This window comes from Streptomyces sp. NPDC001204, from assembly GCF_053598035.1.
On the sequence record NZ_JBSFJL010000013.1, the window covers coordinates 1 to 115343 of the forward strand.

Annotated in this window: 86 protein-coding genes and 6 pseudogenes; 48 read left to right on the forward strand and 44 right to left on the reverse strand. The window is 71.8% G+C overall.

Annotation, left to right across the window (positions count from 1 at the left end):
• On the forward strand, positions 1 to 4422 hold a 4422-nt coding region (locus tag ACWC91_RS19280), incomplete at its 5' end, for an SDR family NAD(P)-dependent oxidoreductase (RefSeq protein WP_450725985.1).
• A gap of 112 nt (positions 4423 to 4534) precedes the next feature.
• Positions 4535 to 5305, forward strand: coding sequence for a thioesterase II family protein (locus ACWC91_RS19285; RefSeq protein ID WP_225077900.1), 771 nt, complete (start codon positions 4535 to 4537; stop codon positions 5303 to 5305).
• Positions 5306 to 5443: 138 nt separating this feature from the next.
• Here the strand turns inward: ACWC91_RS19285 and ACWC91_RS19290 are convergent, their stop codons facing one another.
• From ACWC91_RS19290 to ACWC91_RS19325, 8 genes are all read right to left on the reverse strand, one after another.
• Positions 5444 to 6358, reverse strand: coding sequence for an RNA repair domain-containing protein (locus ACWC91_RS19290; RefSeq protein ID WP_225077899.1), 915 nt, complete (start codon positions 6356 to 6358; stop codon positions 5444 to 5446).
• Between the two features lie 18 nt (positions 6359 to 6376).
• Complete coding sequence (locus tag ACWC91_RS19295; protein WP_225077898.1) at positions 6377 to 7468, reverse strand: aldose epimerase family protein; 1092 nt, start codon at positions 7466 to 7468, stop codon at positions 6377 to 6379.
• 33 nt (positions 7469 to 7501) lie between these two features.
• Positions 7502 to 8518 carry a LacI family DNA-binding transcriptional regulator gene (locus ACWC91_RS19300; RefSeq protein WP_225077897.1) on the reverse strand — a complete coding sequence of 339 codons (1017 nt, stop codon included), beginning with the start codon at positions 8516 to 8518 and terminating at the stop codon, positions 7502 to 7504.
• A 63-nt stretch (positions 8519 to 8581) separates the two neighbouring features.
• A complete protein-coding gene (locus ACWC91_RS19305) occupies positions 8582 to 9607 on the reverse strand; it encodes an ABC transporter permease (RefSeq protein WP_225077896.1) in 1026 nt (341 codons plus the stop codon).
• Positions 9604 to 10572 carry an ABC transporter permease gene (locus ACWC91_RS19310; protein ID WP_450641375.1) on the reverse strand — a complete coding sequence of 323 codons (969 nt, stop codon included), beginning with the start codon at positions 10570 to 10572 and terminating at the stop codon, positions 9604 to 9606. The genes ACWC91_RS19305 and ACWC91_RS19310 overlap by 4 nt, the downstream gene beginning before the upstream one ends.
• The gene (locus tag ACWC91_RS19315) at positions 10569 to 12191 is read right to left on the reverse strand and encodes a sugar ABC transporter ATP-binding protein (RefSeq protein ID WP_376499602.1); all 1623 of its coding nucleotides are present in this window, start codon (positions 12189 to 12191) and stop codon (positions 10569 to 10571) included. Before ACWC91_RS19315 ends, ACWC91_RS19310 begins: the two co-directional genes overlap by 4 nt.
• A 77-nt stretch (positions 12192 to 12268) precedes the next feature.
• Positions 12269 to 13351 (reverse strand): ABC transporter substrate-binding protein, encoded by a 1083-nt coding sequence (locus ACWC91_RS19320; RefSeq protein ID WP_450641373.1) that lies wholly within the window; start codon positions 13349 to 13351, stop codon positions 12269 to 12271.
• 250 nt (positions 13352 to 13601) lie between these two features.
• Positions 13602 to 16898, reverse strand: coding sequence for a LamG-like jellyroll fold domain-containing protein (locus tag ACWC91_RS19325; protein ID WP_450641371.1), 3297 nt, complete (start codon positions 16896 to 16898; stop codon positions 13602 to 13604).
• A 462-nt stretch (positions 16899 to 17360) separates the two neighbouring features.
• Between ACWC91_RS19325 and ACWC91_RS19330 the strand changes: the two genes are divergently transcribed.
• Positions 17361 to 19823, forward strand: coding sequence for a beta-L-arabinofuranosidase domain-containing protein (locus ACWC91_RS19330; protein WP_450641369.1), 2463 nt, complete (start codon positions 17361 to 17363; stop codon positions 19821 to 19823).
• Positions 19824 to 19999: 176 nt separating this feature from the next.
• Here ACWC91_RS19330 and ACWC91_RS19335 read toward each other — a convergent pair whose 3' ends face one another.
• Entirely contained in the window at positions 20000 to 20851 is an 852-nt protein-coding gene (locus ACWC91_RS19335; protein ID WP_225077890.1) for an NmrA/HSCARG family protein, read from the reverse strand.
• Between the two features lie 279 nt (positions 20852 to 21130).
• Between ACWC91_RS19335 and ACWC91_RS19340 the strand changes: the two genes are divergently transcribed.
• The 7 genes from ACWC91_RS19340 (at position 21131) to ACWC91_RS19370 (ending at position 28875) form a co-directional block, all read left to right on the forward strand.
• Positions 21131 to 22417, forward strand: coding sequence for a flavin-containing monooxygenase (locus ACWC91_RS19340; protein WP_225077889.1), 1287 nt, complete (start codon positions 21131 to 21133; stop codon positions 22415 to 22417).
• Between the two features lie 10 nt (positions 22418 to 22427).
• Complete coding sequence (locus tag ACWC91_RS19345) at positions 22428 to 22898, forward strand: RidA family protein (RefSeq protein ID WP_225077888.1); 471 nt, start codon at positions 22428 to 22430, stop codon at positions 22896 to 22898.
• A complete protein-coding gene (locus tag ACWC91_RS19350) occupies positions 22895 to 23569 on the forward strand; it encodes a DUF1028 domain-containing protein (RefSeq protein ID WP_225077887.1) in 675 nt (224 codons plus the stop codon). The genes ACWC91_RS19345 and ACWC91_RS19350 overlap by 4 nt, the downstream gene beginning before the upstream one ends.
• Entirely contained in the window at positions 23566 to 24714 is a 1149-nt protein-coding gene (locus tag ACWC91_RS19355) for a M20 family metallopeptidase (protein ID WP_450641367.1), read from the forward strand. Before ACWC91_RS19350 ends, ACWC91_RS19355 begins: the two co-directional genes overlap by 4 nt.
• Positions 24715 to 25002: 288 nt before the next feature.
• Positions 25003 to 26445, forward strand: a complete 1443-nt coding sequence (locus ACWC91_RS19360; protein ID WP_225077885.1) for an aspartate ammonia-lyase — start codon at positions 25003 to 25005, stop codon at positions 26443 to 26445.
• A gap of 57 nt (positions 26446 to 26502) precedes the next feature.
• Positions 26503 to 27894, forward strand: a complete 1392-nt coding sequence (locus ACWC91_RS19365) for an MFS transporter (protein ID WP_450641365.1) — start codon at positions 26503 to 26505, stop codon at positions 27892 to 27894.
• 54 nt (positions 27895 to 27948) lie between these two features.
• A complete protein-coding gene (locus ACWC91_RS19370) occupies positions 27949 to 28875 on the forward strand; it encodes a LysR family transcriptional regulator (protein WP_225077883.1) in 927 nt (308 codons plus the stop codon).
• Positions 28876 to 28923: 48 nt separating this feature from the next.
• Here the strand turns inward: ACWC91_RS19370 and ACWC91_RS19375 are convergent, their stop codons facing one another.
• Positions 28924 to 29541: a TetR/AcrR family transcriptional regulator gene (locus tag ACWC91_RS19375; protein ID WP_225077882.1), complete on the reverse strand. Its 618-nt coding sequence runs from the start codon at positions 29539 to 29541 to the stop codon at positions 28924 to 28926.
• A 267-nt stretch (positions 29542 to 29808) separates the two neighbouring features.
• Here ACWC91_RS19375 and ACWC91_RS19380 point away from each other — a divergent pair, with 267 nt between their 5' ends.
• From ACWC91_RS19380 to ACWC91_RS19390, 3 genes are all read left to right on the forward strand, one after another.
• Positions 29809 to 31281: an aldehyde dehydrogenase gene (locus ACWC91_RS19380; protein WP_225077881.1), complete on the forward strand. Its 1473-nt coding sequence runs from the start codon at positions 29809 to 29811 to the stop codon at positions 31279 to 31281.
• A gap of 70 nt (positions 31282 to 31351) precedes the next feature.
• A complete protein-coding gene (locus ACWC91_RS19385) occupies positions 31352 to 32719 on the forward strand; it encodes an aminotransferase family protein (RefSeq protein WP_225077880.1) in 1368 nt (455 codons plus the stop codon).
• Between the two features lie 129 nt (positions 32720 to 32848).
• Positions 32849 to 34345, forward strand: a complete 1497-nt coding sequence (locus ACWC91_RS19390) for an APC family permease (protein ID WP_450641363.1) — start codon at positions 32849 to 32851, stop codon at positions 34343 to 34345.
• A gap of 14 nt (positions 34346 to 34359) precedes the next feature.
• Here ACWC91_RS19390 and ACWC91_RS19395 read toward each other — a convergent pair whose 3' ends face one another.
• The gene (locus ACWC91_RS19395; RefSeq protein ID WP_450641362.1) at positions 34360 to 35469 is read right to left on the reverse strand and encodes a hypothetical protein; all 1110 of its coding nucleotides are present in this window, start codon (positions 35467 to 35469) and stop codon (positions 34360 to 34362) included.
• A 145-nt stretch (positions 35470 to 35614) separates the two neighbouring features.
• Positions 35615 to 37828, reverse strand: coding sequence for a discoidin domain-containing protein (locus tag ACWC91_RS19400; RefSeq protein WP_450641361.1), 2214 nt, complete (start codon positions 37826 to 37828; stop codon positions 35615 to 35617).
• 395 nt (positions 37829 to 38223) lie between these two features.
• Here ACWC91_RS19400 and ACWC91_RS19405 point away from each other — a divergent pair, with 395 nt between their 5' ends.
• From ACWC91_RS19405 to ACWC91_RS19420, 4 genes are all read left to right on the forward strand, one after another.
• Complete coding sequence (locus tag ACWC91_RS19405; protein ID WP_281154759.1) at positions 38224 to 39318, forward strand: DUF1996 domain-containing protein; 1095 nt, start codon at positions 38224 to 38226, stop codon at positions 39316 to 39318.
• Positions 39319 to 39431: 113 nt separating this feature from the next.
• On the forward strand, positions 39432 to 41177 hold the full coding sequence (locus tag ACWC91_RS19410) for a discoidin domain-containing protein (protein ID WP_376499619.1): 1746 nt from the start codon (positions 39432 to 39434) through the stop codon (positions 41175 to 41177).
• A gap of 89 nt (positions 41178 to 41266) precedes the next feature.
• Positions 41267 to 41872 carry a class I SAM-dependent methyltransferase gene (locus ACWC91_RS19415; protein ID WP_376499621.1) on the forward strand — a complete coding sequence of 202 codons (606 nt, stop codon included), beginning with the start codon at positions 41267 to 41269 and terminating at the stop codon, positions 41870 to 41872.
• A gap of 104 nt (positions 41873 to 41976) precedes the next feature.
• A complete protein-coding gene (locus tag ACWC91_RS19420) occupies positions 41977 to 43143 on the forward strand; it encodes a permease (RefSeq protein ID WP_281154762.1) in 1167 nt (388 codons plus the stop codon).
• 36 nt (positions 43144 to 43179) lie between these two features.
• On the opposite strand, the gene ACWC91_RS19425 is transcribed toward ACWC91_RS19420, so the two are convergent.
• The 3 genes and pseudogenes from ACWC91_RS19425 to ACWC91_RS19435 form a co-directional block, all read right to left on the reverse strand.
• Positions 43180 to 43959 carry a D-Ala-D-Ala carboxypeptidase family metallohydrolase gene (locus ACWC91_RS19425; protein WP_450641359.1) on the reverse strand — a complete coding sequence of 260 codons (780 nt, stop codon included), beginning with the start codon at positions 43957 to 43959 and terminating at the stop codon, positions 43180 to 43182.
• Positions 43960 to 44014: 55 nt separating this feature from the next.
• A complete protein-coding gene (locus tag ACWC91_RS19430) occupies positions 44015 to 44398 on the reverse strand; it encodes a peptidoglycan-binding domain-containing protein (protein ID WP_225077918.1) in 384 nt (127 codons plus the stop codon).
• Positions 44399 to 44437: 39 nt separating this feature from the next.
• Positions 44438 to 45328: pseudogene (locus ACWC91_RS19435) on the reverse strand (lysozyme); the annotation flags it as partial.
• 428 nt (positions 45329 to 45756) lie between these two features.
• On the opposite strand from ACWC91_RS19435, the gene ACWC91_RS19440 reads away from it, so the two are divergent.
• Positions 45757 to 46833: a ParB-like protein gene (locus ACWC91_RS19440; protein ID WP_450641356.1), complete on the forward strand. Its 1077-nt coding sequence runs from the start codon at positions 45757 to 45759 to the stop codon at positions 46831 to 46833.
• Between the two features lie 89 nt (positions 46834 to 46922).
• Here the strand turns inward: ACWC91_RS19440 and ACWC91_RS19445 are convergent, their stop codons facing one another.
• Positions 46923 to 48554 carry a CehA/McbA family metallohydrolase gene (locus tag ACWC91_RS19445; RefSeq protein WP_450641355.1) on the reverse strand — a complete coding sequence of 544 codons (1632 nt, stop codon included), beginning with the start codon at positions 48552 to 48554 and terminating at the stop codon, positions 46923 to 46925.
• A 250-nt stretch (positions 48555 to 48804) separates the two neighbouring features.
• On the reverse strand, positions 48805 to 50697 hold the full coding sequence (locus tag ACWC91_RS19450) for a CocE/NonD family hydrolase (protein ID WP_225077869.1): 1893 nt from the start codon (positions 50695 to 50697) through the stop codon (positions 48805 to 48807).
• A gap of 494 nt (positions 50698 to 51191) precedes the next feature.
• Between ACWC91_RS19450 and ACWC91_RS19455 the strand changes: the two genes are divergently transcribed.
• From ACWC91_RS19455 to ACWC91_RS19470, 4 genes are all read left to right on the forward strand, one after another.
• Complete coding sequence (locus ACWC91_RS19455) at positions 51192 to 51854, forward strand: GntR family transcriptional regulator (RefSeq protein ID WP_225077868.1); 663 nt, start codon at positions 51192 to 51194, stop codon at positions 51852 to 51854.
• Positions 51855 to 51935: 81 nt separating this feature from the next.
• Positions 51936 to 52742, forward strand: coding sequence for an MFS transporter (locus ACWC91_RS19460; protein WP_450641354.1), 807 nt, complete (start codon positions 51936 to 51938; stop codon positions 52740 to 52742).
• Positions 52649 to 53218 (forward strand): hypothetical protein, encoded by a 570-nt coding sequence (locus ACWC91_RS19465; protein ID WP_450725987.1) that lies wholly within the window; start codon positions 52649 to 52651, stop codon positions 53216 to 53218. The genes ACWC91_RS19460 and ACWC91_RS19465 overlap by 94 nt, the downstream gene beginning before the upstream one ends.
• 482 nt (positions 53219 to 53700) lie before the next feature.
• Entirely contained in the window at positions 53701 to 56409 is a 2709-nt protein-coding gene (locus tag ACWC91_RS19470; protein WP_376499631.1) for an ATP-binding protein, read from the forward strand.
• Positions 56410 to 56851: 442 nt separating this feature from the next.
• Here the strand turns inward: ACWC91_RS19470 and ACWC91_RS19475 are convergent, their stop codons facing one another.
• The 6 genes and pseudogenes from ACWC91_RS19475 to ACWC91_RS19500 all read right to left on the reverse strand — a co-directional run bounded on the left by ACWC91_RS19475 (position 56852) and on the right by ACWC91_RS19500 (position 63212).
• On the reverse strand, positions 56852 to 57730 hold the full coding sequence (locus ACWC91_RS19475) for an STM4011 family radical SAM protein (protein WP_450641469.1): 879 nt from the start codon (positions 57728 to 57730) through the stop codon (positions 56852 to 56854).
• A 10-nt stretch (positions 57731 to 57740) separates the two neighbouring features.
• Positions 57741 to 59117 carry an STM4012 family radical SAM protein gene (locus ACWC91_RS19480; RefSeq protein ID WP_450641510.1) on the reverse strand — a complete coding sequence of 459 codons (1377 nt, stop codon included), beginning with the start codon at positions 59115 to 59117 and terminating at the stop codon, positions 57741 to 57743.
• Positions 59118 to 59119: 2 nt separating this feature from the next.
• Positions 59120 to 59926 carry an STM4013/SEN3800 family hydrolase gene (locus ACWC91_RS19485; protein WP_281154788.1) on the reverse strand — a complete coding sequence of 269 codons (807 nt, stop codon included), beginning with the start codon at positions 59924 to 59926 and terminating at the stop codon, positions 59120 to 59122.
• Between the two features lie 264 nt (positions 59927 to 60190).
• Positions 60191 to 61297: pseudogene (locus ACWC91_RS19490) on the reverse strand (STM4014 family protein); the annotation flags it as partial.
• Positions 61298 to 61378: 81 nt separating this feature from the next.
• A pseudogene (locus ACWC91_RS19495) lies at positions 61379 to 62251 on the reverse strand (STM4015 family protein); the annotation flags it as partial.
• Between the two features lie 7 nt (positions 62252 to 62258).
• Positions 62259 to 63212 (reverse strand): STM4015 family protein, encoded by a 954-nt coding sequence (locus ACWC91_RS19500; RefSeq protein WP_450641471.1) that lies wholly within the window; start codon positions 63210 to 63212, stop codon positions 62259 to 62261.
• 186 nt (positions 63213 to 63398) lie between these two features.
• Between ACWC91_RS19500 and ACWC91_RS19505 the strand changes: the two genes are divergently transcribed.
• The 3 genes from ACWC91_RS19505 to ACWC91_RS19515 all read left to right on the forward strand — a co-directional run bounded on the left by ACWC91_RS19505 (position 63399) and on the right by ACWC91_RS19515 (position 65486).
• Entirely contained in the window at positions 63399 to 63725 is a 327-nt protein-coding gene (locus ACWC91_RS19505; RefSeq protein ID WP_225077859.1) for a hypothetical protein, read from the forward strand.
• A 201-nt stretch (positions 63726 to 63926) separates the two neighbouring features.
• Positions 63927 to 64928, forward strand: a complete 1002-nt coding sequence (locus tag ACWC91_RS19510; protein ID WP_450641511.1) for a DUF6745 domain-containing protein — start codon at positions 63927 to 63929, stop codon at positions 64926 to 64928.
• Positions 64929 to 65252: 324 nt separating this feature from the next.
• Positions 65253 to 65486: a hypothetical protein gene (locus ACWC91_RS19515; RefSeq protein WP_450641473.1), complete on the forward strand. Its 234-nt coding sequence runs from the start codon at positions 65253 to 65255 to the stop codon at positions 65484 to 65486.
• 93 nt (positions 65487 to 65579) lie between these two features.
• Here ACWC91_RS19515 and tnpA read toward each other — a convergent pair whose 3' ends face one another.
• On the reverse strand, positions 65580 to 65981 hold the full coding sequence (gene tnpA, locus ACWC91_RS19520) for an IS200/IS605 family transposase (protein WP_450641513.1): 402 nt from the start codon (positions 65979 to 65981) through the stop codon (positions 65580 to 65582).
• 280 nt (positions 65982 to 66261) lie between these two features.
• Between tnpA and ACWC91_RS19525 the strand changes: the two genes are divergently transcribed.
• Positions 66262 to 67290, forward strand: a complete 1029-nt coding sequence (locus tag ACWC91_RS19525) for an alpha/beta hydrolase (protein ID WP_225077858.1) — start codon at positions 66262 to 66264, stop codon at positions 67288 to 67290.
• Between the two features lie 106 nt (positions 67291 to 67396).
• The gene (locus ACWC91_RS19530) at positions 67397 to 68350 is read left to right on the forward strand and encodes a hypothetical protein (protein ID WP_450641475.1); all 954 of its coding nucleotides are present in this window, start codon (positions 67397 to 67399) and stop codon (positions 68348 to 68350) included.
• Positions 68351 to 68360: 10 nt separating this feature from the next.
• Here the strand turns inward: ACWC91_RS19530 and ACWC91_RS19535 are convergent, their stop codons facing one another.
• Genes ACWC91_RS19535 through ACWC91_RS19550 form a run of 4 tightly spaced genes read right to left on the reverse strand, consistent with a single transcriptional unit; the run spans position 68361 to position 74709 of the window.
• On the reverse strand, positions 68361 to 71315 hold the full coding sequence (locus tag ACWC91_RS19535) for a hypothetical protein (RefSeq protein WP_450641477.1): 2955 nt from the start codon (positions 71313 to 71315) through the stop codon (positions 68361 to 68363).
• Between the two features lie 54 nt (positions 71316 to 71369).
• Positions 71370 to 72800: a vWA domain-containing protein gene (locus tag ACWC91_RS19540; RefSeq protein ID WP_450641479.1), complete on the reverse strand. Its 1431-nt coding sequence runs from the start codon at positions 72798 to 72800 to the stop codon at positions 71370 to 71372.
• On the reverse strand, positions 72797 to 74191 hold the full coding sequence (locus ACWC91_RS19545) for a hypothetical protein (RefSeq protein WP_450641481.1): 1395 nt from the start codon (positions 74189 to 74191) through the stop codon (positions 72797 to 72799). Before ACWC91_RS19545 ends, ACWC91_RS19540 begins: the two co-directional genes overlap by 4 nt.
• Positions 74191 to 74709, reverse strand: a complete 519-nt coding sequence (locus tag ACWC91_RS19550; protein WP_281154787.1) for a hypothetical protein — start codon at positions 74707 to 74709, stop codon at positions 74191 to 74193. The genes ACWC91_RS19545 and ACWC91_RS19550 overlap by 1 nt, the downstream gene beginning before the upstream one ends.
• A gap of 109 nt (positions 74710 to 74818) precedes the next feature.
• Here ACWC91_RS19550 and ACWC91_RS19555 point away from each other — a divergent pair, with 109 nt between their 5' ends.
• Positions 74819 to 74980: a hypothetical protein gene (locus ACWC91_RS19555; protein ID WP_450641483.1), complete on the forward strand. Its 162-nt coding sequence runs from the start codon at positions 74819 to 74821 to the stop codon at positions 74978 to 74980.
• Positions 74977 to 75267 carry a hypothetical protein gene (locus ACWC91_RS19560; protein WP_225077851.1) on the forward strand — a complete coding sequence of 97 codons (291 nt, stop codon included), beginning with the start codon at positions 74977 to 74979 and terminating at the stop codon, positions 75265 to 75267. Before ACWC91_RS19555 ends, ACWC91_RS19560 begins: the two co-directional genes overlap by 4 nt.
• Positions 75268 to 75421: 154 nt before the next feature.
• Here the strand turns inward: ACWC91_RS19560 and ACWC91_RS19565 are convergent, their stop codons facing one another.
• Both ACWC91_RS19565 and ACWC91_RS19570 read right to left on the reverse strand, forming a co-directional pair.
• Positions 75422 to 77731: an FtsX-like permease family protein gene (locus tag ACWC91_RS19565; protein ID WP_450641485.1), complete on the reverse strand. Its 2310-nt coding sequence runs from the start codon at positions 77729 to 77731 to the stop codon at positions 75422 to 75424.
• Positions 77728 to 78435: an ABC transporter ATP-binding protein gene (locus ACWC91_RS19570; protein ID WP_450641487.1), complete on the reverse strand. Its 708-nt coding sequence runs from the start codon at positions 78433 to 78435 to the stop codon at positions 77728 to 77730. Before ACWC91_RS19570 ends, ACWC91_RS19565 begins: the two co-directional genes overlap by 4 nt.
• A gap of 109 nt (positions 78436 to 78544) precedes the next feature.
• Here ACWC91_RS19570 and ACWC91_RS19575 point away from each other — a divergent pair, with 109 nt between their 5' ends.
• The 3 genes and pseudogenes from ACWC91_RS19575 to ACWC91_RS19585 form a co-directional block, all read left to right on the forward strand.
• Positions 78545 to 79459 (forward strand): sensor histidine kinase, encoded by a 915-nt coding sequence (locus tag ACWC91_RS19575; protein WP_450641489.1) that lies wholly within the window; start codon positions 78545 to 78547, stop codon positions 79457 to 79459.
• Entirely contained in the window at positions 79456 to 80160 is a 705-nt protein-coding gene (locus ACWC91_RS19580; protein ID WP_450641491.1) for a response regulator, read from the forward strand. Before ACWC91_RS19575 ends, ACWC91_RS19580 begins: the two co-directional genes overlap by 4 nt.
• Before the next feature lie 46 nt (positions 80161 to 80206).
• Positions 80207 to 80344 (forward strand): annotated as a pseudogene (locus ACWC91_RS19585) (DNA/RNA helicase domain-containing protein); the annotation flags it as partial.
• A 103-nt stretch (positions 80345 to 80447) separates the two neighbouring features.
• On the opposite strand, the gene ACWC91_RS19590 reads toward ACWC91_RS19585, so the two are convergent.
• A complete protein-coding gene (locus ACWC91_RS19590; RefSeq protein WP_450641493.1) occupies positions 80448 to 81602 on the reverse strand; it encodes a serine hydrolase domain-containing protein in 1155 nt (384 codons plus the stop codon).
• Between the two features lie 220 nt (positions 81603 to 81822).
• Between ACWC91_RS19590 and ACWC91_RS19595 the strand changes: the two genes are divergently transcribed.
• Both ACWC91_RS19595 and ACWC91_RS19600 read left to right on the forward strand, forming a co-directional pair.
• Complete coding sequence (locus tag ACWC91_RS19595; protein ID WP_450641495.1) at positions 81823 to 82944, forward strand: histidine kinase; 1122 nt, start codon at positions 81823 to 81825, stop codon at positions 82942 to 82944.
• Positions 82932 to 83576: a LuxR C-terminal-related transcriptional regulator gene (locus tag ACWC91_RS19600; RefSeq protein WP_450641497.1), complete on the forward strand. Its 645-nt coding sequence runs from the start codon at positions 82932 to 82934 to the stop codon at positions 83574 to 83576. The genes ACWC91_RS19595 and ACWC91_RS19600 overlap by 13 nt, the downstream gene beginning before the upstream one ends.
• Positions 83577 to 84646: 1070 nt before the next feature.
• Here ACWC91_RS19600 and ACWC91_RS19605 read toward each other — a convergent pair.
• A pseudogene (locus tag ACWC91_RS19605) lies at positions 84647 to 85825 on the reverse strand (glycoside hydrolase family 10 protein); the annotation flags it as partial.
• A 425-nt stretch (positions 85826 to 86250) separates the two neighbouring features.
• Between ACWC91_RS19605 and ACWC91_RS19610 the strand changes: the two are divergent.
• Positions 86251 to 86643 (forward strand): hypothetical protein, encoded by a 393-nt coding sequence (locus ACWC91_RS19610; RefSeq protein ID WP_225077826.1) that lies wholly within the window; start codon positions 86251 to 86253, stop codon positions 86641 to 86643.
• Here ACWC91_RS19610 and ACWC91_RS19615 read toward each other — a convergent pair.
• Positions 86573 to 87250 (reverse strand): hypothetical protein, encoded by a 678-nt coding sequence (locus ACWC91_RS19615; RefSeq protein ID WP_450641498.1) that lies wholly within the window; start codon positions 87248 to 87250, stop codon positions 86573 to 86575. The genes ACWC91_RS19610 and ACWC91_RS19615 overlap by 71 nt on opposite strands.
• 3 nt (positions 87251 to 87253) lie before the next feature.
• Entirely contained in the window at positions 87254 to 88975 is a 1722-nt protein-coding gene (gene ctaD, locus ACWC91_RS19620) for an aa3-type cytochrome oxidase subunit I (RefSeq protein WP_450641515.1), read from the reverse strand.
• Positions 88976 to 89945: 970 nt separating this feature from the next.
• On the opposite strand from ctaD, the gene ACWC91_RS19625 reads away from it, so the two are divergent.
• From ACWC91_RS19625 to ACWC91_RS19640, 4 genes are read left to right on the forward strand one after another with little or no spacing between them, the layout of a single operon-like run.
• Positions 89946 to 91262 carry an ABC transporter substrate-binding protein gene (locus ACWC91_RS19625; RefSeq protein WP_281156981.1) on the forward strand — a complete coding sequence of 439 codons (1317 nt, stop codon included), beginning with the start codon at positions 89946 to 89948 and terminating at the stop codon, positions 91260 to 91262.
• A 14-nt stretch (positions 91263 to 91276) separates the two neighbouring features.
• Positions 91277 to 92272: a carbohydrate ABC transporter permease gene (locus tag ACWC91_RS19630; protein ID WP_225077823.1), complete on the forward strand. Its 996-nt coding sequence runs from the start codon at positions 91277 to 91279 to the stop codon at positions 92270 to 92272.
• 43 nt (positions 92273 to 92315) lie between these two features.
• Complete coding sequence (locus ACWC91_RS19635) at positions 92316 to 93155, forward strand: carbohydrate ABC transporter permease (protein ID WP_308043124.1); 840 nt, start codon at positions 92316 to 92318, stop codon at positions 93153 to 93155.
• 32 nt (positions 93156 to 93187) lie between these two features.
• Entirely contained in the window at positions 93188 to 94552 is a 1365-nt protein-coding gene (locus tag ACWC91_RS19640) for a GH1 family beta-glucosidase (RefSeq protein ID WP_450641499.1), read from the forward strand.
• A gap of 148 nt (positions 94553 to 94700) precedes the next feature.
• Here the strand turns inward: ACWC91_RS19640 and ACWC91_RS19645 are convergent, their stop codons facing one another.
• Positions 94701 to 95495, reverse strand: coding sequence for a CDP-alcohol phosphatidyltransferase family protein (locus ACWC91_RS19645; RefSeq protein ID WP_225077820.1), 795 nt, complete (start codon positions 95493 to 95495; stop codon positions 94701 to 94703).
• Positions 95496 to 95605: 110 nt separating this feature from the next.
• Here ACWC91_RS19645 and ACWC91_RS19650 point away from each other — a divergent pair, with 110 nt between their 5' ends.
• The 5 genes and pseudogenes from ACWC91_RS19650 to ACWC91_RS19670 all read left to right on the forward strand — a co-directional run.
• Positions 95606 to 96589, forward strand: a complete 984-nt coding sequence (locus tag ACWC91_RS19650) for a zinc-dependent alcohol dehydrogenase (RefSeq protein ID WP_225077819.1) — start codon at positions 95606 to 95608, stop codon at positions 96587 to 96589.
• Positions 96590 to 96741: 152 nt separating this feature from the next.
• Complete coding sequence (locus ACWC91_RS19655; protein WP_225077818.1) at positions 96742 to 97140, forward strand: 6-pyruvoyl trahydropterin synthase family protein; 399 nt, start codon at positions 96742 to 96744, stop codon at positions 97138 to 97140.
• Positions 97137 to 98321, forward strand: coding sequence for a glycosyltransferase family 4 protein (locus ACWC91_RS19660; RefSeq protein ID WP_450641502.1), 1185 nt, complete (start codon positions 97137 to 97139; stop codon positions 98319 to 98321). Before ACWC91_RS19655 ends, ACWC91_RS19660 begins: the two co-directional genes overlap by 4 nt.
• Before the next feature lie 149 nt (positions 98322 to 98470).
• Entirely contained in the window at positions 98471 to 99439 is a 969-nt protein-coding gene (locus tag ACWC91_RS19665) for a methyltransferase domain-containing protein (RefSeq protein WP_450641518.1), read from the forward strand.
• Positions 99436 to 100503 (forward strand): annotated as a pseudogene (locus ACWC91_RS19670) (lysylphosphatidylglycerol synthase transmembrane domain-containing protein); the annotation flags it as partial. The gene ACWC91_RS19665 and the pseudogene ACWC91_RS19670, both read left to right, overlap by 4 nt.
• 161 nt (positions 100504 to 100664) lie before the next feature.
• Here ACWC91_RS19670 and ACWC91_RS19675 read toward each other — a convergent pair.
• On the reverse strand, positions 100665 to 101447 hold the full coding sequence (locus tag ACWC91_RS19675) for a creatininase family protein (RefSeq protein ID WP_308043122.1): 783 nt from the start codon (positions 101445 to 101447) through the stop codon (positions 100665 to 100667).
• Positions 101448 to 101485: 38 nt separating this feature from the next.
• On the opposite strand from ACWC91_RS19675, the gene ribA reads away from it, so the two are divergent.
• Both ribA and ACWC91_RS19685 read left to right on the forward strand, forming a co-directional pair.
• Positions 101486 to 102145: a GTP cyclohydrolase II gene (ribA, locus tag ACWC91_RS19680; protein ID WP_225077815.1), complete on the forward strand. Its 660-nt coding sequence runs from the start codon at positions 101486 to 101488 to the stop codon at positions 102143 to 102145.
• 193 nt (positions 102146 to 102338) lie between these two features.
• Complete coding sequence (locus ACWC91_RS19685) at positions 102339 to 102800, forward strand: PPOX class F420-dependent oxidoreductase (protein WP_281156976.1); 462 nt, start codon at positions 102339 to 102341, stop codon at positions 102798 to 102800.
• Here ACWC91_RS19685 and ACWC91_RS19690 read toward each other — a convergent pair.
• Positions 102767 to 103696 (reverse strand): NAD(P)-dependent oxidoreductase, encoded by a 930-nt coding sequence (locus ACWC91_RS19690; protein ID WP_450641503.1) that lies wholly within the window; start codon positions 103694 to 103696, stop codon positions 102767 to 102769. The genes ACWC91_RS19685 and ACWC91_RS19690 overlap by 34 nt on opposite strands.
• A 111-nt stretch (positions 103697 to 103807) precedes the next feature.
• Between ACWC91_RS19690 and ACWC91_RS19695 the strand changes: the two genes are divergently transcribed.
• Positions 103808 to 104398, forward strand: a complete 591-nt coding sequence (locus ACWC91_RS19695; protein ID WP_450641505.1) for a TetR/AcrR family transcriptional regulator — start codon at positions 103808 to 103810, stop codon at positions 104396 to 104398.
• A gap of 598 nt (positions 104399 to 104996) precedes the next feature.
• On the opposite strand, the gene gnd is transcribed toward ACWC91_RS19695, so the two are convergent.
• The 5 genes from gnd to ACWC91_RS19720 form a co-directional block, all read right to left on the reverse strand.
• Positions 104997 to 105896 (reverse strand): phosphogluconate dehydrogenase (NAD(+)-dependent, decarboxylating), encoded by a 900-nt coding sequence (gene gnd / locus ACWC91_RS19700; RefSeq protein WP_225077914.1) that lies wholly within the window; start codon positions 105894 to 105896, stop codon positions 104997 to 104999.
• A gap of 37 nt (positions 105897 to 105933) precedes the next feature.
• Positions 105934 to 106860 carry a glucose-6-phosphate dehydrogenase assembly protein OpcA gene (opcA, locus tag ACWC91_RS19705; protein ID WP_225077811.1) on the reverse strand — a complete coding sequence of 309 codons (927 nt, stop codon included), beginning with the start codon at positions 106858 to 106860 and terminating at the stop codon, positions 105934 to 105936.
• Positions 106857 to 108695, reverse strand: a complete 1839-nt coding sequence (zwf, locus tag ACWC91_RS19710; protein WP_450641508.1) for a glucose-6-phosphate dehydrogenase — start codon at positions 108693 to 108695, stop codon at positions 106857 to 106859. Before zwf ends, opcA begins: the two co-directional genes overlap by 4 nt.
• Complete coding sequence (locus ACWC91_RS19715) at positions 108692 to 108943, reverse strand: hypothetical protein (RefSeq protein ID WP_281156295.1); 252 nt, start codon at positions 108941 to 108943, stop codon at positions 108692 to 108694. The genes zwf and ACWC91_RS19715 overlap by 4 nt, the downstream gene beginning before the upstream one ends.
• Before the next feature lie 169 nt (positions 108944 to 109112).
• Complete coding sequence (locus ACWC91_RS19720) at positions 109113 to 110525, reverse strand: glycoside hydrolase family 16 protein (RefSeq protein ID WP_450725989.1); 1413 nt, start codon at positions 110523 to 110525, stop codon at positions 109113 to 109115.
• 262 nt (positions 110526 to 110787) lie between these two features.
• Here ACWC91_RS19720 and ACWC91_RS19725 point away from each other — a divergent pair, with 262 nt between their 5' ends.
• Positions 110788 to 112125 (forward strand): 6-phospho-beta-glucosidase, encoded by a 1338-nt coding sequence (locus tag ACWC91_RS19725; RefSeq protein ID WP_225077807.1) that lies wholly within the window; start codon positions 110788 to 110790, stop codon positions 112123 to 112125.
• 277 nt (positions 112126 to 112402) lie between these two features.
• Here ACWC91_RS19725 and ACWC91_RS19730 read toward each other — a convergent pair whose 3' ends face one another.
• Both ACWC91_RS19730 and ACWC91_RS19735 read right to left on the reverse strand, forming a co-directional pair.
• Entirely contained in the window at positions 112403 to 114088 is a 1686-nt protein-coding gene (locus ACWC91_RS19730; protein WP_225077806.1) for a carbohydrate binding domain-containing protein, read from the reverse strand.
• A 156-nt stretch (positions 114089 to 114244) separates the two neighbouring features.
• Positions 114245 to 115336 carry an ATP-grasp domain-containing protein gene (locus ACWC91_RS19735; RefSeq protein WP_450640019.1) on the reverse strand — a complete coding sequence of 364 codons (1092 nt, stop codon included), beginning with the start codon at positions 115334 to 115336 and terminating at the stop codon, positions 114245 to 114247.
• Positions 115337 to 115343: the final 7 nt, after the last annotated feature.

Here is a 115343-nt window from a genome sequence, read left to right on the forward strand (position 1 = left end):
GTGCTGCCGCGCACCCTGCACGTGGACGCTCCGTCCTCGCACGTCGACTGGACCGAAGGCGCCGTCGCACTGCTCACCGAGCAGACCGCGTGGCCGGAGACGGATCGCGTGCGTCGTGCGGGTGTGTCGTCCTTCGGTATCAGCGGTACGAACGCCCACGTGATCCTGGAGCAGCCGGCAAGGGTGGTTCAGGGCACGGTGGTTGCCGCTTCGGTGCCGGAGGCCGACGTGGTGGAGCCCGCGGTGGTGCCGTGGGTGCTGTCCGGCAAGTCGCCGGAGGCGCTGCGCGACCAGGCCGTCCGCCTGCTCGCCGCGGTCACCGAAGAGCCGGCACCGCGTCCGGCCGACGTGGCCCACTCCCTGCTCGTCACCCGCTCGCTGTTCGCCCACCGCGCGGTGGTGCTGGCCGGTGAGCACGAGGAGACGGTCCGTGCCCTCACCGCCCTGGCGGCGGGCGCGACCGATCCGGCGGCGGTTTCGGGCTCGGTGGTGTCCGGTCGCTCGGCGGCGCTGTTCTCGGGTCAGGGGTCGCAGCGGCTCGGGATGGGTCGTGAGTTGTATGGCCGGTTCCCGGTGTTCGCGGAGGCTCTGGATGCCGTACTGGCTGTCCTGGATGGTGAGTTGGGTGGTTCGCTGCGGGAGGTGATGTGGGGTGGGGACGCCGGTCTGCTGAATGAGACCGGGCGGACCCAGCCCGCGCTGTTCGCCGTCGAAGTCGCCCTGTACCGGCTGGTGGAGTCGTGGGGTGTGAGGCCGGACTTCGTGGCTGGTCACTCCATCGGTGAGATCGCCGCCGCGCATGTCGCCGGGGTGTTCTCGCTGGAGGACGCCGCCCGCTTGGTGGCGGCTCGTGGTCGTCTGATGCAGGCGCTGCCGGCCGGTGGCGCGATGGTCGCCGTCCAGGCCACCGAGGACGAGGTCACTCCGTACCTCAGGGACGAGGTGTCGATCGCCGCACTCAACGGACCGACGTCCGTCGTGGTGTCGGGCGTCGAAGGTGCCGTACTGGAGCTGGCGGCGCGGTTCGAGGCGGAGGGTCGCAAGGCGACGATGCTGCGGGTGTCGCACGCGTTCCACTCGCCGTTGATGGATCCGATGCTGGACGAGTTCCGGGCGGTCGCCGAGGGACTGTCGTACACCGCCCCGGTGATTCCGGTGGTGTCGAACCTGACGGGTTCCCTGGCCGGGGCTGAGGAGTTGTGCTCGGCCGAGTACTGGGTGCGTCATGTCCGTGAGGCGGTCCGCTTCGCGGACGGGGTGGCCACGCTCGAAGAGCAAGGTGTGACCACGTTCCTGGAGCTGGGTCCGGACGGAGTCCTCTCCGCCATGGTGCAGGAGTCGCTGACCGGCGACGACAACGTCACCATCCCGGTCCTGCGCAAGGACCGCGACGAGGAGACGACCGCTCTGCTGGCCCGCGCCGGGCTGTACACGCGGGGGATCGGGGGAGGCTGGCAGGACCTGCTGGCCGGCACCGGTGCCCGCCGGGTGGATCTGCCCACCTACGCCTTCCAGTACCAGTGGTTCTGGCCGACCGGCCGGGCCGCCGCCACCGGTGACGTCCGCGCCGCCGGTCTCGGCTCCGCCGAGCACCCGCTGCTGGGCGCCGCCGTCGAACTCGCCGCAGGGCAGGGAGTGTTGTTCACTGGTCGCCTGTCGCTGACCTCGCACCCGTGGCTGGCCGGGCACGCCGTCATGGGCACCGTCCTGCTGCCGGGCACTGCCCTGCTGGAGATGGCGGTCCGCGCGGGCGACGAGGTCGGCTGCGACCGGGTGGAGGAACTGACCCTCGCCGCGCCGCTGGTCCTGCCCGAGCGGGGCGCGCTCCAGGTGCAGGTCGCCGTCGCCGTCCCGGACGACTCCGGCCGGCGCGTGGTCGGGGTGTACTCGCGCCCCGAAGGCGCCGACGAGTCGTCGTGGGCCCAGCACGCGGCCGGTGTCCTGGCGCCTGGCGCCACCGCACCGGACCAGGGCTTCGACACCGAGGTGTGGCCGCCGCGGGACGCCGAACCGCTGGACACCGAGGACTGCTACCAGGCGTTCGCCGAGGCGGGGTTCGCTTACGGACCCCTCTTCCAGGGTCTGCGCGCGGTGTGGCGCCGTGGCGATGAGCTCTTCGCCGAGGTCGCGCTGCCCGAGGAAGACAGCGGCGAGGCGGCCGAGTTCGGTCTGCACCCGGCGCTCCTCGACTCCGCGCTGCACGCCACCATGCTGGGCGCCGCCGGCGCCGAGGAGGGCGACGGAGGAGGTGCCCTGCCGTTCTCGTGGGAGGGCGTCGCGCTGCACGCCTCCGGCGCCTCGGCGCTGCGGGTGCGGCTGGCCCCCGCGGGCGACAACGCGCTGTCGGTGAACGCGGTGGATCCGGCCGGTGCGCCGGTGGTCACCGTCGACCGGCTCCTCACCCGCACGGTCACCGGTGACCAGCTGAAGTCCGCGGGCGAGGACCAGAACACGCTGTTCGGCGTCGACTGGATGCCGGTGGCCGGCACCGGGGCCGCGCGGCCCGCGTCGGTCGCGGTCGTCGGGGACGACCCCTTCGGCCTGGCCGACGCGCTCACCGGCTCCGGTCTCACGGTCGGCACGGCGGCCGACCTCACCGTGCTGTCGGCCTCGTCCGACGCCGCCGTGCCGGACATGGTGCTCGTCCCGGTCGCCGGAGTCCCGGTCGCAGGAGTCCTGGACGATGGATCCCTGCCCGACGGGGACGAACTGCCCGGCGCGGTCCGGGAGGTCACCGCGCGGGTGCTCGCGCTCCTTCAGCAGTGGCCCGGCGAGGAGGCGCTCGCGGCCTCGCGGCTGGTGTTCGTCACCCGTGGCGCGGTCGCCGTGGACGGCGGCGGGACCATGGACCTCGCGGCCTCCGCGGTCTGGGGCCTGGTGCGGTCGGCGCAGACGGAGAACCCCGGCTGCTTCGGCCTGCTCGACCTCGATCCGGCCGTGGCGGCCTCGTCCGCCGGGCTCGTCGAGGCCCTGATGGCCGGCGCCGAGGAACCGCAGCTCGCGCTGCGCGGCGCCGAGGTCGTCGCCGCCCGCCTCGCCCGGTACGGCGCCACCTCCGATGCCACGGCGGACGGCACGTCCGGCACGTTCCGGACCACCGGGACCGTCCTGGTCACCGGCGGCACCGGCGGCCTCGGCCGACTCCTCGCCCGGCACCTGGTGGCCACGCACGGCGTGCGGAGCCTGCTCCTCGCCAGCCGCAGCGGTCTCGAGGCGGACGGCGCGAGCAAGCTCGTCGCCGAACTGGAGGAACTGGGCGCCGAGGTCACCGTGCGGGCGTGCGACGTCGCCGACCGGGAGGCCGTGGCCGCCCTGGTCGCGGCGGCACCCCAGGACCGTCCGCTGTCAGCGGTCGTCCACACGGCCGGTGTCCTCGACGACGGTGTGGTCGGCTCGCTGACGCCGGACCGCCTCGCCACGGTGCTGCGGCCCAAGGCGGACGCGGTGTGGCACCTGCACGAGGCGACCCGCGGCCTGGACCTGGACGCGTTCGTCGTCTACTCGTCCGTGGCCGGCGTGTTCGGCGGTGCGGGGCAGGCCAACTACGCGGCGGCCAACGCCTTCCTGGACGCCCTGATGGCGCGGCGCCGCGCCGACGGGCTGCCCGGCGTGTCCCTCGCGTGGGGCCCGTGGGAGCAGGACAGCGGCATGACGGGCACCCTCTCGGACGCGGAGGCCGACCGCCTGGCGCGTTCCGGGATGCCGCCGCTGACGGTCGGGCAGGGCCACGCCCTGTTCGACGCGGTGGTCGCGGGCGACCGGGCGCTGGCGCTGCCGGTCCGGCTGGACCTCGCCGTACTGCGAGCCCGGGGTGATGTGTCCGCGCTGCTGCGCGGCCTGATCCGGGTGCCCGCACGGCGGGCCGCGGCCCGGGGCGCGGCGCCGTCCGCGGACACGCTCACCCGGCAGCTCGCCGGACTGGGCGCGCAGGAGCAGGAGGAGGTGCTGCTCAAGCTGGTGCGCGGACAGGCGGCGGCGGTGCTCGGACACCGGGACGGCTCGGCGATCGGAGCCGAGCGTCAGTTCCAGGAACTGGGCTTCGACTCGCTGACCGCGGTCGAGTTCCGGAACCGGCTCAACGCGGCCACCGGTCTGCGGCTGCCCGCCACGCTGCTGTTCGACTACCCGACGACGGCCGATGTCGTCCGGCACCTGCGCGGACGGCTCGTCACCGACGATCAGGCGGGCGCCGGTTCGGTGCTCTCGGCGCTCGACGCGCTGGAGAAGGCGATCGCCGGACTCAGCCTCGACGACGCGGACGAGCACCGCCGGGTGACCGGCCGGATCGAGGTCCTCAGGACCAAGTGGGCCGAGCTGGGCCGTACGGACTCGTCCGGCGAGGACTCCTCGAAGGACGACCTGGACGGGGCATCCGACGAGGACATGTTCGCCCTCCTCGACGACGAACTCGGCCTGAACTGACCCGCCCCGCGGGCCGCTCCCGCGGCCCGCGGGTACCCGCCGCGGCCCCGCCCGTACACGCGGCATGCCACCCCCGGCACCATGCCGACGCTCACGAAAGGTCCAAGAAAGCGTGACAACTCGCACGTCCACCGAGGAGAGCCTGTGGGCCCGGTGCTTCCACCCGGCCCCGTCCCGCTCCGCCCAGCTCCACTGCTTCCCGCACGCGGGCGGCTCGGCGTCCTTCTACTTCCCCGTGTCCGCCCAGCTGTCCTCCGTGGCCGAGGTTTTCGCGGTGCAGTACCCGGGACGGCAGGACCGGCGCAAGGAAGTGTCACCCACGGACATCGCCACCCTCGCCGACCAGCTCTACGACGCCCTCGGCCCCGCCCTCAAGGCGCGGCCGACCACGTTCTTCGGGCACAGCATGGGCGCCACCCTGGCCTTCGAGGTGGCCCGCCGCCTGGAGGCCGACGGCGGTGAGCTCGTCCGGTTGTTCGCGTCCGGGCGACGCGCGCCGTCCACCGTCCGCGACGAGCGGGTGCACCGCCTGTCCGACGAGGGCATCGTGCGGGAGCTGAAACTCCTCGCCGGCACCGACACCGCGCTGCTCGGCGACGAGGAGATCCTGCGCATGATCCTCCCCGCCATCCGCAGCGACTACGAGGCGATCGAGACCTATCGGTGCGCCCCCGACGTCACCGTCCGCGCCCCGATCACCGTCCTCACCGGCGACAGCGACCCCAAGACGTCGATGGCCGAGGCCGAGGCGTGGCGCGGCCACACCACCGGCGACTTCGACCTCCAGGTCTACCCCGGCGGCCACTTCTACCTGACGGCGGAGGCGCCCGCGGTCATCGCCTCCCTCAGGAAGCACCTCACCGGGCAGGGCCAGGTGCATTGACCCGAGGTGCTGTTCCGCCCCTCGTCGGCCCATGCGCGACGGGCGGAACGGACGACCTCCGGAGGGCCGGGCCATACGCGTCCGGCGAGCGAGCTTCGGGAAGTCACGAGTGTCGCGCGGGCCCGGCCACGAGTCGCCTCACCTTTCGGTGATCGTGGCGAGCCATGCCGTGTCCTCCGGTCCCGGTGCTTCGGGGCCGGGCGTGGGCAGCCGGCGGAGCTCGCCCGTTCGCAGGGCGACCGTGGCCCGTGGCCGCATCGGTCCGTCGCCCCTGCGGGAGAGCAGGACGAGTTCCCAGACCGTCGCCGCCATGGCGTCGAGCCGGGTGGCGCAGTCGGCGGTGACTCGCCGGGGGTCACGGGTCCGGCCCAGGGACAGATGGGGGGTGAAGTCCCTGGCGGGCCCACGGCAGCGCGGGAACCGCTGCCGCAGCGCGCGGTACAGGTCCGCCCACGGCGCCTCGCCGGCTGCCGTCGGGTCGAGCCACACGGTGAAGTACGCCCTGTGCCGGAAGGTGCGCACTCCGTCCAGCCGGGCGGTGAAGACCGGCGTCGCGGCCGTCGCCGCGGCGAGCAGCGGGGCCGCCCGCTCGAAGTCGGACTCCGGTACGAAGCCGTAGAGCACGTTGACGTGCGGCGGCCACCGGTGGATCTGCGGGTCGTAATCCCGGCGGATGTCCTGGACCGGCGGCCACAGTTCCGCGGGCGGGATCCAGGCCACCGCCGTGCGGGCCGTCGGAAACACGTCGAGGACACCGGCGGGCTCGCCGCTGCCGGCGGTCGCGTCGAGGACCGGGTCCGTTCGCGGGTCCCGCACCCGGCCGGCGCCGGACGCGTCGACGCGGTCCACGCCGGTGGACCGGTCCCAGACCACCTCGCCGTCCGCCTCGATGAACACCACCCGGTGCCAGGGGATGTCGCCCCCGGGCACGAAGGAAGGCAGGGGGACGCGTGCGACGCCGTCCCCGCGCAGGCTGATCCCCAGTACGAACCGGGACGGGTCGAAGCGGGGGTCCCAGCGGACCCGGTGATAGATCTCGTCGCTGGTGCGCATCACGCCTCCTCTCCCGTCTTATCCCCTCTCCTCCTCCAGGGTGCCGCTCGGGACGAGGCGGTACTCGGTGCGGCTGGTCAGGACGGAGCCCGGGCGCAGCACCGTGCTCGGGTACTCCGGTCGGTTCGGCGAGTCGGGCAGGTGCTGGGTCTCCAGGCAGACGGCCGCGTATCGCTCATGGCGGCGGCCCGCCGCGTCCTTGAGCGTCCCGTCGAGCTGGTTGCCGGTGTACACCTGGAGGCCCGGTTCGGTGGTCCAGACCTCCATGGCCCGCCCGCTCTCCGGATCCTCGAGGCGGGCCGCACGCCGCAGGGCCGACCCGTCCGAGGGCGGACGCAGCACCCAGCAGTGGTCGTAGCCGCCCGCCGCCCGCAGTTGCGGGTCGGGATCGTGCAGGCGGGCGCCGATGGCGTGCGCGCGGGTGAAGTCGAAGGGGGTGCCGGCCGTCGCCGCACTGGGCCCGTACGGGATGCCTTCGCCGGACAGCGGCAGGTAACGGTCCGCGTCCAGCTGGAGCACGTGGTCGGTCACCGGGCCGGCACCCGACAGGTTGAAGTAGGCGTGGTTGGTGAGGTTGACGACGGTCGGCCGGTCGGTGACGGCCCGGTAGTCCAGCGCCAGCGTTCCCCGGGCGTCGAGGACGTAGGTGGCCGTGACGTCCAGTGTTCCGGGGAAGCCCATGTCGCCGTCGGGGCTGCGCAGCGTGAGGCGTACCCCCGCGCGGTCGTCGCCCAGCACGGGCGAGGCCGCCCAGATCCGACGGTCGAAGCCGTCCGGGCCGCCGTGCAGGGCGTGGCCCCGGTCGTTCACCGGCACCTGGTGTGCCCGGCCGTCCAGGGTGAAGCGGCCCTCGGCGATCCGGTTGGCGTACCGCCCCACCAGGGCCCCCAGGTAGGGACTGGGGCCGGCGTAGTCCTCGGTGCCGGTCAGCGACAGGACGACCGAGTGTGCGACTCCGTCCCGGTCGGGGACCTCCAGGGCGTGCAGGATGCCGCCGTAGGTGAGCACCTCGGCGCGCACGCCGCGGCCGGAGTCGAGGTGCCAGCGTTCCACCGGGGTGCCGTCGGGCGTGGTGCCGAAGGGGGAGCAGCGCAGGGCGGGTCGGGGCATGGAGGTCCTCGGGAAGGGGGGTGGCGGGCCGGTTCAGCGGTGGCGGCCCAGGGTGGACTCGCGTACCACCAGGTCGTGGCCCGGCCGCAGTCGGCGCGGCTCTCCGTCGGCCGAGCCGGTCAGCCGCGAGATGACGCAGCCGACGGCCTGGCGGGCGATGGCCTGCTTGTCGGGGGAGACGGTGGTCAGGGTGATCGCCCCGAAGCGGCCCTCCTCGATGTCGTCGAACCCGACCACCGCGACGTCCTGCGGGACGCGCAGCCCGCGCTCGCCGAGCACCCTCATCGCGCCGATCGCCTGGAGGTCGTTGTAGGCGAAGACCGCGTCGGGCCGCACGCCGCGGTCCAGCAGTACGGTCATGGCCTGGGCGCCGTCCGCCCGGCCGTAGCCGTCGGCGGGGGCCACCAGCGAGTCGTCGTGCGGCAGCCCGGCCGCGGCCAGCTCCTCCCGCCACCCCTGGAGGCGCAGGTGGGCGGGCTGCCGGGCGCTCTCCGCCCGCGCGCCGAGGAAGGCGATCCGCTGCCGTCCCATCCCCACCAGGTGGCGGACCGCGCTGCGTGCCGCGGCGACGTTGTCGATCGCGATGTGGTCGTAGGGGGCGTCGTACTCCCGCTCGCCGAGCAGCACCAGCGGCGATGTGTCGGTGCGGCCGCGCAGGTCCTGGTTCTCCAGCTCGATCGGGGAGAGGATCAAACCGTCGATCACATGGGTCCGGAACCCCTGGCAGACGAGCATCTCCTTCTCCCGCATGCCGGCGGTGTGGTCGAGGAGCACGGTGTAGTGGTGGCGGGCCGCGGCGTCGATGACCGCGCTGGCCAGCTCGGCGAAGTACGGGTTGCCGAGTTCGGGCACGGCCAGCGCGATGATCCCGGTGCGGCCCTTGCGCAGGTGGCGCGCGGTGAGATTGGGGCGGTAGCCGAGCTCGTCGATCGCCTGTTGCACCCGGGCCCGCATGGCCGGGGTGACGTGCGGATAGTCGTTGACGACGTTCGAGACGGTCTTGATGGACACTCCCGCTCGCAGCGCGACGTCTTTGAGGCTGACGCCCACGGCGTTCCCTCCTTGTCGGGCCGGGCGCAGGACTGCGACGGTCCTGCGGCACGGCGTCTGTCATCAGGTGCGGCGTGCCCGCGCTAGGTACCGCTGGGCCACGACCACCACGATGAGGAAGCCGCCGCTGACCACGGACTGGTAGGACGAATTGAGCGAGCCTATCTGGTTGATCAGATTCTGGATGACCGCGAGCAGCAGCACTCCCCACAGAGTGCCGCTCACCGAGCCGGCGCCGCCGATCAGCAGGGTGCCGCCGATGACCACCGCGGCGATGGCGTCCAGCTCCATGCCCACACCGATGATCGTCACTCCGGAGGAGAGCCGGGCGGCGTTGAGCGCTCCGGCGAACCCGGCGAGCAGCCCGCTGAGCAGGTAGACCAGGACCCGGGTGCGGGCCACCGGCAGCCCCATCAGGGTCGCGGCGTCGGCGCTGCCGCCCACCGCGAACAGCGACTGGCCGAACGAGGTGCGCTGCAACACCGCCCCGCCCGCGGCGAACAGGGCCAGCGCGACGAGCACCGGATACCCGAAGCCGCCCACCGTCCCCTGGCCGAGTTCGGCGAAGGCCGAGCCCCGGGGCACCAGGTAGGTGGTGGCGCCCTCGTCGGTGAGGGCGAGCAGGAGGCCGCGGGCCCCCAGCAGGGTGGCCAGGGTGACGATGAAGGGTGCCATGCCGGCCCGTGCGATCAGCAGCCCGTTGAGTGTGCCGATCGCCCCGCAGACGGCCAGCGGCAGCAGCAGCGCGGCCCAGAGACCGTACTGCGAGGCCCAGGCGGCCAGTACGCCGCCGAGCGCGAACACCGATCCGACCGAGAGGTCGATGCCGCCGGTGATGATCACCAGCGTCATGCCCAGGGCGACGACGGCGATGAAGGACGCCTGTACGGCGATGTTCTGGGCGTTGTCGAGCGTGCCGAAGGACGGGAAGACGAACGAGGAGACGAGGACGACCGCCACCAGGACGGCGAGGGCGCCGTGCCGTTGCAGGAGCGTCGTGATCCGCTCCTGGCCGGCGGTGGGAGAGGGGGACGCCGCCGTCGGACGGAGGGCGGCCGACAGCTGCCGGGGGATGGTGAGTGACTTCATCGGGACCTGCGCTCCCGGGCGACGTAGACGGCGACGAGGATGATGGCGGCCTGGGCGATCTGCGCGGTGGAGTCCGGCAGATCGTGCTTGACCAGGGTGGCCCGCAGCAACTGCATCAGCAGTGCGCCGGTGACGGTGCCCAGCACCCGTACCGAGCCGCCGGTCAGCGGTGTGCCGCCGACCACCACCGCGGTGATCGCGGACAGCTCCATGAGGTTGCCGAGCGCGGAGGGGTCACTGGCGGTCAGCCGGGCGGTGGCCAGCACGCCGGCGAGCGCCGCGAGGACGCCGCACAGCACGTAGACGCCGACCAGGACCCGCTTGACCGGCAGTCCGGCGAGTCCGGCGGCGGCCCGGTTGCCGCCCACCGCGACCAGCTGCCGGCCGAAGGTGGTGCGGTGCACGACGCCGGCCACCGCCAGCGCCAGGACGCCCGCGGTCAGTACCACCACGGGGATGCCCAGCACCTCCCCGCTGCCCAGCGCCAGCAGGTCCGGGTTGACGATCTGCTTGAGCTGCCCGTCGGCCATCACCAGGGCCAGCCCCCGGCCTCCGACGAACAGGGCGAGGGTGGCCACGATGGGTTGCAGACCCACCACGGCGACCAGGGTGCCGTTGACCGCGCCCACGACGACCCCGGCCAGCAGCGCAACGAGCAGCGCCGGAACCAGACCGTAGCCGAGATAGAGGGGCAGCAGGGCGGCGGCCAGCGCCATCGTGGACCCCACCGACAGATCCACGCCCTCGGTGCCGATGACCAGCGCCATGCCGAGCGCCACGATGACGACCGGGGAGACCTGCACCAACTGCGTCCGCAGGTTGGCGACGGTCAGGAAGTGGTCGGTGAACGCGGCGTTGAAGGCGAGCAGCACCAACACCGCGGTGTAGACGCCGTACTTCTGGAACCAGGCCGGTGCGGCGAGCCGCACCGCGCTCCGTCCCAGTGCCGGCGACAGCTGGGTCATTCCTGCTCCTTGTCCGTGTGCGGCGGTGTGTGCGGCTCCTCGGCAGCGGGCTCGGGGGTGTGCGCGGCCAGCATGTCCAGCAGTTCGGGCTCGCTGACCAGGTCGCCGGCCAGCTCACCGGCCACCGTGCCGCCGCGCAGCACCACCAGCCGGTCCGCGCCCTCCACCAGCTCCTCGACGTCGGAGGAGATCAGCAGCACCGCCAGCCCCTCCTGCGCCAGTTCGTCGATGAGGGCCTGCACCTCGGCCTTGGCGCCGACGTCGATCCCGCGGGTGGGCTCGTCCAGCAGCAGGACTTTGGGCTCCAGGCAGAGCCAGCGTGCCAGCAGCACCTTCTGCTGATTGCCGCCGGAGAGCTCCTCGACCTTCTGCTCGGGGCCGGCCGCCTTGATCCGCAGCCGCTTCATGAAGATCTCGACGATGCGGTCCTGCCGCTTGCGGAAGACGACACCGGCGCGGGACAGACGGGGCATGGCGGCCAGGACGATGTTCTCCCGTACCGACAGACCGGGCACGATCCCCTCGGCCTTGCGGTCCTCGGAGAGCATGCTGATACCGGCCCGGATCGCCGCGGCGGGAGACGGGCGGCGCAGCTCTCCGCCCGCCACCGAGACCGTGCCGGAGTCCAGCGGCAGCGCACCGACCAGGGCCTTCGCGGTCTCGGTACGCCCGGAACCCAGCAGTCCGCCCAGGCCCAGAACCTCCCCCGGACGCAGTTCCAGTGACACCTCGTCGAGCAGGTGACGGCGGCTCAGCCTCTCGGCGGTGAGCACCGGTTCACGGGCGGCGTCATGTGCGGCGCCGAAGCCGGTGACGCCGTGCCGTCGGACCTCGGCGACCTCCCGGCCGAGCATCATCGAGACCAACTGCATACGGTCCAGATCCGCGAGGGCGCCGGTGTGCACCAGCCGCCCGTCGCGGAGCACGGTGACCCGGTCGCAGATGCGGTACAGCTCGTCCATCCGGTGGCTGACGTAGAGCACGGCGATGTCCCGGCTGTGCAGGTCCTCGATGACCCGGAACAGCGTCTCCACCTCGCGCGGCTCCAGCGCGGAGGTCGGCTCGTCCATCACCACCACCCGGGCCCGCACCGACACGGCCCGTGCCAGTGCCACCATCTGCTGGGTGCCCACGCCCAGGGTGTTCAGGGGACGGCGCACATCGGCCGTGACCCCGAAGCCGGCCAGGAGTTCGGCCGCCTCCCGGTGCATCCGGGGGAAGTCGATCAGGCGCAGGCGGTTCCTGGGCTCGCGGCCCAGGAAGATGTTCCGCGCCACGCTCATCATCGGGACGAGGTTGACCTCCTGGTAGATGGTCGAGACGCCCGCCTGCTGCGCCTCGTGCGGCCGGGCGAACGAGACCGGCTGCCCGCCCAGGCGCAGCTCCCCGGTGTCGGGGCGGTGCACTCCGGTGAGCACCTTGATCAGCGTGGACTTGCCGGCGCCGTTCTCGCCGACCAGGGCGTGGATCTCACCGCGGCGCAGCGTCAGGGAGACGTCGTCGAGCGCCACCACGCCGGCGAAGCGTTTGCCGACGCCGACGGCCTCCAGCACCGTCGGTGGCGCGGCGCCGTCCGCGTCCGGATGCGGTGCGGCGACAGCCGCTTCGGGGGGTGCCATGGGTCAGGCCTTCCGTCGGTCGGTCAGCGGGGAGCGGGCCGCCCGGTCAGGGGCGGCCCGGGCGGCCCGGGGGCGGCTCAGTAGGCTCCGGACAGGGAGTTCTTGGCGTTGGACGCGTCGTAGGCGCGGTCGGAGATGATCACGTTCTCCGGGATGGACTCGCCGGCGAAGAACTTCTGCGCGGTTTCGAAGGCCAGCGGGCCGAACCGGGGGTTGGACTCGATCACCCCGTTGTACCGGCCGTCGGCCAGGGCCTGCACCGCGTTGCGGGTGCCGTCGATGGAGACGATCTTGACGTCCTTGCCGGGCGTCTTGCCGGCTCCCTTGAGGGCGGTGACCGCGCCCAGGCCCATCTCGTCGTTCTCCGCGTACACGGCGGTGATGTCCGGCTTGGACTGGATCAGCTGCTCCATCACCTGCTGGCCCTTGTCGCGGGCGAACTCACCGGTCTGCTGGGCCACGATCTCCAGGCCCGGGGCCTTGGCCTTGAGCTGGTCGACGAAGCCCTTGGTGCGGTCGGTGGTGACGTTGTTCCCGGACGAGCCCAGCAGGATCGCTACCTTCCCCTTGCCGCCGGTCACCTGGATCATCGCGTCCGCGGCCCGCTTGCCCTGCTCGACGAAGTCCGAGCCGAGGAAGGCCACATAGTCCTTGCAGGCGGTGGCGTTGAGCTTGCGGTCGACGGTGATCACGGGCACGTGCTTGGCCGCGGCGGCCTGGAGCGCCGGTTCCAGGCCGTCGGAGTTCAGCGGCGCCACGATCAGCAGTTGCGCGCCCTGGGCCAGCATGTCCTTGATGTCACTGATCTGCTTGGACAGTTGGGACTGGGCGTTGGTGGTGAGCAGCTTCTTGACGCCCAGTTTGGCGGCCTCGTCCTTGATGGACTGGGTCTCGGCGATCCGGAAGGGGTTGGCCTCCTTCTCGGACTGCGAGAAGCCGACGACCGCGTTCTTCAGGTCGATCTTGGTGGCGCCGTAGGCCTCCAGGGTGCAGCCCGATCCCGAGGAGTCGGCGGACGGCGACTGCACCACCTGGGCGCCCTGGCTGGTGTCGGAGGAGGCCGTACCGCTGCCCTCCTCCTTGGAGCAGCCGGCGGCGAGGGCCGCGGCGGCAGCGAGGCAGACGGCGGCCACGAGACGGGATCTGCGAGGGCTGGTCATGGTCGTTGCACTCCTTGCGTGGTGGGGCGACTGCTGTGTCACGGCGAGGTCGACGACGTCGTCCGGATCGCCGAAGGGGCACCGAAGGGGCCGCAGCGTGGGAATGCGGCGTCGCACACGTTCTCGGCAGGGGCAAGGGCAGGGGCAAGGGCAGGGGCAGGGGCAGGTCAGGTCAGGGGCTGGGTCAGGGGTCAGGGCCAGGGGTGGGGCCGGGAGGCCCCCGGGGTGGACCGGGGGCCTCCCGCCCTCGTCACCGCCTGGTGGGTGCGGCGGGTTCGTGGGCGGCCAGCGAGGCCACCTCGGCCCCGCTCAGGGCGCGGTCGTAGGCGTGGACGTCGGCGATCGCACCGGTCCAGTGGTCGACCGGGCCGCCGTTGTACTTGCCGCGCCCGATCACCAGGTTTCCGGTGGGCACCTCTCCGTTGCAGGCGCGGGTGGAGCCCGCCTCGGTGCCGTCCACGTAGATCCGCAGCGCCCCGTCCCGGTGGCTGTAACTACCGACCAGGTGGTACCACTTGCCGGCCTGCGGCTCACCGATGCTGTTCGCCAGCGCCCGGGCGCCGGAGAAGCTGAACGCGAACCGCTTGTCGGCCTGGGAGTACTGGAGGTAGAAGACGCTGCTCTTGTCGCCGTCGACGGACACCGCGGTGCTGAAGTGGCCCTTGTCGTCCAGGCGGACCCAGGCGGCCACCGAGTAGTCGCCCTTCTCGGTGTCCAGGACGGGCGCGCCGGCGTCGACGTAACCGGTCGTGCCGTCCAGTTGCAGCGCGCCGCCGTTCGGCCCGGAGGTCCAGGTCGCGCCGCCCTTGAGGGTGCCGTCGTGTCCGCCGGCGACGTCCGTGGCCACCGTGCCGGTCTGCTGGTGCAGCGGCCACCAGGACACTCCGGCCGGTCCCGGGGTGCCCGGCGGGACGTTCACCCCGCCCGCGGCGGAGCCCGCCGCGATGACCTGCTGGTTGATCTCCCGCACCGGGCCGGGGAGCACCTTGACCACCTTGCGGTCGTAGGTGAGCAGGCCGTTGAGCTCGCCCTCCACGTCCGTGACCTGGGTGTAGACCGAGCCGGAGAGCCCGCAGGAGGCACGCTGGATCAGCTTCCTGGTGTTCTCCACGTACGCCTTGGTCAGCTCCTCGGTGCTGGTGGCGGCGTCACCGTAGTCCTGACCGCCGGCGGTCCCCAGGATGTGGCCCGGAACGACGTACGAGTAGCCGCCGTGCTCCCCGTCGACGGACGCCCGGGTGGCGTCCGGGGCGGGGTTCGCCGGGCCGTGGTAGTCGTGGAAGTCGATGATGTCGCCTCGACCCGAATCACCCTTGGAGGCACAGCAGTTGACTCCGGAGTGGGCGTCCACGAGACGGGACGGGTCCTGCTTCTTGACCGCGTCCGCGAGCTCACCGGTGGCGGCCTTGCTCCATTCGCCCCAGCCCTCGTTCATCATGGTCCACACGACGATCGACGGGCTGCTGATGTGCTGGTCGACGATCGTGTGCACCTGGTCGATGAAGGTCTGGGTCTCCGGTGTGCCCGCCGCCGCCGTCATACGGCTCGGCATGTCCTGCCACACCATCAGACCGAGCCGGTCGGCCCAGTAGTACCAGCGGGCCGGCTCCACCTTGATGTGCTTGCGCACCGCGTTGAAGCCGAGCTTCTTGTGCTCCACCAGGTCGTACTTCAGGGCCTCGTCGGTCGGCGCGGTGTACAGGCCGTCCGGCCAGAACCCCTGGTCCAGGGTGGCCATCACGAAGGTGGGTTTCCCGTTGAGCACGATCTTGTTGACGCCGCCGACCGGGGCGACCTCGATCGACCGCATGCCGAAGTAGGAGCCGACCTCGTCCTTTCCGGCACGTCCGCCGTCCAGGGTCACCTTGAGGTTGTACAGGTACGGGTCGTCCGGGCTCCACAGGTGCGGCTTGCTGATCGGGATGCGCAGCGCGGTACCGGCCCGGCCGGTGACCGATCCCACGGCCTTGTTGCCGGCGTAGGCGGTGGCGGTGACCTTCGCCGTCGGGGCGGTGCCGGCGGCGGGGCGCACGGTGACGGAGAGCGAGTTGTCCGCCAGGTCCGGGGTCAGCACCAGCGAGTCGACGCTCGCCGCGGCGACGGGCTCCATCCAGACGGTCTGCCAGATGCCGGAGGTCGGGGTGTACCAGATGCCGCTCGGGTCGGTGGACTGCTTGCCGAGCGCGTACTTGTCGTTCGTGGTGTCCTTGACCTTCACCAGCAGGGTCTGCTGCCCGCGTCCGGTGAGCGCGTCGGTCACGTCGGCGCCGAACTCCTCGTAGCCGCCCAGGTGGTGGGCGACCTGCCTGCCGTTGACGTAGACCCAGGCTTCGTGGTCCACCGCGCCGAAGTTCAGCCGCAGCCGGTTGTCCGAGCCCACCTTCCAGCCGTTCGGCACGGTGAAGGTGCGCTGGTACAGCGACCAGTCGTGGTGTTCGGCGACGCCGGACAGGGCCGACTCCATCGGATACGGCACCAGGATCTTCCCGGTGAGCTTCCCGGTGGGCAGCGCGGCGTCCTGCTCGGTGGCCTGGAACTGCCAGGTGCCGTTCAGGTTCTGCCAGTTCTTGCGGGTCAGTTGCGGCCGCGGGTACTCGGGCAGGGCGTTCTTGGCGGAGACGTCCTTGGCCCACTTGGTGGCGAAGTACCAGGTGGAGTTGTTCTGCGCCACCACGGAGAAGGGTCCGAGTTCGCCGTGGGCGGTGGTGATGCCGCCCTTGCCGTCGTAGCTGATCCGCACGTCGGCGTTGAGGGAGACGGGAGTGTCGTCCTTGCCCGGGGTGACCAGGAGCCTGGAGGCGTTCTTGGGATCCCTGGCCACGGTGGGGGACCAGAGGGTGCCTCCGGAGACCACCGCGAGATGCTTGGCCGCGTCGGCCGGAACGGCCTTCACTGCGGAGGGCAGTTCGATCGTGGCGGTCCGCCCGGTCGTGGCGACGGTGCCCTTGGCGTCGGCGGGGGCGAAGCCGGCCGGCAGGCGCAGCGCCGAGTCGGGGATCGGCTGCCGGGAGAAGCCCGGCCCCGACCACTCGGTGTGCAGGTAGGCCCCGCCGTTGCCCTGGTTGTAGTCGACCGCGAGGTCGTGCGGACCGGCCGTCAGGGTGATCGCCTCGGAGGTGGTCTGGACGTCCCAGTCGGTGGTCCAGTGGTCGATCACACCGGCCCCGTCGAGGGACATCCGGAAACCGTTGTCGCCCTTGATGTAGAAGGTGTAGACGCCGTCCGCGGGCACCTGGAGCCGGCCCGTCCAGCGCACCGCGACGTTGTCCGTGGTCCCGGTGTAGGCGCGCAGCGTGGGCAGCAGGTCGTCGACGTAGAGGGAGTTGTCGATCCGGGTGCCGGTGTACGACGCGAAGTCCAGCGCCGTGGTGCTGGACATCCGGTAGTAGTCACCTCGCAGGCCGAGGTCGGCGGCCCCGGCGGAGGGAGACGCCGCAGCGGGTGCGGCACTCACCTGGGCCGGGACCAGCAACGCGGCTCCCAGCAGCAGTGGCAGCAACGCAGCGAGTCGGCCGAGGAAGGGTATTCGGAGTCTGCCTGGGCTCATGCTCACCCTTTCCGTAACGGAAATTGTCCACGCCTGAACCTGCGCCGAAGGAGACGCTCGCGCCGCGCGGAACAGCGGGAAGCACCGCGGGAAGCGTGGCGGAAGCGTCTTGTATAACGTTGGAAAAGTCGGCGCGGGAGCATGAAAGCAGGGCCCTCGCAACCCTGTCCAGACCCCGGACCCCAACCGATGCGAACCGGCACGGCTCCGGTGGGAAGACCCCCAAGTCAGCGGCGAGCGCGGGTCGTTCAAGGTCTGGACACGACCGCTCGCGCATGCTGTCATTCCTGTCGGCGGCAGTCTCTCCAACGTTATAAGGCGCGCTGACACGCCGCGTCCGCACAACGCCGCCGGCCGGTCCGCACGCCGGCCGTCGCCCTCACCACGACCGCCGCCGGCCGGCGGTCTCCTCGTCGTCCCACCGCCCTGTCCCACCTTCGGCAGTTCAGGAAGGACGTCCGCATGGAACGTCGCGCGTTCCTCAACCGCTCACTGGCCGTCGTCGGTGGCGCCGCGCTGGCCGGGACGGCGGGTCTGCCCGCGCAGGCGGCCGCGCCCCGTCCGCCGGTGCGTCTGGTCGGCCCCACCCGCGCCGCCGCCCGGTATCCGGCCAACCGGGCCCCGTTGCGGCAGGAGCCCTTTCTGCGGCTTCCCCCGGGCAGCGTCACCCCCGAGGGCTGGCTGCGCGAACAGCTCGACCTCCAGCTGAACGGCCTCAACGGGCGCCTGCCGGAGGTCTCCGACTACCTCTCCCCGGCCACCAGCGGCTGGGCCGTGCCCGACAGGGACGGCTGGGAGGAACTGCCTTACTGGCTGCGCGGCTTCGGCGACCTCGGCTATGTCACCGGCGACGCCAGGACGCTGGAGCTGACCCGCGCCTGGATCGACCGCATCCTGGCCACCCGGCAGCCGGACGGCTTCTTCGGCCCGTCCGCGCTGCGCACGGCGCTCAACGGCGGCCCGGACTTCTGGCCGTACATGCCGGTGCTGGACGCCCTGCGCACCTGGCACGAGTACAGCGGCGACGACCGGGTCGTCCCGGCGCTGCGGGGGTGGCTGAAGTACCTCGATACGCAGCCGGCCGCACTGTTCGGACAGGGCTGGGGCTCCGCCCGCTGCGGCGACACCATCGACACGGCCTACTGGCTGTACAACCGCACCGGCGACTCCTGGCTGCTGGACCTGGTGCACAAGATCCACGCCAACAGCGCCGACTACACCACCGCGATACCCACCTGGCACAACGTCAACCTGGCCCAGGGCTTCCGCGAACCGGCCCAGTACGGCGTTCTGGCCGGCGACCCGTCCTTCCGCGACGCCACCTACCGCGTCTACGACACCGTGATGCGCCGGTACGGGCAGTTCCCCGGCGGCGGCTTCGCCGGGGACGAGAACGCCCGCAGCGGCTACCACGACCCCCGCCAGGGCTTCGAGACCTGCGGCATCGTCGAGTACATGCACAGCCATCAGCTGCTCACCCGCATCACCGGCGACGCGGTGTGGGCCGATCGCTGCGAGGAGCTGGCGCTGAACCTGCTGCCGGCCGCGCTCGACCCGCTGCACAAGGGCATCCACTACGCGACCTCCGCCAACGGCATCCAGCTCGACAACGTCCCCAAGTCGCACGGCCAGTTCGACAACCGCTTCGCCATGCAGGCGTACATGCCCGGCATCCACCAGTACCGCTGCTGCCCGCACAACTACGGCATGGGCTGGCCCTACTACGCCGAGGAACTCTGGCTGGCCAGCGCCGACGGCGGCCTGTGCGCCTCGCTGTACGCGGAGTCCTCGGTGCGCGCCGACGTCGCCGACGGCACCACGGTCACCATCGCCGAACGCACCGACTACCCGTTCGGCGAGACCGTCACCTTCACCCTGTCCGCACCACGGACGGTGCGCTTCCCGCTCTACCTGCGCGTGCCGGGCTGGTGCCAGGCCCCCACGGTGCTGGTGAACGGCCGCCCCGCGCAGGCCCGCGGCAGCGGCGGATACCTGGTGCTGGACCGCACCTGGCAGCACCGCGACACCGTGGAACTGCGCCTGCCCATGCGCACCACCGTGCGCACCTGGGGCGCGAACCGCGACTCGGTCTCCGTCGACCACGGCCCGCTGACCTACTCCCTGCGGATCGAGGAGGAGTGGACGCGGTTCGCCGGCACCGAGGACTGGCCCGAGTACGAGGTGCGTCCGGCCTCGCCGTGGAACTACGCCCTGGTACTGGACGAGAAGGACCCCGCCCGCTCCCTCACCCCGGAGCGCACCCGTGCCCACGCCGCCAACCCGTTCACGCACACCGGCACCCCCGTCCGTATGAAGGCCAAGGCACGCCGTGTCCCCGCCTGGCAGGCCGACGACCAGGACGTGGCGGCGCCGCTCCAGCAGAGCCCGGTGCGCACCACCGAGCCGGTCGAGCACATCACGCTGATCCCGTCCGCCGCCGCGCGGCTGCGCATCACCGCCTTTCCCACGGCGGGATCGGGGCGTCGGGCGAGCGAATGGGTCGCCTGCACCGCGTCCTTCAGCGGCGTGGACAGCCCCCAGGCCCTGATCATCAACGCCACGGCCGGTCCCGCGGACTCCTTCGACCAGTCCATACCCCGCTTCACCTGGTGGGACCGGACCGGCACGGAGGAGTGGGTGCGGTACGAGTACGCCGAGCCGGTCCGCACGAGCGGGGTGTCGGTGTACTGGTACGACGACACCGGCCACGGCGCCTGCCGGGTACCGCAGTCCTGGCAGCTGGAGTACCGGTCACCCGCGGGTGTCTGGCAGCCGGTGAGCGGCGCCTCGGCGTACGGCACGGCCACCGACACGTTCAACCACGTCTCCTACGAGCCGGTGACCGTCACCGCCCTGCGCCTGCGCGTGCGACTGCGGCCCGGCGTCTCCGGTGGCGTCCTGGCCTGGCGGGTCCGGCTTTCGTGAGGCCTCGGCCCCGGCGGTGACGGCGGCAGCAGGACCGCCCTCTCCGCCGGCGACCGACTCCCTCAACGTGCATGCGGGCACGAAGTGTTCGCGGCTTTCCGGAGGTCTTCGCCGGTCACGACCGGGTGGCCACGCTCCGCAGGACCCGGCGGGGCCGGTTCGGCACAGGGGCTGCTTCAGCGGGCCGTCGCGAACGTGCCCTGCGCCCAGTCGGCGAAGCCGCTCCAGGGGACCTCCGGGTGAGCGGCGTGGAGTGCCGGGATGTCGACGCGGTAGCCGGGTCCGTTCAGGAACGTCCACATCGCGTGCATGTCCGGGTTGGCGACCGCCGTCAAAGGCACTTGCTCGTGGCGGACCTCCCGTCCCAGTGCCGCGCCGAGCGCGGCCGCCATCTGCGTGGGTGTGGGCGCGTCGCTTGCCAGCTCGATGCGCTGCCCGGCGTAGCGGGCGGGGTCGAGCAGCACCTCCGCCGCGAACGCTCCGAGGTCGGGGCGGGCAAGCTGCTGCAACGGCCGGTCGGGCGGCAGCGGCAGATCGAGAACGCCGCTGAGGACGCGGTCCACTCCGCCGAGAGCGTTGTCGAAGAAGTACGTCGGCCCCAGGATCGTATGAGGCACGTCGCCTGCGGCCAGTTCGGCTTCGATGCGTGCCTTGCTCTCGAAGTGCGGCACCCCGCTCTCCTGGTCGGCACCGGCGACCGAGCTGAACACGAGATGCGGCACGCCCGCCTCCCCGGCGGCGGCCAGGATGGCCCGGCCCTGGTCCACCTCCGCCTCGACGCCGGCCTCGAAGGGGGTGGTGAATGCGAAGACGCCCGCCACCCCGCTCATCGCGGCGGCGAGCGACCCGCGGTCGTTCAAGGATCCCGCCACCACCTCGACGCCCTGGTCGGCCAGTTCCCGCGCCGCTTTCCGCGCGGGGTCGCGCACCAGCGCGCGGACCCGGGCCCGGCGGCCCAGCAGCGCGTCGGCAACAGCCCTGCCCTGTCCTCCGGTTGCCGCAAGCACCAAGACCGGCTCTTCGACCATCGAGGAGTTCCCTTCCGTGTGGGTGGACGCGGCGACGGATCGCCGCCCCTCACGGTAACCATCCGTCCCGCCCGACACGCCCGGCGTCACGCCCTTGATCCGCCCGCGTCGGCGCAGCGTTCGCGGGGCCGGCCATCGCTCCCCTTCAGGATCTGAAAATCAGATCACTCAAACCGAAAACATCTGTTCGACAGTTTTCCGGGCCCGCCCCAGGATGTCTCGTGCGGTAGCACAGTCAACGCGACACCGGGATGGACTACCGCCTGAGTGGAGGCTGAAATGCCGAGTGAAGAGACCGAAGTAGTCGTGGTCGGGGCGGGCCAGGCGGGCATCGCGATGAGCGAGCACCTGGGAGCCCACGGCGTACCGCACATCGTCCTGGAGCGGCACCGGATCGCCGAGCGGTGGCGGTCGGAGCGGTGGGACTCCCTGGTCGCCAACGGGCCGGCGTGGCACGACCGGTTCCCGGGGCTGGAGTTCCCCGACGTCGGCCCCGACGCCTTCGCCTCGAAGGAGCAGGTCGCGGACTACTTCGTCACGTACGCCGAGAAGATCGGCGCCCCGATCCGGTGCGGTGTCGAGGTGACCTCGGTGCGCAAGCACGCCGGGCGGCCCGGCTTCCGGGTCGAAACGTCGGAGGGCTCCATCGACGCGCGCTTCGTCGTGGCCGCGACCGGACCGTTCCAGCGGCCCGTGATCCCGCCCATCGTCCCGGACGGCGCCGTCCCCGTGCAGATCCACTCCAGCGGGTACCGCAACCCGGAGCAGCTGCCCGAGGGCGCGGTCCTCGTGGTCGGGGCCGGCTCCTCGGGGGTCCAGATCGCCGACGAACTGCGCCGGTCCGGTCGCCGGGTCCTCCTCTCCGTCGGTCCGCACGACCGTCCTCCCCGCGAGTACCGCGGACGTGACTTCTGCTGGTGGCTCGGTGTGCTCGGGATCTGGGACGCGGAGACCCCTCCCCGAGGTGCCGAACACGTCACCATCGCCGTCAGCGGCGCCCGCGGCGGTCACACCGTGGACTTCCGCGCCCTGGCCGGCTCCGGCATCGAGCTCGTCGGCCTGACCGCGTCCTACGACGACGGCGTACTGCGCTTCGCGCCGGATCTCGCCGCGAACATCGCGCTCGGCGACGACAAGTACCTCGCGTTCCTGCGGGCTGCCGACGCGTACGTCGAGCGCAACGGGCTCGACCTCCCCGAGGAGCCGGAGGCCCACGTCCTCGGGCCGGACCCGGACTGCGTGACCAGTCCCCTCCTGGAGCTCGACCTGGCCGGGGCCGGCGTCACCTCGATCGTCTGGGCGACGGGTTTCGCCACCGACTACGGCTGGCTCGAGGTCGACGCGTTCGACGAGAACGGCCGGCCGGACCAGCGGCGAGGAGTGTCCTCCGAGCCCGGCGTCTACTTCCTGGGCCTGCCCTGGCTGTCCCGCCGCGGATCGAGCTTCATCTGGGGTGTGTGGCACGACGCCGGATACGTCGCCGACCACATCACCATCCAGCGCGGCTACCTCGCCTACGGCACCACCGACCGGGCCGGCGCCACGCCGGCGACCCTGAAGAACTGAGGAGCGGACGATGACCTCCAAGAGCGAGGGCAGCCAGGCGCGGGCCCCGATCGTCGCCGGCGGGCACACCCGGATCCGGCCGTTCAACACCCGCGACACCTATCCCGAGCAGAACCTCGACAACGACCTCTGCCAGGCCGTCGTCGCCGGCGACACGGTGTACGTCCGGGGCCAGATCGGCCAGAACCTCGACACCAGCGAGTCCGTGGGCGTCGGCGACGCCGAGGCCCAGGCCGAGCAGGCCATGGCCAACATCAAGATGCTGCTCGAAGAGGCGGGCAGCCGGATGGAGCACCTGGTCAAGCTGACCATCTATCTGATCGACCCGCGCTACCGCGAGGCGGTGTACCGCACCGTGGGCCGCTGGACCAAGGGCGTGCACCCCATCTCCACCGGCCTGGTGGTCTCCGCCCTGGCCCGCCCGGAGTGGCTGTGCGAGATCGACGCGATCGCCGTGATCCCCGAGGAGGCGCGGGCATGACCTTCTCCCTGGTGGTACGCGACGGTGAGCGGTTCGGCATCGTGGCCAGCTCGTCGAGTCCGGCGGTCGCCGCCCGGGTCGTCCATCTGCGGCCCGGGGTCGGCGCGGCGGCCTCGCAGAACGTCACCGACCCGACGCTCGGCACGAGCCTGCTGGACGGGCTCGCCGACCACGGCGACGCGGAGCGCGCCCTGGCCGACGTCACCGGCGCGGCGCGGAACGCGAAGTCCATCGAGTACCGGCAGCTGACCGTGCTGGGCCGCTCCGGTGCCGGGTTCGCCCACAGTGGCTCGCGGACCCTCGGCAGGCACGCCTCGGCCACCGCGGACGGCGCGGTGGCGGCCGGCAACATGCTGTCCGGCGAGCACATCCCCGGCGTTCTCCTCGACGCCTACGCCACGGCCACCGGCCAGCTCGAGGAGCGCCTGCTCACCGCCCTGAAGGCCGCCGTCGCGGCCGGCGGCGAGGAGGGGCCGGTGCACTCCGCGGGCCTGGCGGTCGTCGCGGACGTGGACTGGCGGGTCACCGACCTGCGGGTGGACTGGGCCGAGGATCCCGTGGACCGGCTCGGCGAACTCCTCGACGTCTGGCTGCCGCAGCGGGACGACTACGTGCGGCGCGGACTCGACCCCGCCGCCGCTCCTTCCTACGGCGTCCCGGGCGACCTGTGACGGGCGCGCTGAAGGAGGCGGCCCGGCAGGCGGTCGACCGCCGGGCCGAGGAGCTGATCGGCCTCTCCGAGCGGCTGCACGCCGACCCGGAGACCGCCTGGGAGGAACACCGGGCCGCCGCCGCCGTACCGGAACTGCTGGACCGCGCCGGGTTCGACGTCACCTCGTCCTACCTGGGGCTGGACACGGCGTTCCTCGCCCGGTTCGGCAGCGGGCCCGTCCGGATCGCGCTGTGCGCCGAGTACGACGCGCTGCCGGGCCTCGGCCACGCGTGCGGGCACAACCTCATCGCCGCGAGTTCGGTGGGGGCCGCGCTCGGCCTGGCCGCCGTCGCCGACGACGCCGGCCTCACCGTCGAGGTCTACGGCACCCCGGCCGAGGAAGGCGGCGGCGGCAAGATCGAGATGCTCGACCGGGGCGCCTTCGCCGGAGTGGACCTCGCGATGATGGTGCACCCCGCGCCGGTCGACGTCGCCGAGGCCCGCCCGTTCGCGGTCAGCCACTCCAGGATCTCCTACACCGGGAAGTCCGCGCACGCCGCGGCCTATCCGGAGGCCGGGGTCAACGCGGCCGACGCCTTCACCGTGGCCCAGGTCGCGATCGGCCTGCTGCGCCAGCAACTGCCGGCCTCGGCCAGGGTGCACGGTGTGGTGACCCACGCCGGGGACGCCCCGAACGCCATCCCGGAGCGGTCGACGGGCCGTTGGTACGTACGGGCGGAGACACTCTCCGAACTGGCCGGGCTGGAGCCGCGGGTCATGCGGGCCTTCGAGGCCGGTGCCCTCGCGACCGGCTGCGAGCTGGAGATCGAGCCGGAGAGCAAGCCGTACGCGGAGTTCCGTACGGACGAGACCGCCCTCGGGCACTACCGTGCGAACGCCCTCGCCCTGGGCCGGGAGTTCGCGCCGCCCGGCCAGGCCGCACGGATGAACCGCGCCTCCACCGACATGGGCAACGTCTCGCAGGTGGTGCCGGCCATCCACCCCTACATCGGCATCGGATCCCTGCCCGCCACCAACCACCAGCACGAGTTCGCCGCGTACTGCGTGGGCGCGGCGGCGCGGCGGGCCCTGCTCGACGGGGCGATCGCACTGGCCTGGACCGGCGTGGACCGAAGCGTCCCGGCCGGGGGAGCGGCGGCGTGACGTGGGCGGCCGCCGCCATGGCCGCGCGGACCGGTCGCGTGCCGTTCAAGCACCCGGGAGACGTTCCGCCCGGCGCAGGTCCGGCAGCGGTCGTCCTCGGCCGGTTCGACGGGATCCACCGCGGCCGCCCGCGGCCATGCGGCGCCCCGCCGACACCCTCGGCATGGCGGCCGGCGCGGTGGCCCTCGCCCGCCGGCCGCTCGGTCCGCTCGCCCCGGACCGCCTTCCCACGACGCCCGGCGTGCCGTTCACCGGCCCCCTCGATTCCCGACGACCCGGAGGACACCGATGCCCCCGACCCCAGGCCCCCGGCACACCGGCCCGGCGGACGCCAGGTACCGGACGGAGCACGACATGCTCGGCGACGTCGACGTGCCGGCGGACGCGTACTACGGCGCGCACACCGTCCGAGCGGTGGCCAACTTCCCCCTCACCGGGGAGACCCTCGCCGCCCGGCCGCACCTGATCCGCGCCCTGGCGGCGGTGAAGCACGCCGCGGCCCGCGCCAACGCCGAGGTCGGCGCGCTGGACGGCGCACTCGCGTCGGCGATCACGGACGCCTGCGCCGAGATCCGTGACGGCGCGCTGCGGGACCAGTTCGTGGTCGACCTCATCCAGGGCGGCGCGGGCACGTCGACCAACATGAACGCCAACGAGGTGATCGCCAACCGCGCCCTGGAACTGCTCGGACGCTCCCGCGGGGAGTACGCGGTCCTGCACCCCCTCGACCACGTCAACCTCGGGCAGAGCACCAACGACGTCTATCCGACCGCGGTGAAGCTGGCGCTGGACGCGCACATCGCCGGACTGCTCGTCGCCCTGGCCGGTCTGCGCGAGGCCTTCGAGACCAAGGCCGCCGAGTTCGCCGACGTACTGAAGATGGGCCGCACCCAGCTCCAGGACGCCGTACCCATGACACTGGGCCAGGAGTTCGGGGCGTTCGCCGCCACCCTCGCCGAGGACGAACTGCGGCTCGCCGAGGCCAGGTTGCTGCTGCACGAACTCAACCTCGGCGGCACGGCGATCGGCACCGGGCTCAACGCCCGCCCGGGCTACCGGGAGCGCGCGATGGAGCATCTGCGCCGGCTGACGGGGATCCCGACGCTCGTGTCCTCGCCCGACCTCATCGAGGCCACCCAGGACGTCGGTGTCTTCGTCCAGCTGTCCGGCGTGCTCAAGCGCATCGCCGTGAAACTGTCCAAGATCTGCAACGACCTGCGTCTGCTGTCCTCCGGACCGCAGGCCGGGTTCGGCGAGATCAACCTCCCCGCACGGCAGGCCGGATCGTCCATCATGCCCGGCAAGGTCAATCCGGTGATCCCCGAGGCGGTCAACCAGATCGCGTTCGAGGTCATCGGCAACGACGTGACCGTCACCCTCGCCGCCGAGGGCGGCCAGCTCCAGCTCAACGCCTTCGAACCGGTCATCCACCGGAGCCTGAGCGCCGGCCTCGACCACCTCACCGCGGGCATCGGAGTCCTCACCGAACACTGCGTACGGGGCATCACCGCCAACCGGAACCGGCTCGCGGAGACCGTCGCGGCCTCCACCGGACTGGTCACCGCGCTCAGCCCCGCACTCGGCTACGAGACCGCCTGCGCCCTCGCGCTGGAGGCCCACCACACCGGCAGACCCGCACTCGACCTCATACGCGAGCGCGAGCTGCTGACCGAGGCGGAACTCCGCGAACTCACCAGCCCCGCCTCCCTCACCGGCCTGCCCGCGCTCTGAGGACACGGGCACCCGCACAACTCCCGGCTCGTCACCCATCCCCACAAGGAGGCGCGTATGCGCACCTGTAACAGCGGCGCCACGACGACCGAAGCCGTGGTGACCACCGACGCGGTCGCCCTGCGCAGGAGCGTCGCCGCGGGAGCCGTCGGCGTGTTCGTGCACTGGTTCGACTGGGCCGCCTACGCCTATCTCGCCGGTACCGTCGCGACCGTGTTCTTCCCGGCCGAGAACAGCACGACCGGGCTGCTCGCCGTGTTCGGCGTGTTCGCCGTGTCGTTCGGCATCCGGCCGGTCGGCGCCCTGGTGTTCGGACCGCTCGGCGACCGGATCGGCCGCAAGCGCACCCTGTCGCTGGTCATCTTCATGATGTCCGGCGCGACCCTGACGATCGGTCTGCTGCCCGGCTACGCGTCGATCGGGATCGCCGCCCCGGTGCTCCTGGTCCTCCTGCGGCTGATCCAGGGCTTCGCCGCGGGCGGCGAGTTCGGCAGCGCGGCGAGCTTCCTCGCCGAGAGCGCGCCCCGGCGCCGCCGCGGATTCGGGGTGAGCTGGCTGGAGGTCGGATCCCTGCTGGGCTTCCTCGCCGGCTCGTTCGTCTTCCTGCTGCTGTCCACGGGACTCGACGACGCCCAGCTGACCTCCTGGGGCTGGCGCATCCCCTTCCTCGTCTCCGCGCCACTGGGCGTCATCGGCTTCATCATCCGCAACAAGATCGAGGACACCCCCGAGTACCGCATGCTCGAAGCCGGCGACTCCGTCCCGCGCAGCCCCGCGCGGGAGCTGATGCGCTCCCACAAGCGGCAACTGCTGCAGGCCGCGGGCCTGATGGCGGCCATGCACGTCCCCTTCTACGCGGTGCTGACCTACCTCGTCACCTACGAGACCGACCACCTGGGCCACTCGGCCGACAGCGCCGCACTGCTGTCCACGGTGATCTCGCTGCTGGGGCTGGTGCTCGTGCCGCTGTTCGGCCTGCTGTCCGACCGGGTGGGACGCAAGCCGGTGTTCGTCGGGGCGACAGCGGCCCTGCTGGTCGTCTCCACCCCGGCCTTCCTCCTGATGCGGACCGGGCTCGCGGGGACCTGGATCGCCGGTCTGCTGCTCGGCGTGATCCTGGCGGCCATCCTCGGCACGTACGCGGTGTGGTCGGCGGAGACCTTCCCCACCCGCACGCGTCAGAGCGGTCTGTCCATCGCCTACAACGTGACCGCCGCGCTGTTCGCCGGCACCGTGCCGTACCTGATGACCGTGCTCATCTCCGTGACCGGCAGCACCCTGGTGCCCGGCCCGTACCTGATGGTGTTCGCCGTCGCCGGTCTCGTGGCCGCCCTGTCCCTGCGGGAGACCGCCGGCTCCGCCCTGCTGCGCCCCGAGGACATGCCCGAGAACATGCCCGAGAACGCCTCCGAGGACGTGCCCGAAGCGGCGTCCGCCGAGGTGCGCTAGGCGGTGCCGCATAAGGTCGACTGCGACACGGATCGGCCGGCGCAGGGGTCACTTATGACGGCACCAGTGGGTTTCACGCTCGTTCAGCTCCGCTACTTCCTCGTCGCCGCCGAGCGCGGTTCGATGACGGAGGCGTCGGCGGAGCTGCACATCGCGCAGTCCGCCGTGTCCGCGGCCATCCACAACCTGGAGCGCGACCTCCGGGCGCAGCTGTTCATCCGCCGGCGGGGCCGGGGACTGACCCTCACACCCGCCGGGGAGCGGCTCCAGCAGCAGGCGCGGGATCTGCTGGCCCGCGCCCGCGAGGTCGAACGGGAGGCCCGGGGAGAGGGCGAGACCATCTCCGGGCCGGTGGCCGTCGGCTGCTTCGTGACCCTGGCCCCCTACTACCTGCCCCACCTGTTCAGCGAGTGCACCAGACGCTATCCGGGCATCGAGATCGACGTGCTGGAGGCGGAGACGGACCAGCTCGTCCGCGCCCTGGCGGCGGGACGCGTCGACTTCGCCCTCACCTACCACCTCGGTCTGTCCGCCGAGCCGGACCTGCGCAGCGAGACGATCGCCCGCGCCCCCGCCTATGTCATCGTCCCGGCCGATCACCCGCTGGCCGGCCAGGGCAGTGTGGAGCTGGCCGAACTGTCCACGGAACCGCTCGTCCTGCTGGACCTTCCCCACAGCCGCGACTACTTCCGCTCGCTGGTGGCCGCCACCGGCACCGCGCCCGATGTCCGCTACCGCACCCAGAGCTACGAGACCGTGCGCTCCCTGGTGGCCCGGGGACTCGGCTACTCCGTGCTCAACCAGCGCCCGGCGACCAGTCAGACCTACGGCGGCGGCGAGATCGCGGAACTCCAGCTCCGGGACGCCTCCCCGCTCGAAGTAAGGATCGCCTCCCTGGAGGGCGTGACCCAGACCGCCCGCGCCCGAGCGGTGATGGACCTGCTGCGGGAGATCGCCGCCGCCCGGTCCACCGAGGTCTGAGCCGGCAGCCGCTCACCGGGGACGGCCCCGGGCGGTGCCCGCCGGGCCCTACAGACCGGCGCAGCCCGTCACCGCCCTGGCATGGGCCAGAATCAGCTCACGGGCCCTGTCGGGCCGCAGGGCCGCGTTGCGGCTGACGATGTGCAGACCGTAGCCGTCCTCCAGGGCCACCAGCCCGTGCGCCAGATCGTGCGCGGGCGCCGCGAGGGAGAACACGCCCGTGGCGGCGCCGACCTCGAGGGCGGTCGTGTAGAGAGCGACCTCCCGGGCGAAGAGGGAGGTCATCAGCTCGGCGTGGCCCGGGCTGCGGCCGGCGCGCCGGTGCAGTTCGTACAGCAGCCCGTGGACCGGATCCTCCGTCATGCTCGGCAGACCGCTGTGCAGCAGGGCCCGCAGCCGTGCCGCCGGATCGTCGGCGGGCGCCTCGTCGTAGGCCCGCTGCCGCGAGGACAGGTAGCTCTCGACCGCGCCCCGGTGCACCTCCAGTACGAGGTCGTCGAGCTCGGGGTAGTAGTACAGGACCGAGCCCTGGGAGACGCCCGCCGCGTCCGCGATGTCCTTGATGCGCAGGCCCTCCAGCCCGCGCTCCGCGATGGCCCGTCCCGCGGCGGAGACGAGGGCCTGCCTGCGCGCCGTCTGGTTGCGTGGTCTACCGGCTTTCCCCATGGTGGCCAATTCTCTGATACCCGTCTCAGTTTTCGCAAGAAGTTTCAGTCGGAAGCATTGACGGCCGGTTCACCTATTGTTTGAATCTCGACTCAAAGAAACCGGCGCGGGCACGCGCTGCCGAGCCGCCCGCCCCGTCGCGCCCGCCGTTTCCGGACGGCCCCTCGAAAGGGGCCGGGCCACACCCGATCGGGACGGCCCAGGCCACACCCGGTCCGAACGGGCACCGGTTCGCCCACGTCCCACGACGCAATCGAAGGCCACAGCATGCAGACGTACGCCCACTGGCGGCAGCGCGCCGCCGACCTCACGCCACGCACGCGCCTGTTCATCGACGGAGCGTGGAGCGACCCCGCCGACGACCAGTGGATCCCGACCGTGAACCCCGCGACCGGCAAGACCACCGCCCATGTGGCGGCCGGCTCGGCCGCCGACGTCGACCGGGCCGTGACCGCGGCCCGCACCTCCTTCGAGGACGGCCGCTGGTCGCGTACCGCACCCGCCGAGCGCAAGCGGGTCCTGCTCGCCCTCGCCCGCCTCATCGAGGAGAACAGCGAGGAACTCGCCCTCTGCGACACCCTCGACATGGGCAAGCCCATCGCGGAGTCCCACGGCACCGACGTGCCCGGCGCGGCCGGCGTCTTCGCCTGGTACGCCGAGGCCGTCGACAAGCTCTACGACGAGGTCGCCCCGGCCCCGCCCGGCAGCCTCGCCCTCGTGCGCCGCGCCCCGCTGGGCGTCGTGGGCGCGGTGGTGCCCTGGAACTTCCCCCTCGACATCGCGAGTTGGAAGCTGGCGCCCGCCCTGGCCGCGGGCAACAGCGTCGTGCTGAAGCCGGCCGAGCAGTCCCCGCTGTCGGCACTGCTGCTGGCCGAACTCGCCTCGCGGGCCGGCCTTCCCGACGGCGTACTGAACGTCGTGCCCGGCCCGGGGGAGACGACCGGGCGTGCTCTCGGTCTCCACCCGGACGTGGACACCCTGGTCTTCACCGGCTCCACCGCCGTGGCCAGGCGGTTCCTCGCCTACTCGGCCGAGTCGAACATGAAGCAGGTGTGGCCCGAGGCAGGCGGCAAGAGCCCCAACGTGGTCTTCGCCGACGCCGACCTGGAGGCCGCCGCGGAACGCGCCGCCTGGGGCTTCGTCTACAACTCGGGCCAGGTGTGCTCCGCCAACACCCGTCTGCTGGTCGAGGCCTCCGTCGCCGAGGAGTTCACGGCCAGGGTCGCCGAGCACGCCCGCGGCTGGCTGCCGGGCGACCCGCTCGACCCCGCGACCCGTCTCGGCCCGCTCGTCGACGAGGCCCAGGCGGAACGCGTCCTCGAAGCCCTGCGGACATCGGGCGGCACGCTCGTGTGCGGCGGCACGCGCCCCGACCGCGACGGCGCCTACCTCGACCCCACCGTCGTCACCGGCCTCGGACCCGACGCCCCGCTCGTCCGGGAGGAACTGTTCGGCCCCGTGCTGACCGTGCTGCCCTTCCACGACGAGGACGAGGCGGTCCGCCTCGCCAACGACTCCGCCTACGGACTGGCCGCGTCCGTGTGGACCCGGGACCTCGGTCGGGCCCACCGCGTCGCCGACGCCCTCCAGGCGGGCACCGTCTCGGTCAACACCGTCGACGCGCTCAGCCCGTTCACCCCCTTCGGCGGGTTCAAGCAGTCCGGCCACGGCCGTGACCTCTCCCTGCACTCCTTCGACAAGTACACCGGCCTGAAGACGACCTGGATCGCCTACGGCTGACCGCGCCGGCGACACCGGGCCGCCCGGCCACCACACCCACCACCGGCACCGAACAAAGGACGCACTCCTCATGACCCGCAACGCCGCGGACCTCGTCCAGCTGGACCGAGCGCACATCATCCACCCCTACCTGCCGGGCGCCGCCACCGAGCGCGTCGTCATGACCTCCGGCTCAGGCTGCCGCCTCACCGACTCCGAGGGCCGCAGCTACCTCGACGCCACCGGCGGCCTCTGGCTCGCCCAGGTCGGCCACGGCCGCACGGACCTGGCCGACGTCGCCCACGAGCAGATGAAGAAGCTGGAGTACTTCACCAGCTTCTGGGAGTTCTCCAACGAGCGCGCCATCGAACTCGCCGCGCGCCTCGCCTCCCTCGCCCCCGACCCCCTGAACCACGTCTACTTCACCTCGGGCGGCTCCGAGGGCAACGAGGCGGCCATCAAGATGGCGCGCTACTACCACCACCGGCGCGGGGAGAGCGGCAGGACCTGGATCCTGGCGCGCAGCAAGGCCTACCACGGCATCGGCTACGGCGGCGGTTCGGCCACCGGCTTCCCCCTCTACCACGAGGGCTTCGCCCCGATGATGCCGCACGTCTCCCACCTCACGCCCCCGTGGCCGTACCGCTCCGAGCTCTACGGGGACCAGCCGCTGAGCCCCGAGCAGGTCACCGACTTCCTCATCCGCGAACTGGAGGAGCGCATCGAGGAGATCGGCCCGCGGAACATCGCCGCGATGATCGGCGAACCCATCATGGGCGTCGGCGGCATGCTCGTCCCGCCGGCCGACTACTGGCCCCGGGTGCGCGAAGTCCTCGACCGGCACGGCATCCTGCTGATCTTCGACGAGGTGGTCACCGCCTACGGCCGCGTCGGCGAGTGGTTCGCCGCGCAGTACTTCGGCGTCACCCCGGACATCATCGTCACCGCCAAGGGCATCACCTCCGGCTACGTCCCGCTCGGCGCCCTCCTGGTCGGCGACCACGTCGCCGAGGTCCTGCTGCGCGACCACGGCTTCCCCATGGGCTACACCTACAACGGGCATCCCGTCGCCACCGCGGTCGCCACCGCCAACCTCGACATCATCGAGAAGGAGGGCCTCCTCGCCCGCGCGACGAGTCTCGGCGCCTTCCTCCACGGCGAACTCGAGGCCCAGCTGGGAGAGTTGCCCATCGTGGGCGAAATCCGCTCGGTCGGCATGATGCTCGCCGTCGAACTCGTCCAGGACCGTGCCACCCGTGCGCCCCTGCCCCTCGACCCGGACCGGATGCCCCACGACGTGATCCGCCGCGAGACCGGCGTGATCGTGCGCGACTCCGCACACAGCCTGGTGCTGTCCCCGCCGCTCATCATGACCGAGGCCGAGGCCAAGGAGGTGGCCTCCGCGCTGCGCGGCGTCCTGGAGCGCACCGGGCCCACCGGCGAGATCCGCGCCGCCTGACGCCCTCGGGGGAGGCCCGGCCCGCGACCGGGCCTCCCGGACCCAGCACCACCCGACACGGATCCCACGCCGTCACGGCGCCCCTTGCGCGCCCCTCGCAGTTACTCCTCTCCCTCCTAGGAACTGCCCGTGTCCTCCAACCTCTCGACGACCGGACCACGCACGTCCCAGCCGGCGGCGGGCGCCCTGCAACGCAGTCTCAGGCGCTTCGACATCACCGCCATGGCCATCGCCGCGGTCATCTCCTTCGACACCGTCGGGCAGATCGCCACCGGCGGCGGCGAGGCCGCCACCTGGACGGCCGTCATGGCTCTCCTCTTCCTCGTTCCCTACGCCCTGCTGTTCGCCGAGACCGGCGCCGCGTTCCCCCAGGAAGGCGGCCCGTACGTATGGGTCAAGCTCGCCCTCGGCCGTTCGGCGGCCGCGCTCACGACCCTGTTCTACTGGGTCACCAACCCCGTCTGGCTGGGCGGTTCACTGGTCTTCCTCGCCGCGCAGACCTGGGACGGATTCGTCTTCCACCTGGGCTCGGGCACCGTCGCCGACTACACCTTCAAGCTGCTGTTCGTCTGGATCGCCATCCTCACGGCCGTCGTCTCCCTGCGCCGCGGCAAATGGATCACCACCGTGGGCGCGGCGGCGAAGGTCCTGGCCCTCACCGTGTTCACCCTCACGGCGGTGCTCTACGGGGCGCGGCACGGCTTCCAGGGCCTGACCGACACCCGCTTCACCCCGACGACCGCCGGCTTCCTCGCCCTGGTGCCGATCCTGCTGTTCGCCTACGTCGGCTTCGAAGCGCCCAACGCCGCCGGTGAGGAGATGCACGACCCCCAGCGGGACGTGCCCGCCGCACTCGGACGCTCCGCGGCCGTCGCGGCCGGCTGCTATCTGCTGCCGGTGCTCGCCCTCCTGGCCGTCGTACCCAAGCAGCAGGTCACCGGCATCGGCGGCTTCATGGAGGGCGCCCGCCTCGTCTTCGGCGTCTACGGCGGAGCGGCCGGCCCCCTGCTGAAGCTCACCGCCGTCATGTTCGTCTTCGCCCTGCTCACCCAGGGCAGTGCCTGGATGATCGTCAGCGACCGCATGCAGGCCATGGCCGCCGCCGACGGGGGCTTCTTCACCCGCGCACTCGGCGCCTTCCACCCGCGGCTCGGTACGCCGGTGCGCACCAATCTGCTCTCGGGAGCCGTGGCCACGGTGTTCATGCTCGCCGCCATGCGGCTCGCGAACGGCGACGCGGCCGACGTGTTCGCGGTGGTGCTCACCGTGGCGGTCACCACCCTGCTGCTGTCCTACCTGATCGTCATTCCCGCACTGGTCCTGCTGCGGATCCGCCGGCCGGACGTCCCGCGGCCCTACAGCGTCCCCTTCGGCAGCCGCGGCTTCGTGCTCTGCGCGGCGCTCGTCTACGCCTGGATCCTGATCGGGTCGTGGTCGGCGCTCTTCCCCGGAGTCCTGGAACACCTCTTCGGCATCGACTACGTCTTCCACGACGTCTGGGGTGTCTCCCGTGCCTCGTTCGAGGCCTTCACCCTCGGCACCGTCGCCGTGCTGCTGGTCGTCGGGGTGGTCGGTGTGGTGGTGGCCCGCCGCGAGGACGCCGCGGCGGGCGCGGCCGGTTCGTAGCCACGTGCGCGGGCTCAGCGCAGGACCGACTCGTCGAAGTCGGTCACCGACCACTGCCGGGTGTTGAGGTCCTGCTTCCAGGCCAGCCGCGGCAGTCCGTCGGTCGCCACGGTGTGGAAGTCCCTGCCGCCGATGCGGAACTCGGTCGTCCTCACCTCGCCGTCCTTGGCCCAGACGAGCTCCGGCACCCAGACGCAGTCGGCGCTCCGGGTCGACACGGTGAGGGCGATGCCCAGGGTCCGGCCGCCGGTGATCTCCTGCGGGAGGGACGGCCCTCCCGAGTAGCGCACGGTCGCGAAGTCCGCGTTCCCGTCGAGGTCGGCGGCGGCCTTCACGGTGGTCGGAGAGGTGCCGCACCCCCCGCTGTCCAGGCCGACCAGCGTGGCCCGGTCGGGCGAGGGGGCCTGGGCGCGCCGGAGCACTTTGATCCGCAGCTCCTTGACGAGCAGCGGCCGGGTGTCGGGCGGCTGCACGTCGATCACGAGGTGGGTGTTGCCGGGGTCTCCCGCCGTGTCGTCGATGACGGCGGGGTCGGGGGAGCCGTCCGCCAGTGCGGGCGGTCCGGTGAACGCGCCGGACGGCCTGTTCACCACATAGGCCTGCCAGGGACAGGTGTAGGAGTCCCGGAGGGAGTTGATGCCCTGTTCCTCGGCCTCGGACTGGTCCGCCGGCCGTTCCGCCGCCGGGGACGGTGACGGGGCCGCGGGTTCCGACGAGGAGGCGGCCGGGGAGGCTGGTGCCGGGGAGGCCGCCGACGGGGTGGCGGGGTGCGACGGCGTCGGCCGTTCGGAGACGGCGGCCCTGGGGGACCGGGAGCCGGTCACGTACAGGTCCGGCTCGTCGTCCTTGAACTGGTCGCCGATCCAGCCGAAGCCGTTGGTGACGGCCAGGACGACGACCGCGACCAGCACCGGCGCGATGATCGCGGTGGCGGTGAAGTTGCCGTCGCCCAGAGGGAGATAGCGGCGCCACCGGGCAACTCTGCGCGGGGGAGCGGAGGGTGGTGCGCCGGACGGATCGGGCTCGGGGGCGGGGTCCGGGGTTTCCGGCGGTGCACGTTCTCCGGCATACGCGACTCCCGGACCGCACGGGGCGATCGGCGTGGCGGGACAGGTGGTCGACACCAGAATGCCCGTTCCGGGCACCCGTTGACCGGGATTTGCCGACTTCCCCGGAAATGCGACCCGATCCCGCTGAAGCGAGCGGCGAGCCACCGGTGGGTGACTCGCCGCAGGCTCACGCCGGTTCGAACCGGTCATCCGTCCCCGGTCAGGGGAACTGGACCACCTTGGACGGCACCGTGCTCGTTCCCGAGGTGGGCGCGCCCGTGTTGTTGACGACGTGGGCGTACTGGCCCATGCCGCCCAGGGAGATCACCAGGATGTCGTGCAGCTTGACGCCGGACTTGACCGGCACCTGGAACCCGTGCGCCTGGACGATCGACGGGTCGGCCGTGAAGTTGCAGTAGCTGCCCAGCCCCCAGGCCTCGTGCGTGTTGACGGTGTCGGCGACCTTGTAGGCCGCGTAGCCGACGATGCCGTCGTGGGTGATGGCGGCGGCGTTCGGGACGTCGTAGGCCTTTTCGTTCTGGAAGAAGATCGTCCGGCCGCGCTCTCCGTTCCAGTACACGTCGTACTTGTTGTAGTGCTCGACGAACAGGCCCGTGGCGAGGACGTCGTTGCCGTTGACCCACAAGCCGTAGTCGGCCCGGTTGGTGTTCCAGCCGACGCCACTGCCGTGGTCGGCGCGCCACAGCCAGGTGTGGTCGATGACGACGTTGTTGCTGTTGACGACGACCGAGTTGGTCGCGAGGCCGGGGCCCGCGCCGCCGATGCGGACGAACACGTCCTGCACCGTGGTCGGGTTGGCGGAGTGGTCGGCGGAGGAGCCGGGCTGGCCGACCCGCAGGAGGGTGTCCGAGTTGACGGTGCCCGCGTCGATCAGGAATCCGGCGAGCCGGACGCCGTCGACGTCGGCGACGTGCATCGCGTCGACGCCGTTGTCGGGCACGAGGGTGGCAAGGCCCAGTCCGAGCACCACGGTGTTCGCGCGGGTGACGTCGATGGTCCGGTCGAGGTGGTGGACGCCGGGCGTGAACAGGAGGTTGAGGCCCTGGGACAGTGCCTGGTTGATGGTGGCGGCGGTGGCGCCCGGCTTGACCACGTAGAACTGGTCGAGCGGCAGGGAGGTGCCCGCGTTGGCCGGCCAGGACACACCGCGTGCGTTGGTGCGCTTGGCGGGTACGAAGACCTTGTAGGTGCTGCCGTCGAGGTAGAGGAACGGCTTCTCGCGCGAGACCGGCGTGGTGTCGAGCGTGGTGTACGAGCCGGTCGCGAAGTCGGTCGCCGGCGCGCCCTGCACTCCGGTGAACGTCATGTTCCACACGCCGTTGGTCCAGCCGCCCACCGAGCTGTCGCGGGTGTACCACTGCTGCTGGGAGTACGGGCCGACGGTGCCGTCGATCTTCGAGTCGGCGATGTACCCGCCGGAGGCCCAGCCGTATCCGTTCGGGGCGAGGTTGAGGCCGCCCTGGACGTGGATGCGGCGGAACGGCGCCGCCTGGGCGACGGCCCACCGGTCGTCGCCGTGGGACGGCCTGATGGCGAGGTTCTCGGCGGAACGCCAGAAGTTCTGGGTGGCGTTGCCGTTGAACCAGCCCGCGTCGACGGTGACGTCACCGTTGATCTGGGTGTCGTCGGGGTTGAGGCCGAGGCCGGAGATCGAGGTGTAGAAGCCGATCTGGGCGTTGATCCCGTTGTAGGTGCCCGGCTTGAGCAGGAACTGGTAGCGGCCGGAGCCGAACTGGTTGGACTCCTGCTGGGCGAAGACCTGGTCGAACTTCTGTTGGAGGTTGGGGGTGGAGGGGTCGACGACGATGACGTTCGGCCCCAGGTCGCCGCCGCCCTGGACGGGCGGGGTGCCGCCGCCGGACGACTCGGTGTGGACGGCGACCTCCCAGAGCGAGTAGCCGTAGCCGGTCGAGCGGACCGTTCCGTAGACGCGCAGGTAGCGGCCCGAGCCGCTGACGTCGTAGGAGGCGGTGCCACCGGTCGCGCCGGTGACGCTCTTCAGCGTGGTCCAGCTCTGGCCGTTGGCGGAGGCCTGGATCTGGAACTCCTTGGCGTAGGCGGTCTCCCAGGTCAGGTCCACCTTGCACAGGTTCTGGACCGAGCCGAGGTCGACCTGGACCCACTGCGGGTCCGAAAAGGCGCTGGACCAGCGGGTGCCGGGGTCTCCGTCGAAGGCGGCGGAGGCCGGGGTGCCCGCGTTCTCGGTGGAGGAGGCCGACGCGGGCCTGCCCAGGGCGGCGTTGCCGGTGCCGCAGGCGGCCGCGACGCCGGCGCTCTGGCCGGACGGCGACGCGGCGGTCCTGCCCTGCGGCAGCGGAGTCCCGGCCGCCGCGGCGACCGGCGACTGGGTGGCGGGAAGGGCGATGAGCGCTGCCGCTGCGGCGAGCGCGACACCCAAGGATCTGAGTCTCATACGGGTCCCGTCGGGTGCGATGGACGAGTGTTCGCGAGGGGAGCGGGGCGGCGTACATGGCGTGCGCAAGCTCAACTACACGCCCACGCTGCTTAGTTCACATCTTGATTTAACTGATGAGACCGGGGGGTGGGCAAGCCCTCGGACACGGGAAACTTTTCAAGCGTTGACGACACCCGTGCCCACCAGGGGGGAGGTGGCGTTCAGGAAGTAAGGCCGGCGGGACAGTGCTGATCCTTCTGTGGCATGCCTTGACACCCGCGCGTCAAGGCCTCAACACTCCCAGGGCAGGAGAGCGCACTCCCACCGCCGACGTGTATGACATGCCGTCAGGCCAGTGCCCGCTCGCCCTTCTTCACCCCCCACTTCTCACCCCCTGAGTTCAGGAGGTCTCCATGCCACGGAGATCGAAAGCCCTGTCAGGAATGCTGATCGCCGCAGCGCTGCTGATGAGTTCGCTCGGCGTGGCCGGCGTCGCCACCAGCGCCGGGCCGCCCGCGCCCGGCAGTGCGGCGGCGGAGTCCTTCGCGGCCGGCCACTCCGGGCACGTCATGGCCGCGTCGACCGCCTTCTCGGCCGAGGACCCGGACGGTGACGGCTACATCCCGGCGAACCCGCCGGTCACCGGCGTCACCCCGTCCGCCGAGAACCCGCCCCATCGCTACTTCCACGAGTTCCAGGCCAACTGCTCGTTCACCCACACCAGGCCCGACGACCCCATCGTCTATCCGCAGCAGCCGGGCAAGTCGCACGACCACACGTTCATGGGCAACACCACGACCGACGCGAACAGCACCACCGCGTCACTGGACGCGGGCGGCACCACCTGCAAGGCGCCCGGCGACCGCTCGGGCTACTGGGTGCCGACCCTCTACAACGGCGACCAGCCGGTGCTGCCGGTCGGCCCGCAGACGATCTACTACAAGGCGGGCGTCACCGACTACACCAGCGTGCGATCCTTCCCCAAGGGCCTGCGCTTCGTGGTGGGCAATCCCCTGCAGAGCGCCCAGGAGTTCCGCAACAGCCCCGGCTTCGTGGAGGGCTGGGAGTGCGGCGACAGCTACTTCAATGTCGACTTCCCCGCCAACTGCCCCATCAGGCCCGACGTGCAACTCAACATCCGCTTCCAGGCACCGAGTTGCTGGGACGGCAAGTACCTCGACACCCCCGACCACCGCAGCCACATGGCCTATCCGGTGGTCAGGCCCGGCACGAACGACAACATCTGCCCGGCCGACCACCCGGTCGCGCTGCCGATGATCGAGTTCAAGATGGCGTTCCCGGTGAACGGTGACATGTCCCGGGTGAGGCTGTCGAGCGGGGCCGCCTGGTCCTTCCACTACGACTTCTTCAACGCCTGGGACGAGCCCACGCTGGCGGCCATGGTCGGCCACTGCATCGTCGGCGGCCTCCAGTGCGACGCACGCGGCTACGACGAGACGCACCCCGAGGCGGGAGCCGCGCTGAACGGGGACTACCGGCTTCCCTGAACCGCCCCCGGAACGGCACACGGCACCACTCCTCGAAGCAGGGTGGCCCGGCCGGACACGCCCCACCACGCCCGGGCCGCCCGACCCCCCACACCCGCGCATCGGAGACCCTCATGCCACGAAGCCGCACCCGCCGCCTGACCGCACCGCTCACCGCGGGCCTCCTCACCGTCGGAGCCCTCACCGCCCTGCCCGCCGCGCAGGCCCACGCGGCCGGCAGCGTCGTGAAGGTCACCGGCGGCCAGGGCGCCTGGCAGCTGACCGTGGACGGGAAGCCGTACCAGATCAAGGGCCTGACCTGGGGCCCGTCCGCCGCCGACGCCGGCACCTACCTGCCGGACCTGCGCTCCATGGGCGTCAACACCATCCGCACCTGGGGCACGGACGCCACCAGCAAGCCGCTCCTGGACTCCGCTGCCGCACACGGCATCAAGGTCGTCGCCGGATTCTGGCTCCAGCCCGGCGGCGGTCCGGGCAGCGGCGGCTGCGTCGACTACGTCACGGACTCCACGTACAAGAACACGATGCTCGGCGAGTTCACGAACTGGGTCCAGACCTACAAGGACAACCCGGGCGTGCTCATGTGGGACGTGGGCAACGAGTCGGTCCTGGGGCTGCAGAACTGCTACAGCGGCGACCAGCTGGAACGACAGCGCGACGCCTATACGGGTTTCGTCGACGAGGTAGCCCGCAGGATCCACGGCATCGACCCGAACCACCCGGTCACCTCCACCGACGCGTGGGTCGGCGCCTGGCCGTACTTCAAGCGGAACGCGCCCGACCTGGACCTGTACGCCGTCAACTCCTACAACGGCGTCTGCGACGTCAGATCGGCCTGGGAACAGGGCGGGTACGACAAGCCGTACATCGTGACCGAGACCGGCCCGGCCGGCGAGTGGGAGGTGCCGAACGACGCCAACGGAGTCCCGGCGGAGCCCAACGACCAGGCCAAGGCCGCGGGCTACACCAAGGCGTGGAACTGCGTCACCGGCCACAGCGGCGTCGCGCTCGGCGCCACCCTCTTTCACTACGGCACGGAGTACGACTTCGGCGGCATCTGGTTCAACCTGCTGCCCGCCGGACAGAAACGGCTGTCCTACTACGCGGTGAAGAAGGCCTACGGAGGCGACACCTCCCACGACAACACCCCACCTGTGCTGTCCGAGATCGGCGTCGTGGGCAACCCGGGCGCGGTCGAGGCCGGGCGGGACCTGACGCTCGACGTCCAGGCCACCGACCCCGACGGCGACCCGGTCGCGTACGAGGTCCTGGACAACAGCATGTACCTCGACGGCAGCGGGCAGCTGAACTCCCGGCGCTCCACCAGTGAGGGCGCGGGCAGGCTGAAATTCACCGCACCCGATCGCCCCGGCGTCTGGAAGATCTACGTCAAGGCGACCGACGGCCACGGAAACGTCGGCGTCCAGTCGCGCTCGATCAGGGTGATCCCACCGGTGATCGACGGGACGAACGTGGCCCGGGGCAGGACGGCCACCGCCTCCTCGTTCCAGCCGTCCGGCGGGGACTGCCCGTGCACGGCCGCCAACGCCGTCGACGGCCGCCCGGACACCCGCTGGGCGAGCGACTGGAGCGACCCGCAGTGGATCCAGGTCGACCTGGGCGCCCCCACCTCCTTCCGGCACGTCCAACTGGTCTGGGAGACCGCCTACGCCAAGGCCTACACCATCCAGACGTCCAACGACGGCCAGAACTGGCAGACGCTGCGCCGGATCACCGACGGCAACGGAGGCGTGGACGACCTCGACCTCAGCGGGGCGGCCCGGTACGTACGCGTCAACTGCGTGCAACGCGGCACCGGTTGGGGGTACTCGCTGTACGAGCTGGGCGTCTACGCCTGAGCGCGCGGATCGGCCACGGCATCCGCTGGGTGGTACGCCCCGGTCGGTCGCCTCTTCGAGCGGTGCACCGTCGACCTATAGTGGGCCGCATGAGCCGTTGGAGGGAACTGACCGGGGAGACGTCCGGCGAGGACTACGCCGCGCGGTTCGCGGCGCTGGCCCGGAGCGGGAAGGACGTGCACGGTGAGGCGCGGTTCTGTGCCGCTCTCGTGCCTGCCGGGGCGCGGGTGCTGGACGCCGGATGCGGTACCGGACGGGTCATGATCCGGCTCGCGGAGCTGGGGTACGACTGCGTCGGAGTGGATCTCGACGCGTCGATGCTGGCGATGGCGCGCAAGCAGGCGCCGGAGCTGCCCTGGTTCCAGGCCGATCTGGCCGCGTTCGAGCCGGACCCGCTCGGCATCGCGGCGGACTTCGATCTCGTGGTCGCCGCGGGCAACATCTTCCCGCTGCTCGCCGCCGGCACCGAGGCCGCCGTGGTCGAGCGCCTGACCGCCGCCCTGCGCCCGGGCGGACTGCTGGTCGCCGGCTTCGGCCTGGACGAAGCCCACCTGCCCGTGCCGCCCGGCATCACGCTGGCCGAGTACGACGACTGCTGCGCCGCGGCCGGCCTCACCCTCGTCGACCGCTTCGCCACCTGGAACGCCGACCCGTACGACGGCGGCGGCTATGCCGTCAGCGTCCACCGCCGGTGACGCTTCGGTGACGAGGGCTTCGTAGTCCGGCCCCCGCCGTCCCGACCCCGGCGGCGGGCGTGTCCCTCGGCCGTGTGCCGGGCCTTGCGGGGAAGGCTGCACAGATGCACGCCGTACTGCACGCACTGTCGATCACCGGATCCATGACCTGGGAGATCACCTGGGCCCTGATCCTGGGCTTCGCCCTGTCCGCGGTCGTCCAGGCCGTGGTCCGCAAGTCCACCGTCGTCGCACTGCTCGGCGACGACCGTCCCCGCACCCTCGCCGTCGCCGCCGGACTGGGCGTGGCGTCCTCGTCCTGCTCCTACGCCGCGGTGGCGCTGGCCCGCTCCCTGTTCCGCAAGGGCGCCGACTTCACCGCGGCGATGGCTTTCGAGATCGCCTCCACCAACCTCGTCGTCGAGCTCGGCGTGATCCTCGCGCTGCTGATGGGCTGGCAGTTCACCGCCGCCGAGTTCGTCGGCGGCCCCGTCATGATCGTCCTCCTGGCCGTCCTCTTCCGGCTGCTCCTGCGCGAGAGGCCGCTGCGCCAGGCCCGGGCACAGGCGGAACGGGGCCTGGCCGGGTCGATGGAGGGCCACGCGGCGATGGACATGTCCGTGCGGCGCGAAGGCTCCTTCACCCGGCGTCTGGTCTCCCGCGAGGGCTTCACCGCCGTCAGCCACGTCTTCGTCATGGAATGGGCGGCGATCCTGCGCGACCTGGTGGTCGGACTGCTGATCGCCGGTGCCGTCGCCGCCTGGGTCCCGGACTCGTTCTGGCGCACCTTCTTCTTCGACGGCCACCCGCTCGCCGCCAAGCTGTGGGGGCCCGTCATCGGCCCGCTGGTGGCGATCGCCTCGTTCGTGTGCTCGATCGGCAACGTGCCGCTGGCGGTGGTGCTGTGGAAGGGAGGCATCAGCTTCGGCGGCGTGGTGGCGTTCATCTTCGCCGACCTGCTGATCCTGCCGATCCTCAACATCTACCGGAAGTACTACGGCGCCCGGATGGCCGCCTTCCTGCTGGGAACCTTCTACCTCGCGATGGTCGTCGCCGGCTACGTCGTGGAATTCGTCTTCGGCGGCCTCGGCCTGATCCCCGACCAGGCCGCCGCGAGGCTGCCCATGGAAGGCATCAGATGGAACTACACCACCTGGCTCAACATCGCCTTCCTCGTCCTCGCCGCGCTGCTCCTGGTGCGGTTCTGGCGGACCGGCGGGCTGTCCATGCTGCGCATGATGGGCGGCTCACCGCACACCGGCCACGACCGGACGGACCCGTCCGTGCCATGACGGCGCGGACGGGCCGGTTGTGCCGGAGCGGGCGGGTCACGCCACGCCGCTCTCCCACCACCACGAGCCGGAGCCGTACGAGGGGTACTGGACGCGGCTGTCGCAGTGCTGCCACGAGTTCGTGTACGCCTCGAGGCCGGAGAAGCCGCAGGTCTCGGCGATCCGGTAGGTCTGCAGGGTGCTGTGGCCGGAGACGACGATGTCGGCGGCGACGCCGTAGAGGTGCATGCTGTTGGACGCGCCGCCCGAGGCGGCGTTGTGCGCGATGCTGCGGAAGCCGGAGTTGACCGTGATCGGGCTGTTGCCGGCCTTCTTGCGCACCGCTTCCAGCTTGTACATCAGCCGGCGGACGTTCTCCTTGACCGTCGCGGCGGCGACCTTGCCGTTGTTGAAACCGGCGCCGTCCTTGGAGTAGAACTCGCTGAAATTGAAGTGGGCGGTCGATCCGTCGCTCGCCTCGAGGCTGTTGAGGACGCTCTGGGTCTGCGGGCCGGCGATGCCGTCCGCGCCCAGTCCGTAGGCGGACTGGAAACGCTGGACGGCGGCTGCCGTGGCCGGGCCGAAGGAGCCGTCCCAGGCCACGTACGTCTGGGAGGCACTGCCGGAGGCCCAGCCGCCGACGCGGATCTGCAGCTCCACCACGTCGGAGCCGGAGGCGCCCTGCTGGAGGGTACGGCTCCAGCCGTAGGCCGAGGCCGTGCCGGCCGTGGCGACGCCGGTGACCGCCGCCACGCCGAGCGCGGCCGTCACGCCCGCCGCGCTCCGGAACAGGGTGCGGCGGTCGATGCTTCGGTGGGGGTGTCGTGCCGGGTTCATGGAAGTCTCCTCCTTTGGTGACTACGGGTGGCTACTGGTGACTACTCCTCGAAGGTCAAGCGACCAGGGCCTGCCAGGTGTTGGAACCGACGATGCCGTCCACGGCGAGGCCGTGCGAGGACTGGAAGGAACGCACCGCGGTGTCGGTCGCGGGCCCGAACGCGCCGTCGACCGTCAACGAGGCGCCGTGAGCCTTGAGCTGGCTCTGCACCGCCTGGACCGCGGCTCCCGACGAACCCTGCCGTACGGTGACGATGAGGGCCTGCCAGGTGGCGGGTCCGACGACGCCGTCCACGGCGAGGCCGTGCGCGGACTGGAAGGAACGCACCGCCGAGTCGGTCCCCGGCCCGAACGCCCCGTCCACCGTCAACGCGGAACCCTGCGCGTTGAGCAGGTACTGCACGGTCTTGACCCGCTCACCGGAGGCCCCCTGCTTCACCGTGGGCCAACTGGCCGTCGGCGGAGGGTTGTAGCCGCCTCCCTTGGCGAAGGCCTGGAGGTCGGTGAGGGTGCCGTTGAAGGTGTCCTGGTCGCCGGGGAAGGTTCCGGAGTCGGCGTACTGCCAGATCGTCTGGGCCGACCAGCCGGCGGGCAGCGTGCCGGGGCTGCCGGCGTAACGGGCGATCCACAGCGGGTTGGTGGCCCCGAAGCTGCTGTTGTTGCCGGTGCAGGTGGTCCACCAGTCGGTGGTGGTGTAGATCGTCGGGTAGCGACCGACCTTGGTGCGCACCTGGTTGCTGAAGTCCCTGATCCAGGACACCATCGCGCTCTGGCTCAGCCCGTAGCAGGTGGCTCCGTAGGGGTTGTACTCGATGTCCAGTGCGGGCGGCAGCGTCTTGCCGTCGGCGGTCCAGCCGCCGCCGTGGCTGACGAACCAGTCCGCCTGCGCGGCACCGCTCGAGTTGCCGGGCAGCGCGAAGTGGTAGGCACCGCGGATCAGTCCGGCGTTGTACGCGCCGTTGTACTGCTGGGAGTAGTAGGGGCTGGTGTAGGTGGTGCCTTCGGTGGCCTTGACGTAGGCGAAGGCGGCGCCCTTGTTCTTGACGGACGTCCAGTCGACGTTGCCCTGGTAGCCGCTGACGTCGAGGCCCGCCGGACCCGTGCTGACGGCGAGCGTGGCGGCGGCCGACAGGGATCCCGCGCCCAGTTGCTGGAGTTCGGATCCGGCGTGGTCCCGGTCCGGGTGCGTCATGCGCACCGGGGTCCCGGTGGCGGTACCGGGGTCGCCTGCGGCCGTCGCCGAGGCGGTGCCGGGCAGGACCAGCAGAGTCAGTGCGGCGGTCAGCAGCCCGGCCGCACGGGCGAACGTACGGCGGGGGCCGGTACCGGTGTTGCCGGGTCTGAACCGCGAGGGGGTGGCTGAAGGCATGGTGCTCCCAGAGGTGTGGAGGGACACTGCGATGCGCTTGGGCCGGGGTGGCCGTGGTGACGGCCATCGACGGTCGGGAGTGGAGCGTCGGAGGGGTGAGCGGCGGTGGGCGGCGCCGGTCGCGGTGGGGGGTCAGCAGATGCCGGGCACGCCGTCAATTCCTCGGCGTACGGGTTGGGTTGACGCGCGTAAACGTAAGGGATGTGTTGACATGCTCGCAACATCTTCGAGGTGTGAAAAGTTGAATGAGGGGCGGCGGTTCTTGAGCGGCGCGCACGGAGATCCGTCAGGAAGCGCCGTGCGGAAGCCGGTTGACGGTGAATTGTTCACCTGCGGCTCCGCCCGATGTCACCGGGACGATCCGGTGCATTGGGCGATCGGCCACACGCTGACCGTCGGCATTCCCCATATCGCAAGGAGCAGGTGTGATGCGCTTCGGATCTCCGTCCCGCCGGGCCTCGGCCCTCGGAGTGGCCCTCGCCGTCATCGGGGCCGGCGTCGCCGCGCTGACGCCCGTCGCCGCCGCCGCACCCGGTGCTCCGGGCACCCGGCCGTCGTTCTGCGGCCACGACAACCGCAGCACGCCGTTCTCGCGGTACCTCTGCGCCCAGCCCGGCGACCTGCTCGACGTCCGCATCGGCGACGTGCACCCGACCCAGCCGTCGCTCGGCTACGACGAGGTGTACTACAAGCTCGGCCGCTACACCCTCGGCAAGGACACGATCAACAAGAAGTTCGACGACTGGTGCGAGGCCGACGGCCGGACCACGGCGGCAACCGTGTCCTCCGGCGCGCGACTTGACGACCCGTCGTCGTTCACGTGCGAACTCCCGGTCGGGGCGGAGACGGCGGACAGCGTCGCTCCCATGAAGACCGTCGTCATCGGCCCCGGCGGCGAACCGTTCCTCACCGACGGGCACCACACGCTCACTTCCTTCTACGAGACCCCCGACGGCGGGGCCGACCTGCACGTCCGGCTGCGGGTGCAGGCCAACCTGAGCAACCTGACCCGCCAGTCCTTCTGGGACGAGATGAAGGCGCACAAGTGGGTGTACCTGCGCGACCTCGAGGGCAGGCAGGTCACGGTGAACAAGCTGCCGGCCAGTGTGGGTCTGGCCAACTTCACCGACGACAAGTACCGCAGCCTGCTCTACTTCGGCCGTGACATCGGCTACGCGCAGAACGGGCTGCCGTTCCAGGAGTTCTACTGGGGCAGCTGGGTCCGTGACGCCAAGCCGATCGACCTGGCCGGCTGGAACCCGAACGACCTCGACAACTACCTGGCCACCGTCAAGTCCCTGACCGAGACGATGACGGCGCTGCCCAAGGGCGCCGTCGTCGACAGCGGCTTCACCGCCGCCGAACTCGGCGCGCTGGACCGTTGGAACGACGGCAGCGCGGCCAGCAAGGGCGAGTTCAACAAGCTGAGCGAGCCGTACTCCGACGCCAAGCCCGGAAAGCTCGCCTACACGCTGGAGTACAAGCGGGCGCACGGTCTGGGCTGAGGTGACCCCGCCCGGCTCACCGGGAACCCGGGCCACCTGACACCGCCGGCCGGGTGCGGTCCCGCGAAGACCGCACCCGGCCGCGTACGTCAGCGGCCCTTCCGCTCCAGGAAGACCGGGTTGGTCATGGCGGCCATGGGCCCGAACAGCAGTGCGTCGCCCATGGTGTTGCCCTGGCCGGGGGAGCCGTCGGCCATCGGGTGGCGGACCTCGGCGCGCACATAGGCGGCGAGCGAGGCGGTGGTCCGCCACACCACCGTGCCGGTGCCGGAGGCGCCTACGGACTCCTGGTGCATCTGGCCCTCGTCGGTGATGAACCGGACGGTGCCGTGGGGCACGCCCCGGACGTCGAGGCGGATGTCCACCGGGGCTTCGGCGGGCACGGTGAGCTTCTCGCCGATCCCGGCCTGCCCGCCGCCGCCGGTGGCGGTGAAGGCCAGCTCGACCGAGGCGGACTCGGCGATCCAGCTGCGGCCCGTGCGGATGCCCTTCATGAGCGAGTCGGTGGCGAGGTCGTCCGCGTGGACGACGTTGTGCGGCAGACCGATGACCTGCGGCTCGCTGTGCGCGTCGCTGTTGCCCATGGCCGGCAGCCAGCGCTTTCCGGTGCGGACCGCCTCGCCCAGCTTCTGGTCCCAGGTGCTGACCGCGTGCTCGTCGTCGTAGGTCCACGGACCGGTCCACACCTCCGTGGCGTCCGCGTTCTCGAAACCGAACTTCCACTGGCAGGCCACGTACGCGCAGTACATGTGCGCGGGCACCACGAGGCCGCCGTTGCGGTGGACCTGACGCGCGAACCGGTCGAACGCGTCGTCGCGCGAGCGGTAGCGCCAGTCGACCCACTCACCGGCCGGAAGGCCCAGGGCGAGCCAGTGCCCGTTGCGCGTGGTGACCTCCTCGCCCGGGATGATGAGCAGGTCCGGACCGGCGTGCTCGCCCCAGACCGCGTGCGAGGAGGACGTGTTGTGGTCGGTGGAGACCATGAAGTCCAGCCCCGCGGCGCGCGCGCCGGCCGCGACCTCCGCCGGCAGGCGCTTTCCGTCGGAGTGGACCGTGTGCAGGTGGCAGTCGCCGCGGTACCAGTCGCGGCCGCGGCCCTTCGCGCGCTGCGGGGGGTGGTGCGGTACGAAGGCCGGGTCGCGCTCGCCGTAGGTGAGCGTCACCTCCACCCGGTAGTTCATGCCCTGGGGAGCCACCTGGTAGGGGCCGAGGACGATGTTCCAGGTGCCCGGATTGACCGGGCCGGGCAGATAGCCCGGCGTGGCCTCGCCGGCGCCGATCTCGAACGAGGTCCGGAAGCCGCCGGACCAGCCGCGGAAGCCGCGGCCGCCGAGCGCGGTCCCGCGCTCGTCGAAGACCCCGATGTCGCACGAGTTGCCCGGAACACCCGACGGCACGGATGGCCTGTCGTAGGAGTAGGAGACGGCGATCTTCCTTACGCCTCTGGGGACTTCCACCGGCAGGTGGACGAAGTCCGCGACGCCGGTCTCCAGGAAGCCGGTGATGGTGCGGGTCGCCTCGCTGCCGTTCGCAGGCGGGGTGCCGGCGGGACCGTCCGACGCTCGCGCGAAGGAGACCGGGGCGAGGGTGAGGGCGGCCGCTCCGGCACCTCCCGCCAGCAGCAGTCGCCGGCGTCCCAGTCCGGCACCGGCGTCGCCGACGCCCGCGGTGTCGGGCTCCAGGGGCTTCACGTTGTGCTCGCAGTGTCCGTCAAGGCACATGTTCCGTCCTCGGCAGGCTCGGTGATGGATGCGCGGAAAGCCTCTGGAGCCTCATGGGGTTCCGTGAACGGCGGATGAGCCGGGCATGGCCCGCCCGGCAAGAGCCTGTGGCTGGTGTGCGGTGGCGGTGAGTTGCCGCGCCTCTCGCACCCCCGCAAGCGCCGCGTGACACGCGGACCTGCCCTGTCGATACGCCAACGAGGGCCCCAACTTCGGCGGTTGGGACCCTCGTCGTGTGTTGCCGCTCAGCTCAGAGGTGGCCGCCAGGGGTCACCGTGAACGAGGCGGGACCGGCGGACAGGTTCACCGTGTACTGGCGCAGGTAGGTGTCCAGGAACGGGGAACGGGCGCCGGCGGTGGCCGTGTCGCGGGCCGGGTCGTCCAGGGCCAGCCTGAGCTGCGCGCCCTTGACCTCGACCGTCTGGCCGGACGGCGTGGCACGCCACGAGCCGGTCTGGATGGAGCCGATCTCCACGGCCAGGACGTGACCCGCGGCCAGGGTCCAGTCGGTCGCCTTCAGGTCGACGGTCATCCGGCCCGAACGCAGCAGCGAGACCTGCTCGTCGAACATGACGGCTTTGCCGTTCGGGGCGACGTCGTACAGCTTGAGCATGACGTTGCCCTCACCCTTGGCGGTCAGCGAGACCTGCGGGGTGCCGGTGAGGCGCACGGCCTGTCCGACCGGCTTCGACCACACGAAGAAGCTCGATGTGACCTTGCCGTCCTTCTGGAGCTTCGCCAGCCCCCTGGCCAGGCCCTTCGGGGCGGCCTGGTCGGTCGCGGGCGCGTTCTCCATGTCCCACTGGCCGGACGGCTTCCCGAGCGTCTGCGGCGTCGGCTCGCCGGCCGCGGCCAGGGCCGCGCGGCCCGAGGCGCCACCGTCGTCCAGGTACGAGCCGTTGCCGAGCGGGAGCGTGACGGACCGCTTCACGACCGGCCACGTGTTCTGGGCGCGCCAGGCACCCGTGGAGTCCTCGACGACGTAGGCCGGGTACTTGACCTTCGGCTTGATGCCCTTGAGGTACTCGTCGTAGTAGGCGAGGGTCTCGTCGTACCAGCCCTCGCGGCCCATGGACAGGCGCCCGTCGCTGGTGCGGTCGCCGCCGCGCACGTGCTCCCACTGGCCGACCCAACCGCGTTCCGGGCCCACGTGGTTGTCGAGGTACTCCTGCATCTCCTCGGGCTTGGTGTTGTTCTCGATGAAGCCCTGGGTGATGAACAGCGGGGTCTTGGTGCCCTTGGCCATCTTCGCCAGGTCACGGTCGGTCCAGTGCTTGTCCCACTGGTCCGCGATCTTGTACCCGGCCGAGTTCTGGGTGAGGCACTCCGGGTGGGTCTTCTCCCACTGGGCGTTGGCCAGGTAGTGCGGGTCGTCGTCCGCCATCTGAGGGAGCGTGGCGATGGAGTTGTAGGCGTTGGCGGTGCCGGTGACGTTCGGGCGGGGCACCCCGTTGGAGTAGATGTACTGGTACATGTCCCACACGGGCTCCTGGGCGACGACGGCCTTGAGGGCCTTCTGGCTCAGGTTGTTGCCGATCAGGCCCGTGACGGCGTCGTACGACTTGCCGTACATGCCGACCGAGCCCGTGCTCCACGGCTGCTTCGCCGCCCAGTCGATCGCCGCCTTGACGTCGGCCTGCTCGCCGGGACCCGCCCAGTCGAGGCAGCCGGTGGAGCCGCCGAAGCCGCGCAGGTCCACCATGACGAAGGCGTACCCCTGGGCGAACAGGTCGGTGCCCTCGATGAAGTCCTGGAAGCGGGACGAGGGGCCGGTGTGCTTCCAGCCCTCGGGATCGGTCTGCCCGGAGTGCCCGAAGTAGGGGCCCACCGACAGGATGACGGGCACCTTCTTGCCCGGGGCCAGTCCCTCGGGCAGCAGGACGTCGGCGTGCAGCTCGGTGTCGGAGCCGTCCGAGGACGGGAAGTAGTGCTGCGTCCAGAGCGAGCCCTTCGGGACGCGGTCGTTCTCCTCATGGGCGACGGGGTCGGTCGCGGTGGCGATCGCCCCCGTCCGGGTCTGCTCCGCGGCGGGCTGGGCCGCGGCGCCGGGCACCGCGGTGGCGGGGCCGGCGAGCGCGGCGGTCAGCGCGAAGGTGGTGACGAGTGCCGAGGCGGCCGCGGTGGCCGTGCGACGTCTGTTCACTTGCTCCTCCCGGAGTGTCAGGTACGGGGCGGTGCAGGTGGTGCGGTCGAGCACGGCCCCTGACCCACCGTCAGAGCTGTGTGGGCGGTCGCACGCATGCCGATGGCCGGATCGCGGGCGTGCACCGGAGCCGTCGGCGACGGAGCCTATGATCATCATTGAAACGAGTCAACGGGGCTGCGTGTCATGGGTGTTACCGGTGTGACCCCGACCGGTTCGGCGCCCCGTGGGCGCGCGGGGACATCGGTCGGCGGCGAATCGCCCTGCCGCCCACGTCAGGAGCGGCCGGCAGGGATCACACGGACCCTCTTCGCCCGCGGGCTGATCATCGCCGGTTCTCGTCGGCTCTCGCCGGTTCGTCGTTGGTTCGTCGTCGGTTTGATGTTGGTTCGATCGGCGCGGGCATGGCGCTCCGCCGTCGCCGGCCTTCGTGTCGTGGCGGACGTGGGCCGTGATGTATCTAAGGTTGTATCTATGAGTGCTATGGTGGAGACATGGCCGCCAACACCACCCCCTCCACCGCCCGCGTGCCGGCCGCCGAGCGTGCGTACGACCTGACCAAAGAGCTCATCATCGATGGGCGGCTCCCCGGCGGGAGCCTCATCAGCGAGGGCGAGATCGCCGAGCGCACCTCACTCAGCCGCACCCCGGTCCGCGAGGCCTTCCTCCGTCTCCAGGCCGAGGGGCTGCTGCAGCTCTTCCCCAAGCGCGGAGCCGTGGTGGTGCCGGTGGGACCGGGCGAGGCCGAGGACGTCCTGGAGCTGCGCGAGGCACTGGAGAGCAGCGCGGTGCGCCGCATCGCCCGTCGTGCCGAGCCACTCGACGACCTGGTGAGCCGGCTGTCCGACCTGATCGACGTCCAGCGGGAGCACGCCCGCCGGGCCGACGTGGCGGCCTTCGCGGAGGCGGACGAGGCCTTCCACCACGGCATCGTGGCGGCCTCCGGCAACGGCCTCGCCGAGCGTTTCTACGACACGTTGCGGGACCGCCAGCGGCGCATGGCCGTGCAGCTCCTCCAGCCGCAGCCGGAGCGCCTGGCCTCGCTGATCCACGAGCACAGCCTGCTCGTGGAGCGGATCGCCGACCGCGACGACGAGGGGTTCGCCGGCGCCCTGCGGGCCCACCTGGACGCCCACCGCGGCGCGACGGGCCGCTGACCCCGTCACAGACACCCGCCGGCACCCCCACCGGAAACCCCGGCGGTATCAGCACGTGAACAAGCAAGGAGCAGCACCGTCATGAGCACCACCCGGTGGCCGACCGGTCGTCCCGCCGTACCGTCCGGCAGGGGCAGGCCGTGGCTGCCGGCGGCGGCCGCCATGTTCTGCTCCGGGTGGGGCGGCAACCAGTTCACCCCGTTGCTGCTGATGTACCGCCGCCTCGGCGGCTACTCCGCGGTCACGGTCGACGCCTTCCTGGCCGCCTACGTCCTCGGACTCGTACCCGGGCTGCTGGTGGGCGGGGCCGCCTCGGACCGCTGGGGCCGTCGCCCGCTGATGACCGTCGCGACCGCGGCGTCACTCGCGGCCAGCGCCGTCCTGTGCGGGGGAGTGGCCGGACAGATCCCCGTCTACGTGGGCCGCTTCCTCAGCGGCCTGGCCGTCGGCATCGCGATGGCGGTCGGCACCAGCTGGGTCAAGGAGCTCTCCCAGGCACCGCACGACCCGGCGGCCGACTCCGGCGCGGGGGCGCGGCGCGCCTCCCTCTCGCTGACCCTCGGCTTCGGACTCGGCGCCGGAGTGGCCGGCGTGCTGGCCCAGTGGGGCCCCTGGCCGATGATCACCCCGTACCTGGTGCACGTCCTGGTCAGCCTGCCCGCCCTGTTCATGCTGGCGCGCGCCGTGGAGACCCGGGCGCGGACCACCGCCGTCCGCGGTCTGTGGGCCGACCTCAAGGTCCCCGCCGCCGGACACCGCCGGTTCCTGCGCGTGGTGCTTCCGATGGCCCCCGGGTGTTCGGCGCGGCCGGCGTCGCCTACGCGGTCACCCCCCAGCTCGTCGGCGACCGGATCGGGAACTGGGCCCTGGCCTACGCCACCCTGCTGACCGTCTGCACCCTCGGCACCGGGGCGCTGGTCCAGCCCTTCGCCAAGCGCCTCGACTCGGCGCGGGGGATCATCGTCGCGATGATCCTCATGGCCTGCGGCATGGCCGTCTGCGCCGGCGACGCGGCCGTTCGCTCGCCCTGGCTCGGCCTCGGCGGAGCCGTCCTGCTGGGGGCCGCCTACGGCATCGGGGTCGTCTCCGGACTGCTGGAGATCCAGCGGATCGTCACCCCCGACGACATGGCCGGCATCACCGGCGTCTACTACGCCCTGTGCTATTCGGGATTCCTGCTGCCCGCGATCCTGGCGGCGCTGTCCGCGCTGGCGTCCTACACCGTGATGCTCGCCGTCCTGACCCTCCTCGCCCTGACCAGCCTCGCGGTGATCGCGACCTCCTCGGGGCGGACCGCCGGAACACTCGCCGCGGCCGGGACCGGCACCGCCGAGACACGGCCCGCCGAGGCCCCGGCCCGCTGACACCCGCGCCCGTTCCTCACGGCGCGCCCTGCCCGCGCGGGCAGGGCGCGCCGTGAGGGCGCTGTCATCGCCCCGCCGCCGTCGCGGTGATCCCGAAGCCGTCGGCGGTCCGGCCGCCGTCGCTCTGCTCGTCGGTCATCTCACGACCGGCTGCTCCGGGCGCATCCCGGCGGCCAGGACCGAGTACCGGCTGGTCCCGGACACCGTCCGGCGTGCCGATCCCGCCCGGCGCCGAGCGTTTTCCGGCCGGTCACATCCGGCGCACCCGGCTGGCCCTGGCGCAGCACCCCGAGCTGTCTCCGGCCGGTTCCGATTGCTGATGGAGCGTCAAGTCCGGGCGTGAGTACCCTCTCGCGGCCGTCCGCAACCAATTCGCACGCAACTGTGCAGTCCGCGTGTGCGTTTCGCTAGGCTTCCCGGCATACCGGCAGATCAGGGGTAACGGAGTGTCGGAACGGCAGCGCACCGAGAGGACCACCATCGTGGATGGACGCGATCGGCTGGGGAAGCCCCTGTACGAGCGCGAGAACGAGGTGACAGCCGCACAGAAAGCGGTGGAGGGGATCTGCGCGGGCAACGGCGAAGGCAGGCGGGGCGGGCTGCTGTTCTTCAGCGCCGCCGCCGGACTGGGCAAGACGACCGTGCTGACCGAGATCCGGCGCATGGCCGCCGCGCGCGGCTGCACCGTGCTGTCCGCCCGGGGCAGCGAGCAGGAGCACACCGTCCCCTTCCACGTCGTACGCCAGTTGCTCCAGCCCGTCCTCGCCTCCTGCACCGAGGCCGAGCGCCGCGAGATCTTCGGCGGGTGGTACGAGATCGCCGGACCGGCCGTCGGCCTGTTCGCTCAGCAGACCGGTACCGCCGGGCCCGACCCGCAGGGCGTCCGGGACGGTCTGGACTGGGTCGTCACCCAGGTGGCCGTGCGCCGGGCACCGGTCGTGATCGTCCTCGACGACGCCCACTGGGGCGACCTGGAGTCTCTCGCCTGGCTCTCCGCCTTCGCGGTGAGGGCGCGGGAACTCCCCTTGCTGGTGGTCATCGGGTACCGGCCGGACGAGGTGCCGGCCGAGGCGCAGGCGTTCCGCGAACTCATCGACGGCCGCAGCGCACGCCCGATCCCGCTCCACGCCCTCAGCCCGGAGGCGGTGGCCGAACTGGTGCGGGGCTCGCTCGGAGCGGAGGCCGACGACGTCTTCTGCCGCGAGTGCTGGGTGGTCACCGGTGGCAACCCCTACGAGGCCGTCGAGCTGATCGCCAAGGTCCAGGACCGGAACCTCGCCCCGGACGCGGAGTCGGCCTCCCTGCTGGGGGAACTCGCCGCGAGCGCGCGGGGCACCGGCCTGATCAAACGCCTGGAGAGGCTCGGCCACGCCGCTGTCCGGCTCGCCTGGGCCGCCGCGGTGCTCGGTACCGAGATCTCCGCGGAGCTGGCCGCCTCGGTGGCCGGACTGCCCCCGGCCGAGGCGCAGGCCGCCGCGGACCGGCTGCGTGTCGCCCGTATCCTCACCGGCACCCGCACCCTCGAATTCATCCACCCGCTCATCGCCACCGCCGTGTACCAGGCCATCCCGCCGACCACACGCACCGGGCTGCACGGCCAGGCCGCCTGGGCGCTCGCCGACGCGGGCCTGGGCATCACCGCCGCCGCCCGGCACCTGCTGGAGACCCACCCCGAGGGCGACCCGAACACCGTCCGGCAACTGCGCGCCGCCGCCCGCGAGAACCTCCGCCTGGGCGCGCCCGACGCGGCCCGCCGCTGTCTGGAACGCGCGCTGCGCGAACCTCCCGCGCCCGAGGACCGTGCGGGCGTGCTCTACGAACTCGGCTGCTCCGCCCTGCTCACCGCTCCCGCGACCACGGTCAACCACCTCACCGCGGCTCTGGAACAGCCCTTTCTGGACCCCGAGCTGAGGGAGAACGCCACCTTCCGGCTGGCCCAGGTGTTCGCCCACAACGACGAACTCGCCAAGGCGGCCACCGTCGCGGGCGCCGAGGTGGCCCGGTCCCACTCGCCACGGGCACGGCTGCGCATGCAGGTCGCGCACTACCTGTGGCTGGTCTTCGACGCGCACGAGGAGCAGGCGTCCGACCGCTCCCTCCGGCTCGCACGGCTCGTCGAGCACCTGCCCGGAGAGACCATCGAGGAGCGCGCCCTGCTGTGCGTCCGCACCTGGGACGCGATGCTGCGCGGGGAGCCGGCCGCGGACACGCTGGACGTCGCCGCACGCGCCATGGGCCTGAGCTACACCGACCCGGACTGGGGCTTCGAACTGCCCAGCGTGGCCGCGCTCAGCTACATGTACGCCGACGAATGCGACCGCGCGGAGGAGCTGTTCAGCTCGGCCATCGCCGAGTGCGAGCAGGTCGGCTGGAGCGGTGCGCACCTCTCCTTCGGCTTCACCCTCCTCGGCCTGGTCTGGTTCCGGCGGGGGATGCTCGTCAAGGCGGAGGAGTGCGCACGCGAGGGAGTGCGCCTGGCCGAGCGGGTGGGCGACCGGGTGCCCGCCCGGTGGTACGCCGTGGGGCTGCTGGTGGACGTCCTGCTGTCCCGGGGCCGTGTGGAGGAGGCGCTGCGGGTAGCCAGGACGTACGACTTCGCGCCCCCGTACCTGACCGCGGTGGTCTTCCCGGACTCCCAGACGGTCTACGGGCGGCTGCTTCTCGCCCGTGGCCTGCGCAAGGAGGCCGAGGCGCAACTCACCGCCGCCGGAGCACGGTTGGAGGCCAAGGGCATCGTCAACCCGACCTGGTGCCCCTGGGCGGGACACCTCGCCCTCGCCGTCGCCGAGGAGGACCCCGCGCGCGCCCGCGCCCTCACGGCGAAGATGCTGCGGCGGGCCGAACGCTACGGCACGCCCACCGCCATCGGTGAGGCGCTGAGTTTCAGCGCCGCGGTGGCCGAGGACGGGCAGGCGCTGCCCCTGCGGGAGCGCGCGGTGGAGATACTGCGCCGATCCCCCAGCCGGCACGCCTACGCCGAGGCCCTGATCGACCTCGGCGCGGAACTCGGGCGCGGCGGCGCCACGGACCGGGCGACCGGGCTTCTGTCCGAGGGCGCCGAGCTGGCTGAGGAGTGCGGTGCCGACCGCCTCGCCGAGCGGGGCCGTGCCGAGCTGTCCGCGCTGAGACTGCGGCTCAATGGGACACGCCCGTTGGCGCGGCGCGGAGCGAGCCCCGCGGAGCACGGCTGAACCGGTTTGGAAATGAGGGGAGTTCTCAGCGCGGGCGGCCCAGACCGGCGTCGCGTGCCCAAACGACGGCCTGGCCGCGCTGGGTGAGGCGCAGCGTGGCCGGGAGGGCGGGGAGGGCCGGGAGCGCCGGGAGGGCAGGGAGGGCCGGGAGCGCGGGGAGGGCCGGGAGCGCCGGGAGCGCCGGGAGGGCGGGGAGGGCCGGGAGCGCCGGGAGCGCCGGGAGGCGGGCATCGCCCTGGCGCCGGGCGGCTTCACCCGCCCCTTCATACCGGGGCACATCGCGTCCGGCGTCGGCCTGCTGGTCGCCGCGGTCGGCTTCGCCGGGGCCGGCTTCGCCGGGGCCGGCTTCGCCGGGGTCGGCTGGGCGCTCCTGCGCATGAGCGACGACGACTTCGACCGGGCACCCGGCCGCCCCGCCTGAGAAGGCCCGCGGGATTGCCGGCTACCGGGCCGTCGGAACCAGACGCGGAACCGCGGGCGGCGCGGCCGGGATCCGTTCCAGGACGCCGCCCGCGAACACGTCGTACAGCGGCAGCGTCTCCAGGTGGACGTAGCCGATGTGGCAGTCGCACACGGCCAGCGGGCACGGACGGGGGCGCAGAGCCCGTCGGTAGGAGCCGTCGTACAGGTTGCCCAGCTCGGAGCGGACGAAGTGGCAGCGGCGCACCGTGCCCTCGCCGTCCACCGATATGACCGACTCTCCCGTACGGCAGGGCAGGCCCGCGCTGCGGTGCGGGTGGCGGCTGTACGGGAAGAGCGGGTCCAGGGTCGTCCACCGGTCGGCTTCGGCGTCGGTGTAGGTGTGGCCCTCGGCGGCGTTGACCCACAGGTACACGTGGTCGGGGAGGTCTTCGCGCAGCCGACGCGCCTGCTCCAGATGCTCGGGGACACCGACGACTCCGACGCTGTGGCGGACACCGCGCGCGGCCAGGTCGTGGCACTTGGCGAGGAAGCGGTCGTACGGCGTCTGCCCGGGGTGGAAGGTGCACCACAGGGCGAGGGTGTCCAGGTCGGCCGTGTCCAGCCAGTCCGTACGGCAGCTGAGGTTGGTCTGGATCGCCACCCGGCGGATGTGCGGCAGTCCGCTCAGCTCCGCGAGCGTGCGCCGGTACCAGGAGCGCACCAGTCCCTCGCCCCACGGCGTGAACAGCAGGGAGAGCCGGTCCTCGCGCTGCGCGGCCGCCCAGGCGGCGAAACGCTCCAGCGCCGCGCGGTCCGCGGTGAGTTGGGCGCGGCTGTCCCGGCGCTTGGCGAACGGGCAGTACGGGCAGTCGTAGTCGCACGACGCCAGCGGGCCGCGGTAGAGGATCGTCAGGTCCATGCGGGCTCCCTCACTTCGGCTCGTACGCGGCCATGCGCGCACGCACCGCGGCGGAGAACAACTCGGGCCCCAGCGCATCGGAGTGGGCCAGGCCCTCGGGGGACAGCCGCAGCAACTCCGCGCCCGCGCGGTCGTCCAGCCAGCCCCGCTCGCGGAACCGGTCCAGCTCGGCGGCGAAGTCGTCGCCGGGCGCGGTGCCGAAACGGGTCCGGTAGTCCGCGACGGGCATGCCCTCGGCCTGGAGCAGTGACTGGAGCAGATGGCGGCGCCGGGACTCGTCCGCGTTCATCTCCCAGCCGAAGTCCGCGTGCCGGAAGTCGTCGGCCGGGCGTGCCGTGTACTCGTCGATGATCCCGCGGATGCGGTGCATGTCCACGGCGTAGTCGAAGGAGTAGTGCAGCGTGGAGGTGTACGAACGGGAACCGCAGCCGAGGCCGACCATGCCGTCGGTCTGGCACGCGTAGTCCTCTCCGCCGGTGACGGGGGCGCCCGCACGGCGGAACATGCGCATCGACACCTGCTCGTAGCCCCGCGCGAGCAGGTGGTCGCGGCCGTGGCGGTACAGCCGCAGCCTCTGCTCGTCCCAGTCGGCTTCGCCGTCGCCGCCGGGCGCCGTCCCGCGGTGCCGGCCGAGACCGGTGAGCGGGCGCACGTAGAGGGGGTAGAGGTACAGCTCCTCCGGTTGCCAGGCGAGGGCGGCGTCCAGGGAACGGGTCCAGGACTTCTCGGTCTGGCCGTCGATGCCGTAGATCAGGTCGATGTTGAGGACGGGTATGCCGGTGTCGCGGATCCGGGCGAGGGCCGCTTCGACGTCCGCCCGGCGCTGCGGGCGTACGGCCGTGCGTGCCTCGGAGTCGACGAAGCTCTGCACGCCCAGGCTCAGTCGCGTGGTACCGCGGGCGGCCAGCACGGACAGCCGGTCGGCGGTCGCCGTGGCGGGGGAGGCCTCCACCGACAGCGGGTTCGCGGCGAGGTCGGCGCCCAGGCCGCGCTCGGCCAGATCGCACAGCCGCTCCAGCTCGGCCGCCTCCAGGAACGTCGGAGTGCCGCCGCCGAAGGCCGCGTTGGCGTAGCGCGCCTCCTCGCCCAGCGCCTCGCGCACCGCGGCCGCCTGACGTTCCATCGCGTCCAGGTAGGCGGTGGTCAGACCGTCCGGCGCCCCGATCCGGGTGAAGAGATTGCAGAAACCGCAGCGGACTTCGCAGAACGGGATGTGGAAGTACAGCGAGAGGGCGTCCTTCGGCTCGTCCGCCCACAGCGCGCGCAGGGACGCCCGCTCCCGGGCGAGCGGACGGTACGCGGTCTTGTGCGGATACGCGTAGACGTACTGCTGGTACGGGCGGACGGTGCTGGGCGCGGCCGCCGCCCCGGTGCCGGTGATGGTCATGGTCATCGGGCCCCGTCGACGAAGAAGTGGGAGTAGGGAACGGTCCAGACGACGTCGTGGCCGATGCGGTGGCCGCTGTAGCCGTCCTCGCCGTACGCCGTGCCGTGGTCGGAGCAGACGACGGCGAAGCACGGACGGCGGCCGGCGACGGCGGTCAGGAGCCGTCCCATGTGCCGGTCCACGTACTCCAGCGCCGCGGCGTGGGTGGCCCGTGTGTCGCCCGCCTCGCGGGTGGCCCCGGGGAGGTGGAACCAGTTGGGCTGGTGCAGCGCCGACACGTTCAGGAACAGGAACAGGCGCTCGTCCTGGGGGAGCCCGGCGACGACCTGCTCCGCGCGGGTCACCTGGGCCTCGAAGGACGTGGGGGAGGCCACCCCGAAATCGGGCTCCCAGTGGCTCTCCTGGAACATCCCGGGCAGGACGGAGCCCAGGGGGCCCTGCTTGTTGAAGAAGCCCACGCCGCCGATGCACACGGTGCGGTAGCCCACGGCGGCCAGACCCGAGACCAGGTCGGGGGTGTCGTAGACGAAGGTGCCGTCCGCGGTGGTCTCACTGCCCGCGAAACGGGCGGCGAAGAGCCGCGGATGCGGGCCCGGTGCGGCCGGTGTCGGCAGGAAGCCCGCGAACATCGCCTGGTGGGAGGCGTAGGTGAAACTGCCGGGGGCGTGCCGGCGCTCCCAGGTGCCGCCGGGCAGGTGCCGGGCCAGGTTCGGGATGCGTCCCGCCGCCGCCAGCTCCTGCGCCACGTCGTAGCGGAGTGTGTCGAGCGTGACGAACAGGATGTCGTGGCTTCCCACGATGTCGTTCATGTCAAGCGGTGGTGCCATGGTGGTGCTCCTTGCGATCTGCTCGCCGTACGGCGGCCGGGGCGGCGGGGTCCGCTTGGCGGTCCGCGTGGCGTTCTGCACGGTGGCCGGTGCGGCGGCCGCGGGGGCAGCGGCGGCGTCCGGTGCGGGGGTTGTCGCCGGGGTCCGCGTGGCGCTCTGCAGGGCGGCCGGCGCCACGGTCCGTGCGGTGTCGTGCAGGGCGGCTGGTGTGGTGGTCGGTGCGGCGGCCTGCACGAACGTTGGTGCTGCGGCGACCTGTGCGGCGTACGTGTCGAGGCCCTCGGCGCCGCTGCCCGGCAGGCCGGTGAGGCGGGGCAGCAGGTCCCCGAAGGCGTTCACCTCGCCGACCGTGAAGCGGCGCCATCCCGTCGCCGGCAGGATGTCCACGCCGACGCACAGGGTGCCCGGGAAGCACGCGGCCGCCCGTTCGGCCACGTCCAGCACGTCGGTGAAGCCGCCTCCCGCCGCCCGGATCGCCGCGCGTGCCGCGTCCAGATCGCCGCGGGCGCCACCGAGGTGCAGATTCGTCATGGGGTGCCGGCTGGTCCGCACCACGGCATGTGTGGCGCGTCCTGCCACCACGACCACCCGCAGGTCTGCGGCCCGGCCGCCCTGCGAGGCCTTCGGCAGCCACCGCTCGACGTGGATCCCGTCCGGGACCAGGGCGTCGACGAGGGCGGCGACCTCGGACTCCGAGGTGTAGTGGCGCACCCGGAGGGAGTTGTGGAGGCGGCCGTCGGCCGTGGTCTCCACGGAGGTCGTCGCCTTGACCCGGCCCGGTCCCGCCACCGTCAGCGCCACGACACCGGAGGCCGACGAACCGTGCGCAGGCTTCACGAACGCACGTGAGATACGAGCCTCCTTCAGCTGCTCCCGGAGCCCGTCCCGCCCGGACCAGCCGCCGACCGGACCCGTCAGGGCCGGCGGGACCGGGACGCCCGCGGCGGCCAGCCGGGCGTGGCAGCGCCGCTTGTCGAACATGACCGCGACGTCCTCCGGGTCGGCGGTCGTCGCCGCGCCCGCACTGCGCGCCGCGGCGGTCACCTCACGGACCGCGGCGGTGAAACGGCGCTGCCACAGAGCCGTTCCCTCGACCCGGGTGGGGTCGTCGGTGTCCCGCAGCAACCGGTCGACCTCGGCGTTCTCGCCGGGGGAGTCGATCCGTACCGACTCGCCCGGCGTGAAGGCGTATTGTCCGCGCAGCACGTCCCGCCAGGCGAGCACCCGGGGCGCCGGGTGACCTGCCGCGCGAACCGCGTCGGCGAACATCGTCGTCCGGCGGTTCTCGGGATTGCCGACGACGGCGAACCGAAGTCCGGAGTCGGGCGCCGCGCTACTCGGAGACCGCGACATACCGCCACTCCTGGTCCCCCAGCTGTCCGGAGTCCGGTGATCCGACAGGTCCACCTCGGTCCCGGTGGAGTCGAAGGCGGCACGGATCCGGTCGGCCATGGACTCGCTCAGGAAGTGGTGGTGCAGGTCCAGCCGTTCGAGATGGTGCAGAGGCTGGCCGAGGAGCAGTGCTTCGGCACCGGTGTCGGTGAGCGTGCCCATGCACAGGCTCAGCGACTCCAGTTGCGCCACGACCGGCGCCGCGGCGAGGGCCGCCGCGATCTCGTCCTGCACCTCGCTGTTCTGCACACCGAGATGGCGCAGCGCCGGGAAGCGCCCCTGGACGAGGAGCGGCGCGAGGTCGGCCACCGTCGTGTCGCCGCCGTAGTGGGACACACCGAGCCACAGTTCCAGACGCTCCAGCGCGGGCAGTTCGCAGGCGCCGACCGAGCGCACCACCTGGCCGGGCAGGCCGCCCGACTCGAAGCGCAGCACGCGCAGCGCGTCGTGTCGCACCGGGCGCAGCGTCAGAAGCTCCTCGTCGACCCCTTGCGAGTCGCCGCCGCGGACGCCCAACTCCTCAAGCAGCGGAAAGCGTTCCAGGACGGGGGTGACATCGGTGAGCTGAAGCCAGGAGATCTCGCACTCCTCGCCGGTGACATCGGCGAGGAACAGGGCGCGCAGCGCGGGAAACCGCTCCGCGTCGGCCACGATCAGCTCCAGCGCCGGACGCAGATCGGTGTACTCGTCGTCCCACCAGGTCCCGATGACGAGAGCCCGCACCTGCGCGCTCGGCACCCGGTCCGTGAAGCTCCGCCACAGCTCCGCGAACGGAATCTCCCCGGCCGCGCAGCAGTCCAGCCGCCAGGCCACGTCGCCCGCGGCCGGAAGCGTCTCCTCGCCGGGCTCCGGCAGCTCCGGCAGGGTGAAGACCGGCAGCCCGTGGAAGGTCTCGAAGTGATCGACGATGGTCATGACGGCCTCATTCCGCGACCGCGGTGAAACGGTGGACGACGCCGTCGTCCTCCCACACCTCGCCGCGCTCCGACAGGTCGGTCTCGACGCCGGACGGCTCCAGCGCCGTACGGATCCGCTCGACCACCGGCTCGCTGAGGAAGTTGTGGTGGAGGTCGAGCCGGGACAGGTGGGTGAGCGGCTGACCGCCGAGCAGCGCCGTCGCGCCCTCGTCGGTGAGCACGCCGAGCGACAGGTCGAGCGACGTGAGCTGGGCGACGACAGGGGCCCCGGCGACGGCGGCGGCGACCTCGTCCTGGATCTCGCTGTTGCGCAGGCCGAGATGACGCAGCGCCGGGAAACGCCCCCCGGCCAGGATCGGGGCGAGGTCGGCGACGCCCGCGTCACCGCCGTACTCCTCCACGCCGAGCCACATGTCGAGGTGCTCCAGCGCGGGAAGCTCGCTGGCGGCGACACCGCGCACGACCTCGCCGGGCAGGCCGCCGGCCTCGAACCGGAGCCTGCGCAGGTGCTCGTGCCGGACCGCCGGGAAGCGCAGCCCGGACCCGCCGCGGATCCCGAACTCCTCCAGCAGCGGATACGCCTCGAGGACCGGAGTGACATCGGACTGCTCGATCCAGGAGATCTCCGCCTCCTCCATCTCCAGATCCCCGATGAACACGGCCCGGAGCGCGGTCAGCCGGTCCCGGGCCTCCACGAGACGCCGCACGATGCCGCTGGAGTCGTTGTCGTACGGCTCACCCCACTGACCCACGATGATGGCGCGCACCCCGGCGGGGTCGACGGCGTCGAGGAAGCGGTCCCACAGGTCGCCGAAGTCCTGCGGGGAGTCCCCGTAGGGCTCGATGGCCAGCCACCAGGCCGCGGCGCCCGCCTCCGGAAGCTCCCGCTTGCCCGCGAAGCGTGCGAAGTCGAAGGCCGGGAGGCCGTGCAGTTCCTTCAGATGCTCGACGTGGGACATGTCGCTGGCCTCCTGGTGCTCTCACGCATCGCGTTGCTCGCGAGAAGTTGTACCAAGCGGCTCTGACATCGACGTGACGGGCTGGGTGCGTCCGGGGTGCGGTGGGTGGTCCGGGGCGTTGTCAGACCCCCCGCGTAGCGTCGTGGACATCGGTCGGTGAGGTGCCGACGGGGAAGGGAGACACGTATGTACCGGCAGGGGGACGTCCTGATCGTGCCCGTGGCGGAGGCGTCCGTGCCGCCGGGCACGGACCGGCTGGCGCACCAGCCGCGGGACGCGCGGGGGAGGCTCGTACTGGCTCTCGGCGAGGTCACGGGACACGCTCACGCGGTGATCGGACCCGGGACGCTGGTCCGTGAGGCGGGGCCGTTCGGAGCGTCCTACCTCCATCTCCCGGACGGCGGGCGGGTGGTGCACGAGGAACACGCGGCGATACCGCTCCCCAAGGGCTGGTACCGCGTGGTGCGGCAGCGTGAGTACGCGCCCGGCGCCGTGCGCGTCGTGGCGGACTGAGACAGCGGACTTCAAGACAGCCGGATGGCAACGGCGCACTGGGACAGCCGGACTGAGACAGCGAAGAGCGGAACGATGACGACCCCGATGAGAACCGCACACGAGACCCCGCACGAGTCCGTTCATGAGACCCCGCACGAGACCTCGGACGAGTCCGTGCATGAGACCCCGCACGAGGCCGTGCAGGCGGACACGACGGCGATGTGGCGCGAGGTGGCGGCGGCGACCGGCCCCGCCGACCGCCCGGCGGCCGAGGCGGGCGTGCGCCTGGCCTACCGGCTGGCGGGTCTGCCGGAGCCGGAGCACATCGTCTGGGCGGGCTCGCCCAGCGAGGGCGTGGCCGTGGCCGCGCGGCTCACGGCGGAGGGCACGGCCGGCATCAGTGTCCGCGACGCGGTGCGTACCCGGCCCTGGGCAGCCGCGCGCGAGCGTGTCCTCGACCGGCTCGGACCGGCCGGCTGGGCCGCGCACTGGGCCCTGACGGGCGCCCAACTGTGGGACGGCACCATCGCGTTGGCCGAGCGCATACGCACCGGCGTGGTCGGGGCATCGACCGCTGCGGCGGGAGACGAGCAGGCCGTCCGGCTCGTCCTGCTCGACGCGGTCCTCGGTCAGCACGACGCGGCCTGGCTGGCGGCCTTCGACGGCCAGCACGGCGGGGAGGCGCTCGACGGGATCGCCACGGTCGCCCGCGCCGCGGGCTGGTGGTGGCCGTACGAGAAGACCGCGGTCGTCTGCGAACGTCCCGTGGAGCTGCACCGGGACGAGGCAGGCCGGCTCGACCGCGGGGACGGACCGGCGCTCGCCTTTCCCGACGGCTTCGCGCTGCACGCCTGGCGCGGAATGCCGGTCCCCGCCGAATTCCTCGCCGGACTCACCGAGCTGACCCCGCGACGCATACGCGAAGAGGAGAACGCCGAGCTGCGCCGCGTGATGCTGGAGCACTACGGCTACGAGCGCTATCTGGATGATTCCGGCGCCGAACCGGTACAGCGCGACCAGGCAGGCGTGCTGTGGCGCATCGAACTGGAGGGGGACGAGCCGCTGGTGACGGTCGAGGTGGTCAACTCCACCCCGGAGCCCGACGGAACCCACCGTACGTACTGGCTTCGGGTGCCGCCGAGCACCCGGACCGCCCGGCAGGGGGTCGCCTGGACCTTCGGCCTGGAGGAGGCCGACTACGTGCCGGAGAGGGAGACCTGAGGCCGCACAGCACGGCGTCGGCTCTGTCCAGGGCCCAACGGCCCTGGCACCCAGGGACGTTGGGGCATTTGCCCCTAATGCCATACTGACCTGCGGTTTCAGCGGACGGATCATCCCTTGTTCCCGTCGTGTCCCCCCACCGTTCCTCACACGTCTCCTCAGGAGCCCACCCATGCTTCGACTCATCAGCCAGCTCCCGGGCAGCGCCCCGGACCGCCCGGGGGTCCGGGGCGCTCCGGTCCTCGCCGTCGCCCCGGGCGCGGCTGGGCCGGACGCCACGCGGCGGACCGCCGTCGGGCGCGAGACACGGAGGGGTCGCTGACCATGACCGCGGAAGACGGGACGTACCACGCACTCCTCGCCCGGCACGACGCGATGCGGCTGCGCCGGCAGATGCTCTCCTCCGGGGGCTTCCCGGGCGCGGACGGCTGCAGTGCCGACGGCCTCCGGGGCCCGGCCGGGCAGCCGTACGACGGGTCCGCCGACCAGCAGACCATCATGCGCGACCTGGACCTGGTGGCCCCGTTCGAGGAGCTGATCGCCCACCTCTACCTTTGATCTTGCGCAGTGCGCCGTCCTTCAGGGCGGTGGTGAAGCGCATCTCAGGACTGCTCTGACTTGCACCGTTGGCAGGGGTCTGCACTGTTGGCCTCAGCTCACGGGGCGTTGCTGATTCTCGATGTACTGGCGCACGATGGTGAGTGGCGCTCCTCCGCACGATCCGGCGAAGTAGGAGCCGGACCAGAAGTGCCCGCCCCAGAGGTACCGGCGGACGTGCGTGTCGTATTCCTTGCGCAGCAGCCGGGCGGAGACGCCCTTGAGGGAGTTGACCAGTTTGGAGAGCTGGACTTTCGGCGGGTAGTGGACCAGCAGGTGTACGTGATCGTGTTCGCCGTTGAACTGCTTCAGCTCCGCCTCGAAGTCCTCGCACACCTCCCGCATGATCTCCTCGCACCTGTTGAGCATGACATCGGTGAAAGCGTCCCGCCGGTATCTCGTGACGAAGACCAAGTGGACATGCAGGTTGTGGATGACGTGACGTCCGGTGCGGATGACCGTCCGGGACTTCGGCTCGGCCGGAGCCCGGATGTTCCAGCAGTCGATCCCGGCGTGACCGACCGCCGCGACGGTCGCCGCCTCCCTCCGGAGGAGACCGGCGGCTGACTGAGAGGCCCACGTACGCGAAAGTCCTGCCACCCGCAAGGAACGGGAGGGCTTTCGCGTCCCCCCGCACGGCTGGCAGCATCAGGCTGCCGCGACATGTGCGCCCCAGAGGAGTTGACCCCGCCCGGTCGAAGAACGCTCGAGCCGCGACCAACCACAGGGAGCCGCGATGACCCTTCGAACCCGAGTCCTGCTCGTCCTCTCCGCACTGCTTCTCACACTCACGCCGACCGCGCCGATCGCCTGGGCGCATGCCGCCTCACCCACGGCCGCGGGAGCGGCTGAAACCACCGTTCCCGCCTCCGCCAGGCCGCGAGGCGCCGAGGTCGTCGCGGCCACCCAGGTCGCGGACCGTCAGGTCGACCTGTCCGTACGCTCGGCGGCCCTGGGCGGCCGGACGGTCAAGGTCCGGCTCCTCACTCCCGACGGCTGGAACCCGAGCGACCGACGGCAGCACTGGCCGACGCTCTGGCTGCTGCACGGTTGCTGCGGGGACTACACCTCGTGGACCGCCCTCACGGACGTCGCACGGATCGACAGCCTGCGCGACGTGCTCGTGGTGATGCCGGAGGCCGGCTGGAACGGCTGGTACAGCGACTGGTGGAACGACGGCCAGGGCGGCGACCCCGCCTGGGAGGCCTTCCACACCGTCGAGCTGCGGCAGCTCCTGGAACGCGACTGGGCCGCCGGCGGCAACCGTGTCGTGGCCGGCCTGTCGATGGGAGGCCAGGGCGCCCTGCTGTACGCCGCCCGGCACCCCGGAATGTTCAAGGCGACCGCGGCGTACTCCGGTTCGGCGCACCCGCTGCTGAACGAGGAGTCGGTGAACCGCATCATGGGCTTCTTCGCCGGCCAGGGCGACGACCCGCTGCGGGTCTGGGGCGACCCGGTCGCCCAGCGCGGCATCTGGGAGGCGCACGACCCGTTCTACCTGGCCAAACGGCTCAAGTCGGTTCCCGTGTACCTGTCGTGCGGTGACGGCACCACCGGCCCCCTGGACTCCCCGGGCAGCACGAGCGCGCTCGAGGCCGACTTCAACCGCCAGAACCACGCCCTGGCCGCCGAACTCGAACGTGTCGGCGCCAAGCACGTCACCACCAACTTCTACGGACCGGGAACCCACGGCTGGGCCTACTGGCAGCGCGAACTGCACGCCTCCCTGCCGATGCTGCTGGGCGCCCTGCGCGTCGACGGCTGACACGGTTGTTCGCTCGGGCTGCTTGCCGGTGCTTGGCAAGCGGCCCGACATGATTCTGCCGTGCCGCGCCGTGGAAGACCGGCGCCCGACTGGCCAGACTGTCGGCATGGTTTCCGTCAGACACAAGGTGGTCGTCGAGCCGGTCCCGTACCCCTGGCTCGTGGACGCACTGGCCGTGATCCGCACCCTGGCGGAGGAGAGCCAGGCGGATGCACAAGGGCTCGTACTGCCCGATGGACGAGTGATCCCGGACATCCGACTGATCCACGGGCGGCACCTGCGACCCGGCTCGGTCTACCTTACGGAGGCCGAGGCCGAGGCCGAGGTCGAGGTCGAGGACGACGACGGGGACGCGGATGCGGATGCGGATGCGGATGCGGACGGGTCCGGGATCAGCGAGGATGCCGAGGCGAGCGAAACCGTACAGATCACCGTCAGGGAGTGGGATCACCGCCGTGCGGTCCGCCTCGAACTCGCCCTGGTCTCGGACGAAATGAACGTCGAACTGGACGCGGCACTGAGGAGCCCCGACCGCCCGAGCCTGGTCGAGCTCAGCGGCCGGGCAGGAGGCGGCGCGGCACCGCGCACGCTGTTCGGCATGGCGGGCCGCGCCCGGGTACGGCTGGACGACTGGTGGCCCGCCACAGACACCGACCGCACCCCACCTTCAGCCCCCGCCTCGGCCCGGCTCGACCACCCCTGGATCCGGGCGGACGTACGAGCGGTTCCCCGGCCGTCCCGGGACGACGGCAGATGGGAAATACACGTCACCGTCTCCCTTCGTGGCCGACGACTCCTGCGACCGGTCGCCGCGGTCGTACTCGCCGCCGCCGCCCGCCGGATACGCCGCTCCGTCGCGCGGACCCTGGACAACCTGGCCGCACAGTGGAACGACCGCGTGCCACACCTGGTGTCGATGAACCCGGACCAACTGAGAGAAACCCTCCTGAGCAGGCCGTCGGGCGAAAAGGGCCGGCACGACGCGGCCGACACCAGCACGCCGGGCACGCCGCCGGGCCGGCCGGATCCTGGTGGACCCAGGACCCGGCCGGCGACATAGGCCGTCGCTGTCACGTGCTCGTGAGCAGGGACTCCAAGGCCTTCGCCGTGGCTGGATGACGGTTCGTCAGTGCGGCGCCCGAAGGCGAAGAGCCGGACGTCCCCCACGCGCCGTCGCAGCCCAGCAAGTCGGCCACCGCGGCGCAGGTCGCCGGATGCGCGGTCAGCAACCCGATACCCGACGGGGGCGGGGCGTCGGCCGACGCCCACCCCTGCGTGCAGCCCAGCAGTTCCGCCACCGCGTCGCAGGTCGCCGGATGCGCCGGGAGCAGTGCGGCGCCCCGGCGGTCGTGCCCTCCGGACCGCGTCCGGCGAGTGGCGGGCGGGGCCGGAGGCGTCCGCCACGGTGGGATCCAGGCGTCCAAGGCCGCCAGCCGGCCCGGGAAGATGCGCCCGGCCTCGCGGATCAGCAGCGGGGCCAGCTCCGCGGCGCCGGACCGCAAGGTGGTGATGAGCAGTGGCAGCCACGGCAGCAGCACCGCGTCGGGCAGCCGCCCGAACGCGTTCGACACCGCCTCCACGACCACGTCCGCCAGCCCCGGCACCGGCTCCAGCGCGTGGACGAAGCCGCTGAGGTAACGGGGATAGGCGGGCACCACCAGCGGATTGTCCAGCAGCGCGTCGCACCGGCCCCGCAGCTCGGCCCGGGACAGCGTGCCGAGCTGCACCTGCGCCGCCCACAACAGGGCCGTCTTCGACGGCTCCTCGGGGTGCGACTGGGCGACCGCCAGCTCCAACTGGGCCCGGTCGCAGCCCAGTGACAGGGCGAGGTTCTCCATGCTGAACAGGAAGCCGAGCATCGCCGCGACCTGCCCGACCGTCGCGTCCTCGTTCCGGAACGCCACCGGCAGCAGCGTGCAGTAGTGGGCGTAGCCGGTCTTGACGAACGACTCGATCCACTGCGGCAGCACCGGTTCGCTCGTGCGGTAGTACGCCAGCAGCCCGCGCACCCGGCGCAGCACTTCCGGCGCGCCGTCGACGCTGCGTTCGGTGCCGAGCACCTTCAGCGCGTGCGTGCCGAGTTCGTCGGCGAGGCGGCGGCTGCGCAGGTACAGGGTCGCGTCCTCGACAGCGGCCAGTACGGTCGCGGTCGTGGCCTGCGGGGCGTACGCGTCGCGCCGCAGCCGCTGCTCCAGGACCTGCTCGATGCTGACGCCCTCGTAACCGAGCTCGATGAGGGCCCGTTGGTGGGTGCCGAGCGCCAGGTCCCAGGACTCCTGGATCGAGCGCTGACCGAGCCGCCGCTCGCCCATGATCGGCCGGGCGGCGCCGTGCGGCATCAGGCGCCGCAGCATCCACAGGACGTCGGAGCAGGCCTGGAGTTCGGGCCGGGAGGCCATGTCCAGCAACGCCCGTTGCACGCCGCGTTGCTGGAGCTTCAGTCCGAGCGGGGCCAGGCGGTCGTGCACATCGCGGGCGAGCGGCGGCAGCGCGTCGTAGCCGACCTGGCCGATCCGGTCGCCGCCCATCATGATCTCGACGAGGCGCCGCACGTCCCGCCGCCCCGGCACGGCGTCCTTCTCGATGCAGGTGACCGCCGCGTCCTGGAAGTCGTACGGCGTGGGCTTGGCCCGGTCCCGCATCCCGGCGAGCAGGACCGACGTCTCGAACACCGCGATGGCGTCGGCGGTGGAGGCGAGGTAGCCGTTGCGCCGGGCCGCGCGCACGATGTCCACCGACCAGCCGAGCAGTTCGGCCTCGTCCAGGCCGTCGAGCACGGGCGGCCTGCGCAGGAAGCCGGACAGATGGTCCGCGGCGGCGGACTCCGGTGCCGGGACGGTGGACTCTGGTGCGGGGACAATGACTTGCCCGCCCCGGGCCTTCGCCGCCGAGGCCCTCTTCACAGGGGCCTTCTTCGCCGCGGACTTCTTCGTGCCCGCCTGGCCCGCCAGCCGGTACGGCCGCACCCGCGTGCGCTTCAGGCTCTTCGCCCACTCCGTCGAGGCGATCGACACCGAGCCGGCGGCGAGACCGAACTGCGCCTCGATCGCGGCGCGGCTGGACGGGATCAGCCCGTACTGCCAGGTGGTGGCGGTGCGCGGGGAGATCGTGAACGTGTCGGTGGCGCCGTGCACGCCGAACTCCTCGACACGGCTGACCGCGTGGAACGCCCCGCACACGTACAGGCAGTCCGCCGGATCGGTCCCGGTGGCCGTCAGGTGCTCGCGCATCCGGGTCCACATGTACCGTTCGCGGTCCTCGTCCACGCGGACCCGGGCGCCGTCGCCCGGAGCGAGGCGCCGGAACAGGCTGCCGATGAGGAGCATCACCTGGCGGTAGGTGTCGTGGTCGGCGGCACTGTCGCCGAGCGGCACCTCGACGTACTGGTGCCACCACTCCGACCAGTGCCGCACCCTGCCGTGTCGCAGCAGGTGCTCCTCAAGCTCGGCGAAGCGCGGCCGGAGGTCGCCGAGTTCGACGCCGACGGCCTCGCCGTGCAGGGCGGCCTCGGCCTCGGCCGGCGGGTCGGTGTCCTCCGCCGCGGCCTCCCGCGTCTGCTCGCCGCCGGTGTCCCACTGGAAGACGTGGTCCGCGGACCGGTCCACGAGCACCAGCTCCACACCCGGGGTGTCCAGGGCGTACGCGATGGCCTGGTACTCGGCGGACGCCTCGGTGATCGGCGCGACGACCGACAGCGGAGCCCAGTCCTGGGGGAAGCCGTCGACGTCACCGGCGAACGCCTGCACCGCCACCGGCAACCGGCAGTTGCGCAGCTCCGTCAGCAGCGGTGCCATGTCCTCGCACAGCTCCAGGTAGACCACCTTGGGCTGCTTCTCGCGCAGCCGCCGGGCCATGGCGGTCGCCGAGGCGGGCGAATGATGGCAGACGGGGAAGATCTCCAGCGGCTCGCGCACCGCCCTGTCGACGTCGTCGACCATGCCGAGGAGGATGCCCTCCAGGGCGTCGGGCCCGCCCGCGAACGTGGCGGCGGCCTCCTGCAGTTGCCCGCGCAGCAGGTCGGACATGAGGGGAGGGCCTTTCCGTGGGTGATCACAACGACGCGGACGTGCGGTCGGTGATCAGGTGAGAAACGTCTTGAGTTCGTGCACGAGCTTCTTGATGTGGCCGGAGATGACCGGTGTGCCGAGGTCCTTGAAACGCTCCCGGAACCACGGGTTGACGCTGCCGCGCCCGGAGCTGGTCACCGAGCCGACCGGGATGAACTTCGCGCCCGAGCGGTGAATGGCGGCCATGCTGTCGAACAGCTCCTGGTGGCGCCACTCGTAGAAGTCGGAGATCCACACCACGACGGTGTTGCGCGGCTCGGCGATCTTCGGCTGCGCGAGCCGCATGGCGACGGTGCCGTCGGTGCCGCCGCCCAGCTTGGTGCGCAGCAGCGTCTCGAACGGGTCGTGCGCCCAGGGAGTGAGGTCCAGGGCTTGAGTGTCGTAGGCGATCAGGTGGACGTCCACCTTCGGCAGTCCGGCGAAAATGGAGGCCAGGATGGTGCAGTTGACCATCGAGTCGACCATGGAACCCGACTGGTCCACGACGACGATGAGCCGTTGGGGTGTCGTCTTGCGGCTGGTGTGCCGGTAGTAGAGGCGGTCGACGTAGAGCCGCTCCTCCTCCGGGCTCCAGTTGGTGAGGTTCTTCCAGATGGTGCGGTCGAGGTCGAGGTTGCGGAACACGCGCTTGGGCGGGACGGACCGGTCGAGCTCGCCGACCGTGGCCTTCTCCACCTGGGTGCGCAGCACCTCGGTGACCTCGTCGACGTAACGGCGGATCAGCGCCTTTGCGTTGGCCAGGGCGACGCCGGAGAGGTTGTTCTTGTCGCGCAGCAACTGCTCGATCAGGGACATGCTCGGCGTCAGCCGCGAGGCGAGCTGAGGGTCGGCCAGCACCTCGCGCAGGTGCATGCGCTTGACCAGATCGCCCTCGATGGAGCCGAGCTCGGGGCCGATCGCGGGGATCAGCCGGCTGAGGTCGGGCGCGGGGCCGCCGATTCCGGTGCCGGTCGGGCTGACACCCCCTCCGGCCCCCATACGGTGGGTGCCGCCGCGTCCCCCGCGCAGCTCACCGGGCCGGCAGCCCAGCGCGCGCTCCAGCCAGTCGGCGTCGGACTGCCAGCGGGCCAGCTGCTCCGCGGTGACGGTGCCGGGGCGGGAGGCGAAGACGTTCAGCAGCACCTTCGACGCGAGCGCCGCCCGCCGCACCTCGGCGGCCCGGTCGCGTACGCCGTCCTCGTCCGGCGCCGGCGCCATCAGCTCGTCGAACTCGGCGGCCAGCTCAGGGTGCCGCTGCACGACGGAGTCGACCGACGCACCGGGATCGAGCAGCGCGGACGGCAGGCCGATGTCCTCGACCACGGCGAGACTCGCCGACTCCAGGGCGGCCTGCTCCTCCGGGTCGAAGAGACGGGCCAGCAGACGCCAGTAGAGGACCTGCCGCCGGTTGTCGTACGGATCCGGCTCGGGGTCGGCAGCCTGTCCGGTGATGTCCTCGGTCATTTCCGCAGCAGCCTTCCGGCACGTTCGCGCAGCACGCCGACGGCGTCGGTGGCGGCCTTCTCGGCCCGCGCCCCGGCCTTGTCGTCCGTACCGCCGGCCCAGGCCCCCGCGTGCACGGCGACGGTCTTCTTCCGCACGGTCCGTTCGACGGCGAGCGGCTGGAGGAGGAACGCCCCGGCGTCCCAGCGCAGCAGCCCGACACACGCGCCGGACGCGGCGACGACCTCGGGCGAGAGGGGGCCGGCGGCCGGGACGCGATCGGTGTCGACGGCCAGGCGGTACCCGGCGACCTGGAAGACGACCCCGTCGTCGCCTTCCTCCACGCCGTACCCCTCCAGCAGGACGGGCACCGCGATCCGGGCCGGGTGCCGGTCGAGCGGCGACGCGGGGAAGGCGGCGGCGGTGGGCAGGGCCACCCGGGCGGTGGTGAAGACCTCGGCGGCCTCGCCCATGCCCGCACGGCCGTCGTCCCAGATCAGGTCGCCCTCGTCGGTGACGGGCATCGCGTCGAGGTCCATGGCGCGGCCTTCGCTCACGGCCCCCAGCAGGGCCATGCGCGGCCGCAGCAGCTGCCACAGACCGGCGCCGACGACCGTGTCCGGCTTGGGCGCGGACACCGAGGCGCGCACCAGGCGGGGCGTGCCACCGTCCGCGGGCTCGAACACCGCGTGCACCTGGGCCTGTACGGCGGTGGCGTGCTCCTGCACGTCGACACCGAGCGGCAGCAGCCGGCCGGTCGCCCCGGCCACGGCGGGCACGCGCGCCGCGCCCGGCAGCGTCAGCAGCAGGGCGCGCGACCACAGGTCCGCCCAGCGGCGCACGGGGACGCGGTCCAGGGTCGCCCCCGGGCAGCAGGCGGCGAGTTCGGCGGCGAAGCCGTCGAGCAGCGTGGCCAGGCGCCGCAGCGCCGGGTCGGGCAGCATCGCGGAGACGACGGGCGCGGCCCCGTCGACGAGTTCGTGGTCGATGCCCTGCCAGCCTGCCCGCGCCAGATCGCACAACCAACTACGCGCTGCGGCGCACGGATTCGCCGCGTGTCCGTTGTCGCCGGCCGCCGCGGTGCCGGCTTCCTCGACCCGCGGCCGGCCGGTGGCCTCCTCGACGCGGGCGATCAGCGCGTCGTGCACGGAACCGAGCAGGGCGGTACGGGCCGCCGCGAGCGCGACGAAGTGGTCCTCGCCGGCGGCCCCGGCGACCGCCTTGTCGGCGGCCTCGGCCACCCGCGCGGCCAGCGGTGTCCCGGCGACGGCGTCCGCGAGACCGGTCAGACCAGCGGCCTGGCCGGGCTGCGGGCGCAGCAGACCGGCGACGAGGGCCCCGTCGAACCCGTCCACGGCCGTGAGTGCCTCGTCGAGGCCGTCGACGGCGTCGGAGAGCAGAGCGGCATGCATCAGGCCACCGCCCTCGTCGTGGGGAACCACTGCATCTCGGGCACGGGTGCGGTACTCGGCGCGAGTTCGAGATAGGCCAGGTTCCGCAGGAACCGGCTGAACACCCGGGCCGCGGCCGAACTGCCCGCCGCCGAGGGGCGCGTGGCCGTCATGACGGCGGTGACGGCGTGCCCGTCCGGCTCCGCCGCGTCGACCTCGACCTTCAGGTACCGGGCCACGCGCTCGGCGCCGTACTGCAGTACGGCCTCGCCGATGAGCGCGCGTATGTGGTTGCAGAACATTCCGCGGGCCCCGCCGCAGGGGCGGTTGTTGTTGGTGCTGCACGCGAACGCGTACGTCCCCGCCTCGACCGAGGACACGTACACGCGCCCGATGTCCGACCCGCTGGAGACCACCCCCTGCAACCGCCCGTCGGCCAACTCGACGAACGGCACCTTCGCGAGCTTGCGCGGCCGCGCCGACGGCACCACCCGTGCCGTGCTCGACTTCTCCCAGACCGACAACGCACCATCTCCCATGCATGCGAAAGGGGGCGCTCACGCCACCTCGGCGGAACATGATCGAAGCTATCGGCGACCACTGACAACGCCCCGGAAGACGTGGTGGGTGCGGGGAGCGGGGACGTTCGTGCGCCAGGAGATCGTCGGCCGGCTCATGGCCCGGTACGGTTGTACCGACCGCGCGCCAACTGCCTTTCACGAAGCCTCGGTTGGAGAATCGGACGTGGCGATCGACACCCGGGGCCGCGAGGCTGAGGCCGCCGATCTGCGGCGAATGGAGAACCGATGAGTGCCGCCCACCGTGGCAAACGCCGTGCCGCGCTGCCGCCCCGCGCATGGATCGTGCTCGCGGCGTCCGTCGGGTCGATCGCACTCTCCGGCGCGGCCCTGTCGGCAACGGTCCCGGACGCGGGGGGCTCCGGCGGCGTGGTCGTGCACCGTGAGACGGCGTCCCCCGAGGAGATCCTCGAGTACTGGACTCCGGAGCGGATGAAACAGGCGAAGCCCGCCGAGATGCCGGTGGTATCGGTGGAGTGCCAGGGCTTGCATTGGTTGGTCCGTCCGCACTGCTGGTGATCTCGACCGGAGGGCGCACGCCGCGGCTGAGGGCCGGCGCATGGTGCGGGACTTCTCCAAGCTGATGCGCGGGCCCCGACGGATGATGCCGCCGGGGCCGCGGCTGCCGGGTCGGCGAGGCCCGGCGCGCACCGCTCAACCCGCCCCCGCGGCCTCACTCGTTGCGCAACGCCTCCGCCACCGTCAGCCGTGCCGCGCCCCGTGCCGGGACGTACGCGCCCAGGACCGCGATCGCGACGCCCGACAGAGCCAGGAGAACCAGGGTGCCGACCCGCCAGACGTCCGTCATGAAGGCGGGCAGGACGATGTCCACGGCGTCGGCCATCCTCGGCACCACCAGGTCGTAGCCCGCGATGCCCAACGGGATCCCGAGCAGGGAGCCGATCGCACCGAGCAGCGCCATCGACGTCACCACCATCACGGTCACCTGACGTGGTGTCATGCCGATCGACTTCAGCATGCCCAGGTCGCGGCGGCGGTCGCGGGTGTTGAGGACGACCGTGTTCAGGACGCCGAGGGAAGCCACCACGGAGAGCATCGCGGTGAGCAGCGCCGCGGAGCCGACGATGGTCCGGGTGACGGTGTTCGGGCCTTGCGGCACCGGGTCGACGCCGGGGTCGACGGCCCTGGCGGCGCGCGCGTAGGCGGCCGGGTCGGCGCCGCCGCGCAACGCGATCAGGTACGCGATGGGCTTCTCGCCCGGGGACAGCGCCGTCAGCGTCGACCAGTCGGTGAAGACCAATTGGCCGTTGGTGTCCATGGACTCGCCGACAACGACCGCCCTCTCCCGGCGGTCGCCCTTCTCCAGGACGAGACGGTCACCGACCCGCAGGCCGTGCCGGTGCAGAAAGGCCGAGGTGGCCACGACCTCGCCGGTACGGCTCGTCCACCGGCCCTCGACGAGCACGGTGTCCGACTGCGGCCGGTCACCTCGACGTCCCTCGATCATCACCGACCGCACCGAGCCGGCGATACGGGCCTCCGCGACCCCCCTCGCGGTGACACCGCTCGCACCGGGCAGCGAGCGCAGCAGCGACTGGAGCGCGAGGTCCCCGTGCTCCGGCTCGATCACCTTGCCGTGATCGGCCCTGCCCGCGTACACCGAGACCTGGTAGGCGTCGCGCCCCGCGTTCCCTAACCTGATCATCGTCGTGCCCAGACCGGTCGCGAACGTCACGGTGGCCACCCCGAGGACCACGGCGGCCAGCGTGAGGCCGCTGCGGCCCGGTCGGGCGAACGGCAGGCCCACTCCCAGGCTCACCGACCGCGGCAGCCCGCTGCCCGCCAGCCGGCGCTGGATGCCCAGCGCCCGCCCGGCACGCGGGGCGCTGCCCGCGCTGATCGCCCGCGCCGCGGACAGTCGGTGCGCGCGCGCCGCCGGGACCAGCGCGGCGAGCACGCAGACGGCGGGCATGCCGACCAGCGCGAGCACGTTCACCCAGGGCGCGATGCCGACGCTGCGGTGGAACATCCCCGCGTCCGGCCCCATGAACACGAACTCCAGGAGGGGACGCGCCAGCAGATTGCCGACGACGGTGCCGATCACGCAGCCCACGACCGCCGGGACGGAGACCATCGTGAGGTAGACGGCGACGACCTGCCCCGGCGTGAACCCGAGGGCCTTGAGGATGCCGATGTGCCGGAAGCCGGAGATCACCGCGCCGCTCACCACGTTGCCGACGATGAGCACCGCCACCACGACGCCCAGAACACCGAACGCCATCAGGTACGGGGCGTAGGCCCGCGCCGAACTCCCCACCTGGCTCTTGAGCGTGAGATACGACTGGGAGGCGGTGAGCGCGTCCTCGGGCAGCTCCGCGGTCACCGCGGACAGGCCCGCGCGGAGCCGGCTCTCCGAGGACGCGTCCGTGAAGCGGAACAGCATCTGGGTGGCCGTCGGGTGCAGAGCCGGCATCTGGCCGGGCGCGACCCAGGCGTCCGCGGTGCGGCTCATGTCGAAGCCGAACCCGACGATGGTGAGGGTCGGCCCCGAGGGCACCTTGATCCGCTCGCCGAGATCGTGCGGCGTCCAGTCCGACTGCCGGTTCACGACGATCTCACCGGGCCGGGTGGCCCAGCGGCCCGCCCACAGGTCCACCCGGTCCACCGGGCCCCCGGGACCGGGACGGCCGACGACCGTGACCGCGCCGGGAAGGCCGTGCGCGCCGTCCCTCGGCAGGTCGAGCACGGCCTGCGCGAAGGGCCCGGCGGCGGCCTCGACCCCGGGCCGCCGAGCCGCCTGCGCCAACTGCGCGTCCGAGACCTTGACGGGATCGAACGCGGCGACGACGTGCGGGCCGTGCTGCTTGGCGAACGCCTTGTCGAACGGGGCGGACGCCGAGTCGACCAGGCCGAGCGCGACCACGATCGCCCCGGTCGAGGTCAACGTGACCAGCCAGATGACGAACGTCTGCAGCTGGCGCCGCCGTACGGCCGCGTGCGCGGCCCGCCACACCGCGCTCATGCGGACGGCTCCAGGGTGTGCTCGCCCGCCACCCGGCCGTCCGCGAGGAGGACCAGCCGGCTGGCGCAGCGCCGCGCGAGGTGCTCGTCGTGCGTGACCAGGATCAGCGTCTGGCCGATCTGGTTGAGGTCGAGCAGCAGGTCCATCACCTGCTCACCGGAGCGGCTGTCCAGGGCGCCGGTCGGCTCGTCGGCCAGCAGCAGGGCGGGGCGGTTCATCAACGCCCGGGCCACGGCGACGCGTTGCCGTTCGCCACCGCTGAGCACGGCGGGATAGGCGTTCCGGCGGTCGGCGATGCCGAGTTCCTCGAAGAGTTCCAGGGCACGGCGGCGGGCCTGCCGGGCCGGGGTGCCGGTCAGCTGCGCGGCCAGGGCGACGTTGTCCAGGGCGGACAGGTCGTCGATGAGGTTGAAGAACTGGAAGACCATGCCGATCCGCCGCCGCCGGTACAGGGCGAGCCCCTTCTCGTTCAGCTCCCCGACGTCCTCCCCGTGCACGTGGACCGTGCCGCCCGTGGGTCGGTCCAGGCCGGAAATCATGTTGAGCAGGGTGGACTTGCCGCATCCCGAGGGTCCCATCACCGCGACCGCCTCCCCGGCCCGGATCTCGAGCGACACCCCGTCCAGCGCCGTCGTCCCGCCGTACTCCTTGCGCACACCGTCGAGCCGTACGACGGCCTCTCCGCTGCTGTCCTCAGTGACCATGAACGGGACGCTAGGCGAAGACAGGCGCGTGGACATCGCCCCCTGGACGGCACTCCGGCCCGCACCTCATCCTCCGGATGCAGGCCCATGGATCCGCAGGCTGATGCGGATGGGACGCCGTTCTGCGAAGGTGGCCTCCGTGTGGGAGTGGGAGCCGGACGCCCTGGTGGCGGCGCTGGGCGTGACGTGCGCGGCCGCCGGATGGCTGGCGGTGGCGCTGGTGCGCACGAGGCGCCGGTGGCGGACCACCGTGGGGGAACGCGGCTGGCTGCTGGAGCGGGAGCGGGAGAGCGCCGCCCGTGCCGCGGTGGCGGCCGAACGCGACCGTATCGCCCGTGAGTTGCACGACATCGTCAGCCACAACGTCAGCCTCATGGTGGTTCAGGCCGGGGCCGCGAGGGAGGTGCTGGGCACCATGCCGGACGAGGCCGTGGCGGCCCTGAGGGCAGTGGAGGACGCGGGGCGCGGCGCGATGACCGACCTGCGGCACCTGCTGGGCCTGCTGGCGCCGTCACAGAGCGGCGAGGACACGGACTACGAGGACCTGGTCGAGGGCGCGGGAGGCGACCGCGGAGCCGTGGGGCCGGCGCCGCAGCCCGGCCTCGACCGGCTCGGCCCGCTCGTGGACCGGATCTCGTTCGCCGGACTGCCCGTGGAGGTACGGATCTCCGGCGAGCCACGCCCGCTGCCCGAGGGCGTCGACGTGACCGCCTACCGCATCATCCAGGAGGCCCTGACCAACGCGCTCAAACACGGCGACGGCGGCAAGGCCGAGGTGACCGTGCGGTACGCGGACCACGCCCTGCGGGTGGAGGTGCTGAACACCGGCCCGAGCGTGCTGACCGGCACCGCGCCCGCGCGGCCCGCCTCGGCACCGGCCGCCCCGCGACGCGGGGACGGCACGGGCCGCGGACTTCTCGGTCTGCGGGAGCGGGTCGCGGTGTACGGAGGAGACCTGGACGCCCGGCGCCGACTCGGCGGCGGCTACCGGGTGCGGGCACGCATCCCCCTGGACCGCCCATGACGACCGCCGCCGCCGGGCCCGTTCCCCGCGTCCTCGTCGCCGACGACCAGACCCTCATCCGAACCGGCTTCCGGCTGATTCTCACCGCCCGCGGCATCGACGTCGTGGGCGAGGCGGCGGACGGCGCGGAAGCGCTGGCAGTGGCAAGCGAACTGCGGCCGGACGTCGTCCTGATGGACATCCGCATGCCGAACATGGACGGCCTCGAAGCCACCCGCCGCATCCTGGAACGACTTCCCGACTGCCGGGTCCTCATCCTGACCACCTTCGACCTGGACCGCTACGTCTACACCGCCCTGTCCATCGGGGCCAGCGGCTTCCTGCTGAAGGACGTCACCCCGGAGCACCTGGCGGCGGCCGTACGCCTCGTCGACACCGGCGACGCCCTGCTGGCCCCCTCGATCACCCGTCGCCTGGTGGAACGCTTCGCCTCGGACTCCACCCGCACGCCCACCGTACCCACCGACTTGGCCACCCTGACCCCCCGCGAACTGGAAGTCCTGACCCTGCTGGCCCGCGGCCTCTCCAATGCCGAACTGGCCACCGAACTGACCCTGAGCGAAGCCACGGTGAAGTCCCACGTGGCCCGAATCTTCGCCAAGCTGGCACTCCGGGACCGGGCGCAGGCGGTGGTACTCGCGTATGAGACGGGGCTGGTGCGGCCGGGTGACTCCGGGGCGAGCAGATCTTCGGGTCCGTGACCGGCGCATGGCACACGCGGTGGTGTCCCGCCCCTCTGGCCGCCGACGCAAGCGTGAGGTGCGGGACCTCTTCAAGTACTTCGACAGCTTCATGACAGCCGAGAAGAACACCCTCGACGTCCTTGTCTGCGACGAGGCCCACCGCATCCGCGAAATCTCGGCCAACCGCTACACCCCGGCGGCCGGATCCGCTGCGGGAGCGCGAACGCCGCCGGCGCCGCCCGGCCTTCCTGATTCCGGACCATGCGGCCGCGCAGATGTCCCGTACCCGCTCCATGCGGAGGACCTCAACGCCGCTGATGGTCGGCGTTCGGAGTCGCGCACAGGGCGTTGTCGACCAGCTTGCTTTCGGCCTGTACCACGTGCAGGACGTCGTCCGCCGATTGGGCGAGCACGCCCGACAACGAGACTGTGACGCTGCGCCGGCCGTCGGCGGTGACACCGTCGGCGGTGATCCACCCGGAATCGCCACCCTCGTGGCCCCAGTACGTGCCACCGCACGACAGTGGGCGCGAGAAGAGTCCCAGCCCGTCACGGACGCCCGGCATGAGCTGCTCGAACTCCTCGCTGACTGGGCTGGTCCGTTTCATCTGCGTCAGCTGCGCCGGGGGCAGGAGCCGGCCGCCGAGCAGTGCGCGGAAGAACCGGTTGATATCGGCGGTGGTGGAGACGAGTCCGGCCTCTCCATTGGTGCCCGAGCCGACCTGCTCGGTGACGTCCACGGGCGGTTCGCCGGGCTTGAACCTTTGGTAGGTCTCGGCGTGTGGCTGGGGCAGCTTGGGTGAAGTACCCGGCCAGAAGGTGTGCTTGAGGCCGAGCGGCCGGACGATCCGATCCTGTACCTCCTGATGCCAGGGGTGTCCGGTGGCCCGCTGGATGATCATGCCGAGCAGGACGTAGCCGGTGTTGGAGTAATTCCACCCCTTGCCGGGCTGGAAGTCCGGCCGGTGGCGCATCGCTCGGCCGACGGTCTGCTCGGGGGTGTAGGTGTCGTATCGGTGCTGGTAGAAGTTCCTCGCCGAGGTGTAGTCGGGGTAGTCGTCGTGAAGACCGCTGGTGTGCTGGAGCAGTTGGCGGATGGTGATCGCGCGGCCGTCATTGCCGTTTCCGGACACCACGCCGGGCAACCATCGCTCGACCGTGTCGTTCAGGGAGAGCTTGCCGTCGCCGGCGAGTTGCAGGATCACGGTGGCCACGAACGCCTTGGTGACGCTGGCTGTCCGGAAGGAGCCGTTCGAGGGGACCGGCCGTCGGGCCGTCAGGTCGGCGACGCCGCTGGTGGCGGTCAGGTTCCGGCCGTCAGGGGTGACCAGGCGGGCCTGCACTCCCGTCACGCCGAGTGCGGTGATCGCGTCGGCGTCGCGTCGAAGCTGGGCCTGGTCGTCGTGCTGCTTGGCGGCCCTCGCGCCGGACGTACAACTGGTGGAAAGGGTTCCGGCCACGATGGCGGCCAGGACCAGGTTTCGTCGGATGGATCGCCCGCGCCGCCGTGGTGAATGAATCGGTGAACTCATCATGGGCGTTGACGCTAGGTCTGGCAGGGGAAGCGGACGATACAGCTCACCAGTGAGAACAAGGGGTAGTGGGCTGTAGTGCCGGCCTCGGTCGCCATGGCTCAGACTTGTGCGAATGAACCACCATGGGGCCAGTCGGCTTTCGGCGATGTGGCGCGGTCTGGGTTATCTACTGGGAAGCCTGTTCACCGCTGCGATCGCCCTGTTCGCGCTACCCGTACTCATCGTCCCGATGACGGCTCGCGCTTGGGCGTCCTGGCATCGTCGCCGCGCCGACCGACTGCTGCTTTCTCCGCGTTCTGGTCCCGTCGGTGTCGGTACGTGGCGTGTTCTCGGGTGGCTGTGCACAAGCATCGTGACCAGTCTGGTGTTCGGGCTCGTCGTGGTGCTGTGCGCAGGTAACGCGGTGGCCACGGCCATCACGGTGCCCTTGTGGTGGGCGTTGCCCGCCGGCACCCGCGCGGGGGGCTTCGCCGCCGGTGTCCCACTGTCCGGTTGGGGCACGGCGTTGACCCTGGGGACCGCACAAATCGTCATCTTCGCGGCCCTGACCTACTGGCTCGTTCCACTGCTGGCGCGCCTACACGCCCGGATCTGTGTCGCGTTGCTGTCCCCCTCGGCCACCGAGAGGTTGGCGCAGCGTGTGGAGACGCTGACCGAGACGCGGGCCGACGCCATGAACGCGCACGGCGCGGAACTCCGCCGGATCGAACGTGACCTGCACGACGGCACACAGGCCCGGCTGGTGGCCATCGCGATGCGGCTGGGCCTGGCCCGTGAGTCGCTGAGCGAGGACCCCCGGACGGTGGCCAGACTCTTGGAGGAAGCGCATGAGAGTACCGAGGAGGCCATGGCGGAGCTTCGTGTGGTGATCCGGACGATCTACCCGCCGGTCCTCGCCGATCGCGGCCTCGCCGGGGCACTGGCCGCGCTGGGGACCCGATCGGCGATCGACACCACCCTCGACATCGGCGATCTCGGCACGATCCCCGCCGCGGTCGAGGCCGTGGCCTACTTCACGATCGCCGAGGCGCTCACCAACGCTGCCAAGCACAGCCAGGCCACCCGGACCGCCGTCCGCGTCGCACGCGACGGTGACCGGCTGTCGATCGAGGTCACCGACGACGGAATCGGCGGCGCCGACGAGACGCTGGGTACCGGCATCGCCGGAATCCGCCACCGTGTCCTGGCGCTCGACGGCACCGTCCACCTCCACAGCCCCAGCGGCGGCCCGACCACGATCACTGTGAGCCTGGCATGCGGGTCGTGATCGCCGAGGACAACGTCCTGCTGTCCAATGGGCTGGAACTCCTGCTGACCGCCAAGGGCTTTCACGTCGCCGCGATCACCCAGGACGCCCCCGGCTTCGTCGCCGCCGTCACCGAACACCGACCGGACGTCACCATCGTCGACGTACGGCTACCGCCGGCCTTCCGCGACGAGGGCATCCACGCCGCCATCCAAGCCCGCCGCCGCCACCCCGGCCTGCCCGTGCTCGTCCTCTCCCAATACGTCGAGCAGCAGTACGCCGGCGAGCTGATCTCCGATGGACGCGGCGGCATCGGCTACCTTCTCAAGGACCGGGTGAGCCGAGTGAGCGAGTTCATCGACGCGCTGCGGCGGGTCGCCGCCGGCGGTACCGTCATGGACGCCGAGGTGATCGGGCAGCTCCTCACCCGTCACGCCCACGACCCTATTGCCGCCCTCACGCCACGCGAACGCGAAGTTCTCGCCCTGATGGCCGAAGGAAAGGACAACGCCACGATCGCGGCCCGGCTCGTCATCACCGAGAACGCCGTCCACAAGCACATCGGCAACATCTTCGCCAAGCTCGGCCTCTCGCCGGCCGACAGCGGCCACCGCCGCGTCCTCGCAGTCCTCACCTATCTCAGTCGCCACTGACCAAGTCGTTTGCTTTGGCAGTCATTCGGGGATTGACACCGGAGCCGGCAGACCGCCTGACGCTGTGTCAGATACCAGAGGCGACGAGGTAAAGGCCGCAGGCACAATCCAGGGCGCCCTCGAGGCTGCCGACGAAGGTGCCCGTGGGCAGGATGGTGTCTTGTCTCACCCAACGACTTCACCGACCTTGCCGCCTTGCCGAGGGCGTAGAGGCTGGCGCCTTCCCACCAGCGGTCGCCCAGCCGCCGGAAGTCGCGGACGGCGGACTCCAGCAGGGGGCCGCCTCCTCAGGGCGGCGCAAGTAGCCGAGAGTTTCGCCAAGGGTCCGCCGCAGCCGGGCCTGGGCCCTGAGGTCACCGTGAGTTCGGCCAGCCGGAGGACCTCCCTGGCTCTGCTCCGTCAGCTCGGGACTGCCCCGCCACCTCTGGAACTCGCCGAGTTCTGCACGTGAGTTGAGGACGTGCCACGAGTCGTCGGCGGCACGCAGCCGGTCGGTAGCCGTGGCCATGTGGTCCAGGGCTTACCTGAAGTCCCTCTTCGCCGCGTACGCGCGGGCGATGACCAGGCCCAGCCAGCGGTTGGTGTCCACGGTGGCGAAGGGGTGCAACTGGCGCCCGGGTCGCCCACGAACAGAACCTGAGAGTCCTCCGGGCCGAACAACGGTGCCGTGGCGCGCATGACGTCCGAGCGCCTCCCGCAGTCCGGATTCGGCCCTACGCGGCCGGATCCGGACCGCAGGAGGTCATGCCATGTCAGCGGCGAGGCACCCGCACCGTGACCGAGGAGCTCTCGCGGTTGGCGCGGTCCACCGAGGTGACCGTGTACGTCGCCCCCTCCCGGACCGCCGGAACGGTCCACTCGGTCTGGCGGGCGCCCGGGAGTACCGCCACGAGGCCGGCGTCGGCGGCGGTGTGCTGCCGCAGGGCGTACAGCGCGGGGACGTGGTTGCCGCGGGAGCGGACCTCGATCCGGAGACCGCCGTCGGCCGTCCGGGCCGCGGACGCGAGCGGGGGCAGTGGCGCGGGCCCGCGGGCGAGCCTCGGCAGGACTGGTGGCAGCGCGGGTCGCCGCCAGTGGTCGGCGGTCAGCCGGGTGACCGCGCCGATCGGGTCGGCGGTCACGTCCGTGGCGCTGAACAGGATCTCGCCGCTGATCTCCGGCAGCCCCCGGTCCGTCGTCAGGTGCCGGGAGAGTTCGGCCGGGTCCTGCCAGGAGGCCGGCTGGGCTGGGTCGCCGACCTTGTACACGGCCTGACCGATCCACAGCTGCACGTCGGTGCCGCGGACCGCCTGCGCCCACCACGGAGCGAGGACGGCGTAGTCGGCCACCGCCAGGCCGATGTTCCAGTACAGCTGCGGGGCGATGTAGTCCACCCAGCCCTTGCGCACCCAGCCCAGGCTGTCGGCGTTGAGCGCGTCGTAGGACTGGGTGCCGTTGGTGGCCGAACCCCGCGGGTCGCTCGACGCGTTGCGCCAGATACCGAAGGGGCTGATGCCGAAGGCCGCCTCGGGCCGCACCTCGCGCACGCGGTCGCGCACCTCCTGCACCAGCAGGTCCACGTTGTGCCGGCGCCAGGCCGCCCGGTCGGTGAAGCCCGTGCCGTACGCGGCGAAGGCGTCGTCGTCGGGGAAGTCCTGGCCGCCCACCGGGTAGGGGTAGAAGTAGTCGTCGAAGTGGACGCCGTCGATCTCGTACCGCTCCACCGCGTCCATGATGGCGTTCTCGACGAAGGCGCGGGCGGCCGGGATGCCGGGGTTGTAGTACAGCTGGCCGCCGTAGGAGACGACCCATTCCGGGTGCAGCCGCGCCGGGTGGCCGGGCACGAGCTTGGTGACGTCGGACTGCAGCGAGATGCGGTACGGTTTGAACCACGCGTGCAGGGCCAGCCCGCGGTCGTGCGCGGCCTCGACCATGAAGCCCAGCGGGTCGTAGCCGGGATCCTGGCCCTGAGTGCCGGTCAGGTACTGCGACCACGGCTCGTAGCGTGACGGCCAGAAGGCGTCGGCCGCCGGGCGGACCTGCGCGAATATCGCGTTGAGCCCGATCGATGCGGCGTGGTCGAGCAGCGCGACGAACTCCGCCTGCTGCGCGGCGGGGCTCAGTCCGGTCCGCGAGGGCCAGTCGATGTTGGCGACGGTGGCGATCCACTCGCCACGCAGCTCGCGGTCCCGGTACGCGGTCGGGGTGCCGTCGGCGGCGGCAGCCGCAGCAGCGGGGATGGACGAACCCGTGGCGGCCAGGCCGGCCATCAGTCCTGCGGCCCCCAGCAGCACGCGGCGCGTGGGGCGACGTGCGGCCGAGCGGTGGTGCGCGGTGTCGGTCACGCGGACTCCTGAAGAGAGACGGGAGCAGCTTGATCGGCTCACCGTTCCCAGCGCGTCGTGCCCAGTCAACGAGCGGGGTGGAATAGTTACCGAACCGCTAGCTTGCGACGCAAGTGACGTACGTCGAAGTGAAGTTGGGATCGATTCAATAGGTTCCGCGCAGCCATCGGGGGGAGAGAGCGAGTTCCGCGGCGTCACCGTCACATCGGTGGGATGCGAGGGAAGGGGCTTGGTTTGACGCGGCGGCAGTCTCCGCACCGAACGGCGATCAAGAAGGGCGATCAAGAAGACGGTGCTTCCGATGTTCCACGGTGAATACTGTTCTGAACTGCCGCCACGCTGAGGGAAACATGACCGTCACCAAGCTTCTGATATCCGCTGTCACCGTCACGCTCTTGAGCTCGGTCACTGCCTGCAGCGCGTCGTCCGTGCCGGACGTCCGTGCCGAGGCCACGAGCGCCTCTGGGTCCTCAGAGGCGCGCCGCTCGGCGCACCCCGAGCCGGTCGCCGCCACCATGCCCGACGTCGTCGGCGGCAACGCCGGACGTGCGCAGGAGCAGATGGGCTCCGAAATCGACATGGTCTTCGAAGACGCGAGCGGACAGGGTCGTCCTGTGGACGACCCGGCCGCATGGAAGATCTGCAACTCCCGGCCGGGCCCGAACCAGCAGATCACCGATTTCCCGGTGGTCTTCGGCGTGGTGATGGTTTCGGAGAGTTGCGAGGACGCGGTGCCGGAGTGATGTGTCCGAGGACTCCGGCGTCCTGCCAAGGTCTGCATTGATCCACAACACTGACGCGTCGGACGGCGGTGGCAGCAGGACCAGTCGCCCGGGCGTACCCAGCCGCCGCCGTGAGGAACACGCCCATGACCGAGGCGGAGGCGGCGGCCGTCACCCAGAGCGGGTTGTCGGCCGAGCCGGAGGCGGTCCGCCAGGTCCACGCCGCCACGGCCACCGCCGCCGCCAGGCCGCAGGCGAGGACCGTGACGACGACGTTCCGGGACCGCGACGGGCAGGGCGGCGGTGGGACGTGGCCCAGGTGGTTCCAGTGGTGGGCCATCTCGCGGGCCTCGCGTCTGCGCCGGGCGGCGGCATGCAGGCGCAGGGCGGCGGCGACGGTGGCGCCGGCGACGGCCGCGGCGACCGGCGTCCACCATGCCTCGGCGACGAGCAGCAGCACGGCGAGGGCGCCCGCGCCGGCCCAGCCGGTCACGCAGGCCGCGGCGGCGATGCGCCGGGACTCGGGCCGGTCCGCGCCGGCCCGCAGGTCGGCGAGGGCCGGCACGTACCAGACGGAGCCCGCGGTGGTGAGCGCCGCGGCTCCCAGGGCGGCGACGGCGTGTGCCACGGCCTACCTCGCCGCCTCTTCCACCTCGGCCCGCCCTGCGGCCCCGGCAGCCCCGGCGACACCGGCGGCCCCGCCGATCCCGGTGACACCCGTGACCCCGGAGATCTCCGGGTGGTGCAGGTCGAACGCCGGGGACTCGGTCCGAATGCGGGGCAGGGAGGTGAAGTTGTGCCGCGGCGGCGGGCAGGAGGTGGCCCACTCCAGGGAGCGGCCGTAGCCCCACGGGTCGTCGACGCCTACGGGCTTGCCGTACTTGGCCGTATTCCAGACGTTGTAGAAGAACGGCAGGATCGACAGGCCGAGCAGGAACGACCCGACCGTGGACAGGGTGTTGAGGATGGTGAAGCCGTCGGCCGCGAGGTAGTCGGCGTACCGGCGCGGCATGCCCTCGACGCCCAGCCAGTGCTGGACCAGGAACGTGAGGTGGAAGCCCACCGTGAGCGTCCAGAACGTGATCTTGCCGAGTCGTTCGTCGAGCATCTTGCCCGTGAACTTCGGCCACCAGAAGTGGAATCCGGCGAACATCGCGTACACCACCGTGCCGAAGATCGTGTAGTGGAAGTGCGCCACCACGAAGTACGAGTCGGACAGATGGAAGTCCAGCGGCGGGGAGGCCAGGATCACTCCGGTGAGACCGCCGAAGAGGAACGTGATCAGGAAGCCCACCGTCCACAGCATCGGCGTCTCGAAGCTCAGGGACCCCTTCCACATGGTGCCGAGCCAGTTGAAGAACTTCACCCCGGTCGGGACCGCGATCAGGAAGGTCATGAAGGAGAAGAACGGCAGCAGCACGCCACCGGTGACGTACATGTGGTGTGCCCACACGGTCAGCGACAGGCCCGCGATGGAGATGGTGGCGCCGATCAGGCCCATGTAGCCGAACATCGGCTTGCGGGCGAAGACCGGGATGACCTCACTGACGATGCCGAAGAACGGCAACGCCAGGATGTACACCTCGGGATGGCCGAAGAACCAGAACAGGTGCTGCCACAGCAGTGCCCCGCCGTTGGCCGAGTCGAAGATGTGGCTGCCGAACTTGCGGTCCATCTCCAGGGCGAACAGCGCCGCCGCGAGCACGGGGAAGACGAGCAGCACGAGGAGCGCGGTCAGCAGCACGTTCCAGGTGAAGATCGGCATGCGGAACATGGTCATGCCGGGCGCGCGCATGCAGATGATCGTGGTGATGAAGTTGACCGAGCCGAGGATGCTGCCGAAACCGGACAGCGCCACGCCCATGATCCACATGTCGGACCCGATGCCCGGCGAGTGGACCGCGTCCGACAGCGGCGCGTACAGGAACCAGCCGAAGTCGGCGGCGCCCTGCGGGGTGAGGAAACCGCCGGCGGCGATGAGGGAGCCGAACAGGAACAGCCAGTAGGCGAGCATGTTCAGCCGCGGGAAGGCGACGTCGGGCGCCCCGATCTGCAGTGGCATGATCCAGTTCGCGAAGCCGGTGAAGAGCGGCATCGCGAACATCAGCAGCATGATCGAGCCATGCATCGTGAACGCCTGGTTGAACTGCTCGTTCGACATGATCTGCAGCCCGGGCCGGGCGAGTTCGGCCCGCATCACCAGCGCCATCACGCCACCGAGGACGAAGAACGCGAAGGCGGTGACGAGATACAGCGTCCCGATCTTCTTGTGGTCGGTGGTGGTCAGCCACTCCACCCACGAAGGCCGCACGGCGCCGTGCCCTGGGACCTGGGCCGCCCGCCCTCCTGTCACTGGCCCACGGGCCGCGTCCTTGTCCGTCACCGTGGTAGCGGGAGCCGGCGTGGCCTCGTCCCCGTCTTCCGGAGCTTCCGGCCGCGCTGCCGCCGCCTGTTGTATGCGCACCTCGTCCACCGGACGGTGCCCTCCGCATCTGCTTGGTTCATCGACACAACGACGAGCCCGGAGGTGCTCCGGTTGAGGAACGGACCCGACCCTCCCGGCCGCCGCCTCATGATCGCCGGAGGGGTACGGGGTGCCGATAGGGCCGAACAGTCCCTGCACGGGGATGCGGGTAGGGCCCAAAAGCCCTGCTTGGTCCCGGCGGGCGTTCCGGGACCCCAACGCCGGCCCCTTCCTGTGCTTCGTCAGGGGCCTGCCCCTCCCCGTGTCTCGCCAGGGGCCGGCCCGTCACCGCATGGGAGTGCGGGGGGAGGACGGAGAGAGAGGCATGGAGCGGCCTCTCCTGTTCAGGAAATGAACGGTACGGGTGTCGAGAGCGCTCTCTTGACCATGAACTCTTCACGCGAGTGAATGAAGCGCCACGAGGTGCGGCCGAGTTCGGCCGGCGGGAGGTAGCAGGAGAAAGCAGAAAGTGACGCAACGTCAAGTCGCGCTCCACGTGGTCGAGATGTCATGCCGCCCCGCTGAGCCGTCCCCTCGGGGCGTCGAGACCCAACCGTTGTACTGCGGCTTCCCCGCCCTCCTGTCGCAGGTCAGGCGGCGCGTGCCGGTCGTATCGGGCCGAAGGCGCCGTCTCCGGCGCCGCCGACCGTCGATTCGCCCTTGCCGGATCCCTTGACGAGTCCTCGCCCGGAGGTTTAACTCACGTCCTAAATTAAGCCCTGAGGCGCCTTCGGAAGTCGAACCGAGCGAACCGGACCCGATCGCACGAGAACGAGCACGGGACACGGGAACGCGAGCGGTATCGGCGTCCGGAGGACTCCTCGCGGTTCTCGACTCCCGGAAAGGGACACCAGGAGCCATGCGCAGTATCCGAGCCGCGGCCGTAGGCGCCGTCACCATGTCTCTCGCCCTAGCCGTCTCGGCCTGCGGAGGCGGTTCGTCGACGGGCGGCGGGTCCGGCGACTCGCCGAAGACGCTCACGTACTGGGCCTCCAACCAAGGCGCCAGCATCGAGATCGACAAGAAGGTCCTCCAGCCCGAACTCGACAAGTTCGAGAAGCAGACGGGCATCAAGGTGAAGCTGGAGGTCGTGCCCTGGTCGGACCTGCTGAACCGGATCCTCACCGCGACCACCTCCGGCCAGGGCCCCGACGTCCTCAACATCGGCAACACCTGGAGCGCCTCCCTCCAGGCCACCGGGGGGCTGCTGCCCTGGGACGCCAAGAACTTCGACAAGATCGGAGGCAAGGACCGCTTCGTCGACTCCGCGCTCGGCTCGACCGGTGCCCAGGGCCAGGACCCGGCCGCCGTACCGCTGTACTCGATGGCGTACGCGCTCTACTACAACAAGCAGATCTTCGCCGACGCGGGCATCACCAAGCCGCCGGCCACCTGGGACGAACTGGTCGCCGACGGCAAGAAGATCCAGGCCAAGGGCAAGCAGGTCATCGGCGCCGAGGGCGCCAACGTCTCGGAGAACATCCACCACGTCTTCGTCTTCGCCAAGCAGCACGGCGCCGACTTCTTCACCGCGGACGGCAAGCCCGACTTCACGAGCGACGGCGCGGTCACGGCGGTCAAGCAGTACGTCGACCTGATGGCCAAGGACAAGGTCATTCCGCAGGGCAACGCCGAGTACGCGCAGAACCAGTCGGTCAGCGACTTCGCCAAGGGCCGGACGGCGATGCTGCTGTGGCAGTCCGCCTCCGCCAACCTCAAGTCCCAGGGCATGAGCGAGGACGCCTACGGCATCGCCCCGGTCCCGGTGCAGTCCGGCACCCCCGGCACCGGCACGCAGGTGAACTCGATGGTGGCCGGCATCAACATCGCCGTCTTCAAGAACAGCCACAACCTCGACGGCGCCACGGACTTCGTGAAGTTCATGACCAGTGACGAGGAGCAGAAGATCCTCAACACTGCCTACAGCTCCATCCCGCCGGTCAAGGCCGCTCAGTCGGACGCCGCCTTCAACTCCCCGGCCAACGCCGTCCTGAAGGACACCCTCGCCACGAGCGCCGCAGCGCTGCCGCAGGTCGCCGACGAGTCCCAGTTCGAGACGGCCGTCGGCACGGCCGTCAAGGATCTGTTCGCCGACGCCGCGGCCGGACGCGCGATCACCACGGCCTCGGTGAAGGCCAAGCTGCTCAAGGCCCAGCAGCAGATGCCGGCGAAGTGAGCGCGGACACCCACATGACGACCACCGCTCCCGCGCACACCGGCGGGACGACGGCACCCGTGAAGTCACCCGGGGCGGCGCGCGGACCGCGCCGCCCCGGGTGGCTCGGACGCGTGTCGCTGCCGTACCTGCTGCTCCTGCCCGCCCTGGTGCTCGAACTCCTGGTCCACCTGGTGCCGATGGTGATCGGCGTCGTGATGAGCTTCAAGGAGCTCACCCAGTTCTACATCCGCGACTGGGGCACGGCCCCCTGGTCCGGCCTCGACAACTACCGCATGTCGGTGGACTTCAACGCCCCCGTCGGTGAGGCGCTGCTGCACTCCTTCCTCGTCACCGTCGCCTTCACCCTGCTGTCGGTCGGCCTGTGCTGGCTCATCGGCACCGTGGCCGCGGTCTGCATGCAGGACACCTTCCGCGGACGCGGCCTGCTGCGCGCTCTGTTCCTGGTGCCGTACGCGCTGCCGGTCTACGCGGCCGTCATCACCTGGGTGTTCATGTTCCAGCACGACAACGGCCTGGTGAACCACGTCCTGCACGACCAGCTGCACCTCACCGACAAGCCCTCGTTCTGGCTCATCGGCGACAACAGCTTCGTCGCGCTGCTGACGGTGTCGGTGTGGAAGGGCTGGCCGTTCGCCTTCCTCATCGTCATGGCCGGACTCCAGAACATCCCGCGCGAGCTGTACGAGGCCGCCGCGCTGGACGGCGCCGGCATGTGGCAGCAGATCCGCCGCATCACCCTGCCGTCCCTGCGGCCCGTCAACCAGGTGCTGGTCCTAGTGCTGTTCCTGTGGACGTTCAACGACTTCAACACGCCGTACGTGCTGTTCGGCAAGGCCGCCCCCGAGGCCGCGGACCTCATCTCGGTCCACATCTACCAAGCCTCTTTCGTCACCTGGAACTTCGGCACCGGCTCCGCCATGTCCGTCCTGCTGCTGCTCTTCCTGCTGGTCGTCACCGGCGTCTACCTCGCGCTCACCTCACGCGGACGGAGGACCGCCGATGTCTGACACCACCCTCGAGGCCGCGACGGCCGCCACCCATCGGTCTCCGATGGCGCCGCCGCGCTCCTTCCTGTGGACGCGGCGGATCTTCCTCACCCTGCTGACCGGCTTCGTCCTGCTGCCCGTCTACGTGATGGTCTCCAGCTCGCTGAAGCCGCTCGCGGACGTCACGGGCAAGTTCCGCTGGCTGCCGAGCGGTCTGACCTTCCGCCCCTACATCGACATCTGGTCGACGGTCCCGCTCGCCAGGTACTTCGTGAACTCACTGATCGTGGCGGGCGCGGCGACGGTCTGCTCGGTGGTGATCGCGGTGTTCTCGGCGTACGCCGTCAGCCGCTACAGCTTCCGCGGCAAGCGCGTCTTCACGGTCACCGTCCTGTCGACGCAGATGTTCCCGGGCATCCTCTTCCTCCTTCCGCTGTTCCTGCTCTACGTCAACATCGGCAACGCCACCGGCATCGCCCTGTTCGGCTCGCGCGGGGGCCTCATCCTGACGTACCTCACCTTCTCGCTGCCGTTCTCGATCTGGATGCTGATCGGGTACTTCGACTCGGTGCCGCGCGACCTGGACGAGGCGGCACTGGTGGACGGCTGCGGGCCGCTCGGCGCGCTGTTCCGGGTCGTCGTGCCGGCTGCGATCCCCGGCATCGTCGCGGTCGCCGTCTACGCCTTCATGACCGCCTGGGGCGAGGTGCTCTTCGCGTCCGTGATGACCAACGACACCACCCGCACGCTCGCCGTGGGGCTCCAGGGCTACTCCACGCTCAACGACGTCTACTGGAACCAGATCATGGCCGCCTCGCTCGTCGTCAGCGTGCCCGTGGTCGCCGGCTTCCTGCTGCTTCAGCGCTACCTCGTCGCGGGGCTCACCGCGGGAGCGGTGAAGTGACCGCCAACACCCCAAGTCTCGAAAGGACTTCCGTGTCCGACGCCATCGACCTCGCCGCACTCCCGCACGACTTCCGGTGGGGCACGGCCACATCGGCGTACCAGATCGAGGGAGCCGTCGCCGAGGACGGCCGCTCGCCGTCCATCTGGGACACCTTCTCCCACACCCCCGGCAAGATCGACAACGACGACCACGGCGACATCGCCTGCGACCACTACCACCGCTGGCGCGAGGACGTCGCGCTGATGAGCCGACTGGGCCTGAACGCCTACCGGTTGTCGATCGCCTGGCCGCGCGTGATGCCGGACGGCGACGGCCTCGTGAACCCCAAGGGCCTCGACTTCTACGACGAGTTGATCGACGGACTGCTCCAGGCGGGCATCACCCCCTCGGTCACCCTCTATCACTGGGACCTGCCGCAGGCCCTCCAGGACCGCGGCGGCTGGCCCGAGCGCGAGACCGCAGAGCACTTCGCCGCCTACGCCTCGGTCGTCGCCGAACGCCTGGGCGACCGGGTGTCCCACTGGACCACCCTCAACGAACCCCTGTGCTCCGCCTGGATCGGCCACCTCGAGGGCAAGATGGCCCCGGGCCTGACCGATCTGACGGCCGCGGTCCGCGCCTCCTACCACCTGCTGCTCGGCCACGGCCTGGCCGCCCAGGCGATCCGCGCCGCGACGCCCGGCGCCGAGGTCGGCATCGTCAACAACCTCTCCACCGTCTTCCCGGCAAGCGACAGTCCCGAGGACGAGGCCGCCGCCCGCCGCCACGACGGCCACGTCAACCGCTGGTGGCTGGACCCCGTCCACGGCCGCGGCTTCCCCGCCGACATGCGCGAGGTCTACGGCGTCGACCTCCCCGAGCGCCCGGGCGACCTCGACATCATCGCCGCCCCGCTGGACTGGCTCGGCCTCAACTACTACTTCCCGGCGACGGTGGCCGACGACCCCGACGGGCCGGTGCCCCACGCCCGCTCCGTACGCCGCCCGGACGTGCCTCGCACCGGCATGGACTGGGAGATCGAGGCGTCCGGCATCGAGACGCTGCTGCTGCGCCTCACCCACGAGTACGGCGCCCGGAAGCTCTACGTCACCGAGAACGGCTCCGCCTTCCCCGACACCGTGGGCCCCGACGGCACGGTCGACGACCCGGAGCGCCAGGACTATCTGGTGGGACACCTGGCCGCCTGCGCCTCCGCCGCCCGCAAGGGCGCCCCGCTGGCCGGCTACTTCGCCTGGTCGCTGCTGGACAACTTCGAGTGGGCGTACGGCTACGCCAAGCGCTTCGGCCTCGTCCACGTCGACTACGCCACCCAGGCCCGCACCATCAAGGGCAGCGGCCACCGGTACGCGGACATCGTGCGCGCGCACGGGGAGCTGGGGCGCGGGGCCGCCTGAGCCCGGCAGGGCCGGCGGACGCGGCCCTTCGGGAGGGGCGCGGCGGCCCGTCACCGCGCTCCACAGTCCGCACGCGCCGCGCTCTTCGCACGCGGTACGGGCCCGGATCACATCCCCCGTGATCCGGGCCCGTCGGCGTGGTGCGGCGTCACGCGGCCCGCGCCGGCTCCAGCACCTCCTCGACCGGGGCGGCCCGCAGCACCCCGCCGGTCCCGGCGGCGGCGCCCGGCACCCGAGACGTCCGCCACAGCCACAGCACGTCCCGCCCGAACGACCACACCAGCAGTCCCAGCGCCAGGAGCACCACACCGGCGGTGGCCGGCAGGGGCAGCAGGTCCGCGCCGGCGAGCAGCAGGAAGACGCCCTGGAGCGCGGCGACCGTCTTGCGGGCGGTGCTCGGCGGCAGGGGCGCGTTCAGCCAGGGCAGCACGCGGGCGGCGGCGACGAAGACGTACCGCATACCGCCGATCAGCAGCACCCACGGGCCGAGCATCGTCGAGACGTACACGCTGAGCACCAGGATCAGGAACGCGTCCACCTCCATGTCGAAGCGGGCGCCGAGCGCCGTGGAGGTGCCCGTACGGCGGGCCACTTTGCCGTCGACGCCGTCCAGGATCAGGGCCACCGTCGTCAGCGCGACCAGCAGAGACACCGGCGGCGCGCTCTCGAAGGAGTCCGCCACCAGCGCCGTCACCCCACCGACGAGAACGGCCCGGCCCAGGGTCACCCGGTTGGCCGGGCCGAAGGAACGCAGCCGCGACCGGTGCAGCGCCCGGGAGAGCACGGCCCAGGTGGCGACCGCGAAGACCAGACCGGTCACCCAGCCCGCGGGACCCATGCCGATCGCCGGGCCGAGCAGGGCGAGCAACAGGATCTGCGCGCCCGCTCCCACCGCGGTCTCCTGCTGGACCAGCCGTGCGTCGTACGTGTTGTTCAGGGCCACCGAACATCCTCCGGCCGAGTGACAGAGTCGATCAACGCCGCGTACGTTGTGCGCGGCCTGTGCACTTCTCGGTACGTGAACAACTTCCCGATCGTTCAGGAGGATTCTTGATGAACCGCTCCGCCCGCGCCTTCTGGCTGACCTCGCCGGGTCACGGCGAGATACGCCGGACGGACCTTCCGGAACCCGGGCCGGGCGAAGTGGTCGTCCGCGCGCTGTACTCCGGGATCAGCCGCGGGACGGAGACGCTCGTGTTCCGCGGCCAGGTGCCCGAGAGCCAGTACGAGGTCATGCGGGCGCCGTTCCAGGAGGGCGACTTCCCGGGTCCGGTGAAGTACGGCTACCTCAGTGTGGGGGTGGTGGAGGAGGGCCCGCGGGAGCTGACCGGGCGTACGGTCTTCTGCCTCCATCCGCACCAGAGCCGCTACGTCGTCCCGGCGAGCGCGGTGACCCGTGTGCCGGAGAACGTGCCGGCCGGGCGGGCGGTGCTCGCGGGCACCGTGGAGACCGCCGTGAACGCGCTGTGGGACGCCGCGCCCCTGGTCGGTGACCGTATCGCCGTCGTCGGCGGCGGCATGGTCGGCTGCTCGGTGGCCGCCCTGCTGGCCCGGTTCCCCGGCGTGCGCGTCCAACTGGTGGACGCGGACCCGGCCCGCGCCGAGGTCGCCGAGGCGCTCGGCGTGGGCTTCGCGCTGCCCGGGGACGCGCTCGGCGAGTGCGACCTCGTCGTGCACGCCAGCGCCACCGAGCAGGGCCTCGCCCGTGCGCTGGAACTGCTCACCCCCGAGGGCACCGTCCTCGAACTGAGCTGGTATGGCGACCGGCGCGTCGCCCTCCCGCTCGGCGAGGCCTTCCACTCCCGCCGGCTGGTCATCCGCGGCAGCCAGGTCGGCACCGTCTCCCCGGCCCGCCGCTCCAGCCGCACGTACGCCGACCGGCTGGCCCTCGCGCTCGACCTGCTCGCCGACCCGGCCCTGGACGCCCTCGTCACCGGGGAGAGCGCGTTCGAGGAACTGCCGGAGGTGATGCCGAGGCTCGCCTCCGGGGAGATTCCGGCGCTGTGCCACCGGGTCAGGTACGGCGACCGATCATGACGGATCGTCCGATCCGGGACGACAAGAGCGCCTGACCTTGAGAAAAGAGTGAGAGGGCGCTGAACAACGGGAAGCGAAGAGCCGTACTACACGGCATCCCCCGGCAGGCACAGGCCGGGGGACCAGACGCGCCGCACCTGGAGGGTCGTCCGTTGTTCAGCATCACCGTCCGCGATCACATCATGATCGCCCACAGCTTCCACGGCGAGGTCTTCGGGCCCGCGCAGCGTCTGCACGGCGCCACGTTCCTCGTGGACGCCACCTTCCGGCGCGAGCAGCTGGACGACGACAACATCGTCGTCGACATCGGACTGGCCACGCGGGAACTGGGCGCCGTGGTGGGCGAGCTGAACTACCGCAACCTCGACGACGAGCCCGACTTCGCCGGCATCAACACCTCCACGGAGTTCCTGGCCAAGGTCATCGCAGACCGGCTCGCCGAACGGATCCACAAGGGCGCCCTGGGCGAGGGAGCCAAGGGCCTGGCCGGCCTCACGGTCACACTCCACGAGTCGCACGTCGCCTGGGCGAGTTACGAGCGTGCGCTGTGACCGACACGACCGTCCACCGCCCCTCGCCCCTGGCCTACCTGCCCGCGCAGCGCGCCGGCTCGGAGAACGTCGGGATCATCCCCATGTCCCTGCGCACCGTGCACTTCGTCCTGCCGGGCGGCGTCGACGACCCGGCCACCCCGAGCGGCGGCAACGCCTACGACCGCCGGGTGAGCCTGGACCTGCCCGGTTTCGGCTGGCAGGTCAGGGCGCATCCCGTGGACGGCGCCTGGCCCCGCCCCGACGTCCGGGCCCGTGACGAACTCGCCCACATCCTGCGGGAGTTGCCCGACGGCGCGGTCGTCCTCCTCGACGGGCTGGTCGCCTGCGGGGTGCCCGAGACGATCGTGCCCGAGGCCGAGCGGCTGCGCCTGGCCGTCCTCGTCCACCTGCCGCTCGGCGACGAGACGGGACTCGACCCGGCCGTGGCCGCGGAACTGGACACCAGGGAACGCCAGGTGCTGCGCGCGGTGTCCGCCGTCGTCGCCACCAGCGACTGGGCGGTGCGCCGCCTCGTCTCCCACCACGGCCTCGCCCCCGACCGGGTCCACGCCGCCGCCCCCGGCGCCGACATCGCGCCCCTCGCCCCCGGCACCGACGGGGTCTCCCGGCTGCTGTGCGTCGCCTCGGTCACCCCGCGCAAGGGGCAGCACCGGCTGGTGGAGGCACTGGCCGCGGCCACCGACCTGCCGTGGAGCTGCACCTGCGTCGGCGCGCTCACCCAGGACCCCGCCTATGTCGACCGGTTGCGCGGCCTGATCGCGGAGTACGGCCTGCAGGACCGTTTCCACCTGGTCGGACCGCGGGCCGGTACCGAGCTCGACGCCAGCTACGCCGCCGCCGACCTGATGGTCCTCGCCTCCTACGCGGAGACGTACGGCATGGCGGTCACCGAGGCCCTCGCCCGGGGCATCCCGGTGCTCGCGACCGATGTCGGCGGGGTGGGCGAGGCGGTCGGCCGCGCCCCCGACGGAGGGGTGCCCGGCATCCTCGTACCACCGGAGGACCCCGCGGCCCTCGCCGCCGAACTGCGCGGCTGGTTCGGCGAGGCCGACGTCCGGCGCCGGCTGAAGTCCGCCGCCCGCGGCCGGCGCGCCGCCCTCGACGGCTGGGCCAACACCGCCCGCAGCCTGGCCGGCGTGCTCGGCCGGCTGCCGAAGGAACCCAGGAGGGCGGCATGACCACGCCGGATACGTCCACGGGGGCCGCCCGGCCCACCGGCGCCATCCCGTCCGAGCCCGGCACGTGGGAGCGGTCCGGCCCCGCCCCGGGCGCGGCGGGGCGATCGGCTCCCGAGACGGCGCGGCGCGCAGGAAAGGACCCCTCGGCCATGACGGACACCGGCGCGTTCTCCCCCCAGGCGGCCCAGTACTCCGAGCCCGCGGCGGTGATTGCGGGGGCCGGGCCCGCGCAGCGGCCCGGGGAACGGGCCACCGTAAGGCTTCGGGAGGGCGCGACCGAGGAGGAGCCGCCCCGGTACGCGCCCGAGTGGTTGCAGCTCCGGGAGGCGGCGGACGCCGCCGCGCGGGCGACGGAACTGCTCGATCCGCTGCGGATCCGGCTGGCCAACCTGCCGAGCCGGCACGGCGGGCTCGTGCTGCACGACCTGGGATGCGGCACCGGCTCGATGGGCCGCTGGCTCGCCTCCCGGCTGGACGGCGCCCAGCACTGGGTCCTGCACGACCGCGACCCCTACCTGCTGCACTTCGCGGCCGTGGCCTCCCCGCGCGCCGCCGCCGACGGCAGCCGGGTCACCGTGGAGACGCGGCGCGGCGACGTGGCCCGGCTCACCCCGGACGCCCTGTCCGGCGCGTCCCTGGTCACGGCCTCCGCGCTGCTGGACGTCCTGACCCGCGAGGAGATCGACACCCTCGCCGCGGCCTGCGCCGGGGCGGGCTGCCCGGCGCTGCTGACCCTCTCGGTGGCCGGCCGGGTCGAACTGACCCCGGCCGATTCGCTGGACGCCGAGATCACCGAGGCCTTCAACGCCCATCAGCGCCGCACCGGACTGCTCGGTCCCGACGCGGTCGACGCGGCCTGTGAGGCCTTCGCCGCGCACGGCGCCACCGTACGACTGGACCCGAGTCCCTGGCGGCTCGGCCCCGATCAGCGCGAACTGACCGCCCAGTGGCTGCGCGGCTGGGTCGGCGCGGCCGTCGAACAGCGTCCCGAGCTGAAGCCGCGCGCGGACCGTTACCTCGCCGACCGCCTGGAGGCCTGCGCGGCGGGGGAGTTGCGGGTCGTCGTGCACCACAACGACCTGCTGGCGCTGTCCCGGCCGACGGATCGTGCCGCATGAGCGCGCAGGCGGTGGACGCGCCTCTCGTACGCGACCCGGAGGCGGGGGAGTACGACGCGCCCGGTGCCGCCGACGCGTCCGCCCCCGACGCGCTCGGCGTACCTGACAGGGCCGGCGGGGCCGGCGTACCCAGCCGGGCCGACGCACCTGACGGTGCGGACGTGTCCAACGCGCCCAGCGCTCCCCGTGCCCACGGCACATCAGGCGGCGAGCCCCGCGGCCGTACCCCGCTCGCGGCTGCACTCTCCCGCCTCAACACCCGTGCCGTGCGGACCCACTTCGGTACCGTCGCCGGAGTCGCCATCCTCGCCGTGCTGTTGTGGCGGCTGGGCACCGGCGTCTTCCTGGACGGGCTGCGGCGGATCGACACGCCGACCCTCCTCGTGGCGCTGGGCATCGGGCTGGTCACCACCGTGTTCAGCGCTTGGCGCTGGCAGTTGGTGGCCCGTGGCCTGCGCATCCGGCTGCCGCTCGGCCCGGCGGTGGCCGACTACTACCGTGCGCTGTTCCTGAACGCGGCGCTGCCCGGCGGCGTCCTGGGCGATGTGCACCGGGCGGTGCGGCACGGGCAGAGCGCCGGCGATCTGGGACGCGGCGTGCGGGCCGTGGTCCTCGAAAGGGTCGCCGGGCAGATCGCGCTCGCCGTCACCGGCGCGGCGGTCCTGCTCACCCTGCCGTCCCCCGTGCGCGACCAGACGCGGCACCTCGTGGCCCTGCTCGCCTTCGCCGCCGCCGGCGCGTTCGCCATCGTCCTCGCCGTGCGCATGAACCGAGCGCCCTCGCGCCGGGGGCGAGCCCTGCGCCGCACCCTCGCCGAGGCCCGCGAGGGACTGCTGTCCCGCCGCAACGGGCCCGGCGTCGCGCTGTCCTCGGCCGTCGTCCTGGTCGGACACATCGGGATGTTCGTGGTCGCCGCGCACGTCGCCGGCCTCGCCGCCCCGGTGCTCGTCCTGCTGCCCCTGGCCGTCCTCGCGCTGGTCGCCATGGGACTGCCGCTGAACGTGGGCGGGTTCGGGCCCCGCGAGGGCGTCGCCGCCTGGGCGTTCGGCGCCGCCGGACTCGGCGCGAGCACCGGAGTGGCCGTGGCCGTGGTGTACGGGGTGCTGAGCTTCGTGGCCGGCCTGCCGGGCGCCCTCGTCCTCGTCGCCCGCTGGTACACCGCGATGCGCGCCGGGTCCCGCCCCGCCGAACCGGCCCCGGGACCCGGCCGCGCCTTTGACGGGGACTATCCGCGCCCGATCCCCGGCAACTCCAACCCCTCGGACGTGAGCAGCGAGAAATACGGACCGAAGGAATCCGCCAGGCTGTTCAGCAGTTCCTCGCCCTTTTCCGCGGAACCCAGGGAAGGGCGGCCGATGACGCCCGATTCGGTATAGGCGGACATTCCGGCGGTGAGTAGATGCCGCCGGTCGTCCGCGACGAAATCGGCGGACTCGTAACCGGCCCGGACCATTTCCGGATGAGCGTGCAGAAGAATGGAGGTCTCGATTTCCCCCGCGTGCATGTCGGTGAGCGGCGAGGTGCGCACCCCGGCCGCGTCGAGGGCCGACTGCCAGTCCTCCGCGGCGGGGAACAGCGCGAGGCGCTCACCGCGCGCGGAGGCCTCCTGAACGACGTTGCCCAGTACGTAGTTGCCGCCATGACCGTTGACGACCACCAGGGCCTCGACGCCGGAGCGGCGCAGCGAGTCCGCGATGTCCCGCACCACCGCATGAAGGGTCACGGAAGAGATGCTGACGGTTCCCGGCCAGGCGGCGTGCTCGTGCGAGCAGGAGATCGTCACCGGCGGAAGGAGGTGCACCGGGTACGCGTCGGCGATCCGGCGGGCGATGGCACAGGCGACCAGCGTGTCGGTCGCCAACGGGAGGAAAGGGCCGTGCTGTTCGAAACTGCCCACCGGCAGGACCGCCACCTGGCGTGAGAGGTCCGCCCCCCGCGTCCGTACGTCTTGCGTGGTGTCCGCCGGCAACAGACCATGTGCCGTCGGCCGCGTTCCCGAACCACTCATTGTTTTCCGGCCTTTCGTCTCTGCTTAGGAATCAGATCATGACAGAAGACCTCGGCGTACTCGGCAAGAAGTCGGCCCGGCGCACGGGCGTGGAGCGCGTCGTGAATGCCCCGCTGCCCACCGTGTACGGGAAATTCCAGGCGGTCGGCTACCTGGACCACGACCGCGGTGACGAACAAGTCGCGCTGGTGCACGGCGACATCGGCGCCGACCGGGTCCTGGTCCGGCTGCACTCGGAGTGCCTGACCGGGGACGCCTTCGGCTCCCAGCACTGCGAGTGCGGCGACCAGCTCGACGCCGCGCTGCGTGCCGTCGTCGCCGAAGGCAGCGGCATCGTCGTCTACTTGCGCGGGCACGAGGGCCGGGGCATCGGGCTGCTCGCCAAGCTGCGGGCGATGGCCCTTCAGGCGGAGGGCCTGGACACGGTCGAGGCCAACCTGGCGCTCGGTCTGCCGGTCGACGCCCGCGACTACGGCGTCGCCGCCGGGATGCTGCGCGACCTGGGCGTGCGCTCGGTGCGCCTGATGTCCAACAACCCGCGCAAGCGGGATGCGTTGGTGCGGCACGGCATCCAAGTCGCCGAGCAGGTACCGCTGCTGATCCCGCCGTGCGAGAGCAACATCACCTACCTGCGCACCAAGCGGGAGCGGCTCGACCACCACCTGCCCCACCTGGACGCGGTGGCGCACCTGTCCTGAGCCGGGCGGCCCAGGGCCGCCCGGGCGGCCGGACCCTGGCCGGGCCGCTCCCGGCCGGGCAGTCGGCGACGAAGCGGGAAACCCGGCGGGCGACCGCCGGGATCCCCCGCCCCGCGCCCTCGCCAGGGCTCACGCGGGAGAGTGACCACACCACTGGGGAATGCGGGGCTCGGCGCCACTCGTTGACCGGGATATGACTCAGGACACGCCGTACGACGCCGTGCAGGACGCCCTGCTGGCGCTGCTCTCCGAAGGCCGCGGTGGGGTGCTGGTCACCCTCAAGCGGGACGGCCGGCCCCAGCTGTCGAACGTCGCCCACGCCTACGACCCGGACGAGCGGGTCGTCCGCGTCTCGATCACCGACGACCGCGCCAAGACCCGCAATCTGCGCCGGGACCCGCGGGCCTCCTACCACGTCACCAGCCCGGACCGGTGGGCCTACACGGTCGCCGAGGGCACCGCGGACCTGTCACCGGTCGCCGCGGACCCGTACGACGAGACCGTCGAGGAACTGGTCCGCCTCTACCGGGACGTCCTCGGCGAGCACCCCGACTGGGACGACTACCGCGCCGCCATGGTCCGCGAGCGCCGCCTGGTGCTCCGCCTGCGGGTGGAACGGGCCTACGGCATTCCCAAGGGCGCCGCCGGCGGGTGAGACGCGCCCTGTCCGGGGGCGGCGCCCGTGCGGGTGCGGCTCTCGATCGCCCGCAGGACCGCCACCATGTCCTGTCCGCCGTGGCCGAGCGACACCGTCTCCTCGAACAGGGCGTGGCACACGTCGAGCAGCGGGGAGGCGGTGCCGGACGCGCGTGCCGCCCCGGCGATCAACCGGTTGTTCTTCAGCACGTCGAGGACGGCCGCCTGGACGTCGAAGTCCCCGGACAGCAGCTTGGGTGCCTTCATCCGGGAGATCGGGCTGGCCATCGGGCCCGCGTCCAGGACGTCGAGGAACAGCCGAGGGTCGAGCCCCTGCCGCTCGGCGAAGTGGAACGCCTCGGTGAGCCCGGTCACCAGCGTGATCAGGAAGAGGTTCACCGACAGTTTCGTCAGCAGCGCGGCCGGTACGGGGCCGCACACGAACGTCTCCCGGCACAGGGGAGCGAGCAGCGGCCGTACGGTCCGCACCGCTTGCTCCTCACCGGCCAGCATCGCCACCAGGTGGCCGTTCTCCGCCGGGACGCGGGAGCCGGAGACGGGCGCCTCGACATAGCTCCCGCCCGCAGCCCGTACGTCGGCCTCCAGGGCGCGTGAGCAGTCGGGCGAGGTGGTGCCCATGTGGACGACCACCCGCCCCGCGACACGCGCGGCGAAGTCCGGCCCGCCCCGGCCGAGGACGGCGTCGGTGGCGGCGTCGTCCGCCAGCATCAGGAGCACCACGTCCGACCGGGCGAACACCCCGCCGGGGTCCGCCGCCACCTCGGCGCCGGCCGCGCGCAGGGGGCCCGTACGGGAGGCCGTCCGGTTCCACACGGTGAGGGAAGTGCCGGAGCGGGCCAGCCGGAGGGCCATGGGCTGTCCCATGACTCCGAGACCGATGAAGCCGACGTTCACGAGGACCGCCCTGAGGTCGAGACCGTGCTATGACAGCGGTCATAGTAGCCGCGCTCATGACGGCGGTCATAGGGTGGGGCGCGAGATGCGTACGGAGCCGGGAGGCCGACGATGACGGGTACCGAGCGGGGACCGCGCGAGCGGATGGTCTTCAGCGCGGCCCAGCTCATCCGGCGCGATGGCGTGGACGCGACCGGGATGCGGGAGGTGGCCGCCCACGCGGAGGCGCCCCGCGGATCCCTCCAGCACTACTTCCCGGGCGGCAAGGAACAGCTGGTCAACGAGGCGGTGGCATGGGCCGGCCGGTACGCGGGCCGGCGCGTCGCCCGCTTCATGGCGGGCCTGGCCGAGCCGACGCCGGGCCGGCTGTTCGCCGCGATGGTCCGGCAGTGGACCGACGAGTACGAGACGGCGGGATCCCTCTCGGGCTGCCCGGTCGTCGCGGCGACGGTGGACTGCGCCTCGGCCCACGCGTCCACCCGGGAGGCGGCCGCCGCCGCGTTCACGGCCTGGCGGGCGCCGGTCGCGGAGGCCCTCACGGGCATGGGCGTACCGGCCGAGCGAGCCGAACCGCTGGCCACGCTGATGATCAGCTCCCTCGAAGGGGCGATCATCATGGCCCGCGCCGAAGGAGGCGTACGGCCCCTGGAAACCGTGGCCCGTGAACTGGGCCCCCTCCTGGACGCGGCCGCGCCCCACTGACCACCTCCCGCCGACCCGGACACACGCGGACACGGCACCCCCGATCCCACCCGTGCGACCGGGCGACGCGGCACCCCGCGCTTGCCCGTCCCACTGTCGGCACGTCCTCCGAGCGTGCCCGCTCGCCCGTTGGGCGGGCCTTGGACGCGCTCGTGCGCCCAGCGGCATGGCGCCCCGAGCGCGCTGGTGTTGCGCGGGCACCTCGGGCGTGCGCGCGGGCCCGTTGGGCGGGCGCCTCGGACGTACTTCTGCGCCTGGCGGCATGGCGCCCCGCGCACGCCCGTGAGCCTGTCGGCACGGGGCGCCCCGAGCCTGCCGGTGAGGTTGTCGGCGGGGTGTGCCGAGCGTGCTCGTGCGCCTGGAGGCGCGGCGCCCCGAGCGCGCCGGTGTCGGGCGGGCGCCCCGGGCGTGCTCGTGCGCCTGGCGACGCAGTGCTCCGAATGCGCCCGTGCGCCCGGCGGCGTGGTGCGCCGAATGCGCCCGTGTGTCTGGCGGTGCAGGGCCCGAGCGGGGTCCGCGTTGCGCGGCGCAGGGCGCGCGGTGCTCCGTGTGCCGACTCGTGCGGGGCGCAGAGCGCCCGGCGGCGGTCCGGGGAGTGTCAGTCCTTCTTCGTCTGTTCCTCGGTCGCCGCTTCCACCGCGTGGCCACCGAACTGGTTGCGCAGCGCCGCGACCATCTTCATCTGGGGGGAGTCCTCCTGCCGGGAGGCGAACCGCGCGAACAGGGCGGAGGTGATGGCCGGCATCGGCACGGCGTTGTCGATGGCGGCCTCCACCGTCCAGCGGCCCTCGCCGGAGTCCTCCGCGTAGCCGCGCAGCTTCTCCAGGTGCTCGTCGTCGTCCAGGGCGTCGACGGCGAGGTCCAGCAGCCAGGAGCGGATGACGGTGCCCTGTGTCCAGGAGCGGAACACCTCGCGCACGTCGGTGACCGAGTCGACCTTCTCCAGCAGCTCCCAGCCCTCGGCGTAGGCCTGCATCATCGCGTACTCGATGCCGTTGTGGACCATCTTCGCGAAGTGGCCCGCGCCCACCTTGCCCGCATGGACGAAGCCGTACGGGCCCTGGGGCTTGAGCGCGTCGAAGATCGGCTCCAGCCACCGGACGTGCTCCTCGTCGCCGCCGACCATCAGCGCGTAGCCGTTCTTCAGGCCCCACACGCCCCCGGAGACGCCCGCGTCGACGAAGCCGATGTCCCGCGCCCGCAACTGCTTGGCGTGCTTCTCGTCGTCCGTCCACCGGGAGTTGCCGCCGTCGACGACGATGTCGCCGGGTTTGAGCAGGGTCGCCAGCTGGTCGATGACCCCCTGGGTGGCGGCACCGGCGGGCACCATCACCCAGACCGTGCGCGGTGCCTCGAGCCGGTCCACGAGATCGACCAGGTTGTCCACGTCGGAGAGGTCCGGATCGCGGTCGTAGCCCACCACGGTGAGGCCGGCGTTGCGGAGGCGTTCCCGCATGTTGCCGCCCATCTTGCCGAGGCCGACGAGACCCAACTGCATCGATGCCATGTCAGCTCACTTCCTGGATGTCGGACATTCAGACGGTCTCCTTGGCGCTCTCGCCGCGCAGGGCGACGGCGTACATCTCGTCGGCGTCGAGGCGGCGCAGTTCCTCGGCGATGAGTTCGGAGAGGGGGCGGACCTTGAGCGCGAGGGTGCGCGGCGGCTGGCCCGGCAGGGTCAGCGTGGCCAGCGGGCCCTCGGGCCGGTCGATGACGACCTCGCCGTTGTCGGTGCCCAGACGTACAGCCGTGACCACCGGGCCGCCGGAGACCACGCGGTCCGCACGCACGTCCAGCCGGGCCTCCAGCCAGCGGGCCAGCAGCTCCGCGCTCGGGTTGTCCGCCTCCGCCTCCACCGCCGCCGAGATCACCCGCACCCGGGCCTGGTCCAGGGCCGCGGCCAGCATCGAGCGCCAGAGCGTGAGCCGGGTCCAGGCGAGGTCGGTGTCGCCGGGGGCGTAGTTGCGCGCGCGGGTCTGCAGGATCTCCAGCGGGCGCTCGAAGGCGTACAGGTCGGTGATCCTGCGCTGAGCCAGCCTGCCCAGCGGGTCCTTCGAGGGGTTCTCGGGCGCGTCCACCGGCCACCAGACGACGACCGGCGCGTCCGGCAGCAGCAGCGGCAGCACCACCGAGTCGGCGTGGTCGGACACGTCGCCGTAGGTGCGCAGCACCACCGTCTCGCCCGTGCCGGCCTCGGAGCCCACCCGCACCTCCGCGTCCAGCCGGGAGTGCGTGCGGTCCCGCAGCGTGCGTGCGTGCCGCTTGATGACGAGCAGGGTGCGCGAGGGATGCTCGCGCGAGGCCTCCTCGGCGGCCTTCAGCGAGTCGTAGGCGTTCTCCTCGTCCGTGACGATGACCATCGTCAGGACCATGCCCACGGCGGGTGTGCCGATGGCGCGGCGGCCCCGCACGAGCGCCTTGTTGATGTCTCCCGCGGTGGTGTCGGTCAGGTCGATCTTCATGGCCTGCGCCAGCTCCGTCCGTCTCGTGCGAGCATCTCGTCGGCTTCCGGCGGACCCCACGTGCCCGCCGGGTACTGCGCCGGCCTGCCGTGGTCGTCCCAGTACGCCTCCACCGGGTCGAGGATCTTCCAGGACTCTTCCACTTCCTGGTGGCGGGGGAACAGGTTCGCGTCGCCGAGCAGTACGTCAAGGATGAGGCGTTCGTACGCCTCCGGGCTGGACTCCGTGAAGGACTCGCCGTAGGCGAAGTCCATTGTCACGTCCCGGATCTCCATGGAGGTGCCCGGCACCTTCGAGCCGAACCGGACCGTCATGCCCTCGTCCGGCTGGACGCGGATCACGATCGCGTTCTCGCCCAGTTCCTCGGTGGCGGTGGAGTCGAAGGGGGAGTGCGGGGCCCGCTGGAAGACCACCGCGATCTCGGTGACCCGGCGGCCCAGGCGCTTGCCGGTGCGCAGGTAGAACGGGACACCGGCCCAGCGCCGGTTGTCGATCTCCAGGCGCAGCGCCGCGTAGGTGTCGGTCTTCGACCGCGCGTCGATGCCCTCCTCCTGGAGGTAGCCGACGACCTGCCTGCCGCCCTGCCAGCCCGTGGCGTACTGGGCGCGCACGGTGTGGGCGCCCAGGTCCTCGGGCAGCAGCACCGACTTCAGCACCTTCAGCTTCTCCGTGAGCAGCGCCTCGGCGTCGAAGGCGATGGGTTCCTCCATCGCGGTGAGCGCCATCAGCTGCAGCAGGTGGTTCTGGAGCACGTCGCGGGCGGCGCCGATGCCGTCGTAGTAGCCGGCCCGGCCGCCGATGCCGATGTCCTCGGCCATGGTGATCTGCACATGATCGACGTAGTGGCGGTTCCAGACCGGCTCGTACATCTGGTTGGCGAAACGCAGGGCCAGGATGTTCTGGACGGTCTCCTTGCCCAGGTAGTGGTCGATGCGGAAGACCTGCTCCGGGTCGAACACCTCGTGCACGATCCGGTTCAGCTCCCGGGCGCTGGCCAGGTCGTGACCGAACGGCTTTTCGATGACCGCCCGCCGCCAGGAGCCCCGAGGGCCCTCCGCCAGGCCGTGCTTCTTCAGCTGCTGCACGACCTTGGGGAAGAACCTCGGCGGTACGGAGAGGTAGAAGGCGAAGTTGCCGCTCGTGCCGCGCGAGGAGTCCAGGTCCTCCACCGCCGCCCGCAGGTGCTTGAACGCCGTGTCGTCGTCGAAGTCGCCGGGGACGAACCGCATGCCCTCGGAGAGCTGCTGCCAGACCTCCTCGCGGAACGGCGTACGCGAGTGTTCCCGCACCGCGTCGTGCACCACCTGCGCGAAGTCCTGGTCCTCCCAGTCCCGCCGGGCGAAGCCGACCAGGGAGAAGCCCGGGGGCAGCAGCCCGCGGTTGGCCAGGTCGTACACGGCGGGCATCAGTTTCTTGCGGGACAGGTCCCCGGTGACGCCGAAGATCACGAGTCCGGACGGCCCCGCGATGCGCGGCAGCCGCCGGTCCCGGGGATCACGCAGCGGATTCACCCAATCGGCGGCCGCCGCCACCGGCACCCGGGCATCGGCACCCGCGTCCGGTGCCTGGTTCTCCTTGGTGCGGGAGGCCGCGGTCCCGGTGGGGGCCTTGCGGTCGGGCGGTGCGGACCGCGACTCCGGCGCCTGGGCGCGGGTGGCCGCCGGGGCCCGCCCGTCCGTGGGGCCGGGGTCGGGGCCGGGGTCGGGGCCGGGGCTCGGGGCCGTGGGCTTCGTGGCCGCGGTCGGCGCCCGGCCGCGGGCGGCCGCGGTGGCCGGTGGTCCGGTATCGGCCGCCGGGGAGGCCTGCGCCGCCGCCTCGGTGGGCTTCTTGCTCATTCCGCGTCAACTCCCTTGGTGTCGAGGGACCTGGCCGCCGCGCCCGGCAGGCCGCCTTGCGGCGTGGCCTCCGGTGTGGTGATCACCGTGCCGGGTGCGGCCGGCTCGTCCGTCCACAGGGTGTCCTCGTAATACAGGGTGTCCTCGTACGGCGGATCCTTCACCTCGATCGGCGGAACCGCCAGGGTGGAGGCGCCCGCGCCGGACAGGTACCCCGGGGTTGCCGCGGTCACGGCTGCTTCGGTCACAGTGAGCGTCTTCCATGCCGCGTTCGGATCATGCACGCGACGGGCGACGGGCGACGGGCGACGGGCGACGCCGGCGGCACGGCAGCGGCCGCGACACGGGTCACGACACGGCACCGGGGCCCCACGCGCGCGCGTGGGGCCCCGGTGCCCGGAGGGAGGTGCGTGCCGGTCAGTGACCGAAGTCGAACCAGTTGACGTTCACGAAGTCCGCCGGCTGGCCGCTGCTGAAGGTGAGGTACACGTCGTGGGTGCCGGTCACCGGGCTGATGTTCGCCGGGACCGTCCTCCAGGACTGCCAGCCTCCCGTGTTGGCCAGCGCGAAGCTGCCGATGGGGGCGTTGCCGCGGCTGTCCAGGCGTACCTCGACCAGTCCGCTGACCCCGTTCGCCGCGCCGCTGGCGACCCGCGCGTAGAACTGCCCGGCCGCGGTGGAGCCGAACTTCACGCCCTTGTAGAGGGCCCAGTCGCCGTTTGCTATGGAGCCGATGTTCTGGCCGCCGCCGGTGTCGGTGGTCGACTCGGTGACGACGCCGCTCTGGCTGTCGTAGGACTCGGCCTGGATGGGGCTGTAGGCGTCCCGGTTGCCGGACGGGGGAGGCGTGGTACCGCTCCCACCGCCGGAGGACTGGAGCACCTGCACGTAGTCCACGGTCATGGGGTGGCCGGGCTCGGTGCCGCCGTCCGGGCCGCCGCCGAACGCGCCGGGGAAGCCGCCGCCCATCGCCACGTTCAGGATGACGAAGTAACCGTGGTTGGTGGCGTTGGCCCAGGTCGTCGCGTCCACCTGGTTGGCCCGCACGGTGTGGAAGTTGACGTCGTCGAGGTAGAAGCGGATCTCCTCGGGGCTGGTCGACCTGTCCCACTCCATCGCGTAGGTGTGGAAGCCGGCCTGGCAGGTGGTGCCCGTGCACGACGTCGAACCGCCGATGCCCGTCGTCTCCTTGCACGGCCCGTCCGGGTTGGTGCCGCAGTGCATCGTCGCCCAGTTGGTGTTGAGGCCCTGGACGTTCTCCATGATGTCCAGCTCGCCGACCCCGGGCCAGTTCCAGTAGTTGCCGCGGAAGGGCGCGCCCAGCATCCAGAAGGCGGGCCAGTACCCCTTGGCGGCGGCGCCGGTGACGTTGGGCATCTGGACCCGGGCCTGAACGCGCAGCTTGCCGCCGGACGGGGGCTGGAAGTCGGTGCGCTTGGTCTCGATACGGCCCGAGGTCCAGTTGCCGGATGCGTCCCGGCGCGGGGTGATGAGCAGGTTGCCGTTGCCGTCCAGAGCGACGTTGCTGGTGCTGGAGGTCATCGTCTCGACCTCGCCGGTACCCCAGTTGGCGGCGCCGCCGGGGTAGGAAGTGCCGGTGTCGTACTGCCAGTTGGAAGTGTTGACACCGGTACCGGCCGGTCCGTCGAACTCGTCGAGGAAGACCTGTGTCCAGCCCGACGGGGGTGTGGGGGCGGAGGCGTCCGCGGGCAGTGTCCCGGCGGTGGCGGCGGCCGCCGCCAGGCCGAGCGTGCCGAGGACGGCGACGAGCGCGCGCCGCAGGGAACGTCTGCGACGCGTAACGGCGGGTGCGACGAGGGGTTCACTCATGGGGGGTGCCTCTCGGGTACGGAGTGGGGGTGCTCGGATGCCTTGCTCGAACACGTACGGGGAGGTCTTGAGAGCGCTCTCAATCGTGTTTGCGCGGCCAATGTGCCCCCGGGCTCCGCCACCGTCAAGAGTTAAAACAAAGAAAGTCCTTGCGCGGAACGGGAGTTCAAGGCTTCACCACAACAGAAGGGACGTCCGACGTGCCCCTGGCCCGTGTCACCGGGCCCCGGCGCGGGGGTGGACGTGGACGTAGGGTGCAGGCGTGAGGCTGACGATTCTGGGCGGCGGCGGATTCCGCGTGCCGCTGGTGTACGGGGCACTGCTCGCCGACCGTGCCGAGGGACGGGTCACCGAGGTCGTCCTGCACGACCTGGACGGCGGACGGCTGTCCGCGGTCACCAGGGTGCTGACCGAACAGGCCGCCGGGGCACCGGACGCGCCGGTGGTGCGGGCCACCACCGATCTGGACGAGGCCCTGCGCGGCGCCGACTTCGTGTTCTCCGCCATCCGCGTCGGCGGCCTGGAGGGGCGCGCGGACGACGAGCGGGTGGCGCTCGCCGAGGGCGTGCTCGGCCAGGAGACGGTGGGCGCGGGCGGCATCGCCTACGGACTGCGCACGGTACCCGTCGCAGTGGAGATCGCGCGGCGGGTGGCCCGGCTGGCACCCGACGCCTGGCTCATCAACTTCACCAACCCGGCCGGACTGGTCACCGAGGCCATGTCCCGCCACCTCGGCGACCGGGTGATCGGCATCTGCGACTCGCCGGTCGGCCTCGGCCGGCGCATCGCCCGTGTGCTGGGCGCGGACCCGGGACGGGCGTGGATCGACTACGCCGGCCTCAACCACCTCGGCTGGGTGCGCGGACTGCGCGTGGCCGGCCGCGACGAACTCCCGCGCCTGCTCGCCGACCCCGAACTGCTCGGCTCCTTCGAGGAGGGCAGGCTCTTCGGCGCCGAATGGCTCCGGTCGCTGGGTGCGATCCCCAACGAGTACCTGCACTACTACTACTTCGACCGCGAGGCCGTACAGGCCCACCAGGGATCCGGGAAGACCCGCGGCGCCTTCCTGCGCGACCAGCAGGCCCGGTTCTACGAGGAGTTGCGGGATCCGCAGGCCGCCGCCCTCCCGGCCTGGAACCGCACCCGCGCCGAGCGCGAGGCCACCTACATGGCGGAGAACCGCGAGGCGGCGGGGGCGGGGGAGCGGGAGGACGACGACCTCTCCGGCGGCTACGAGAAGGTCGCCCTCGCCCTGATGCGGGCCATCGCCCGCGACGAGCGCACCACGCTGATCCTCAACGTCCGCAACCGGGGGACCCTTTCGGTGCTGGATGACGATGCCGTGGTCGAGGTGCCCTGCCTGGTCGACGCGAACGGCGCCCACCCGGTCTCGGTCGACCCGCTGCCCGGGCACGCGACCGGGCTGGTCTGCGCGGTCAAGGCGGTCGAGCGCGAGGTGCTCGCCGCGGCGGGGTCGGGCTCCCGTGCGACGGCCGTGAAGGCCTTCGCGCTGCACCCGCTGGTCGACTCCGTGAACGTCGCCCGCCGGCTCGTCGACGGCTACCTCGCCGTCCATCCCGGCCTGGCGTATCTCAGGTAGACCGCCGGGCCGGTCGGTCGCTCCCCCGTACGGCGACCGACCGCCCCGTCCCCCGTTTCCCCCGTGGTCCCCCGTCCACGTCCCCCGTCTTCCCCGTTCCCCCACCCTTGAGAGTCGCTGGTCCGGGCCCTGATACACCCCCGGCGGAAAAAAATCCGGAAGAAGTTGCGGACGAAGTCCCGGAAGGGGTCCCGGAAGAAGCCCGGGAAGGGCGTTCCCCCAGGTCCGGGGACCCGGGGGAACGCCAACGGCACACGGTGCGCGGCGGGTTGCGGGCTCAGCCGGTGAAGCCCGCCGTGATCGAGGTGAACTGCCAGTTGTTCTGGCTGATGCCGGAGCAGTTCTCCGCCACGCCGCCGCCCGGGCACGGCCGGTCGCGGTTGACCGACCAGAAGGCGAGCCGGGCGATGTGGTGGCCGTTGGCCCAGTCGCGTACCTGGGTCCAGATCGCCGGGGTCGTGTTCTCCTGCTGGTCGGACAGTCCGTTCATGCCGGAGATGCCGATGTGGGAGTAGGCGGTGGCGTCGTCCCAGCCGAAGGTCGACTTCAGCTTGGCCTTCAGGCCCTCGGCCGCGTTCACGGTGTTGCCGTACATGTCCGCGCCGCCGCCGAAGTCGAACGGCATGATGGTGAAGACGTCGATGTCCGCGTTCAGCGACTTGGCCTGCTCGATGAGCCGGTTGCCGTAGTAGGTCGGGCCGGTCGTCGAGGTGCCGAAGGTCACGATCGTCTTCAGACCGGGGTTGTTGGCCTTGACGGTCTTCAGCGCCGTGAGGATCTTCGCCTGCACGGCCTCGTTCTCGAACTCGTCCGAGTTCTCGACGTCCATGTCGACCGCCTTCAGGCCGTAGGCGTCGATCACCTTCTGGATCGCGCCCGCGAGCGCGCTCGCGGAGGAGCAGTTGGCCCCGAGCTTGCTGCCGCTCCAGCCGCCGAACGACGGGACGATGTCACCGCCCGCCGAGCGGATCTGGTTGATGGCGGTCTGGTCGGCGCCGCCGGTCAGCGGTCGCTGGCCGTCCCAGGACGGGGTGCAGCCGCCCGAGTCGAGCACGAACGCCATCGTGAACCACTTGATGCCGGTCGCGCTCATCACCGAGGTCGGGCTCGGCGGGCTGCCCCAGCCCTCGTACAGGTACGGAGCCGCCTGCTTGAAGCCGCCACCGCCGCCACTGCCCGCGTCGGTGGTGACCGTCACGGAGTTGGAGGCGCCGGAGACGTTCCCGGCGGCGTCGCGCGCCCTGACCGTGAAGGTGTAGGAGGTGCTCGGCGACAGGCCGCTCACCGTGGCGGACGTACCGGAGACGCTCAGCACCTGGCTGGAGCCGCTGTAGACGTCGTACGCCGTGACGCCCACGTTGTCCGTGGCGGCGTTCCACTTCAGCGACACGCTGGAGGACGTCTTGCCGGTGGAGGTCAGGCTCGTCGGCGCGGTCGGCGCCTGGGTGTCGCCGCCGCCACCGCCGCCGGGGCCGTCCAGGCTGATGTCGTCGGCGTAGTAGGTGCCCTGCGCGTACCAGCCGTGGACGTAGACGGTCGCGCTGGTCTGGGTGGCGCCGGTGGTGAAGGAGACCGTCAGCTGGCCGTACGCCGACGGGGACGACGTCCAGGTCGAGGGGCCGCCGTCGACGCCGAGGTAGACGTAGGAGCCGCGTACCCAGCCGCTCAGCTTGTACGTCGTGTTCGGCTGGACCGGGACGGACTGGCTGCACTGGGCGTTGTCGCTCGACGTCACCGCGCCGGCGAGGGCCTTGGAGCCGCCGTGCACGGGGGAGGAGACCACCGAACCGAGGTTGCCGGTGCAGGTCCAGGGGGAGAGGCCGCCCGACTCGAAGCCGGGGTTGTTCAGGATGTTGGCCGCGTGGGCCGTGCCCGGCAGGGCGATGGCTCCGGCGAGAGCCAGGGCCGCGGAGCCGAGCAGGGCGAGGAGCCGACGTCCGGGACGTCTCAGTGTGTCGCGCACGCTATCTCCCTGAAGATATGGGGGTGTTCGGGAGGCACAGAGGTGCAGAGAGGTGCAGGCGGGCTGTGCAGGAGGTGCGCAACCAAGTTGGTATGGACCAATCCGGGTGTCAAGACATGACACCGTGATTGCTCCATACCGATCCCGGACGGGCCGCTACGCCGGGGCCCCGGTGCGGGCCACGGCCGCCTGTGCGGGCATCTCGCTCCGTGGCCGGACCATCGCCTCCGGCCGCAGCGGACGCGGCCCCGACACCACGGTGTAGTCCTGCCCGAGGAACGGCGGCGCCACCACGCCCGGATCCTCGCCCAGCGCCAACTGCACGGCGGCCCAAGGGGCGTTGACCCCGCACTGCGCGAGCTGGTGCAGTCCGCCCGCCGGACGCGGGTTCACGTCCAGCAGCACCGGGCGGTCGCCGTACATCCGGAACTGGATGTTGGACAGATAGTGCAGCCCGAAGCCCTCCGCGATCCGCCGGGCGGGCTCCAGCCACTGCTCGTGCAGCGTGAAGCCGCGGCGGCGGCCGTTCTTGGTGCGCCCCACGGCCAGCCGGATCCGGTTGTCCGGCCCGGTCAGGCAGTCGACCGACACCTCCGGCTGCTCCAGCCGGGGCATCACCAGCCAGTCCACCGGACCGTCCGCCTGCTCCAGGGCCCGCAGGACCAGGTCCAGCGGGACGTGCGGGCCGGGGAAGCCGCTCAGCTGCCTGAGCGAGAAGGGCGCGCGTGTGATGACGCGGAAGCCGACGCCGCCCGCACCGGCCGCGGGCTTGAAGCACGCCAGATGCCCGGACTCCTCCAATTCCGTTACGGCGGCCACGAGTTCGCAGGCGCTGCGGACCCGCCACCACGGCGGCACCGGTACGCCGATCGACCGGGCCGCCTCGTACGCCGTCGCCTTGTCCGCGAAGACGGCCACCGCCTCCGGGGTCGGCGCGAGCAGCGCGGTGCCCGCGGCCGCGAAGTCGGCGCGGTGCGCCACGATCGCGGCCTGGTTCAGCCGCGGCACGAACACGTCGATGCCGCGCCGTGCGCACTGGTCCAGCGCGTACTCGACGTAGGCGGCGGGGGACAGGCCCTCCGGTTCGAGCTCGGCGGTGTCGGCGGCGGCCAGCACGGGCGAGTCGGCGTCGCCGTGCGTGGCGTGGATCTCGACGGTCCGGTCGCCGGGATTCCTCCGCAGCTGATCCATGAAGAAGACGTTCTCCGCGTACGTGCGGTTGAGCCAGACGCGTACGCGGGGGACCATGCGGGCC

Coding starts and splice junctions, on each gene's coding strand:
- ACWC91_RS19290 (WP_225077899.1), bottom strand. CDS start 6,358: ATGCGCACCAGCGACGAGATCTATCACCGGGTCCGCTGGGACCCCCGC.
- ACWC91_RS19295 (WP_225077898.1), bottom strand. CDS start 7,468: ATGCCCCGACCCGCCCTGCGCTGCTCCCCCTTCGGCACCACGCCCGAC.
- ACWC91_RS19305 (WP_225077896.1), bottom strand. CDS start 9,607: ATGAAGTCACTCACCATCCCCCGGCAGCTGTCGGCCGCCCTCCGTCCG.
- ACWC91_RS19310 (WP_450641375.1), bottom strand. CDS start 10,572: ATGACCCAGCTGTCGCCGGCACTGGGACGGAGCGCGGTGCGGCTCGCC.
- ACWC91_RS19315 (WP_376499602.1), bottom strand. CDS start 12,191: ATGGCACCCCCCGAAGCGGCTGTCGCCGCACCGCATCCGGACGCGGAC.
- ACWC91_RS19320 (WP_450641373.1), bottom strand. CDS start 13,351: ATGACCAGCCCTCGCAGATCCCGTCTCGTGGCCGCCGTCTGCCTCGCT.
- ACWC91_RS19325 (WP_450641371.1), bottom strand. CDS start 16,898: ATGAGCCCAGGCAGACTCCGAATACCCTTCCTCGGCCGACTCGCTGCG.
- ACWC91_RS19330 (WP_450641369.1), top strand. CDS start 17,361: ATGGAACGTCGCGCGTTCCTCAACCGCTCACTGGCCGTCGTCGGTGGC.
- ACWC91_RS19335 (WP_225077890.1), bottom strand. CDS start 20,851: ATGGTCGAAGAGCCGGTCTTGGTGCTTGCGGCAACCGGAGGACAGGGC.
- ACWC91_RS19340 (WP_225077889.1), top strand. CDS start 21,131: ATGCCGAGTGAAGAGACCGAAGTAGTCGTGGTCGGGGCGGGCCAGGCG.
- ACWC91_RS19345 (WP_225077888.1), top strand. CDS start 22,428: ATGACCTCCAAGAGCGAGGGCAGCCAGGCGCGGGCCCCGATCGTCGCC.
- ACWC91_RS19350 (WP_225077887.1), top strand. CDS start 22,895: ATGACCTTCTCCCTGGTGGTACGCGACGGTGAGCGGTTCGGCATCGTG.
- ACWC91_RS19360 (WP_225077885.1), top strand. CDS start 25,003: ATGCCCCCGACCCCAGGCCCCCGGCACACCGGCCCGGCGGACGCCAGG.
- ACWC91_RS19365 (WP_450641365.1), top strand. CDS start 26,503: ATGCGCACCTGTAACAGCGGCGCCACGACGACCGAAGCCGTGGTGACC.
- ACWC91_RS19370 (WP_225077883.1), top strand. CDS start 27,949: ATGACGGCACCAGTGGGTTTCACGCTCGTTCAGCTCCGCTACTTCCTC.
- ACWC91_RS19375 (WP_225077882.1), bottom strand. CDS start 29,541: ATGGGGAAAGCCGGTAGACCACGCAACCAGACGGCGCGCAGGCAGGCC.
- ACWC91_RS19380 (WP_225077881.1), top strand. CDS start 29,809: ATGCAGACGTACGCCCACTGGCGGCAGCGCGCCGCCGACCTCACGCCA.
- ACWC91_RS19385 (WP_225077880.1), top strand. CDS start 31,352: ATGACCCGCAACGCCGCGGACCTCGTCCAGCTGGACCGAGCGCACATC.
- ACWC91_RS19400 (WP_450641361.1), bottom strand. CDS start 37,828: ATGAGACTCAGATCCTTGGGTGTCGCGCTCGCCGCAGCGGCAGCGCTC.
- ACWC91_RS19405 (WP_281154759.1), top strand. CDS start 38,224: ATGCCACGGAGATCGAAAGCCCTGTCAGGAATGCTGATCGCCGCAGCG.
- ACWC91_RS19410 (WP_376499619.1), top strand. CDS start 39,432: ATGCCACGAAGCCGCACCCGCCGCCTGACCGCACCGCTCACCGCGGGC.
- ACWC91_RS19415 (WP_376499621.1), top strand. CDS start 41,267: ATGAGCCGTTGGAGGGAACTGACCGGGGAGACGTCCGGCGAGGACTAC.
- ACWC91_RS19420 (WP_281154762.1), top strand. CDS start 41,977: ATGCACGCCGTACTGCACGCACTGTCGATCACCGGATCCATGACCTGG.
- ACWC91_RS19425 (WP_450641359.1), bottom strand. CDS start 43,959: ATGAACCCGGCACGACACCCCCACCGAAGCATCGACCGCCGCACCCTG.
- ACWC91_RS19440 (WP_450641356.1), top strand. CDS start 45,757: ATGCGCTTCGGATCTCCGTCCCGCCGGGCCTCGGCCCTCGGAGTGGCC.
- ACWC91_RS19445 (WP_450641355.1), bottom strand. CDS start 48,554: ATGTGCCTTGACGGACACTGCGAGCACAACGTGAAGCCCCTGGAGCCC.
- ACWC91_RS19455 (WP_225077868.1), top strand. CDS start 51,192: ATGGCCGCCAACACCACCCCCTCCACCGCCCGCGTGCCGGCCGCCGAG.
- ACWC91_RS19460 (WP_450641354.1), top strand. CDS start 51,936: ATGAGCACCACCCGGTGGCCGACCGGTCGTCCCGCCGTACCGTCCGGC.
- ACWC91_RS19475 (WP_450641469.1), bottom strand. CDS start 57,730: ATGGACCTGACGATCCTCTACCGCGGCCCGCTGGCGTCGTGCGACTAC.
- ACWC91_RS19480 (WP_450641510.1), bottom strand. CDS start 59,117: ATGACCATCACCGGCACCGGGGCGGCGGCCGCGCCCAGCACCGTCCGC.
- ACWC91_RS19485 (WP_281154788.1), bottom strand. CDS start 59,926: ATGAACGACATCGTGGGAAGCCACGACATCCTGTTCGTCACGCTCGAC.
- ACWC91_RS19500 (WP_450641471.1), bottom strand. CDS start 63,212: ATGTCCCACGTCGAGCATCTGAAGGAACTGCACGGCCTCCCGGCCTTC.
- ACWC91_RS19505 (WP_225077859.1), top strand. CDS start 63,399: ATGTACCGGCAGGGGGACGTCCTGATCGTGCCCGTGGCGGAGGCGTCC.
- ACWC91_RS19510 (WP_450641511.1), top strand. CDS start 63,927: ATGTGGCGCGAGGTGGCGGCGGCGACCGGCCCCGCCGACCGCCCGGCG.
- ACWC91_RS19515 (WP_450641473.1), top strand. CDS start 65,253: ATGACCGCGGAAGACGGGACGTACCACGCACTCCTCGCCCGGCACGAC.
- ACWC91_RS19525 (WP_225077858.1), top strand. CDS start 66,262: ATGACCCTTCGAACCCGAGTCCTGCTCGTCCTCTCCGCACTGCTTCTC.
- ACWC91_RS19530 (WP_450641475.1), top strand. CDS start 67,397: ATGGTTTCCGTCAGACACAAGGTGGTCGTCGAGCCGGTCCCGTACCCC.
- ACWC91_RS19535 (WP_450641477.1), bottom strand. CDS start 71,315: ATGTCCGACCTGCTGCGCGGGCAACTGCAGGAGGCCGCCGCCACGTTC.
- ACWC91_RS19540 (WP_450641479.1), bottom strand. CDS start 72,800: ATGACCGAGGACATCACCGGACAGGCTGCCGACCCCGAGCCGGATCCG.
- ACWC91_RS19545 (WP_450641481.1), bottom strand. CDS start 74,191: ATGCATGCCGCTCTGCTCTCCGACGCCGTCGACGGCCTCGACGAGGCA.
- ACWC91_RS19550 (WP_281154787.1), bottom strand. CDS start 74,709: ATGGGAGATGGTGCGTTGTCGGTCTGGGAGAAGTCGAGCACGGCACGG.
- ACWC91_RS19560 (WP_225077851.1), top strand. CDS start 74,977: ATGAGTGCCGCCCACCGTGGCAAACGCCGTGCCGCGCTGCCGCCCCGC.
- ACWC91_RS19565 (WP_450641485.1), bottom strand. CDS start 77,731: ATGAGCGCGGTGTGGCGGGCCGCGCACGCGGCCGTACGGCGGCGCCAG.
- ACWC91_RS19570 (WP_450641487.1), bottom strand. CDS start 78,435: ATGGTCACTGAGGACAGCAGCGGAGAGGCCGTCGTACGGCTCGACGGT.
- ACWC91_RS19575 (WP_450641489.1), top strand. CDS start 78,545: ATGGGACGCCGTTCTGCGAAGGTGGCCTCCGTGTGGGAGTGGGAGCCG.
- ACWC91_RS19580 (WP_450641491.1), top strand. CDS start 79,456: ATGACGACCGCCGCCGCCGGGCCCGTTCCCCGCGTCCTCGTCGCCGAC.
- ACWC91_RS19595 (WP_450641495.1), top strand. CDS start 81,823: ATGTGGCGCGGTCTGGGTTATCTACTGGGAAGCCTGTTCACCGCTGCG.
- ACWC91_RS19600 (WP_450641497.1), top strand. CDS start 82,932: ATGCGGGTCGTGATCGCCGAGGACAACGTCCTGCTGTCCAATGGGCTG.
- ACWC91_RS19610 (WP_225077826.1), top strand. CDS start 86,251: ATGACCGTCACCAAGCTTCTGATATCCGCTGTCACCGTCACGCTCTTG.
- ACWC91_RS19625 (WP_281156981.1), top strand. CDS start 89,946: ATGCGCAGTATCCGAGCCGCGGCCGTAGGCGCCGTCACCATGTCTCTC.
- ACWC91_RS19630 (WP_225077823.1), top strand. CDS start 91,277: ATGACGACCACCGCTCCCGCGCACACCGGCGGGACGACGGCACCCGTG.
- ACWC91_RS19635 (WP_308043124.1), top strand. CDS start 92,316: ATGGCGCCGCCGCGCTCCTTCCTGTGGACGCGGCGGATCTTCCTCACC.
- ACWC91_RS19650 (WP_225077819.1), top strand. CDS start 95,606: ATGAACCGCTCCGCCCGCGCCTTCTGGCTGACCTCGCCGGGTCACGGC.
- ACWC91_RS19665 (WP_450641518.1), top strand. CDS start 98,471: ATGACGGACACCGGCGCGTTCTCCCCCCAGGCGGCCCAGTACTCCGAG.
- ACWC91_RS19675 (WP_308043122.1), bottom strand. CDS start 101,447: ATGAGTGGTTCGGGAACGCGGCCGACGGCACATGGTCTGTTGCCGGCG.
- ribA (WP_225077815.1), top strand. CDS start 101,486: ATGACAGAAGACCTCGGCGTACTCGGCAAGAAGTCGGCCCGGCGCACG.
- ACWC91_RS19685 (WP_281156976.1), top strand. CDS start 102,339: ATGACTCAGGACACGCCGTACGACGCCGTGCAGGACGCCCTGCTGGCG.
- ACWC91_RS19695 (WP_450641505.1), top strand. CDS start 103,808: ATGACGGGTACCGAGCGGGGACCGCGCGAGCGGATGGTCTTCAGCGCG.
- gnd (WP_225077914.1), bottom strand. CDS start 105,896: ATGCAGTTGGGTCTCGTCGGCCTCGGCAAGATGGGCGGCAACATGCGG.
- opcA (WP_225077811.1), bottom strand. CDS start 106,860: ATGAAGATCGACCTGACCGACACCACCGCGGGAGACATCAACAAGGCG.
- zwf (WP_450641508.1), bottom strand. CDS start 108,695: ATGAGCAAGAAGCCCACCGAGGCGGCGGCGCAGGCCTCCCCGGCGGCC.
- ACWC91_RS19720 (WP_450725989.1), bottom strand. CDS start 110,525: ATGAGTGAACCCCTCGTCGCACCCGCCGTTACGCGTCGCAGACGTTCC.
- ACWC91_RS19735 (WP_450640019.1), bottom strand. CDS start 115,336: ATGGTCCCCCGCGTACGCGTCTGGCTCAACCGCACGTACGCGGAGAAC.